107 protein-coding genes and 2 pseudogenes (1 of these 109 running past the window's edge) are annotated in these 113504 nt (G+C 68.8%); 48 read left to right on the forward strand and 61 right to left on the reverse strand.

The features are described 5' to 3' along the window. The 4 genes and pseudogenes from VIP82_RS12580 to VIP82_RS12595 all read right to left on the reverse strand — a co-directional run. Nucleotides 1-222: pseudogene (locus VIP82_RS12580) on the reverse strand (urease accessory protein); the annotation flags it as partial. Nucleotides 223-232: 10 nt separating this feature from the next. Further along, nucleotides 233-1930 (reverse strand): urease subunit alpha, encoded by a 1698-nt coding sequence (locus VIP82_RS12585; protein WP_331909068.1) that lies wholly within the window; start codon nt 1928-1930, stop codon nt 233-235. Then, the gene (gene ureB, locus VIP82_RS12590; RefSeq protein WP_331909070.1) at nt 1917-2267 is read right to left on the reverse strand and encodes an urease subunit beta; all 351 of its coding nucleotides are present in this window, start codon (nt 2265-2267) and stop codon (nt 1917-1919) included. The genes VIP82_RS12585 and ureB overlap by 14 nt, the downstream gene beginning before the upstream one ends. Nucleotides 2268-2276: 9 nt before the next feature. Further along, nucleotides 2277-2579 carry an urease subunit gamma gene (locus VIP82_RS12595; RefSeq protein WP_331909072.1) on the reverse strand — a complete coding sequence of 101 codons (303 nt, stop codon included), beginning with the start codon at nt 2577-2579 and terminating at the stop codon, nt 2277-2279. A 466-nt stretch (nt 2580-3045) separates the two neighbouring features. Between VIP82_RS12595 and urtA the strand changes: the two genes are divergently transcribed. The 9 genes from urtA (at nt 3046) to VIP82_RS12640 (ending at nt 11855) form a co-directional block, all read left to right on the forward strand. Next, complete coding sequence (urtA, locus tag VIP82_RS12600; RefSeq protein ID WP_331909074.1) at nt 3046-4353, forward strand: urea ABC transporter substrate-binding protein; 1308 nt, start codon at nt 3046-3048, stop codon at nt 4351-4353. A 93-nt stretch (nt 4354-4446) separates the two neighbouring features. Continuing rightward, nucleotides 4447-5331: an urea ABC transporter permease subunit UrtB gene (urtB, locus tag VIP82_RS12605; protein ID WP_331909076.1), complete on the forward strand. Its 885-nt coding sequence runs from the start codon at nt 4447-4449 to the stop codon at nt 5329-5331. Beyond that, nucleotides 5328-6443: an urea ABC transporter permease subunit UrtC gene (gene urtC, locus VIP82_RS12610; RefSeq protein WP_331909078.1), complete on the forward strand. Its 1116-nt coding sequence runs from the start codon at nt 5328-5330 to the stop codon at nt 6441-6443. Before urtB ends, urtC begins: the two co-directional genes overlap by 4 nt. Continuing rightward, nucleotides 6440-7261: an urea ABC transporter ATP-binding protein UrtD gene (gene urtD, locus VIP82_RS12615; RefSeq protein WP_331909080.1), complete on the forward strand. Its 822-nt coding sequence runs from the start codon at nt 6440-6442 to the stop codon at nt 7259-7261. Before urtC ends, urtD begins: the two co-directional genes overlap by 4 nt. A 1-nt stretch (nt 7262) precedes the next feature. Further along, a complete protein-coding gene (locus VIP82_RS12620) occupies nt 7263-7946 on the forward strand; it encodes an ATP-binding cassette domain-containing protein (RefSeq protein WP_331909082.1) in 684 nt (227 codons plus the stop codon). Nucleotides 7947-8020: 74 nt separating this feature from the next. After that, complete coding sequence (locus VIP82_RS12625; protein ID WP_331909084.1) at nt 8021-9727, forward strand: purine-cytosine permease family protein; 1707 nt, start codon at nt 8021-8023, stop codon at nt 9725-9727. After that, nucleotides 9727-10317: a TetR/AcrR family transcriptional regulator gene (locus tag VIP82_RS12630; RefSeq protein WP_331909086.1), complete on the forward strand. Its 591-nt coding sequence runs from the start codon at nt 9727-9729 to the stop codon at nt 10315-10317. The genes VIP82_RS12625 and VIP82_RS12630 overlap by 1 nt, the downstream gene beginning before the upstream one ends. Nucleotides 10318-10319: 2 nt before the next feature. Continuing rightward, nucleotides 10320-10907, forward strand: a complete 588-nt coding sequence (locus tag VIP82_RS12635) for a TetR/AcrR family transcriptional regulator (protein ID WP_331909088.1) — start codon at nt 10320-10322, stop codon at nt 10905-10907. Between the two features lie 51 nt (nt 10908-10958). Beyond that, nucleotides 10959-11855: a hypothetical protein gene (locus tag VIP82_RS12640; protein ID WP_331909090.1), complete on the forward strand. Its 897-nt coding sequence runs from the start codon at nt 10959-10961 to the stop codon at nt 11853-11855. A gap of 107 nt (nt 11856-11962) precedes the next feature. On the opposite strand, the gene VIP82_RS12645 is transcribed toward VIP82_RS12640, so the two are convergent. Both VIP82_RS12645 and VIP82_RS12650 read right to left on the reverse strand, forming a co-directional pair. Beyond that, nucleotides 11963-12760, reverse strand: a complete 798-nt coding sequence (locus tag VIP82_RS12645; RefSeq protein ID WP_331909092.1) for an ABC transporter permease — start codon at nt 12758-12760, stop codon at nt 11963-11965. After that, nucleotides 12757-13524 (reverse strand): ABC transporter ATP-binding protein, encoded by a 768-nt coding sequence (locus VIP82_RS12650; protein ID WP_331909094.1) that lies wholly within the window; start codon nt 13522-13524, stop codon nt 12757-12759. Before VIP82_RS12650 ends, VIP82_RS12645 begins: the two co-directional genes overlap by 4 nt. A gap of 125 nt (nt 13525-13649) precedes the next feature. On the opposite strand from VIP82_RS12650, the gene VIP82_RS12655 reads away from it, so the two are divergent. Continuing rightward, nucleotides 13650-14192 carry a helix-turn-helix domain-containing protein gene (locus tag VIP82_RS12655; protein WP_331909096.1) on the forward strand — a complete coding sequence of 181 codons (543 nt, stop codon included), beginning with the start codon at nt 13650-13652 and terminating at the stop codon, nt 14190-14192. Here the strand turns inward: VIP82_RS12655 and VIP82_RS12660 are convergent, their stop codons facing one another. The 3 genes from VIP82_RS12660 to VIP82_RS12670 all read right to left on the reverse strand — a co-directional run bounded on the left by VIP82_RS12660 (nt 14193) and on the right by VIP82_RS12670 (nt 16512). Next, complete coding sequence (locus tag VIP82_RS12660) at nt 14193-15596, reverse strand: AAA family ATPase (RefSeq protein ID WP_331909098.1); 1404 nt, start codon at nt 15594-15596, stop codon at nt 14193-14195. It lies immediately after the preceding gene. 141 nt (nt 15597-15737) lie between these two features. Next, nucleotides 15738-16208, reverse strand: coding sequence for a nucleotidyltransferase domain-containing protein (locus VIP82_RS12665; RefSeq protein ID WP_331909100.1), 471 nt, complete (start codon nt 16206-16208; stop codon nt 15738-15740). Nucleotides 16209-16242: 34 nt separating this feature from the next. Continuing rightward, the gene (locus VIP82_RS12670; protein WP_301114591.1) at nt 16243-16512 is read right to left on the reverse strand and encodes a hypothetical protein; all 270 of its coding nucleotides are present in this window, start codon (nt 16510-16512) and stop codon (nt 16243-16245) included. A 117-nt stretch (nt 16513-16629) separates the two neighbouring features. On the opposite strand from VIP82_RS12670, the gene VIP82_RS12675 reads away from it, so the two are divergent. After that, nucleotides 16630-17202 carry a YdeI/OmpD-associated family protein gene (locus VIP82_RS12675; protein ID WP_331909102.1) on the forward strand — a complete coding sequence of 191 codons (573 nt, stop codon included), beginning with the start codon at nt 16630-16632 and terminating at the stop codon, nt 17200-17202. Between the two features lie 39 nt (nt 17203-17241). On the opposite strand, the gene VIP82_RS12680 is transcribed toward VIP82_RS12675, so the two are convergent. Together VIP82_RS12680 and VIP82_RS12685 are read right to left on the reverse strand one after the other, a co-directional pair. Further along, nucleotides 17242-17685 (reverse strand): hypothetical protein, encoded by a 444-nt coding sequence (locus VIP82_RS12680; protein ID WP_331909104.1) that lies wholly within the window; start codon nt 17683-17685, stop codon nt 17242-17244. A 101-nt stretch (nt 17686-17786) separates the two neighbouring features. Then, nucleotides 17787-18659, reverse strand: a complete 873-nt coding sequence (locus VIP82_RS12685; protein ID WP_331909106.1) for a helix-turn-helix transcriptional regulator — start codon at nt 18657-18659, stop codon at nt 17787-17789. Between the two features lie 211 nt (nt 18660-18870). Here VIP82_RS12685 and VIP82_RS12690 point away from each other — a divergent pair, with 211 nt between their 5' ends. Continuing rightward, nucleotides 18871-19851, forward strand: coding sequence for an aldo/keto reductase (locus VIP82_RS12690; protein WP_331909108.1), 981 nt, complete (start codon nt 18871-18873; stop codon nt 19849-19851). Nucleotides 19852-19947: 96 nt separating this feature from the next. On the opposite strand, the gene VIP82_RS12695 is transcribed toward VIP82_RS12690, so the two are convergent. Beyond that, nucleotides 19948-20325 carry a PH domain-containing protein gene (locus VIP82_RS12695; RefSeq protein ID WP_331909110.1) on the reverse strand — a complete coding sequence of 126 codons (378 nt, stop codon included), beginning with the start codon at nt 20323-20325 and terminating at the stop codon, nt 19948-19950. A 131-nt stretch (nt 20326-20456) separates the two neighbouring features. On the opposite strand from VIP82_RS12695, the gene VIP82_RS12700 reads away from it, so the two are divergent. Together VIP82_RS12700 and VIP82_RS12705 are read left to right on the forward strand one after the other, a co-directional pair. After that, nucleotides 20457-21293, forward strand: coding sequence for an alpha/beta fold hydrolase (locus VIP82_RS12700; RefSeq protein WP_331909112.1), 837 nt, complete (start codon nt 20457-20459; stop codon nt 21291-21293). 88 nt (nt 21294-21381) lie between these two features. Beyond that, nucleotides 21382-21891, forward strand: a complete 510-nt coding sequence (locus VIP82_RS12705) for a methyltransferase family protein (protein WP_331909114.1) — start codon at nt 21382-21384, stop codon at nt 21889-21891. A gap of 95 nt (nt 21892-21986) precedes the next feature. Here VIP82_RS12705 and VIP82_RS12710 read toward each other — a convergent pair whose 3' ends face one another. The 4 genes from VIP82_RS12710 to VIP82_RS12725 form a co-directional block, all read right to left on the reverse strand. After that, nucleotides 21987-22172, reverse strand: a complete 186-nt coding sequence (locus VIP82_RS12710) for a hypothetical protein (RefSeq protein WP_331909116.1) — start codon at nt 22170-22172, stop codon at nt 21987-21989. A gap of 238 nt (nt 22173-22410) precedes the next feature. Beyond that, a complete protein-coding gene (locus VIP82_RS12715) occupies nt 22411-23076 on the reverse strand; it encodes a cation diffusion facilitator family transporter (protein WP_331909118.1) in 666 nt (221 codons plus the stop codon). Continuing rightward, on the reverse strand, nt 23073-23411 hold the full coding sequence (locus tag VIP82_RS12720) for an ArsR/SmtB family transcription factor (protein ID WP_331909120.1): 339 nt from the start codon (nt 23409-23411) through the stop codon (nt 23073-23075). Before VIP82_RS12720 ends, VIP82_RS12715 begins: the two co-directional genes overlap by 4 nt. A 71-nt stretch (nt 23412-23482) precedes the next feature. After that, nucleotides 23483-24154 carry a Type 1 glutamine amidotransferase-like domain-containing protein gene (locus VIP82_RS12725; RefSeq protein ID WP_331909122.1) on the reverse strand — a complete coding sequence of 224 codons (672 nt, stop codon included), beginning with the start codon at nt 24152-24154 and terminating at the stop codon, nt 23483-23485. A gap of 750 nt (nt 24155-24904) precedes the next feature. Here VIP82_RS12725 and VIP82_RS12730 point away from each other — a divergent pair. Then, the gene (locus VIP82_RS12730; RefSeq protein WP_331909124.1) at nt 24905-25648 is read left to right on the forward strand and encodes a DUF4328 domain-containing protein; all 744 of its coding nucleotides are present in this window, start codon (nt 24905-24907) and stop codon (nt 25646-25648) included. Between the two features lie 90 nt (nt 25649-25738). On the opposite strand, the gene VIP82_RS12735 is transcribed toward VIP82_RS12730, so the two are convergent. The 3 genes from VIP82_RS12735 to VIP82_RS12745 form a co-directional block, all read right to left on the reverse strand. Beyond that, nucleotides 25739-26488, reverse strand: coding sequence for a nucleotidyltransferase domain-containing protein (locus VIP82_RS12735; RefSeq protein WP_331909126.1), 750 nt, complete (start codon nt 26486-26488; stop codon nt 25739-25741). Between the two features lie 101 nt (nt 26489-26589). Continuing rightward, nucleotides 26590-27513: a S1C family serine protease gene (locus VIP82_RS12740; protein WP_331909128.1), complete on the reverse strand. Its 924-nt coding sequence runs from the start codon at nt 27511-27513 to the stop codon at nt 26590-26592. 89 nt (nt 27514-27602) lie between these two features. Continuing rightward, on the reverse strand, nt 27603-28601 hold the full coding sequence (locus VIP82_RS12745; protein WP_331909130.1) for a squalene cyclase: 999 nt from the start codon (nt 28599-28601) through the stop codon (nt 27603-27605). Between the two features lie 110 nt (nt 28602-28711). On the opposite strand from VIP82_RS12745, the gene corA reads away from it, so the two are divergent. Then, the gene (gene corA, locus VIP82_RS12750; RefSeq protein ID WP_331909132.1) at nt 28712-29710 is read left to right on the forward strand and encodes a magnesium/cobalt transporter CorA; all 999 of its coding nucleotides are present in this window, start codon (nt 28712-28714) and stop codon (nt 29708-29710) included. Nucleotides 29711-29750: 40 nt separating this feature from the next. On the opposite strand, the gene VIP82_RS23050 is transcribed toward corA, so the two are convergent. The 4 genes from VIP82_RS23050 to VIP82_RS12765 all read right to left on the reverse strand — a co-directional run bounded on the left by VIP82_RS23050 (nt 29751) and on the right by VIP82_RS12765 (nt 33591). Further along, nucleotides 29751-29873 carry a hypothetical protein gene (locus VIP82_RS23050; RefSeq protein WP_527250130.1) on the reverse strand — a complete coding sequence of 41 codons (123 nt, stop codon included), beginning with the start codon at nt 29871-29873 and terminating at the stop codon, nt 29751-29753. A 307-nt stretch (nt 29874-30180) separates the two neighbouring features. Next, nucleotides 30181-31548, reverse strand: coding sequence for an ABC transporter substrate-binding protein (locus VIP82_RS12755; protein ID WP_331909134.1), 1368 nt, complete (start codon nt 31546-31548; stop codon nt 30181-30183). A 73-nt stretch (nt 31549-31621) separates the two neighbouring features. Then, nucleotides 31622-32572 (reverse strand): carbohydrate ABC transporter permease, encoded by a 951-nt coding sequence (locus tag VIP82_RS12760; protein WP_331909136.1) that lies wholly within the window; start codon nt 32570-32572, stop codon nt 31622-31624. After that, a complete protein-coding gene (locus VIP82_RS12765) occupies nt 32572-33591 on the reverse strand; it encodes a carbohydrate ABC transporter permease (protein WP_331909138.1) in 1020 nt (339 codons plus the stop codon). Before VIP82_RS12765 ends, VIP82_RS12760 begins: the two co-directional genes overlap by 1 nt. Nucleotides 33592-33897: 306 nt before the next feature. Between VIP82_RS12765 and VIP82_RS12770 the strand changes: the two genes are divergently transcribed. After that, nucleotides 33898-35256 carry a D-alanyl-D-alanine carboxypeptidase family protein gene (locus VIP82_RS12770; RefSeq protein WP_331909140.1) on the forward strand — a complete coding sequence of 453 codons (1359 nt, stop codon included), beginning with the start codon at nt 33898-33900 and terminating at the stop codon, nt 35254-35256. Nucleotides 35257-35313: 57 nt separating this feature from the next. On the opposite strand, the gene VIP82_RS12775 is transcribed toward VIP82_RS12770, so the two are convergent. The 3 genes and pseudogenes from VIP82_RS12775 to VIP82_RS12785 form a co-directional block, all read right to left on the reverse strand. Continuing rightward, a complete protein-coding gene (locus VIP82_RS12775) occupies nt 35314-36333 on the reverse strand; it encodes a zinc-dependent alcohol dehydrogenase family protein (protein ID WP_331909142.1) in 1020 nt (339 codons plus the stop codon). Nucleotides 36334-36469: 136 nt separating this feature from the next. Continuing rightward, complete coding sequence (locus VIP82_RS12780; RefSeq protein ID WP_331909144.1) at nt 36470-37066, reverse strand: FMN-binding negative transcriptional regulator; 597 nt, start codon at nt 37064-37066, stop codon at nt 36470-36472. Beyond that, nucleotides 37066-38008: pseudogene (locus VIP82_RS12785) on the reverse strand (EamA family transporter). The gene VIP82_RS12780 and the pseudogene VIP82_RS12785 overlap by 1 nt, the downstream one beginning before the upstream one ends. On the opposite strand from VIP82_RS12785, the gene VIP82_RS12790 reads away from it, so the two are divergent. Then, entirely contained in the window at nt 38007-39419 is a 1413-nt protein-coding gene (locus tag VIP82_RS12790) for an aminotransferase-like domain-containing protein (protein ID WP_331909146.1), read from the forward strand. The pseudogene VIP82_RS12785 and the gene VIP82_RS12790 overlap by 2 nt on opposite strands. Before the next feature lie 209 nt (nt 39420-39628). Here the strand turns inward: VIP82_RS12790 and VIP82_RS12795 are convergent, their stop codons facing one another. Beyond that, on the reverse strand, nt 39629-45004 hold the full coding sequence (locus VIP82_RS12795) for a chitinase N-terminal domain-containing protein (RefSeq protein ID WP_331909148.1): 5376 nt from the start codon (nt 45002-45004) through the stop codon (nt 39629-39631). A gap of 264 nt (nt 45005-45268) precedes the next feature. Between VIP82_RS12795 and VIP82_RS12800 the strand changes: the two genes are divergently transcribed. From VIP82_RS12800 to VIP82_RS12840, 9 genes are all read left to right on the forward strand, one after another. Beyond that, nucleotides 45269-46375, forward strand: a complete 1107-nt coding sequence (locus VIP82_RS12800) for a substrate-binding domain-containing protein (RefSeq protein ID WP_331909150.1) — start codon at nt 45269-45271, stop codon at nt 46373-46375. A gap of 187 nt (nt 46376-46562) precedes the next feature. Then, a complete protein-coding gene (locus VIP82_RS12805) occupies nt 46563-47126 on the forward strand; it encodes a TasA family protein (protein WP_331909152.1) in 564 nt (187 codons plus the stop codon). Nucleotides 47127-47152: 26 nt separating this feature from the next. Next, nucleotides 47153-47722, forward strand: coding sequence for a signal peptidase I (locus VIP82_RS12810; protein WP_331909154.1), 570 nt, complete (start codon nt 47153-47155; stop codon nt 47720-47722). A gap of 84 nt (nt 47723-47806) precedes the next feature. Continuing rightward, nucleotides 47807-48199, forward strand: coding sequence for a hypothetical protein (locus VIP82_RS12815; RefSeq protein WP_331909156.1), 393 nt, complete (start codon nt 47807-47809; stop codon nt 48197-48199). A gap of 85 nt (nt 48200-48284) precedes the next feature. After that, a complete protein-coding gene (locus VIP82_RS12820; RefSeq protein ID WP_331909158.1) occupies nt 48285-50120 on the forward strand; it encodes an Ig-like domain-containing protein in 1836 nt (611 codons plus the stop codon). 75 nt (nt 50121-50195) lie between these two features. Continuing rightward, entirely contained in the window at nt 50196-50909 is a 714-nt protein-coding gene (locus VIP82_RS12825; RefSeq protein WP_331909160.1) for a response regulator transcription factor, read from the forward strand. Then, on the forward strand, nt 50902-52140 hold the full coding sequence (locus tag VIP82_RS12830) for a sensor histidine kinase (RefSeq protein ID WP_331909162.1): 1239 nt from the start codon (nt 50902-50904) through the stop codon (nt 52138-52140). The genes VIP82_RS12825 and VIP82_RS12830 overlap by 8 nt, the downstream gene beginning before the upstream one ends. 127 nt (nt 52141-52267) lie before the next feature. After that, nucleotides 52268-52909, forward strand: a complete 642-nt coding sequence (locus VIP82_RS12835; protein ID WP_331909164.1) for a TetR/AcrR family transcriptional regulator — start codon at nt 52268-52270, stop codon at nt 52907-52909. After that, nucleotides 52906-54597, forward strand: a complete 1692-nt coding sequence (locus VIP82_RS12840; RefSeq protein WP_331909166.1) for an MDR family MFS transporter — start codon at nt 52906-52908, stop codon at nt 54595-54597. The genes VIP82_RS12835 and VIP82_RS12840 overlap by 4 nt, the downstream gene beginning before the upstream one ends. 15 nt (nt 54598-54612) lie before the next feature. Here the strand turns inward: VIP82_RS12840 and VIP82_RS12845 are convergent, their stop codons facing one another. From VIP82_RS12845 to VIP82_RS12860, 4 genes are all read right to left on the reverse strand, one after another. Next, the gene (locus VIP82_RS12845) at nt 54613-55434 is read right to left on the reverse strand and encodes an isocitrate lyase/PEP mutase family protein (protein WP_331909168.1); all 822 of its coding nucleotides are present in this window, start codon (nt 55432-55434) and stop codon (nt 54613-54615) included. Nucleotides 55435-55530: 96 nt separating this feature from the next. Next, nucleotides 55531-57294, reverse strand: coding sequence for a thiamine pyrophosphate-binding protein (locus tag VIP82_RS12850; RefSeq protein ID WP_331909170.1), 1764 nt, complete (start codon nt 57292-57294; stop codon nt 55531-55533). Next, nucleotides 57291-58151: a citryl-CoA lyase gene (locus VIP82_RS12855; RefSeq protein ID WP_331909172.1), complete on the reverse strand. Its 861-nt coding sequence runs from the start codon at nt 58149-58151 to the stop codon at nt 57291-57293. The genes VIP82_RS12850 and VIP82_RS12855 overlap by 4 nt, the downstream gene beginning before the upstream one ends. A 31-nt stretch (nt 58152-58182) precedes the next feature. After that, nucleotides 58183-59631 carry an aldehyde dehydrogenase family protein gene (locus tag VIP82_RS12860; RefSeq protein WP_331909174.1) on the reverse strand — a complete coding sequence of 483 codons (1449 nt, stop codon included), beginning with the start codon at nt 59629-59631 and terminating at the stop codon, nt 58183-58185. Nucleotides 59632-59935: 304 nt separating this feature from the next. Here VIP82_RS12860 and VIP82_RS12865 point away from each other — a divergent pair, with 304 nt between their 5' ends. The 4 genes from VIP82_RS12865 to VIP82_RS12880 all read left to right on the forward strand — a co-directional run bounded on the left by VIP82_RS12865 (nt 59936) and on the right by VIP82_RS12880 (nt 65284). Continuing rightward, nucleotides 59936-62626 (forward strand): BamB-related PQQ repeat family beta-propellar protein, encoded by a 2691-nt coding sequence (locus VIP82_RS12865; RefSeq protein ID WP_331909176.1) that lies wholly within the window; start codon nt 59936-59938, stop codon nt 62624-62626. A gap of 204 nt (nt 62627-62830) precedes the next feature. Beyond that, nucleotides 62831-63487, forward strand: a complete 657-nt coding sequence (locus tag VIP82_RS12870; protein WP_331909178.1) for a TRAP transporter small permease — start codon at nt 62831-62833, stop codon at nt 63485-63487. Between the two features lie 2 nt (nt 63488-63489). Further along, nucleotides 63490-64767, forward strand: a complete 1278-nt coding sequence (locus VIP82_RS12875; RefSeq protein ID WP_331909180.1) for a TRAP transporter large permease — start codon at nt 63490-63492, stop codon at nt 64765-64767. 79 nt (nt 64768-64846) lie between these two features. Next, nucleotides 64847-65284, forward strand: a complete 438-nt coding sequence (locus VIP82_RS12880; RefSeq protein ID WP_331909182.1) for a type II 3-dehydroquinate dehydratase — start codon at nt 64847-64849, stop codon at nt 65282-65284. 68 nt (nt 65285-65352) lie between these two features. Here VIP82_RS12880 and VIP82_RS12885 read toward each other — a convergent pair whose 3' ends face one another. Together VIP82_RS12885 and VIP82_RS12890 are read right to left on the reverse strand one after the other, a co-directional pair. After that, nucleotides 65353-66714, reverse strand: coding sequence for an FAD-dependent oxidoreductase (locus tag VIP82_RS12885; protein ID WP_331909184.1), 1362 nt, complete (start codon nt 66712-66714; stop codon nt 65353-65355). After that, nucleotides 66701-67828: a Gfo/Idh/MocA family protein gene (locus VIP82_RS12890; protein WP_331909186.1), complete on the reverse strand. Its 1128-nt coding sequence runs from the start codon at nt 67826-67828 to the stop codon at nt 66701-66703. The genes VIP82_RS12885 and VIP82_RS12890 overlap by 14 nt, the downstream gene beginning before the upstream one ends. Before the next feature lie 318 nt (nt 67829-68146). Between VIP82_RS12890 and dctP the strand changes: the two genes are divergently transcribed. Then, nucleotides 68147-69202, forward strand: a complete 1056-nt coding sequence (dctP, locus tag VIP82_RS12895; RefSeq protein ID WP_331909188.1) for a TRAP transporter substrate-binding protein DctP — start codon at nt 68147-68149, stop codon at nt 69200-69202. Between the two features lie 72 nt (nt 69203-69274). Here dctP and VIP82_RS12900 read toward each other — a convergent pair whose 3' ends face one another. Together VIP82_RS12900 and VIP82_RS12905 are read right to left on the reverse strand one after the other, a co-directional pair. Next, complete coding sequence (locus VIP82_RS12900) at nt 69275-70039, reverse strand: IclR family transcriptional regulator (RefSeq protein ID WP_331909189.1); 765 nt, start codon at nt 70037-70039, stop codon at nt 69275-69277. A gap of 6 nt (nt 70040-70045) precedes the next feature. Beyond that, a complete protein-coding gene (locus VIP82_RS12905) occupies nt 70046-70807 on the reverse strand; it encodes an IclR family transcriptional regulator (protein ID WP_331909191.1) in 762 nt (253 codons plus the stop codon). A gap of 136 nt (nt 70808-70943) precedes the next feature. Here VIP82_RS12905 and VIP82_RS12910 point away from each other — a divergent pair, with 136 nt between their 5' ends. From VIP82_RS12910 to VIP82_RS12920, 3 genes are read left to right on the forward strand one after another with little or no spacing between them, the layout of a single operon-like run. Further along, nucleotides 70944-72788, forward strand: a complete 1845-nt coding sequence (locus VIP82_RS12910) for a bifunctional sugar phosphate isomerase/epimerase/4-hydroxyphenylpyruvate dioxygenase family protein (protein ID WP_331909193.1) — start codon at nt 70944-70946, stop codon at nt 72786-72788. After that, nucleotides 72785-73714, forward strand: coding sequence for a shikimate dehydrogenase (locus tag VIP82_RS12915; RefSeq protein ID WP_331909194.1), 930 nt, complete (start codon nt 72785-72787; stop codon nt 73712-73714). Before VIP82_RS12910 ends, VIP82_RS12915 begins: the two co-directional genes overlap by 4 nt. Beyond that, a complete protein-coding gene (locus VIP82_RS12920; protein ID WP_331909195.1) occupies nt 73711-74373 on the forward strand; it encodes a TetR family transcriptional regulator in 663 nt (220 codons plus the stop codon). The genes VIP82_RS12915 and VIP82_RS12920 overlap by 4 nt, the downstream gene beginning before the upstream one ends. Nucleotides 74374-74392: 19 nt before the next feature. Here the strand turns inward: VIP82_RS12920 and VIP82_RS12925 are convergent, their stop codons facing one another. The 3 genes from VIP82_RS12925 to VIP82_RS12935 all read right to left on the reverse strand — a co-directional run bounded on the left by VIP82_RS12925 (nt 74393) and on the right by VIP82_RS12935 (nt 77057). Further along, nucleotides 74393-75160, reverse strand: a complete 768-nt coding sequence (locus VIP82_RS12925) for an IclR family transcriptional regulator (RefSeq protein ID WP_331909197.1) — start codon at nt 75158-75160, stop codon at nt 74393-74395. Between the two features lie 3 nt (nt 75161-75163). Next, nucleotides 75164-75904, reverse strand: coding sequence for an IclR family transcriptional regulator (locus tag VIP82_RS12930; protein ID WP_331909199.1), 741 nt, complete (start codon nt 75902-75904; stop codon nt 75164-75166). A 187-nt stretch (nt 75905-76091) separates the two neighbouring features. After that, a complete protein-coding gene (locus tag VIP82_RS12935; RefSeq protein WP_331909201.1) occupies nt 76092-77057 on the reverse strand; it encodes a ThuA domain-containing protein in 966 nt (321 codons plus the stop codon). Between the two features lie 375 nt (nt 77058-77432). Between VIP82_RS12935 and VIP82_RS12940 the strand changes: the two genes are divergently transcribed. Continuing rightward, the gene (locus tag VIP82_RS12940) at nt 77433-78485 is read left to right on the forward strand and encodes a CorA family divalent cation transporter (protein ID WP_331909203.1); all 1053 of its coding nucleotides are present in this window, start codon (nt 77433-77435) and stop codon (nt 78483-78485) included. 37 nt (nt 78486-78522) lie between these two features. Here the strand turns inward: VIP82_RS12940 and VIP82_RS12945 are convergent, their stop codons facing one another. From VIP82_RS12945 to VIP82_RS12980, 8 genes are all read right to left on the reverse strand, one after another. Then, nucleotides 78523-79830 carry an ROK family transcriptional regulator gene (locus VIP82_RS12945; RefSeq protein ID WP_331909205.1) on the reverse strand — a complete coding sequence of 436 codons (1308 nt, stop codon included), beginning with the start codon at nt 79828-79830 and terminating at the stop codon, nt 78523-78525. Then, a complete protein-coding gene (locus tag VIP82_RS12950; RefSeq protein WP_331909207.1) occupies nt 79827-82217 on the reverse strand; it encodes a glycoside hydrolase family 2 TIM barrel-domain containing protein in 2391 nt (796 codons plus the stop codon). The genes VIP82_RS12945 and VIP82_RS12950 overlap by 4 nt, the downstream gene beginning before the upstream one ends. Nucleotides 82218-82223: 6 nt before the next feature. Further along, nucleotides 82224-82883, reverse strand: a complete 660-nt coding sequence (locus VIP82_RS12955) for a YesL family protein (protein ID WP_331909209.1) — start codon at nt 82881-82883, stop codon at nt 82224-82226. A gap of 78 nt (nt 82884-82961) precedes the next feature. Further along, on the reverse strand, nt 82962-84503 hold the full coding sequence (locus VIP82_RS12960; RefSeq protein WP_331909211.1) for an extracellular solute-binding protein: 1542 nt from the start codon (nt 84501-84503) through the stop codon (nt 82962-82964). A 120-nt stretch (nt 84504-84623) separates the two neighbouring features. Continuing rightward, a complete protein-coding gene (locus VIP82_RS12965; protein ID WP_331909213.1) occupies nt 84624-85604 on the reverse strand; it encodes a carbohydrate ABC transporter permease in 981 nt (326 codons plus the stop codon). Continuing rightward, nucleotides 85591-86532 (reverse strand): ABC transporter permease, encoded by a 942-nt coding sequence (locus VIP82_RS12970; RefSeq protein WP_331909215.1) that lies wholly within the window; start codon nt 86530-86532, stop codon nt 85591-85593. The genes VIP82_RS12965 and VIP82_RS12970 overlap by 14 nt, the downstream gene beginning before the upstream one ends. Before the next feature lie 221 nt (nt 86533-86753). Beyond that, nucleotides 86754-87143, reverse strand: coding sequence for a TIGR03618 family F420-dependent PPOX class oxidoreductase (locus VIP82_RS12975; protein ID WP_331909217.1), 390 nt, complete (start codon nt 87141-87143; stop codon nt 86754-86756). 35 nt (nt 87144-87178) lie between these two features. Further along, a complete protein-coding gene (locus tag VIP82_RS12980; protein ID WP_331909219.1) occupies nt 87179-87991 on the reverse strand; it encodes a phytanoyl-CoA dioxygenase family protein in 813 nt (270 codons plus the stop codon). Nucleotides 87992-88062: 71 nt separating this feature from the next. Here VIP82_RS12980 and VIP82_RS12985 point away from each other — a divergent pair, with 71 nt between their 5' ends. The 3 genes from VIP82_RS12985 to VIP82_RS12995 all read left to right on the forward strand — a co-directional run bounded on the left by VIP82_RS12985 (nt 88063) and on the right by VIP82_RS12995 (nt 91308). Then, entirely contained in the window at nt 88063-88914 is an 852-nt protein-coding gene (locus VIP82_RS12985) for a helix-turn-helix domain-containing protein (RefSeq protein WP_331909221.1), read from the forward strand. 65 nt (nt 88915-88979) lie between these two features. Beyond that, a complete protein-coding gene (locus VIP82_RS12990) occupies nt 88980-89765 on the forward strand; it encodes a DUF2510 domain-containing protein (protein WP_331909223.1) in 786 nt (261 codons plus the stop codon). Nucleotides 89766-89865: 100 nt separating this feature from the next. Then, the gene (locus VIP82_RS12995) at nt 89866-91308 is read left to right on the forward strand and encodes a hypothetical protein (protein WP_331909226.1); all 1443 of its coding nucleotides are present in this window, start codon (nt 89866-89868) and stop codon (nt 91306-91308) included. A 17-nt stretch (nt 91309-91325) separates the two neighbouring features. Here VIP82_RS12995 and VIP82_RS13000 read toward each other — a convergent pair whose 3' ends face one another. The 3 genes from VIP82_RS13000 to VIP82_RS13010 all read right to left on the reverse strand — a co-directional run bounded on the left by VIP82_RS13000 (nt 91326) and on the right by VIP82_RS13010 (nt 93184). Beyond that, nucleotides 91326-91664: a hypothetical protein gene (locus VIP82_RS13000; RefSeq protein WP_331909228.1), complete on the reverse strand. Its 339-nt coding sequence runs from the start codon at nt 91662-91664 to the stop codon at nt 91326-91328. Between the two features lie 75 nt (nt 91665-91739). Further along, complete coding sequence (locus tag VIP82_RS13005) at nt 91740-92483, reverse strand: GAF and ANTAR domain-containing protein (RefSeq protein WP_331909230.1); 744 nt, start codon at nt 92481-92483, stop codon at nt 91740-91742. Further along, entirely contained in the window at nt 92480-93184 is a 705-nt protein-coding gene (locus VIP82_RS13010; protein WP_331909232.1) for a GAF and ANTAR domain-containing protein, read from the reverse strand. Before VIP82_RS13010 ends, VIP82_RS13005 begins: the two co-directional genes overlap by 4 nt. 169 nt (nt 93185-93353) lie before the next feature. Here VIP82_RS13010 and VIP82_RS13015 point away from each other — a divergent pair, with 169 nt between their 5' ends. From VIP82_RS13015 to VIP82_RS13030, 4 genes are all read left to right on the forward strand, one after another. Then, entirely contained in the window at nt 93354-93689 is a 336-nt protein-coding gene (locus VIP82_RS13015) for a DUF7882 family protein (RefSeq protein ID WP_331909234.1), read from the forward strand. A 124-nt stretch (nt 93690-93813) separates the two neighbouring features. Further along, nucleotides 93814-94779, forward strand: a complete 966-nt coding sequence (locus tag VIP82_RS13020; RefSeq protein ID WP_331909236.1) for a TIGR03885 family FMN-dependent LLM class oxidoreductase — start codon at nt 93814-93816, stop codon at nt 94777-94779. 78 nt (nt 94780-94857) lie between these two features. Then, on the forward strand, nt 94858-94983 hold the full coding sequence (locus VIP82_RS13025) for a hypothetical protein (protein ID WP_331909238.1): 126 nt from the start codon (nt 94858-94860) through the stop codon (nt 94981-94983). Nucleotides 94984-94986: 3 nt separating this feature from the next. Further along, entirely contained in the window at nt 94987-95661 is a 675-nt protein-coding gene (locus VIP82_RS13030; RefSeq protein WP_331909240.1) for a DUF6766 family protein, read from the forward strand. A 66-nt stretch (nt 95662-95727) separates the two neighbouring features. Here VIP82_RS13030 and mmsB read toward each other — a convergent pair whose 3' ends face one another. The 5 genes from mmsB to VIP82_RS13055 form a co-directional block, all read right to left on the reverse strand. Beyond that, on the reverse strand, nt 95728-96963 hold the full coding sequence (gene mmsB / locus VIP82_RS13035; RefSeq protein WP_331909242.1) for a multiple monosaccharide ABC transporter permease: 1236 nt from the start codon (nt 96961-96963) through the stop codon (nt 95728-95730). 23 nt (nt 96964-96986) lie between these two features. Further along, nucleotides 96987-98513 (reverse strand): multiple monosaccharide ABC transporter ATP-binding protein, encoded by a 1527-nt coding sequence (mmsA, locus tag VIP82_RS13040; protein WP_331909244.1) that lies wholly within the window; start codon nt 98511-98513, stop codon nt 96987-96989. Between the two features lie 109 nt (nt 98514-98622). Continuing rightward, nucleotides 98623-99762, reverse strand: a complete 1140-nt coding sequence (chvE, locus tag VIP82_RS13045; RefSeq protein WP_414684670.1) for a multiple monosaccharide ABC transporter substrate-binding protein — start codon at nt 99760-99762, stop codon at nt 98623-98625. Continuing rightward, entirely contained in the window at nt 99759-100559 is an 801-nt protein-coding gene (locus VIP82_RS13050; protein WP_331909248.1) for a class II aldolase/adducin family protein, read from the reverse strand. Before VIP82_RS13050 ends, chvE begins: the two co-directional genes overlap by 4 nt. Before the next feature lie 130 nt (nt 100560-100689). Next, the gene (locus VIP82_RS13055; protein ID WP_331909250.1) at nt 100690-101703 is read right to left on the reverse strand and encodes a LacI family DNA-binding transcriptional regulator; all 1014 of its coding nucleotides are present in this window, start codon (nt 101701-101703) and stop codon (nt 100690-100692) included. 144 nt (nt 101704-101847) lie between these two features. On the opposite strand from VIP82_RS13055, the gene VIP82_RS13060 reads away from it, so the two are divergent. The 4 genes from VIP82_RS13060 to VIP82_RS13075 all read left to right on the forward strand — a co-directional run bounded on the left by VIP82_RS13060 (nt 101848) and on the right by VIP82_RS13075 (nt 104234). After that, nucleotides 101848-102444 (forward strand): hypothetical protein, encoded by a 597-nt coding sequence (locus tag VIP82_RS13060; protein ID WP_331909252.1) that lies wholly within the window; start codon nt 101848-101850, stop codon nt 102442-102444. A 4-nt stretch (nt 102445-102448) separates the two neighbouring features. Then, on the forward strand, nt 102449-102577 hold the full coding sequence (locus VIP82_RS13065; RefSeq protein WP_331909254.1) for a hypothetical protein: 129 nt from the start codon (nt 102449-102451) through the stop codon (nt 102575-102577). Between the two features lie 99 nt (nt 102578-102676). Beyond that, nucleotides 102677-103402, forward strand: a complete 726-nt coding sequence (locus VIP82_RS13070) for a histidine phosphatase family protein (protein ID WP_331909256.1) — start codon at nt 102677-102679, stop codon at nt 103400-103402. Then, the gene (locus VIP82_RS13075; protein WP_331909258.1) at nt 103386-104234 is read left to right on the forward strand and encodes an ADP-dependent NAD(P)H-hydrate dehydratase; all 849 of its coding nucleotides are present in this window, start codon (nt 103386-103388) and stop codon (nt 104232-104234) included. Before VIP82_RS13070 ends, VIP82_RS13075 begins: the two co-directional genes overlap by 17 nt. A 24-nt stretch (nt 104235-104258) precedes the next feature. On the opposite strand, the gene VIP82_RS13080 is transcribed toward VIP82_RS13075, so the two are convergent. Then, entirely contained in the window at nt 104259-105224 is a 966-nt protein-coding gene (locus VIP82_RS13080) for a Gfo/Idh/MocA family protein (RefSeq protein ID WP_331909260.1), read from the reverse strand. A 140-nt stretch (nt 105225-105364) separates the two neighbouring features. On the opposite strand from VIP82_RS13080, the gene VIP82_RS13085 reads away from it, so the two are divergent. Beyond that, nucleotides 105365-106879, forward strand: coding sequence for an MFS transporter (locus VIP82_RS13085; protein WP_331909262.1), 1515 nt, complete (start codon nt 105365-105367; stop codon nt 106877-106879). Between the two features lie 273 nt (nt 106880-107152). Here the strand turns inward: VIP82_RS13085 and VIP82_RS13090 are convergent, their stop codons facing one another. The 6 genes from VIP82_RS13090 to VIP82_RS13115 form a co-directional block, all read right to left on the reverse strand. Then, entirely contained in the window at nt 107153-108181 is a 1029-nt protein-coding gene (locus VIP82_RS13090) for a LacI family DNA-binding transcriptional regulator (RefSeq protein WP_331909264.1), read from the reverse strand. 22 nt (nt 108182-108203) lie between these two features. Beyond that, the gene (locus tag VIP82_RS13095) at nt 108204-108767 is read right to left on the reverse strand and encodes a gluconokinase (protein WP_331909266.1); all 564 of its coding nucleotides are present in this window, start codon (nt 108765-108767) and stop codon (nt 108204-108206) included. Continuing rightward, nucleotides 108745-109983 (reverse strand): D-mannonate dehydratase ManD, encoded by a 1239-nt coding sequence (manD, locus tag VIP82_RS13100; RefSeq protein ID WP_331909268.1) that lies wholly within the window; start codon nt 109981-109983, stop codon nt 108745-108747. Before manD ends, VIP82_RS13095 begins: the two co-directional genes overlap by 23 nt. A gap of 18 nt (nt 109984-110001) precedes the next feature. Beyond that, the gene (gene uidA, locus VIP82_RS13105; protein WP_331909270.1) at nt 110002-111795 is read right to left on the reverse strand and encodes a beta-glucuronidase; all 1794 of its coding nucleotides are present in this window, start codon (nt 111793-111795) and stop codon (nt 110002-110004) included. A gap of 78 nt (nt 111796-111873) precedes the next feature. Further along, on the reverse strand, nt 111874-112701 hold the full coding sequence (locus VIP82_RS13110) for an SDR family NAD(P)-dependent oxidoreductase (RefSeq protein ID WP_331909272.1): 828 nt from the start codon (nt 112699-112701) through the stop codon (nt 111874-111876). Nucleotides 112702-112723: 22 nt separating this feature from the next. After that, nucleotides 112724-113504, reverse strand: partial view of an MFS transporter gene (locus VIP82_RS13115; RefSeq protein WP_331909274.1) — the 3' portion only. Its footprint extends 617 nt past the window's final position; the window shows 781 of its 1398 coding nt (coding positions 618-1398); its start codon lies off the right edge, out of view; its stop codon occupies nt 112724-112726.

A 113504-nucleotide genomic window follows, 5' to 3' on the forward strand; every position in this document is an offset into this window, starting at 1 on the left:
CGCATAGGGCGCGCCGCTCAGTCCGGCCCGCCGTGCCACGACCGCCGTCGCCGCATCCACGAGCGTCGTCGTGCGCGCCCGGGCACGCAGGAACGCCCCGACATCCGCTCGCGCGAGCCCGCCCTGGACGGCCGGCTCGACGCCCGCCGAGAACGCGTGCCCGCCCGAAGGCAGACGTGCGTCGGCGAGCAGCATGGTGACGGTGTGCGCGGCGGAGTCCATGGAGCGCCCCTCAGAACATGTTGTACAGCTGGGCCAGCGGGAGGGATGCCGCGGGTGCCGGTTCGACGTCCTCGCCGTCGATCGCGATCTCGAACGTGTCGGGACGGACGCGGATAGACGGCAGCAGGTCGTTGTTCTTCATGTCGGCCTTGCCGATGTGACGCGTGGGCTCGACCGCTGCGAGTCGGCGGCGCAGACCGAGCGTCTCGGCGAGGCCGTCCTGGAGAGCCGCAGGCGAGACGTAGGTGACCGACAGGTCGGCCCCGATCGTGTCGCCGAAGGACGGTCGCATCATGACGGGCTGGGGTGTCGGGATCGACGCGTTCGGGTCGCCGAGCGCGGCCCACGCGATCGCACCGCCCTTGACGACGACGGCCGGCCGGACGCCGAAGAACTTCGGGTCCCACACCGTCAGGTCGGCGAGCTTGCCGACTTCGATCGATCCGACGTCGTACGCGATGCCGTGCGCGATCGCGGGGTTGATCGTGTACTTCGCCACATACCGCCGCGCGCGTTCGTTGTCCGCCGGCATCCCGCCGTCCAACGGACCGCGACGGTGCTTCATGACGTGCGCGACCTGCCAGGTGCGCGTGATCACTTCGCCGATGCGGCCCATGGCCTGCGCGTCGGACGAGGTCACCGACAGTGCTCCGATGTCGTGGAGGATGTCTTCCGCGGCGATCGTGGTGGCACGGATGCGGGACTCCGCGAACGCGAGATCCTCCGGCACCGCGGGGTTGAGGTGATGGCAGACCATCAGCATGTCGAGGTGCTCGGCGACGGTGTTCACCGTGTGCGGGAGGGTCGGGTTCGTGGAACCGGGGATCACGTTGGGCAGCCCCGCGATCGAGAGGATGTCCGGCGCGTGACCGCCGCCGGCGCCCTCGACGTGGAAGGCGTGGATCGATCGGCCGCCCATCGCCGCGATGGTCGACTCGACGAAGCCCGCCTCGTTCAGCGAGTCGGAGTGCAGCGCGACCTGCAGACCCCACTCCTCGGCGGCGCGCAAGGATGCGTCGATCGCGGCGGGCGACGAGCCCCAGTCCTCGTGCACCTTGTAGCCCGCGGCGCCCGCGAGCGCCTGCTCCTTCAGCGCGGCCATCGAGACCGTATTGCCCTTGCCGAGGAGCAGGATGTTGACGGGGAGGGGATCGAGCGCGCGGTGCATGGCCGACAGATGCCACGCCCCCGGTGTGACGGTCGTCGCCTTCGATCCTTCGGAGGGACCGGTGCCGCCGCCCACGATCGTGGTGATCCCGGTGGCGAGGGCCTCGTGGATCTGCGAGGGCGAGAGCAGGTGGACGTGCGAGTCGATGGCGCCGGCGGTGACGATGCGCCCTTCGCCCGAGATGACGTCGGTCGATGGCCCGATGACCATGTCGATGCCATCGCTGATGTCGGGATTGCCGGCATGTCCGATGCCGACGATGCGACCGTCACGGATGCCGATGTCGGCGCGGATGATGCCCCACCAGTCCAGGATGATCGCGTTCGTGATGACGGTGTCCAGCGCGCCGTCGGCCCGCGTCGCGGTGGCCTGGGCCATGGATTCGCGGATGGACTTGCCGCCGCCGAAGACGGCCTCCTCGCCGCCCACGGTCAGGTCGCGCTCGATCTGAATCCACAGATCGGTGTCGCCCAGGCGCACCTCGTCTCCGACCGTCGGGCCGTAGATCGCGGCGTACCGCGACCGATCAAGCCAGACCATCGAGCAGCTCCTGTCCCTCGGTCTTGAGCTGGATGCCGGGAACCCGACGCGTTCCGCGCAGGGCGACGGCGTCGAGCTCTCGTGATGCACCCGGCTCGAAACGCTGCGAGGTTCCGGATGCGATGTCGAGGCGGAATCCGTGTGCGAGGGCGCGGTCGAACTCCAGTGCCGCATTCACATCGGGGAGGTGGATGTGCGAACCGATCTGAATCGGCCGGTCGCCGGTGTTGACGAACACGAGCCGGATGCGCTCTGCCTCGCTCCGATCGGCATTGAGCTCGATGCGGCCGGGTCGGATTCGGTAGGCGCCGGGGCCCTGTGAGGTAGCGGATGCCACAGCGACTCCTCAGTCGATCGGATGGTGGACGGTGACGAGCTTGCGACCATCCGGGAAGGTCGCCTCGACCTGCACGTCGACGAGCATCTCGGGAACGCCCGGCATCACCTGGTGACGAGTGAGGACGGTGCGGCCCTCCTGCATCAGCTCGGCGACGCCGCGGCCTTCTCTGGCCCGTTCGATCACCCAGCAGGACAGCAGAGCGACCGTCTCGGGGTGGTTGAGCAGGATGCCGCGCGCGAGCCGATCGCGCGCGACCATCCCTGCGACCGACAGCAGGAGCTTCTCGGTCTCGGCGGGTGTGAAGTGCATTCGGGCCTCCGGCGGGTGATGTCAGAAGTGTGCCATATCGCCTGTATTCACCAGAGGCTACCCAGAGCCGTCAGTTCGACATTCGGTCGGGGTTTCCCGGAATTACGGGCTTTCGCAGTCGAATCACGCTGCACGATTAACAGAACCGGAACAATCGAGAAATGTCAGAGTAATGTCACGCACCCATGCTGGCAATTACCGCAGCAGTCGGCGATCACCTTCCGCCGATCTGAACCGGCACGCGAAGCCCGGCACCAGCAGGCATCGAGACGCACCGCACCACCGGCCCACCCCTGCACCACACCGCTGACTCACCGCTCAGCCCGTTCCGTCACGCCCTCGACACGCCTCCCGTTCGGCGTTCCTGAGGATCGTGCCGGTGCGACGGCGTCATCCGGCGTGCCCGCAGGTCGGGCCACCCCCACCCGAGAACGCATCACCTGCATCACACAGAAACGGAGTTCCCATGACAACGAACAGGACACGGCGGGCGCGCAGCCTGCTGGCTGTTCCCGCCCTCGCGGCGACGGTCGCCCTCGTTCTCGCCGGTTGCGGTTCCCGCGCCGGCGATGCCCCGGCGGCGGCCGAATCGGATGCCGCGGCACCGGCGAGCTGCATCGACACGTCCGGCGACACGATCAAGCTGGGCTTCCTCAATTCGCTCACCGGCGGCATGGCGATCTCCGAGCAGACCGTCTCCAACGTCCTGCATATGGCCGCGGACGAGATCAACGCCGACGGCGGCATCCTCGGCAAGCAGATCGAGTACATCCAGGAAGACGGTGCCACCGATTGGCCGACCTTCGCGGAGAAGACCGAGAAGCTGCTCACCCAGGACTGCGTCGCCGCGATCTTCGGGGGCTGGACCTCGTCCTCCCGCAAGGCCGTCAAGCCGGTCGTCGAGGAGAACAACGGATTGTTCTTCTACCCGGTGCAGTACGAAGGCCTGGAGTCGTCGCCGAACATCTACTACACCGGCGCGACCACCAACCAGCAGATCATCCCCGCGATGGACTACCTCGCCGCGCAGGGTGTGAAGACGCTGTTCCTGGCAGGCTCCGACTACGTGTTCCCGCGCACCGCGAACGCGATCATCAAGCTCTACGCCGAAGAACTCGGCATCGAGATCGTCGGTGAGGAATACGTGCCCCTGGACAAGGACGACTGGACCACCCAGGTGTCCAAGATCGTCGCGGCCGACCCGGACTTCGTCTTCAACACCATCAACGGCTCGTCGAACGTCGGCTTCATCAAGGCCTACTACGACGCCGGTCTCACCCCGGAGACGACCCCGATCATCTCGGTGTCCATCGCCGAGGAGGAGGCGCCGGCCATGGGTCACGAAGTCACCGGCAACTATGCGTCGTGGAACTACTTCCAGTCGATGGACACTCCCAACAACCCGGCCTTCATCGAGCGCTGGCAGGCCTACCCCGGCAGCAGCGGGGTGACCTCCGACCCCATGGAGGCGGCGTACATCTCGCTCTACCTCTACAAAGCCCTGGTCGAAGCGGCAGGTTCCTTCGAGGTCGACGACGTGAATGCCGCCGCCGCGGCAGGCGGGATCACCGTCGACGCGCCGGAGGGTGTCGTCACGCTGGACGGCGAGAACCACCACATCTCCAAGCCGGGCAACATCGGCAGGATCAACGCCGAGAACCAGTTCGACATCGTCTGGTCCTCCGACGGCTTCATCGAGCCCGACCCGTACCTCGAGGGCTACGACTGGTTCCCCGCTGACGTCCGCGATGCTCTGGTAGCCGCCGCGGGCTGATCTCCCCGGATGTGGGGTCCCGTGTCCGCCCGGACACGGGCCCCCGCTCCATCACCGCTTCAGGACTCCCGACCGCACAGAGAGCGAAAGCACGTGGATGCACTCTTACCGCCCCTGCTGAACGGCACCGCGCTGGGTGCGCTGCTGCTGCTCGCAGCGCTCGGGCTCACCCTCACCTTCGGGCAGATGGGGGTGATCAACATGGCGCACGGCGAGTTCATCATGGCCGGCGCCTTCATCGCCTACATGACCCAGCTGGTGGTCACCTCGAGCAACATCTCCGTCCTGCTCGCGCTCCCGCTCGCCTTCATCGGCGCGGGCCTGCTCGGCCTTCTTCTCGAGGTCGGCATCATCCAGTGGATGTACCGACGGCCGCTCGACACCCTTCTGGTCACGGTCGGGGTGGCTTTGATCCTGCAGCAGATCGCGTTGCAGATCTTCCCCGCACAGGGCGTCCCCGTGGAGGCTCCCGGGTGGCTCGATGGGCAGATCGACGTCTTCGGCTATGCATGGCCGCTTCGGCAGGTCTTCACCATCGTGCTCGCCGTCGTGTGCCTGGTCGCGCTGGCCGCATGGCTCAAGTACTCGTCCTTCGGACGGCGGATCAGAGCGACCGTCCAGAACCGCGACCTCGCCGAGACCAGCGGCATCCGCACCCGCAACATCGACCGCATCACCTTCTTCGTGGGTTCAGGCCTGGCCGGTGTCGCCGGAGTCGCCGCGTCCCTGATCGGCGGCACGAATTCTCAGATGGGCACGCAGTACATCATTCCCGCGTTCCTCGTCGTGGTCGCCGGCGGCGTCGGCCAGATCAAGGGCACGGTGATCGCCGCGTGGGCTCTGGGCATCGCGCTGTCGTTCTTCGCCGACTGGACGACGGGAAGCATGGCCCAAGTGCTCGCCTTCGTGCTGCTCGTCGTGTTCCTGCAATTCCGCCCACAGGGCCTGTTCACGGTCCGCACCCGGGGGTTGACATGACCAAACTCAAGCCGTGGCTTCCGCTGATCGGCATCGCGGTGTTCGCCGTGCTGCTCCTGGTCGTCGCCCCAGCCGTACTGTCCATGCACTGGATCAACAACCTCGGCAAGTACTGCTGCTGGGCGATCGCCGCGGTGGGGATCGGCCTCGCCTGGGGTCGCGGAGGAATGCTTGTCCTCGGCCAGGGCGTCTTCTTCGGGCTCGGTGCCTACGCCATGGCGATGCACCTCACGCTGGAGAGCACAGCGCCCGGCAGCCTTCCTGTCTTCATGATCCTGTACGACCCGTCGGCGTCACTTCCGCCCTTCTGGGAGCCGTTCCGCAGTGACGCGTTCACGCTGGCGGCCATCCTGCTGCTGCCGGTGATCGTGGCAGGGGTGCTCGGCTACGCCCTGTTCAAGCGCAGAATCAAGGGGGCGTACTTCGCGATCCTCTCCCAGGCGCTCGCCGTGGCCCTCGCCGTCCTGATCAGCTCGACGATCCGCGAGACCGGTGGCGACACCGGGCTCAGCGACTTCAAGTACTTCTTCGGGTACGTCTTGAACGACGACGCGAACAAGGTCATGGTCTTCATGATCGCCGCCTCGCTGCTCATCCTGTGCCTGCTCGCGGTGTGGCAGCTCAACCGCAGCCGCTTCGGCGAACTGCTGATCGCCACGCGCGACGCCGAAGAGCGCGTGCGGTTCCTCGGCTACGACCCCGCCAATATCAAGCTCGTCGCCTACGTGGTCGCCGCCGTGATGGCCAGCATCGCCGGAGCATTGTTCGTCCCCATCGTCGGCATCATCACGCCGGCCGAGATCGGCGCCTCCGCCTCGATACTCATGATCGCGGGCGTGGCGTTGGGCGGCCGCGCCTCGCTCTTCGGACCAGCTCTCGGGGCGATGGCGATCGGATGGGGACAATCGAGTCTCGGTTCCAGCTGGCCCGATGGGTGGATCTACATCCTGGGCCTGGTCTTCATCCTGGTGACGCTCTTCCTGCCGATGGGGCTTTCCTCGCTGTTCGGAAAGGCGAAGGGTCTGGTGTGGCGCCCGCGCGAAACACCCCCCGCCTCGCTCGCCGATCCCGCACCCGTGCTCGAGCCTGTCGCTGAAGAGGTGACCAAGTGACCGCCGCCGAGGGTTCGCTCGTCGTCACCGACCTGCGGGTCGAGTTCGATGGATTCGTCGCCGTCGGCGGCGTCTCCTTCGACGCCCATCCGGGCGAGGTCCGCTTTCTCATCGGTCCGAACGGCGCCGGCAAGACCACCTGCATCGACGCCATCACCGGTCTGTCCAAGGGCACGGGATCGGTCACGCTCGCAGGCCAGGAGCTCCTGGGCAAGTCCACCCAGAAGATCGTGCGGCTCGGAGTGGGCCGCACCTTCCAGACCGCGAGCGTGTTCGAGCAGCTCTCCGTGCTGCAGAACCTCGACATCGCGGCGGGGCTTCACCGCTCTTCGCTCTCGCTGCTGCGGGCCCGCCGCGGCGTCGATCCGGCGATCGAGTCGGCGCTGGAGGAGACGGGCCTCAGCGATGAGCGCGAGACTCCCGCCGGCATCCTGTCCCACGGCCAGAAGCAGTGGCTGGAGATCGGCATGATGCTCGTGCAGGAGCCCCGCGCGCTGCTGCTCGACGAGCCCGTCGCCGGAATGAGCCAGGACGAGCGGACCGCCACGGGAGAGCTGCTGCAGCGAATCGCCCAGCGCCGCATCGTGCTCGTCGTCGAACACGACATGGACTTCATGCGCCGCTACGCGTCCCGCGTCACCGTGCTGCATCAGGGAAAGGTCCTCTCGGAGGGGGCCGTCGCCCAGGTGCAGGCCGACCCCAGGGTGCAGGAGGTCTACCTCGGCACCGCCGGGGCCGCGACCACCGGGGCGATGTTCGTGGTGCCCGCCGGGACGACACAGGCGACGGATGCCGCAATGCAGGAAGAGGGAGCCTGACGTGCTCGAGCTGAACGAAATCCAGGCAGGGTACGGCCCGACGCTCGTGCTGCACGGCGTGACGTTGCCGGCCGCCAAGGTGGTCGCCGTCCTCGGCCACAACGGCGCCGGCAAGTCGACTCTGCTGCGCGTCGCCATCGGACTCATCAAGCCGCGCAGCGGCCAGGTCATCTTCGACGGAGACGACGTCACGTCGCTGCCACCCAACAAGCGCGTCGCACGTGGCATGGCGTATGTGCCCCAGGGCCAGCAGTCGTTCGCGCAGCTCACGACGATGGAGAACCTGCAGCTCGTCGCCGACGGTCGCAAGCGCGGCAAGGCGCTCATCGAGCAGCAGCTGTCGCGGTTCCCCGCGCTGGAGAAGTTCGCGAGCCGCAAGGCCGGCCTGCTCTCGGGCGGTCAGCGTCAGCAGCTGGCGATCGCTCGGGCGCTCATCACCGAGCCGAAGCTGCTCATCCTCGACGAGCCGACCGAAGGCATCCAGCCCACGATCGTCGCCGAGATCGAGCACACCGTGATGCAGCTGGCGAGCGAGGGGCTCTCCGTCCTGCTCGTCGAGCAGCACATCGGCTTCGCGCTGGAGGCCGCGGACAAATACCTCGTGCTCGCGAGCGGCTTCGTCTCGAGCGTGGGCGACGGAGGAGCGTCCGCGGCCGAAGGAGTGCGGGCGGCAATGGCGATCTAGCGCTGTCTCTTCGCAATGCGGCTGTAACACGCGGGGCGCACAATGAGCCTGACGCGAGCCGCAGGGAGTCCGACGTGGGCAGGGCAGACAACGCGCGGGCAGCCGCCGAGGACAGCCTCGAAGACTATGCCTTCCGTTACGTCCCCCGATCGTTCCGGCGCTGGAGCGCCGGTTCCATCGGGGTCACCGCGCTGGGCTCCATCGCCTTCCTCGCCGACTTCTCCATCGGGGCCAGCGGCGGCATCGAGCACGGTACCAACAACGCCGTGCTCGGCATCCTGTTCGCATCGATCACGATCTTCATCGTCGGCCTGCCCATCGCCTACTACGCCGCTCGCTACAACCTCGATCTGGATCTGATCGCGCGCGGGTCGGGGTTCGGCTACTACGGCTCGTCGATCACGACCGTCATCTTCGCGGTGTTCACGTGCATCTTCTTCGCCCTCGAGGGGGCGATCATGGCGCAGGGGCTCCACATCGCGATCGCCATCCCGCTTCCCATCGGCTACCTCGTCTCCACGGTGGTGGTGATCCCGATCGTGATCTACGGAATGCGCGCCCTCGAACGGCTGCAGTTCTGGACCACACCGCTGTGGCTCGCGCTCGCGCTCCTGCCGCTGCTCTGGGTGATCGTGTCCGACCCCGACGCCGTGAGCGCGTTCGTCTCGTTCCCGGGCGAGTCCGATGGGGAGGTCAGCTTCCAGGCGATCGTCGCGACTGCCGCCGTCTGCTTCGCTCTGACGCCGCAGCTTGCCGAGCAGATCGACGTCCTCCGGGCGATGCCGCCGCGCACGCGCATGAATCGGCGGGCATGGTGGGGTTCGCTGCTGTTCGCGGGACCCGGCTGGGTGCTCTTCAGCGGCATCAAGCAGGTGATCGGCGTGTTCCTCGCGGTGTACCTCATCACGCGTGTCGATGCGGAGCTCGGCCAGCAGGCCGCCGAACCCGTTCGGCAGTTCATCGCCCTCTACGAATCGATCATGCCGGAGTGGCTGGTGATCGGGCTGGCGCTCGTTCTCGTCGTCGTCGCGCAGGTGAAGATCAACGTCACGAACGCGTACTCCGGGTCACTCGCATGGTCCAACGTGTACACCCGCCTCACCAAGACCTACCCGGGAAGATCCGTCTTCATCTTCTTCAATCTCGCGATCGCGCTCGCGCTGATGTGGATGGACGTCTTCAGCCTGATCAGCTTCGTACTCAGCCTCTACGCCAATGTCGTGATGGCATGGCTGGTCACGATCGCCGCCGACATCGCGATCAACAAGCACCTGCTTCACATCTCGCCGTTGTTCCCCGAATTCCGCCGCGGGATGCTGCGCGATTGGAACCCGGTCGGCCTCGTGTCGGTGGGTTTGGCGTCGCTGCTGTCGCTCTCGGCATTCGCGGGTGTGTTCGGTGAGGATCTGCGGCCCCTCTCGGTGCTGGTCGCGATCGGCGTGGCTGTGATCACAACCCCGCTCATGGCGCTGCTGACTCGCGGCAGGTACTACCTGCGCCGCCAGACCGATGGCATCGCGTCACCGATTCTCGATGTCGATGGCAACCCGTCCGGTGAGCGGCTTCGCTGCCACGTCACCGGCTACACATTCGAGCGGCCGGATATGCTGGCATCGGCGGAGCGGGGGACATACGGCGAGACCCAGTACGTGTCGTCGCTCGCACTCACGCTGGACGATTCGGATCGCTATGTCCTGCCCGCCGACCCGGCGTCACGGCAGAACAGCTCGCGTGGACGGACCGCCGAACGGGCAGATCGGCAGAAGGGACGAGGCGGATGATGGCGGAGGGTGTCGACACTCCGACCGCGATCCTCGCCAACGCCGCCGCGGCTCTGCGCGAGCACCCGTTCGACGACATCTCGTACCGCACACTCGGCGACGCGGTCGGCGTGTCGGAGCGGACGGTCTACCGTCACTTCCCGACGAGATCGCATCTTCTCGAGGGCGTCGCGGGGTGGATCGAGTCCACCGAATTCCCGTTGCCGCCTTTCGTCACGATCCCTCAATTCCAGGATGCCTCCCGCGCCAGGTTCCACGCCTTCGATGCGTCGCCGGCGTTCGCTTTCGTGTGTGCGCGGGCGGCAACGATCTCGCCGACCGGCGAGGCGGAGCCGACCTTCTTCACCAGAGCTCTGGTGGCCATGCTCGCGACGAATCACCCTTCTCTGAACGAGCGGGATCTGCAGCGCGCGGCAGCCGCGCTGCGGTATTTCGCGTCGCCCCAGTTCTGGGCCCGTATGCGCACGGGCTTCGATATGAGCGCGTCGCAGATCACGGACGTCTTCGATCGCACCGTCGCCGAGGTCCTGGGGGACCTAGTGATCCTGCGGGAGTCCGAATCGGGCGTCTCGCGACGGGACGGCGGATGACCATGCCGGCGACCTCCGACGCGGATGCGCAGGCGGCCAACGAGGTGAGTCGCACGCAGGAGGCGATCCTCGCCGCCTATGCGGAGCTGATCGAGGAGCTCGGCACAGACGACGTGTCTTTCCGGCTGATCGCCCGCCGAGCGGGCGTCGGCGAGCGAACCGTCTTCCGCAACTACGCGACGCGGGTGGATCTGCTGCTCGCGACGGCGGCGTGGATCGAGAACAGGATCTTCCCCCGGCAGGACTCCGCGAGCATCTTCGACATGCCTCTCGCGATCCGGGCGGCGATGGAGTCGTACGACCAGCGCCCGGAACTGGCCCATGTGGTGGCTGAAACGACGATGCGAGGCATCAGCGGCGCGGCACCCAGCCCCGGGCGGTCGAAGCTCGAGCAGATGGTCGATGCCGAGATTCCCTCTCTCGAAGACGCTGAGCGCACCGCGATCGTCGCGGCTCTGGCGCACCTCGACTCGGCTGCGACGTGGGTCACCTTCCGCCGGGAGTTCGGAATGAGCCGCCGCGACATCGCCGACGCCGCGGCATGGGCGGCTGAAGCGGTGCTGGATCCGGTTCGATCGCGCGTCGGCTGAAAGCGGATCATCTCGCACAACGCTTCTGCGGGTCAGAGCCTCAATGGGTTTATGGATGCCCCGCTGGGGTCGGGCGAGTTCGTGGAATGGGATGAGTTGGAGCGTCTGCGACGACGCGCGTACGGACCGGACGCCGACATCGCCGGGGATGCGGAGGCGCAAGGTCGCCTCGCGGAATTGGAGGCCGGCCGACGCCGACAGATGACGGCCATGGATGCCGCAGAGGCTCCCGCTCCGGTCCGGGAACGGGTGCCCGTCGCTGCAACCGCCGATGAACCGCGCGCGGCTTCGACATCGATCCTGCCGGCCGTGGACGCAGCGTTCAACGAGAATGTGCCCGCCCCCGGGTCGGTCACGGAGCAAGACCCCAGGGGGACTCCGGCCAGCATCAGAACCCACGCGCCACCGTGGTTGCGGCGCCGCCGCGGGTTGGCACTTCTCGGCGCCGCGATCGCTGCCATCGGCCTTGTCGCGGGCTACCTCGCCGGCACGTCGCAGCTGCTTGCTCCTGTGTTCACTCCCCTACCGACCGAGTCGTCCACGGCCAATATGCCCCCCGTGCCCGACAGATTTCCGCAAGGGCTCTACTTGCCCTTAGCGCACGAGATCCTCGCACTGAGGTCGGTGGGTGAAGGCGCCGATCGGCCGAACGATCAGCACGGCGTTCTCGAGTCGTTGGGTATCAGCCCCGATGAGCTTCGGCGCTACGAGGACTTCGACGGTCTCAACATCTGGAGCGGTGAGTCTCGCTACGGCATGGCGTGCCTGTTCGTGGCCGTCCCCGTTCAGGGAATCCGCGAGGGGTACAGCGCCGAGGGCTGTACCCCCGAAGGCTTCGACACCACTGCGGAACTGCCGCAGCAGGGGACCATGAGCTTCATGCGATTCGTGTTGAGGGAAGACCACGTCAGCGTGTACGTCTACGAGAGGACCGCCGATCCGAATTAGCGCCTGCCGGACCCGAACACGGCGGTGCGATGTCCGCGCGCAGCTCGGGGACCGGGCCCGCCGCAACCACCTGTCCACCGACGTCGCGAGCGGCGACAACCTCGCGTTCAGCGCAGGTCGCGTCGCAGCGGAACGGCCACCGCGACGCAAGCCGCCGCCGCCGCATAGGCGAGCAGAACGAGCGCCCCGATCGCCGGCGACGTCGGCACCGTCGACGTCGTCGGCAGCTGCTCGGCGATGGCATCGCTGAGGAAGGTGAAGTCGGTGAGGGCCGCCGTCGCGCCTCCTGGGAGATAGGAATGGATCGCGTTCACGCCGGGGATGATCAAGAGCACGTGCTCGAGGAAGTAGAAGTACCCGAGCACGATGCCGACGGCGAGCAGCTGATGGCGCGCGAGCGCGCCGATGGCGACGCCGAGGATCATGTAGACGGCGGCAGCCAGCGAGAGACGTGCGAGCAGCGTGACGAGTCCGGCCGGGGGGACGCCGAGCTCGACGCCTTGTAGTGCCGCGCCACCCACCACAGCCGCCCCAGCGAAGAGCGAGGCGACGACCCCGTAGGCGATGCCGAGCGCGCCGAACACGACGAGCTTCGCCGCGAGCACTCGCCCGCGGCGAGGGGCGGCGAGGAAGGTCGTGCCGATGGTGTGGTGCCGGTACTCGCTCGTGACGGCGATCGTGCCGATGAGCGCGGGCACGAAGAGCAGCAGGCCGCTCATGCCCACGACGATGCCGACGCCGTCGACGGTGTCGAGTCCGGGCAGCGGCGGGTTGGCATTCTCGGGACCGACGAGAGCCAGCAGTCCGGTCAGAGCGCCACCGCTGCCTGCGGCGATGACGAGGGACCATATCGGAAGCCGGGTGGCGAAGAGCTTCGTGAACTCGCCTCGGATCAGTCGATTCATGCGCGGGCTCCTTCGGTGCGTGTCGCTCCGGATATTCCGGGGGCGGTGTGGGGAGCGGTCTCGGATGTGAGCCGCAGAAATGCCTCTTCGAGGTTCGTGCCGTGCGCGGTGAACTCGGCGAGCGAGCCCTCCCAGGCCACGTGTCCGCGATCGATCAGCACGAGGTCGTCGACGCCGTGCTGGAGTTCCGTGAGGACGTGACTCGAGAGCAGGACCGTGCGACCGCCGGCGGCGAACTCGCGCAGGAAGGTGCGCAGCCAGACGATGCCCGCCGGGTCGAGCCCGTTCGACGGCTCGTCGAGTACGAGCACGACCGGATCCCCGAGGAGTGCAGTCGCGAGGGACAGCCGCTGCCGCATCCCGGTCGAGAAGGAGCCCACACGACGGTCGAGGTATGCGGAGATGCCGGTGAGCTCCGCCACGCGCGCTGCATTCGCCGGTTCATGCCCGCCCAGCGCACAGTACGTGCGGAGGTGCCCGCGCGCGGTCATCGCAGGATGGGCGGCGGCGATGTCGAGCACGGCCCCCACCGTGCTCGAGGGATCGTCGAGGTCGCGGTACCAGGCACCGCCGATGAGTGCCGTTCCGGCATCAGGACGGATGAGACCCAGCAGCATCCGGAGCGTCGTGGACTTGCCGGCGCCGTTGGGACCGAGGAATCCCGTGACCCGCCCGGAGCGCGCGCTGAAGGTGACGTCGGTCACTGCGTCGACGCCGGCGAAGCGCTTGGCGAGTCCAGAGACCTGGATGTCCGTGCCACTCATCGCCGGACCGGCTTGTGAAGGGTCGAGGTGTCTCGTCGAATGGCGGTCATCAGGGTGTTCCTCTCACTGACGTACGCTGGATCAGGTATTGAGAATGTTATCACTATGAGAATGGTTGGTGTGCCGTGTCGAAGCGCTCGCCCATCGCCGATGTCGTCATGCATCCCGTGCGCCTCCGGATCATCCAGCAACTCGGCACCCGCCAGGTCACGACCGCGGATCTTCGAGCCGCCATGCCGGATGTCCCCCAGGCGACGCTGTACCGTCACGTCGCCGCACTCGTCGAAGCCGACATCCTGGCGGTCATCGAGGAGCGGCGGGTGCGCGGCGCGGTCGAGCGCACCTTCACCCTCGGTGGCAGGATGGCGCACGTCGACCATGCAGAGCTTCGGGAGATGGGCGAACAGGAGTTGCGCCAATCGTTCCTGACGTTCATCGCCCACCTCGGCGAGACGTTCGATCGAGCGAGCGCTTCGGATGCCGATGGCGGCTTCCGGGACTTCCTCGGCTTCGGAGAGGTGCAGCTGCACGTCACGACCGACGACCTCAGCCAGATTCAGACGCGTCTCGGCGAGCTGCTCGCGCCCTACCTGTCCGCGACAGGTCCAGAACGCCGTACCGTGACATTCGCCACAGCCCTGATACCCGAGGCGCTTCGCCCGGCATGATCAGCCGCTGGCCCACCCGAAGCTGGTTGCGTGGTGCCCGTTCGGCGGATGCGGGGACTCATTGTCACCGCCGGATCCGAGCATGGATCGGGTGAGCTGCTGGCGGGAGTCCATCAGGCGGTCGAGTTCGGCGACGAGGTCCTCATCGCGGGGTTCGCGCTCGTCTTGGACGGCGCGGAGCACACTTCGCCTCATCAACTCTTTCGCGAAAGAGCCCGTCGTGCCTTCGGCTCGTTCTGCCGCCGCCTGCAGTGCGGCACCCGTGTACGGGAGGCCGTGCGCGTAGCGACGGAACAGGCGACGCCGTTCCGCCGGTGCGGGAAGGGGGACCTCGACGGCGAGATCGACCCGACCCGGTCGCTCCGCGAGGGCACGCTCGAGCACTTCGACCCTGTTGGTCGTCATGATGAAGGCCACGTCGGCGTCGCCGTCCAGGCCGTCGAGGGCGTCGAGCACTTCGAACAGCAGTGGCTGGGGTGAGCCGTGGCGTTCCATGGCGACCAGGTCGATGTCTTCGAGCACCACGAGCGCGGGCTGGAACGTGCGCGCGATCTCGGCAGCTGCGCTGATGTAACGGATGCTGGATCCCGTGAGGACCACGGCGGTGATGTCGGGCGTCGCGGTGAGGAGGTGACGGACGGTGAGGGTCTTGCCCGTCCCCGGCGGGCCATACAGCAGCACGCCACGCTTCAGATGCTGACCCGCGCGCTGCAGAGCGTCGCTGTGTTCACCGATCGTGATCACGTGCTGGACGATCTCTTCCAGCACACCCTCCCCGAGGACGATGTCGTCAGCGGCGACTGACGGTCGCTGCACGAAGGTGGCGCCGGCGTCGCGGCCGTACTCGGTGGGTTGAAAGGACAGCACCTGGCCGCGTAGCACGCTGCGCTCGATCATCGTTCGGCGCAGTGTCTCGAGGAAGCGAGTGACCACCGCGTCGTCGGTGCCCATGACCTCCACCACCGCGGACGGCCTGCCGAACTGGGGAGAAGCAGCCCGCTGTGCGAGCACGATGGGCGTGCCCTCGAAATGCAGCAGCCGAACGCCCAGCGACACCACCCTCGTGCTCGAGCTCGGACCCGTCGCCCGCTCCGTGTAGTCCACCGGGCCCGGTGCATAGCGTGCGTGAGAGTGGGTGATCCACTCCGCCAGCGCTTGGTGGTGCCTTTGATCTCCGCCCGTGACGCCGATGAGGCGCCCCTCGCCCTGCTCTCCCAACGCGTTCAAGGCGAGATCCGCGTCGACAAGGCGGTGGTCGGCGATGTGCTCCACGACCACGGACACCTGCGATGCGTCGGTTCCCAGATGGTCGCTGATCACGTCACCCAAGGGCGTCCGGGACGGTGACGATTCGCTCGCGGCCAGTTCGTTCACCCGATGCAGGTAGCTGGATACTGCGCGCATCAGATCACGATCGTCGTCCTGCAACATGGCACCGACTCTGTCATACGCCCGCGACACGCGATCACACATCCGAGTCGCGCGGAGTGCCCATCGGCTATCGGCGGGCGAACCGATCTCGGCTCGATCCACGATGCGGATCCGCTAGCCGTACTTTCTCAGCAGCTCGATGTCGTGGATGTCCGCTGCGCGAAGCTCGTACCCGTCACGAAACCGCAGCTGTTGGGCGGCTGAGAGGCACGGAATCTCGGAGCCGTCGATCGTTCCTAGAGTGAATCCGTCCGACGCATAGTGGAAGCCGTCGCCACCGTGGCCGGCCTGCCGCCCGCTGCCGTCTGCGGCGAACGTCGCGGGATGCACGTCGACGACTTGACCGTCAGGCGCTGTCAATTCCAGCCGAGAAGGCGCCCAGTCCGTTGTGACGACGAAACCCTGCTCGCCGAGCAGTTCGAGGAAGGAAGGGAGATCCCGGATGTCGACGGCCACGTCCATGTCTCCGTGCGCCCGTGTCTGACGTCCCACGATGGCGTCCACGGCCCAGCCCCCGGCCAGCCACACTCTCAGCCCCTCGGCCGCGAAAGCGCGAAACAGATCGACGACCTGGCCACTCTCCACGGTTCTGCCCTCCCTCGGGCACCGGCCAGCCGATCTACCAGATGGTGCCGCCGCCGAGCGAGATGCCGCCCCACGTGAGCGCGATGAAGATCGCGGCGAACACGACGGGAGCGATGCCCTTGCCGTTGCGCGCGAGTCCCTTGAGGAGGGCGATCACCGCGAGGACTGCGGCGACGATGGAAAGGCCGCCACCGAGGATCAGCCCGATGAACAGGGGGATGGGCATGAGCACGAGGCCGGCCAGCGCGAACCAGAACGCGGCCCAGGCCGTCGGGTTCGAGCGGCGTTCGACGGATGAAGACATGCGTCCAGTATCTCGTGCTCGTGCCCGCAGCCCTGGAACGCGGCACCGCGCCGCATGGTGTTCTCTGACGCAATCCGCCGGGGGGACTAGTCCGGACGCAAGAGCTATCCTCCCGTCATGGCCAACCGCGTGAACAAGCCTGAGCTGCACGTGGACACGGTTGCGGACTGGGAAGCCTGGCTGGAATCGGACCCCGACCCGACCGGCGTCCGGCTACGACTGCGGAAGAAGGCGTCGACCCGACCCGGGATCACGTACGCCGAGGCGCTCGATGTCGCGCTGTGCTTCGGGTGGATCGATGGGCAGTCGCAGTCCCTGGATGCCGATTACTTCCTGCAGACCTTCACGCCACGCCGACCGCGGAGCATGTGGTCGAAGGTCAACATCGGTCACGTGACACGGCTGGTCGAGGAAGGTCGCATGCGGCCTCAAGGCCAGCACGAGATCGACCGCGCCAAGGCGGACGGGCGATGGGACAGCGCGTATCGGCAACGCGACGGCGACCTCCCCGTGGAGCTGGAGGAAGCCCTCAACGCAGACCCGGAGATCGCCAAAGCGTTCGCTGCTCAGTCGGCACAGAACCGGTTCGCGATGGCCTTCCGCGTGGGCAATCTCAAACGGCCGGCTTCGCGAGCCGCACGCGTTGCCCAGTACGTCGAGATGCTCAAGCGAGGCGAAACCCTGCACTGACGACGACTGAGCATGGGCTGACCGCGTCCCACGGATCCTCTACCGAGTCAGGCGTTGCGCTTCCATGTGCTGTTCGTGCCACCAGGTCTCGCCGTCGTCGTTCGAGCACCAGCCATCCCATGTGAACCTGTCCGCCAGGATGGCGCTGAAGATCCATTTCACAGGTCGGCCGTCGGCTTGCACCCCGGCGAGCTCGATTCGGTCGCCGAGATCGTGCGCGGTGAGGACGACGTGTTCCGCAGCGCGCGGGCAGAACCACACGACTCGCCATCCAGCACGCTCATCCCACGTCCGTACGGTCGTGCCCAGAGCGGTCCCCGCCTCATCGACAAGCACATCCTGAATTCCCCGGCCGGCGATGATCCAGTCGAATGTCCAAAGCAGCGCACTCTCGGACCACTGGCGAGTCGATTCGTTGTACAACGCGTTCTGCACCCGCCAGTCGCCGACGAAGCGCCCGAAAGCAGCCAGCTCGACCGCCACTTCCCGAGCCGGTCCATCGGCGACGAGACTCCGGTGCAGACTCACACTGACAACGTACTGGGCACCGACGACAGGGCGCCCGGTTGCCCGATGCACGACGCCTAGACGGACGCCTTCGGTACGGCCGTTTCGGCCACGTTGGCGAGTAGTTGGAGGCGTTCGTGGGTGGCAGATCCCGGTTCGGCGGAGAAGACGATCATCTGCAGTCCGCGGTCGGACGCGAGATCCATCGCTTGGAAGGTGAGGTCGAGGTCGCCGACCACGGGATGATGCACGAGTTTGAGGCCGGTGCGGTGTTCGCGGACGTCGTGGGCTCCCCAAAGCTTTCGGAACAGACCGCTGCGGGTGGAGAGTTCGCCGACAAGGTCGGTCAGCTGACGATCGTAGGGTGAGCGGCCGGCTTCGGCGCGAAGGACGGCCACGATCTGGCGGGTCTGCGCTTCCCATTCCCGATAGAAGGTCTGGGCCCGCGGTTCGAGAAAGATGAATCGCGCGGCATTCGCTGGTGGCCGGGCACCGTCGAGCATCTCGGAGAAGAGAGCTGCCCCGAGGCGGTTGGTGGCCACCGCGTCAAGACGACCGTTCTGTAGGTAGACCGGCACCGTCGACATGGCGTCGATGGTCTGTCTCATGCCGGACGTGAGCTGCGTCTTGCGGGGGGTGCGCGCACGTTGGTGCGGGTGAGCCCCGGCATTGGCGGTGCGGATCAGGTCATACAGATGGGCGTGTTCGGCTTCGTCCAGTTGCAGGGCGCGGCTGACACCGTCGATGACTGCTTCGGACACACCTGCGGCGTTGCCCCTTTCGAGGCGTTTGTAGTACTCCGCGCTCATTCCGGCCACCAGCGCGACTTCCTCCCGGCGCAGCCCCGGAACCCGGCGGCGACCGCCGAAATCCGGTAGCCCCACCTGCGACGGCGTGAGCTTCGCGCGCCGAGTGGTGAGGAACTCGCGGATCGCGTCCGAGGTGTCCATGCCATCGAAACTACGCCGACGTGGGAGCGCGTCGGGGGTCCCTGTCGGGGCACCTATAGGTAGGGCCACGCTGACTCCGGCGAAGAAGCGTTGACTCGAAGCATCAGCCGCCGAACGAGCGTATGCGGTGACCCGTCACCGCCGCTCCTCCATCGCCGAGCTGTACCCATGCCCACCTCACAGGCCTGACCGCCGGGAACGGAGAACACCTATGAAAAACGCACACCTCGGGAGCCTCGAACTCTCCCGCATCGGCCTGGGCGCGATGACCATGGCCGGCACGTACACGACCGGTGGTGGTCTCGACAACGATGAGTCCATCCGCACCATCCACCGCGCCTTGGAGCTGGGTGTTACGCACATCGACACCGCCGAGATCTATGGCCCCTACCTCAGCGAGGAGATCGTGGGCCAAGCCATCCGTGGCCGCCGCGATCAGGTGAAGATCGCCACCAAGTTCGGGCTCGTCTCCCACTCCGGCGGCGGACCGGGTGTGATCGACAGCGCGCCTGCGAACGTGAAAGCGGCCGTAGAGGGCTCGCTGCGCCGTCTCGGTACCGACCACATCGACCTGTACTACCAGCACCGCGTCGACCCGAACACGCCCATCGAGGAGACCGCAGGCGCGGTCGCTGACCTGATCACCGAAGGCAAGGTGCTCCACTTCGGCCTCTCGGAGGCATCCGCCCAGACGATTCGCCGGGCACATGCCGTGCAGCCGGTTGCGGCCCTGCAGACCGAATACTCGCTGTGGACGCGGGACGTGGAGGCGGAGATCCTGCCCGTGCTCCGCGAGCTCGGCATCGGCTTCGTCCCCTACTCGCCCCTTGGGCACGGCCTGTTGACCGGGCAGATCCGATCCGCGGCCGACATCCCCGACGATGACTGGCGCAAGACCAACCCGCGGTTCGTGGGCGAGAACTTCACCCGCAACCTTCGCCTCGTCGACGAGGTTCGCGCCATCGGCGCCGAGCTCGGCGCGACCCCCGCGCAGACGGCGCTGGCGTGGATCCTCACCCGCGGCGACGACATCGCCCCCATCCCGGGTACCCGCCGGGTGACGCGCGTGGAGGAGAACACCGCCGCCGACACGGTCGAACTCACGGCGGACCAGGCCGATCGCCTGACCGCGCTCGAACCCGCGGCCGGTGAACGACACGACGAAGCCAACATGGTCTCCATCGACCAGTGACCGAATCGCGCCTTCTCGAGCGAGAAGAGCCCGCACGTCCGCCTGATCGACTCCCCGCTGGTCGACTTCGTATGCGTATCGTTTCGACAGCCGGGCTTACCGCGCACCGCTGACAGCATCACGAGCAGCGATGACCGCGTCGGCGAACTTCCGTGCCCAATAGCAACGCACCTTCAAGACCCGATCCGGGGTGCTTATCGCCACGATATTGGTGAACAAGCCAGGCAGGACTTCCACATCTGTCACCTGCTTCAGCGGCACGGAGACATCCAGCGTTCCGGACTGCGCGATGCGGTTCATCGTGTTCGCCGCGAAGGAGACGGTCTCCGAGGTGAGCGTCACCCGCCCGCCGACCCAGAGGCCTCCCCACACGGCGCGAAAGGCGGACAGAACCGGCGCGAGGCTCGAAATGTGCGATTGCGCATCCTCGATGAGCGCATTTGCGATCTTCGATATGAGCACCTGGTCACGCATAGCAGGATTGTGACCTTCACGACGTGTCGGAGTCCAGGGGGCCGTTGTCGGGACGCCGGGCGGGGCCCAATCAGCTCCCCGCGGGCGCGCGGGAGGTTGATGTGCCGGCCGGTCTCTGCGACGGTACTTGCATGGCGGATCCCACATCCTCCGTTCTCGCACCCGAGACCGGCTATGTCGAACTCGGTCAGCTTCGCATGTACTACGAAGTCCATGGCGATGCCGCCGACCGCACACCGCTGGTGCTGCTGCACGGCGGGTTGTTCGACATCGAGCAGCAGTTCGGTGCGCTCATCCCCGACCTCGCGGTCGGGCGGAGAGTTGTCGCGGTGGACTTCCAGGGGCACGGGCGCACGAACGACATCGACCGGCCGTTCTCTGCGGCGGCGTTCGCCGGCGACGTGCTGGGCGTGCTCGACCACCTCGGCGTCGGGCGCGCTGACATCTTCGGTTTCAGCGTCGGCGGTGCCGTCGCCCTCGACCTCGCGATTGATCATCCCGAACGGGTCAGGCGGGTCATCGTCTCGTCGACGTCGTTCGCCGCATCGGGCATGCGCGGGTCTGAGAATGCGGAGGCGGTCGGCGCGATGAGCGTCGACATGATCGCCGGCACGCCGATGGAAGCCGCCTATCTCGCGAAGTCGCCACACCCCGACCTGCACCATCTGCAAGGGCTTCTCGACAAGCTCGGCGCAACGTACGAGGGCGGGTTTCCTGATCGCACGGATGCCGAGATCCGCGCGATCGCGGCGCCGACGCTCATCACCGTGGGTGACGCCGACATGGTCTCTCTCGACCATGCGGTTGAGTTTCTGCGCCTTCGCGGCGGCGACGTGAATGGCGATTTCGTCGGTGTCCCGGCATCCCAGCTCGCGGTGTTTCCCGGCACGACCCATTTCTTCGGGCTGGCGCGAACCGACCTGGTCCGTGACGTGGTCCTCGGATTTCTGGACGACGCCTCCGCATAGAGTGCCCCGATTGCGGGCCCGCCGCCCGCAGCGGCTGACGCGTGCTCGTCCTTCACTCGGCCGACTCAGCGGGACTAACCTGTCGCGCGTGGCCCACTCAGCCTCGCTCGCCCGCGCATGGATCGGAACGATCGTGTTCCTCTTCCTCGCGCCGGGCATCGTCGCGGGGCTCATCCCTTGGCTCATCACGGGCTGGCGGTGGCACGACTGGGGCGGCGCGACGTGGATCGTCCTGCCCATCGCGTGGATCCTGATCGCCCTCGGTGCGGCGTTCCTCCTGTACGCCTTCGCCTTGTTCGCCGTGAACCGCGGAGCACCCGCACCGGTCGCTCCGACCCAGACGCTCGTCGTCACGGGTGTGTATCGCTTCGTGCGCAATCCGATGTACCTCGCGGTGCTTGCGATCATCCTGGGGCAGGCGCTGCTATTCGGCAGCTGGTGGCTCGTCCTCTACGCGGGCATCGCCCTCACCGCGGTCGTCGCGTTCGTGAAGGGCTACGAGGAGCCGACCCTCACCCGCACCTACGGCGAGCAATATCTCGAGTATCGGCGCAACGTCCCGGGCTGGTGGCCGCGGCTTACGCCATGGCGAACGTGAGGCGTACCCGCACGGAGTGTCGACCCTGGTCGCACATGAGCCGCCGATCGTGACCGGCGCGAACCGACCTGGTCCGTGACGTGGTCGTCAGATTCCTAGCCGACGCCTCCGCTTGAATCCGGGCGCGTGTGGTCTTCGACGTCAGGTTGCGCGCGCATGAGGTCTGCGAGTTCCTCCTCTGGCCGCGGGGCGACGGTCTCGTCGACCTCGAGTTCAGGGATGCTCGATTCGCCGGGGGCAGGAACGTGATGCGGAGCGGCGTGTTCGTCGTAAGTGGACACGGGGAATCCTTCCGTCGGCCGCAAAGGTAGCGTACGCCGGAGGGCCGGACGGCCGGAATGCCGACGCTTGCGGCTCTGTGTCTCTGCATGGTCCGACGCGGGCACGGCTCCGCTCATCGACTCGCTCTCGCGACGTCGAGGAGAGCACGCCGGCACACCCAGAACGAGTGATGCTACGCCCGCTCTCTGATCGACCGCGCGGACGGCGGGCTTCCTCGTCGCGCCCCCGGCCTGTCACTCAGCCGTGGTCGTGGTCAGAATGGTCGTCCTCGAGGATCATGCCGACGGATGTGGCGCAGGCGTCGCCGCGCCAGGCCTCGATGCCCTCACGAATGGCGAAGCCGGCGATGACGAGTCCGGCGATCGCGTCGGTCCACCACCAGCCGAAGAGACTGTTCAGCAGGAGCCCGATCAGGACGGCGGCGGACAGGTACGTGCAGATCAGCGTCTGCTTGGAGTCGGCGACCGCGGTGGCAGAGCCGAGCTCGCGGCCGGTGCGACGTTCAGCGAGAGACAGGAACGGCATGATGACGACGCTGAGCGCCGTGATGATGATGCCGAGCGTGCTGTGCTCCGCTTCTACCCTGCCGAGCAGCGCCAGTAGCGACGTCGCGATGACGTAGGCCGCGAGGGCGAAGAACGCGACCGCTATGACACGGAGGGTGGGCTTCTCCCAGCGCTCCGGATCCCGCCGGGTGAACTGCCAGGCCACGGCCGCCGCGGACAGCACCTCGATCGTCGAGTCGAGCCCGAAGGCGATCAGCGCGCCAGAGGACGCGAGGATGCCGGCGGCGATCGCGACGATCGCTTCGATGACGTTGTAGGCGATCGTGGCCGAGACGATCCAGCGCACCCGTCGCTGCAGCAGGTGCCGACGCTCAGCGCTCAGCGCAGTGGTGCTCATGCGCAGGTGCAGCCGTCCCCGCCGCAGCAGGCCGGTTCGATGACCAGGACCACCTGGAGCAACTCGTTCAGCGCCGGCGCCAGGTGCGGGTCAGTCAGCCGGTACTCGCTGCGCCTACCATCCGGGGAGGCCTCGACGAGACCGCAACCACGCAGGCAGGCGAGCTGGTTGGACATCACCTGCCGTGAAACCCCGAGCGCATCGGCCAGGTCCGACGGGTATGCCGGGGCGTCTCGAAGCGCCAGGAGGATGCCCACCCGGGTCGGATCGGAGAGCGCATGCCCCAGCCGGGCAAGCGCTGCGGTGTGGGTGACCGTGGCGGTGGGAGTGGGCATGCGCCAACGATACAGCGAATCCTGAATTAAGTGAGACCTGAAGCGTCGCCAATCAGACACCTCGACCGGCTCTACTTGGGGAAGTACTCCCACCGACCTTCTGTGATGACATCCACCCCGCCATCGGTGACCCTGAGGGCCGTCTGGTCGTCGATGGCGTAGGACGGATGGCGGATGCCGGCAGCCCATTTCTCCGCGGCGGCGAAGGAGTTGCCGGGTGCCCCGTCGGGCGCTAGGTGGGGACAGATCGAGAAGTCGACGATCCCGAGCGCGCTGTCATCGCCGGTCGGCGGCTTCCAGCCCACGAACTCCCGGCCGATCTGCGGTGTCATCACCATGCTTCCCGCGCTCATGCCCACCCACACCGTCTCCGCCAGCGACGGGAACATGTCGGCCAGTCGCGACTCTCGCAGCCAATGGTTGAGGTAGAGCGCATCGCCGCCCGCCGCCAGCATCACGTCGGCCGCGAGAACGAGCGGTTTCCAGCGCTCCTCATCGATGCTCGGCAGCGCGGTGAGCTCCAGCACTCCGACGGATTTCCAGCCCAGATCAACCATGGGATTCTCGGATCTTCCGCTGATGAACTCCCATGCCTTGACGCCGGGCCCCAGCCAGGGGTGGCCGTACTGGGCGGTGGGTATGCACAGTGCGCTGGACTCGCCGATCGGCTTCCCGAGTAGGTCTTCGAGCGCGCGACGGATGGTCGGATTTGTGACGCCCGCTGACGTGAGAAGAAGCTTCATGATCCCTTCCGCGCGGCCTGGACTCAACGTGCCCGTCTCGATCGTTTCTCGACGCGATGACTTCCGTCGATCGGGTCCGGCCAGCCTAATCGCCGCGACAGACACAGACTCGGGGCGATCGTGCGCGCCCGCGAGCCGGTCGGTGTGTGGGCTCGCCGTTACTCCGCGTCAGAGTCGGCGTCGCTGACACGAGCGGGGCCGAACTCGCGTCGCACGTCGGCGAAGGACTTAGTCTCCGGTACTCCCCGGCAAGACGTCTTGGTCACCTCTCACTGACACGGAATCCAAGCACGGGTCATTGCGAGTTTCCGGAAGATCGACCGCTCCGCGGCCACGATGAGGGAATCCGGGTACAGCCGGCCGCCCCAGCGCCGCCGCAAGCAATGCGCGAGTGAGGCGCTGGTGGGTCTTCGCAGCGGCTGATGGGTGCCTACGCCTAGTCTGATTTCGATCCGCACGCGGCTGTCGCCGGGTCCAACCGCTCCCCCCGTCGCCCGCAAGACGTCGGCCTGCCGGCGCCTAGGCGTGGTCGGCGGGCTCCCGTCCTCGCTGCCCTGGATTCAGTGGCGTAACCGGTGGCACCGCAGCCTCCGAAGCCTGGCGTCCGCGCCCTTCGCGCGTTGGCCACAGGGTCTGAACAGATGGTGATGACGGACCGCCCCGGATCGCTAGAGTGAGCACTCGATCCAGCGAATGAAGGTGTGCAGGTCATGGCGCGTCGATGACATTCGCTCCCTAGGAGGCCTGTCGATGAGCACCACCCCCACGTCATCTCCCGCCGGCTGGTACCCAGCGCCAGACGGATCACCGGCAACGTGGTGGTGGGACGGCGCACGGTGGACACCGCCGGGCTCCCAGCCCAGCCAGCAGCCCACGACGACCAACGCCATAACCAAGCTGGCGACGGCAACCCAAGTGCTCCTGGCCGTGTGCGGCTTGATGTCGGTGATCACCATCGGAGTCGAGACGTTCGGGATCAGCGCGGTCACGGGCTACCTCAACGGCCACGCCGCGGCCATCGACCTGCTCAACAGCTACGACCAGATCACCTTCGTGGTCACGATCCTGTCGGTTGTCGCCCTTCTCGCGACCGGCGTGCTCTGGGTCCTCTGGCAATACCGAGCTGCCAAGCATCTCCCCGGCCACACACGGCGCTCGCCCGGCTGGCACGTCGGCTCCTGGTTCGTGCCCGTCATCTGCGTCTGGTTTCCGTACCAGAACATCTCGGATCTCTGGCGAGCGGTCGGACGTTCCCGACCTGCGTGGCAGATCCTCTGGTGGCTGTGCTGGCTCGTCAGCAACGTTCTGATCCAGATCTCGAGCCGCATCTACACCAGCGCCCAAGACCTCGACCAGTTCCGGGTCGCGATGTCCGTGAGTATCGCAGGGGAGGTTCTTCTGCTGGCCGCCGCACCATTGGCATGGCTGATCGTTCGCGGCATCACGGAAGGCATCGTTCGGCGCTCCGCTGTTCACGTGGCGCTGACCTACTGATCGTCCGGCTGTACGCCGTTCTTGACGAGGCCACAGACCGATCCAGCGCGATCGCCGTCGGATCACTCTCGTCGGCAGCAAACCGGTCGGTCAGCGCGCTGGTCGGCGGAGTTCCACGAATGCGGGTTCGAGGCGAGCGGCACGGCTCACGTCGATGTGCGCGACCTCGTCCAGGAGATGGTCGGTCAGCAGCATGAGGGCCGCTTCGAGGTCCTCCGTCGTGAGGTTCGCGACGCGCGTCGCCTCGAGTTGCTCGAGCTCGGGGCGAGGAAGGGCGTCCACCTCGCGACCGTGCCACGAGTTCAGCCCGACCTTGGAGCACTTCAAGTCGATGACGCGGTTCCTCAGCTCGTCGATCATCATGTCGGCCTGCCACAACTTCCCGCGCGCGATCGCGGACCGTGCGTGGAGGGCGTACAGCCATCCCAGCCCGATCGCCGTATCGGTGTTCAGCGGGATGGGGTTCGTCGGGGTGTTCGGAGTGCCGAACAGCAGGTGGAACGCCGGCTCGGTGGCACGGAACTGATCGGGTGGCCAGAACGACACATCGATCTGAAGCGAACTGCGCAGCAGGAACACCCGGTACCGAACACCGACGGCGAACACGTCGAGCGTGTCGGCAACCCCGAATCTCGTGTCGATCGTGTCGGACCAGTCGTCCACCACCGTCGGCTCGTCCGCTGCGGAGTCCAGCTGCAGAAGCAGGTCGATGTCGGACCACGCGTCCTCCGTGCCCCGAGCTGCCGAACCCGCCAGCGCCGCACCGGCTATCCGCGGGTCTTCCGTGGCGAGCGTGATCAGTTCTGCACGGATCGCGGTTCGCTCAGTAGCGGAGAACATGCCACCAACCTCGCACAAGCAAGCCCGGCCGTGTGGGTGCCCGGTCCCGGCCGTGTGGGTGCCGGGTCCCGGTCGGTCGACCGGCCGTCCGTCGCCGCGGCTCAGCCGACGCGGAGCTCCTCGGGCTCGACGACCACGTCGACGAGGGCGCCGTTGCGCCAGACGGTCATCTCCATCCGCCGCCCGATGGCTCCCGCCACCATCCGTCGCTGCAGCGCGGTGGGGTCGGCGATCGCGACGCCGTCCAGTGACAGCACGATGTCGCCGGCGCGGGCGCCGGCTGCGGCGGCCGGGCTGTTCGGCACGACCGAGACCACCTGCATCCCGACCCTCGCCCCGGCCTTGACGGCCACGTCGGGACCGAGGGGCACCGTCGCGCCGGCGATGCCCAGCCAGGCCCGCCGTACTCGGCCGGTCGTGCGCAGGGCGTCGATGATCTCGCGCGTCGTGGCGTTGATGGGCACGGCGAGCCCCAGGCCGATGCCGGCAACTGCGGTGTTCACGCCGACCATCCGCCCGGCGCTGTCGGCCAGCACGCCGCCGCTGTTGCCGGGGTTGAGCGCGGCATCGGTCTGGATGACCTCGTCGATCACCCGCCCCGAGCGTGTCGGAAGCGATCGTCCGAGCGCCGAGACGATGCCGGCCGTCACACTCCCCGACAAGCCGCGCGGGTTGCCCAGCGCGACCACGAGCTGCCCGACTCCGAGCGCCGCGGCATCCCCCATCCGCACGGGCGGTGGCGTCGGTCCGTCGGCGTGCAGCACGGCCAGATCCGACAGCGGGTCGGCACCGATGACGGATGCCGCCGCCACCGTGCCGTCGGGGAAGGCCAGCTCGACGCCGACCGCCCCCTCGACGACGTGGGCGCTGGTGAGGAGGTGTCCCCCCTCCGTGATGACCGAGGCGCTGCCCGCGCCCATCCCCTGACGAGTGCGCACGCTCACCGCGGCGACCGAGGGCAGCACGGTCTGCGCGACGCGCATCACCGTCGATGAGTACGCGTCGAGCGCCTCCCTGTCGTCCATGCGACCAGTGTCGACCTCTCACGGTCCACACGGCGCGAGTTCGCGCACGGCGGAAGCCGGGCCACCATCGGGCCGCGGGACGGAGCGCGTCAATCCTCGGAACCGGCCCCCTGCGACGAGCCCGCCGACGCATCCCACCAGTCGAGCACGCGGGTGCCCATCAGCGTCAGCCAGCGCGAAGGCTCCCCCTCGCCCGCGTCGACATCGAACCAGGTCCGCCCCGGGAGCGGCGTCGTCTGCAACCACGTGCCGTCGGGCTGCCGGGCCGCTCTGACGACCTCGATCGCCTCGGCGAGCCGCGGGTCTGGCGCCGTGCCTTCGAACAGCGCGACGTCGCGGAAGTGGTCGAGGGCGGCGAGCGCGCTGTACCGGTGCCGGTTGGGGTAGACGAAGCGGGTGACGAAGTCGCCGACGACCTCGCCCGTGCTCGCGCGGAACATGAGCCGCCGAGAGAGCAGATACTCCTCGCCGCCGTGGCGGGCCTCGCGAATGCGCGTGTCGCCGGTGATCCGCTCGTACGCGAGCATGCCGCGCGCGGCGTTCAGCGTGGAGTGGAACGACGAGCGGACGGAGTCGCCCTCCTCGGCCTCGCAGTTCCAGCCGCCGTCGGCCAGGCGATGCTCGGGGAACCACTCGACGAGCCGCGACACGTCGGCGCCGAGCCAGGCGCCGCTGGCGAGCGTGTAAGAGTTGATGCAGACGTCGACCTCGCCGCCCCAGTACGGCAGGTCCTCGTACTCCCAGCGGCTGTTCGCCGCGAGCTTCTCAGCGGTCCCCTCGAGCACGGCGGCATCCACGCCCCACTCCCGCAGGTCTTTCAGCACCCACGTCGTGGCGACCCAGGGCTGACCCGGTGCCTCCGCCTCGGCGCTCCCGAAGAAGTCGGCGGGGAAGAAGGCGCCCCCGGCCCACTGACCGTCGGCGTCCTGCTCGGCGAGGAGCCGGGCGCCGAAGCCCTCCGTCGCGACGCGTGCGCGTGTGGCTTCCCAGACCCCGGGCGGAGCGTCGGCGAGATCCCTCTCGACCTGACAGCGCAGCGCGGGGTCGGAGTCGAGCAGCCAGTCGAGCACAGGTCGCGGCGTGGACATGAGGGCAGAGTACCCAGGACCGCCGACGTGGCACAGGGCCACGACATCCGCTCGTCTGGATACTGTGAGGATCGTTGCCGGGCCGCCCGCCGGCGAGGGAGGATTGCCCGATGCCCATCGTCGACAACGGCGTGTACGTCGCCGGACAGCGGATCAAGAATCCGACGAGCCTGGCCGAGACGTTCGAGTACACGCGCGCCCAGCACGGAATGGCCTGGATCGGGCTGTTCCGCCCCACCGCCGAAGAGATCGCGCAGGTCGCCGACGAGTTCTCGCTGCACTCGCTCGCCGTCGAGGACGCCCTGACGGGCCACCAGCGGTCCAAGCTCGAGCGGTACGGCGACATCCTCTTCATCGTGCTGCGCCCCGCGCGGTACATCGACGAGACCGAGACGGTCGAGTTCGGCGAGCTGCACGTGTTCGTCGGCCCGGACTTCATCGTGACGATCCGCCACGCCGAGTCGCCCGACCTCAGCCGGGTGCGCCACCGCATGGAGCGCGACCCGCAGCTGCTGGCCCTCGGGCCCGAGGCCGTGCTCTACGCGATCCTCGACGAGGTGGTCGACGAGTACACGCCGGTGATCGAGGGCGTCGAGAACGACATCGACGAGATCGAGGACGCCCTGTTCGAGAACGGCGGGGTCACGCTCTCCAAGCGCATCTACGACCTGTCGCGCGAGGTGATCACGCTGCAGCGCGCGGTCGCGCCGCTCGCCGACATGCTCGAGGCCCTCCAGCGCGGGGCGCCGAAGTACGAGGTCGACCTCGAGCTGCAGCGGTCGCTGCGCGACGTGCACGACCACGCGCTGCGGATCATCGACAAGGCCGCGGCGTTCCGCTCGATCCTCGACAACGCACTCACCGTCAACGCCACGATCGTCACCCAGCGCCAGACCGACACCGCGCTGCTGCAGAACGAGCAGGTGAAGAAGATCTCGGGCTGGGCCGCGATCCTCTTCGGTCCGACGCTCGTCGGCACGATCTACGGCATGAACTTCGTCTACATGCCCGAACTGGAATGGCCGCTGGGCTACCCGATGGCACTCGCCCTCATGGCCGCGACGAGCCTCACCCTGTACTGGGTCTTCCGCAAGCGGCACTGGCTCTGACGGCGCCGCGCGGCCGTCGACCGACGGCCACGCGCGCCCATCAGCCGACGAGCTCCTCGAGCTTCTTGGCGAGCTCCTCGCTCGTATGCGTCTCCTGCTGGAGGTTGTCGGTCAGCAGGGTGACGGCGTCGGTTGCCCCCTGCGCACGGGTGGCGAGGATCAGCGACTGGTACGCCCGAGATCTCGTAGTGCTCGTTGCCGAGCGCCGCCGACAGCGTCACCTGGTCGCGCAGCGCCGGCGCGGAGCGTGCGATGAGCGACTCGGCCTGCTTGGCGATGCCCTTCGTGCTCGGCGATGCGGCCGTGGACTCCGGCAGTTCGAGCACCCGGAACACCTGACGGAGGTTGGTCCGAGATGTTGCGCAGCTGCGCTCGCCGTCATCCGTCCGGCGCTGCGGGGCAAGTGACGGGGGCGGGCCGACCGAAGTCGACCCGCCCCCGTTCCCCCCAGGACTGCGGGCTCCCGCGGGTCAGCCCGCGGTCGCGTTCTCGTACGCCCGCATGGCCGCGGCCTGCGCGTCGGCGAGCGCCTCTTCCGGCGTCTTGTCGCCGAGCATGGCCGCGGTGATGGCGTTGTTCAGCTCGTTCTGGATGTCCTGCCCGGCGGGCGAGGAGCCGAACGACTGACCGTAGTCCAGCACGTCGTAGTACGTCGAGATGGTCTGGTCGAACCCGGCGTTGCCGCTCTCGACGACGTACTGCTCGCGGATCGACTGGTCCGGACCCGGCGAGCCGGTGAACAGGCCGGTGTTGATGCCGCCGTCCTCCTCGCGCGTCGCAGCGCGGGCCTCACCGGCCGCGTTCCACGCGTCCTCGCCGGTCAGGTTGATCATCCACGCGCAGGCTGCGGCGGGGTTCTCTGCACCGACCGGGATGACGAAGGCCGTGCCGCCCGCGACGGAGAAGGGGTTGCCCTCGCTGTCCTTGAACGGCACTGCCTCGATCTGGATCTGGTCGACGTACGGCGACAGCACGTTCGGGTACCACTGGGCGTTGACCTGCGCCCCGACCTGGTCCTTGACGAACTGGTTCTCCTCGCCGAAGGTGTCGAACGAGTCGGTGAAGCTCTTCACCGAGGCGTAGCCGCCCTGCGCGTCGTTGATCTGCTTGAGCATGTCGATGCCGGCGATGTTGCTCGGGTCATCGAGCGTGGGCGCGCCCTTGTCGTCGATGAGTTGACCACCCATGCCGAGGATCCACAGCGGGCCTTGACCGGTCGAGACCGGGTCGAAGCCGAGGCGCGTCGGCACCCCGCCGGACTCCTGGTACATCTTGCCGATCGCGCCGAGGAGCGCGTCCGGGTTGGAGGTGTCCATCTCTTCGGTGGTGACGCCCGCCTGGTCCATCACCCGCTTGTTCAGGATGATCGCCGGGGGCTGGTAGAACTGCGGCACCGCCCAGACCTCGTCGTCGTAGCGGATGTCGTCCACGACGAACGGGTACCAGTAGTCGTCGGGCGTGACGTCGTGCGCTTCGAAGCAGGCGTCCAGCGGGATGATCAGGTCCTGCGCCGCGTACTGCGTCACGTAGCGCCGGTCCATCTGCACGACGTCGGGCACGTCGCCGCTCGCGATGCGAGTGGTGAACTTCTGGGCGTCGAAGGCGGTCGCGTCGAGCTCGACGTCGACGTCGCTCAGCTGCTCGTCCGCGTAGTCCACCCGCGACTGGCCGACGTCGTCGGCGTTCTCGAAGCCCCATGCCGTGAGCGACCCGGTCGGTTCGGCATCGAAGTCGACGTCACCGCCCGTACCGCCGCCGCCGTTGCCGCCGCCTCCGCAGCCGGCGAGGAGGACAGCGGATGCCGCGAGTGCGGCGATTCCGATCATGCGCTTGCGCATCTGTTTCCCTTTCGATCGGGTGTTGTGATGTGTACGTTGTGGGGTCGATGTCAGCCGCGGTGCGGCATCCGTCTCATCCCTTCCGGCCCTGCGTCGCGACGCCCTCGATGAAGTAGCGCTGTCCGAAGGCGAAGATGATCAGCATCGGCAGGGTGACGAGGAACGACGCCACCATGACGTACTGGTAGTCGCCCTGGCCGCCGGCGGTCGGGCTGTACTTCGTCATGGCATACGCGATTCCCAGCGGCGCGGTGAACTCGTCTACCGTGCCGGCGTTGAGGTAGATCAGGGCGGCCTGCAGGTTGTTCCAGCTCGCCTGGAACTCGAAGAGGAACACGATGATGAACGACGGGATCGACAGCGGCATCGCGATGCGCCAGAACAGACCCCAGTAGCTCGCGCCGTCCAACCGCGCCGCCTCGAACAACTCCTTGGGAAGACCTAGGTAGAACTGGCGCTGAAGGAAGATGTAGAAGGCCGAGCCGAAGAGGTTCATACCCCACAGCGGCACCCACGTCCCGAGGAAGCCCGTCTCCTTCCAGATGAGGTAGATCGGGATCATGGTGACGGCGCCCGGCAGCATCATCGTCGCGAGGACCAGGCCGAACAGCATGCCGCGGCCCGGGAACTTGAAGTACGCGAACCCGAACGCGACGATCGAGCTCGAGATCGCCACGGTCCCGGCAGCAAGTACCGCGATGGCGACGCTGTTCCACATCCAGCTCAGCAGGGGGAGCTGGTTCCACACTTCGACGTAGTTCTCGGGCATCCACGTCTTGGGGATCAGCGCGTTGTCGAACACCTCGCCGCGCGGCTTCAGGCTCGCCGAGATCAGCCACACGAACGGGTAGAGGAACAGCAGCCCGAAGCCGACGAGGACGATCGTCAGGACGATGCGGCCGACGAGGGTCTTGGGCCGCGCGAAATGGCGGCGCCAGCGCGAGCGCTTCGGGACGGTGACCGCGACGGTCGCCGCCTCGGGCACGGCTCGGGCGACGCCCGGGGTCTGCAGCGACGCCGACATCAGCGGTCTCCCTCGTAGTAGACGAAACGGTTTCCGAACTTCACCTGGATGACGGTGATGATCATGATGATCACGAACAGCAACCAGGCCATGGCGGCGGCGAAGCCGAAGTTGAACTGGCGGAACGCCTGCTGGAACAGATAGATCGCATAGAAGAGGGATGCCTCGGGCGAGGCGTTGCTCTGATCTCGCCAGAACAGCAGGAAGGCCTGGTCGAACACCTGGAACGCCGCGATCGAGAGCACGATGACGTTGAAGAACATCGCGCCGGAAATCATCGGCAGCGTGATGGAGAAGAACTTGCGGACCGCTCCGGCACCGTCGAGGGAGGCGACCTCGTACAGCTCGATGGGCACGTTCTTGAGGGCCGCGAGGAAGATCACCATGGTGCCGGCGACCGTCCACAGCGTCATGATGACGATGCTCGGCTTCACCCACGCCGGGTCGACCAGCCACTGGGGACCTTCGATGCCGAAGATCCGCAGGAACTGGTTGATCGCTCCGGAGTTGCCGTTGAGCATCAGGAAGAAGACGGCGGCCGTGGCCACGGCGGGCGTCATCTTCGGCAGATAGTAGAGCGTGCGCCAGAAGCCGGCCGCGCGTGCGGCGCGGTTGAGGAGCATGGCGAGAGTGAGGGCGAAGATGATCTCGAGCGGCACCGCCATCACGACGTAGAAGAGCGTGTTCGCGAGGGAGACCCCGACGCGGGGGTCCTCGAAGAGGTTGGCGTAGTTGGCGAAGCCCACCGGCTTCGCGGTGTTGGTGGCGAGGTTGTAATTGCTGAACGAGATGTACAGGCTGTAGACCATCGCGCCCGCCGTGAACACGAGGAAGCCGATGATCCAGGGCGAGATGAACAGGTAGCCGGCCAGGGCCTCGCGCTTGTTGTAGTGCGTCTTGACCTTGCGGCCGCGCTCCCTGCGGCGGGCGCGGCCGGCGCGACCGCGGCCGTCCCTCTCATCGGACGCATCCTTGAGCGCCTCGACGACGGCATCGTTCTGCGGGGTCGTGATGCTCATCGCGAATCCTCGCTCAACGGGGTCTCCGCGCCGGGCACACCAGGAGCCCGGCACCCGGTGTCAGGGGCGGTCATGCGGCGATGCTAGGCACGCCGTGTCGCGCCGATCATGGGGCTTGCGCGAGAGCCGTCTCGTGTGCTTCTGACCGGGGCTGCGCGACATCAGGACGGACCTTATCCACAGTCCGGCATCCAACGATGCGTCATCGCATCGCGCATGAGAGTGTGGCCTCATGTATGGTCTCGGCGACTCGCATCCGATGATCTCGCCGGCCGTGCGCACCGGCCCCATCCCGGTGGTCATGCGATGACGACCGACCAGCAGACGCCCGATGAGCTGTCCGAGTTCGCCGATCTCATGCGGCGCGAAGAGGAGTTCCCCGGTGGCCGCTACGGGATCGACCCGAGAGTGCGACGGGCGCGTCGCCGCCGCGGCTGGATCATCACGGCCGTCGTGCTCGCCCTCCTGCTCGGGGGGTCGGGAGCCTACGTCGGCTGGGCGTTGACTGCTCCGCTCGCCGCCCCCGATGCCGTGGTGTCGGGCACGCCCGTGGTGGCGGCACCTGCTGCCGCCACTCTCGCCTTTCCGTCGCAGGGCGCGGCGGCCATCAGCATCTCGGGAGGCGACGCCTACCTCGGTCCGACCGCGAGCGGGATCTGGGCCACCTCCGGCACCGGAGAGGCGCGCTCCATGGCCAGCATCACGAAACTGATCACCGCGATGGTGATCCTGGAGGCGAAGCCCCTGGCCGACGAGAGCGACCCCGGGCCGACGATCACGTTCGACAAGACCGATCACGACCTTTACGACAAGTACTACGTGATGGGTGCGACGATCGCCCGCATGCCCACAGGCAGCACGATGTCGTTGCGCGACGCACTCGCCACCATGCTGATCCCGTCGGCCAGCAACTACGCCGAGGCCGTGTCGACCTGGGCGTTCGGCTCCCAAGGCGCGTTCGTCGACGCGGCGCGGAGGTGGCTCTCCGCCCACGGCCTCGCCGGCACCACCATCGTCGAACCGACCGGCATCAGCTCCCGCAACACCAGCACGCCCGCCGACCTCCTCACGATCGGCAAGCTCGCCATCGCCCATCCGACGATCGCGAGCATCGCCGCGATGCCTTCACTGTCACTGCCCGGTCCCGGCGGGATGTCGAACACGAACACCCTTCTCGGAGTCAACGGGATCACCGGGCTGAAGACCGGCAACCTGGGCGACGACAGCTACAACCTGCTGTACTCCGCGACGCTCGATGTGGGCGCGGCAGAGCCGCTCATCGTCGTCGGCGTCGCCATGGGCGGAGCGACCCGCCAGTCGGTCAACGGCGATGTGATCCGCACGCTCGACAGCATCAGGGCGGGCTTTCAGGACGTGCCCCTGGTCTCGCGGGGCCGGGAAGTCGGGTCCTACTCGACGCCGTGGGGTTCGACCGCGCGGATGATCGTGGCCGACGACGCATCGATCTTCACCTGGTCGGATACCCCGATCACGGCGACGATGCAGACCACGACCCCGAAGACGTACGAGGACGGCGAAGTCGTCGGAAGCATCACGTGGACAGCGGGTCCGAACACGACGACCGTCCCGCTCGAGATCGACGGAAGCATCAGCCCGCCGACCGAGTGGTGGCGCCTGACCCACCCCTCCGAACTCGGCGGCTAGGGGCTCCGCCCGCACGCGGGACGCTGCCGGCCGTTCGCGACGGCCGGCAGCGCGGGCTCACACCGTCAGGAGCACTTTCGTCGCGCGACGCTCGTCCATCGCCCGATAGCCTTCGGCCGCGTCCTCGATCGGCAGCGTCAGATCGAAGACCTTGCCCGGGTCGATCCGGCGGTCCCAGATCAGCTGGATGAGCTCGGGCAGGAAGCGGCGCACCGGCGCCGGCCCGCCGTGCAGGTGCACGCCTGAGAAGAACAGCTCGAGGCCGTCGAGCGACACGTCGTGCGAGACGCCGACGTAGCCGATGTGACCGCCCGCTCGTGTCGCGCGGATAGCCTGCATCATCGACTCCTGCGTGCCGACGGCCTCGATGACGCTGTGGGCGCCGTACCCGCCGGTGAGCTCCTTGATCCTCGCGACTCCCGCGTCGCCGCGCTCCTCGACGATGTCGGTGGCGCCGAACTCGCGGGCCAGCGCCTGGCGGTCGGCGTGACGGCTCATCGCAATGATGCGCTCGGCTCCGAGCTGCCGGGCGGCGAGGATGCCGAGCAGTCCGACGGCGCCGTCGCCGACGACGGCGACGGTCTTTCCGGGACCGGCCTCCGCGGCGACAGCGGCGAACCATCCGGTGCCGAGGACGTCGGATGCCGCGAGCAGCGACGGGACGAGGTCGTCGTCGGGCATGCCGGGCGTCGCGACGAGCGTGCCGTCGGCGAACGGCACGCGCGCGTACTCGGACTGCGTGCCGAGGGCACCCATCGGGTACGCATGGATGCAGCGCGACTGATACCCGGCCTGGCAGATCTCGCAGGTGTTGTCGGAGGCGAAGAACGATCCGACGACGAAGTCGCCGACCCGCAGGGTCTTGACGTCGTCGCCGATCTCGGTGACGACCCCGACATACTCGTGCCCCATCGGGGTGTGATCGACGTCGTCGTCACCCCGGTACGGCCACAGGTCCGACCCGCAGATGCAGGTGGCTGCGAGGCGGATGATCGCGTCGGTGGGCTCGACGATGGTCGGGTCCTCCCGGTCCTCGACGCGGATGTCCCCGGGTGCGTACATGACGACGGCGCGCATGTGGTTCTCCTTCGTGTGGGTCGCATCCAGTGAACTCCGTCGGCACAGCCTCAGCCAGGTCCGGCTCTGACCGGTACCGGCAGAACCCCCCTTCGCGCTGCTGCCTCACACGACCGCGAGGATGCGGCGATCCATGTCAGCCCACGGCCCGCATCGCCTCCGCGAGCGGGGCGTTGTGCGCGTCGAGGTGGGAGGCGATGCCGTCGCGCACCTCTGCGGGCTTGTTCTGGCTCAGCTTGGCGCGGGCGTCGAACCGTGTGACGCGCAGGCGCAGCCCGACGGTCCCCTTCGCGATGCGGCGGGTGCCCGACTCGTCCTCGGCGAGGCTGCGACCGTGGGGATGTCCCTGCTCGAAGTGGTCGGTGAGCTGCGCGAGCATGGCGTAGTTCGCCTCGTCGGAGAGGATCTCCGGCGTGCCGTAGAGGTGGGCGGTCACGTGGTTCCACGTCGGAACGAGATCCCCTGGCGCGTACCAGCTCGACGACACATAGTCGTGCGGCCCTTGGATGATGACGAGCATCTCGTGCTGCCCGAGCTCATGGAGCTCGTCGTCGGGACGCCCGAAGTGGCTGAGGACGACGATGTCGTCGGCTTGCTCGTCGAGGAGCACCGGATAGTGCGAGGCCACCAGCCCGTCGGGCGTGTGCGAGACGAACGTGGCCCACGGGTGATGGCGGATGAGCGCCTTCACCTGCTCGGGGTCGGTCATGAGGTATCGGGGCGTATGACGCATCAGGTGTCCTTTCGGGTGAGTCGGGTGCGGACGGCGAGGCCCGCGCAGGCGATGACGGCGAGTCCTCCAAGCACGGTGAGCAGGCCGATCCGCTCGTGCAGGAGGACGGCCGACCACAGGAGGCCGAGCACGGGCTGGACGAGCTGGACCTGACTGACGTGGGCGATCGGACCGATCGCAAGACCGCGGTACCAGGCGAAGAATCCCAGGAACATGCTGACGACCGCGAGATAGGCGAACGCCGCCCACTCGACCGCTGTCGCCGCGGGCGGCTGCTGCACGACGGCCACGATCGTCGCGACGATCATCAGCGGCGCGGCCAGCAGGAGTGCCCACGACACGGTCTGCCAGGCGCCGAGCTCGCGGGCGAGCAGACCGCCCTCCGCGTAGCCCATGGCGCACAGCAGCACCGCGAGGAACAGCAGCAGGTCGGCTTCGTCCAGTTCTCCGAGCCCTCCGTTCTGCAGCGATGCGAAGGTCATGGCCGCCACCGCACCGAGGCTCGCGAACACCCAGAACGACCTGGCCGGGCGCTCCTTGCCGCGCAGCACCGCCATCACCGCCGTCGCTGCGGGAAGGATGCCGATGACGACGACCCGCATGGCTGGCCGGCGCCGACGTGAGCGCGAACGACGTCAGCAGCGGGAACCCGACGACGACGCCCGCGGCGACGACCGCCAGCCGGGCCCACTGCCTGGCCGTCGGCGCGGGGACGGTGCTCGGACGCCGTCGGCGGGCGATCGAGAGGGCGAGCACGGCGAGGGCTGCGGCGACCACGGCGCGACCCGATCCGATGAACAGCGGCGACAGCCCACCGACCGCGGCGCGCGTGAACGGAAGGGTGAACGAGAAGGCCACGATGCCGAGCAGTCCCCATCCCAGACCATTGAGCCGGGGTAGCACTGTTGGCTCGTGGAGAGTAGCGCTACTCTGTTCTGTCATGAGTCAGGATAGCACTGCGCGGATGACCGCTGAGCTGCGCGCCTGGATCGCCGCGGCGCCGCCGGGAGCCCAGCTGCCCTCGAACCGCGCGCTGGTCGCGCGGTACGGTGCGAGCCCCGTCACCGTGCAGAAGGCCATGCGCCACCTCATCGGCGCCGGTCTGGTGGAGAGCCGCCCGGGGGTGGGGACGTTCGTGCGCGCGGTGCGGACCGCACGTCCCGCGGACTACGGCTGGCAGACCGCAGCCCTCGGCGCTCCCCCGGCGCGCGTATCGATGCTCTCCTCGACGCAGCGATCGGTGGCACCCGACGCCATCGGGCTGCACTCCGGGTATCCGGCATCCGATCTGCTTCCGGAGCGCGCGGTACGTGCCGCGATCGCCCGCGCGGCACGCACCCATGCGGCCATCGCCCGCTCGCCCGTCGCCGGGATGCCGGAGCTTCAGGAGTGGTTCGCCCAGGAGCTCTCCGGCGCCGCCCCTGCGGGCGTCACGCCCCCCACTGCCCGGGACGTGCTCATCATCTCGGGCAGTCAGAGCGGGCTGTCGTCGATCTTCCGCGCCGTGGTGGGTCCGGGACAGCCGCTCGTCATCGAATCGCCCACGTACTGGGGCGCGATGCTGGCCGCCGAGCAGGCCGGCGTCACCCTGGTGCCCGTCCCCTCCGGGGCGTTCGGCCCTGACCCCGACGAGGTCGATCGCGCGCTGGAGCGCAGCGGTGCGCGTGCGTTCTACGCCCAGCCCACGTTCGCCAACCCGACGGGCGGGCAGTGGCCGACCTCGACCTCCGACGCCGTGCTCGAGGTCTGCCGCCGGCGCGGGGCGTTCCTCATCGAGGACGATTGGGCGCACGATCTCGCGATCGACGCCGATCCGCGTCCGATCGCGGCGCACGACGACGACGGGCACGTGATCTACGTGCGCTCCCTCACCAAGAGCGTCTCGCCCGCACTGCGGGTGGCGGCCGTGATCGCCCGCGGACCGGCACGCGAGCGCATCCTCACCGACCGCGCCGCCGAGTCCATGTACGTCAGCGGGCTGCTGCAGGCGGCAGCGCTCGATGTGGTGACCCAGCCGTCGTGGCGCAGTCACCTGCGGGCGCTGCGCCCGCAGCTGCGCAGCCGCCGCGACCTCCTGCTCGACGGCCTGCGCGAGCACGCGCCCACCGCCCACATCGACTCCGTCCCCGCCGGCGGCCTCAACCTGTGGGCGCGCCTGCCCGACGGGGTGGACGCCGCGCGGGTCGTCCGCGAGTGCGAGGCGCGCGGGCTCATCATCGCGCCCGGCGACGAGTGGTTCCCTGCGGAGCCCTCAGGTCCCTACGTGCGCCTCAACTATTCGAGCGAAGCCCCGGCTCGCTTCCCGGAGGCCGCGCGCATCTTCGGCGAGGTGCTCGACAGCATCGGCGATTGACGCCGTCACCCGGTCGTTGAGCGAGCGAGGAACGAGCGATATGCACGTCTCCGTCGCCTCGCTCAACGACCGACATGCAGCATCCCCCGGTCGTTGAGCGAGCGAGGAACGAGCGAGACGAAACGCGCCGAGCCTCCCGCAGGGCTCGAGCGCGTTTCGTCTCGCTTCGCTCGCTCAACGACCGGAGAGCGGCATCCGTCCGCGAGCCGCTACTTCGACACGGTCACCTTGAGCGGTGCGCTCACCGTCGTCCCCGCCGCGTTGATGAACTCGACGGTGTAGGTGTACGTGCCCTTCGCCTTGCCCGTGATCGGGAGCGTCGCGCGCTGGGCGTCTGGCGAGGCCGCTGTCAGCGGGCCCGAGGCGACCTCGGCGCCGTTCTCGAGGAACCGGTACGAGGTGGCGTTCGTGCCCCACCACAGGTCCGCCGTGACGACGTACTTGCCGTCGCCGTCCTTATTGTCGGCCGAGAGGACCGGCTTCGCCGGTGCCGCGTCGGTGACCTTCACCGTGAGCGGCTGGGTCGCGGTCGTGCCCTTCGAGTTCAGCAGCTCGCCGGTGAAGACGTAGGTGCCGTTCGGAAGGTCGGCGATGTCGACGACCGCGCGCTGCGCGCCCGGCGTCATCATCGTGAGCGGCACCTTGGCGACGAGCTCACCGTCGCGGTAGAGCTTGAACAGCGAGCCGTTCTCACCCCACCACAGGTTCATCGTGACCTGGAATGTGCCGTCCTTGAGGCCGGTGTCCCAGCCGTCGTTCGACGAGAGCACGCCCTTGGCCGGAGCCGTCTTCGCGCCGTCGTCGGACGCGACCTCGGGAAGAGCGACGGATGCCGTGGCCACCGACCGCGCGCCCTCGCCGAGGACGTTCACACCGGCCACCTCGTACGCGTGCGTCGTGCCGAGCTCCAGCGCCTTCACCGTGCAGCTCGTGGCGCTGGTCTCGCATACGGCTTCGGTCCCACCGGCCTCATAGACGCGGTACCCGGTGAATCCCGGCCCGGTGAGGGCCGAGGCATCCCACGAGACGGTGATCGAGGTGTCGCCCGCGAGAGCCGCTGTCGCGTTCTGCGGCGCCCCCGGGAGCGTCTGGTCGGCGACGGCCAGCCACGAGATGACCGGCTTCTCACTGCCGGCTCCCTCGTTGGTCACCAGGTAGTCGACCGTGGCCGGCGCGGTGAGCGTGAAGGTGAGCGGGGCCGCGATCGGCGTGTTCGAGCCCGACAGCGGAACGCTACCCTTGGCGAGCTCCGTGCCACCGACCGACACCGTCTGGTACATCGAGCGGTTCACGCCCCACCACTCGGTGAACCCACCGGTGAGGGTGTACGTGCCCGCATCGAGCGGCAGCCGGTAGACGAGCTTCGTCGTGTCCTGGTAGAGACCCGTCGAGTACTTGTCGTTGATGTCGGTGGTGCCCTTCGTCTTCATGCCGTCGGCGACGTAGCCCCACTGGTCGGCGGCCGTCGAGACCTGGTCGACCTTGTCGTTGCGCAGGCTCACCGCGTCGGCGACCGCCGTGTACTGCGGCGAGGCCGCACCGCTCGTACCCGCGTCGATGTAGTACACCAGCGCCGGAGGAACGATCTCGAAGCCCGCCACGACCGCTTGATCGGTATCGGTCAGGCGACCGGTCACGGTGAGCTTGGCGTACTCGGTGCGGGGCTGCGCGGCGGACGCGGCATCCCACTCCACGGCCCGTTCGGTACCCGCGACGTCGACCGTCTCGGGCAGATCGTCCTCGACCCCGAGAGCGCCCTGCACCCCGAGATCGCGCGGCAGGCTCTGCACGTAGACCAGCGCGAGGCGGGCGTTGTAACCGCTCGTGCCGGTGGTGCCGAACTCGAGATCGACCACCGAGTCGGCGTCGATCGTCAGCGTCTGCGCCACCGGCGTGGCCGATCCCGTCGACACCGCGGTCTTCGTGGTCTCGGTGCCGGCGACCTTGACCTTGGAGTAGACGTTGGTCGTGAGGCCCGCGCGCGGCGCCTGCACGCCCACGATGTTGTACGAGCCCGCGGGCAGCGTGAGGTGGTAGGTGACGGGCTTGCTGAAGTCGGCGCCGACGTACGACGAGCCCCAATCCTGCGGCGTGCCGGCCGCCAGGGTCGTGGCGGACGTGGAGTAGCCCCACGTCTCGCCGGCCGTCGTGCCGTCCCACTTCTGGTCGCTCGTGTCGTTGCGCAGGTCGGGGAAGGATGCGACAGCGGCGGCGTACACCGATCCGTCCGGCGCACCCGAGGAGCCCGAGTCGATGAAGTACTCGAGGTCGGCCGGCACGACGAGGACCGTGGCGCTGAAGCGCTGGTACACACCCGACGACAGCTTCTCGGTCGAACGGCCCGTCGCGGCGAAGGTGCCGAGCTCGGCCGTCGTCTTCGCGGCGGCGACGGAGCCGAGGCTCCAGGTGACCTTCGCCTCGACACCCGCGAGCGTGAGCTCGGCCGGCAGCGTGCGATCGGTCGACGTGATCGACACCACACCGAGGCTGGTCACATCGGCACTGACGTCCTTGGGCGTCAGACCGTCGGCCGCGGCCGTGAGCCGTGCGGCGAGCGCCGCCGCGCCTTCGGCGTCGAGACCGTACGCCCCCGCATCGGCGACGGCGGAGGTCGCGTCGGCGAGCACCGCCGCGAACACGGCCCACGTCTCGGCGCTGTACTCGCTCTCGTCCAGGCCCATCACGGTGTCGATCGCGGCGGCGAGCGCCGTGGTGTCCACCGCGGCGGAGTCGGCGGTCGCCGTGATCACGCCCACGGCGTCGACATTGATCGATGCGTCGTTCGCGGTCTTGATGACGACGGTGTGCGCGGCATCCTCGAGCCCGCGGAGGATGAACGTCGTCCGCTCGCTTCCCGCGGCGAACGTGGGCGCCGCAGCCGCGATCGGCACACCGTCCACGCTCACATCGAGTGTCGTCGCCCCGCCGTTGGTGCCGATGATGTCGAGGCCGGTGCCGGTGAACGTGTACGTCATCGCGGCGCCCTTGGCCGTGCTCTTCGAGGCGGTGCGCTGCCACTCGAACATGCCCTGGCCGTTCACGTGGCTCCAGCTCGCATCGAAGGTCAGCACCGGTACGGAGCGGTCTTCCCAGCTGGTCTGGTGCATGCCGTCGATGATCGTGGCGTAGTACGGCGTGTACCCGGGCACGGTCTCGACCTTCAGGTTGTCGAACTGCACGAAGCTGAAGCTCGAGCCCAGCTGGATCCGGCCGGCGGCCTGCGGTGCGGCATCCGTGTAGGTCGCCACCTGCACGCCGTTGACGTATGCCGTGTAGACAGAACCGGCGACCTTGACCGCGATGTTGTTCCACACGCCCGCGCCGGTCTTGAAGCCGGCGGCCGGTGTGCTCGCGACCGAGCCGGTCGACAACGTGGCGCCGAAGCGCATGAAGGTCCAGCCGCCGGTCGGGTCGATCTTCAGCTCCGCGGCCGAGACGCTTTGGCCGTTGGCCGTGCCGCCCTGTTCGCGCGCGCCGATCGTCGCGTACTGCGATCCGGTCGCCTCGAACAGCACGTCCGACGAGACGGTGTAGTTCGTCCAGCGCGCGTCGCCGATCGTGGTCTTGGGGTCACCGGCGTTCCACGCTCCGCCCGCCATGCCCGGGCCCACCTGCTGGCGAAGCACCCGGTCGTGCGCGGCATCCGTGGTCGCGACGGACTCGAACGCACCGTTCGTGTCGTTCGTGTAGCGGGGCGTCGCGCCGTAGTCCTCGCTCTGCACCGCGGGCGTTCCCGCGGGCTTGGCCTCGGCGCCGCGGCTGTCGAGGTACGACTGGCCCGAATCGACCAGCTGGCCGGTCGCCGGGTCGTACCCCTCGATCGTGCCCTCTTCGCTGTAGTCGAAGTCGTCGGCGTAGATGAATTCGTCGTCGGTCACGCCGTTGACGTTTCCGCTCGCGTCGGTGTCGAGCACGTCGCGTCCGCCGTCGGCGTCGGTGTACTCCTCGGACGTGGGCAGCGAGCTGCCGTAGCCGTCCTTGGCGGTGAGAGCGCCGCCCGCTCCCGCCGTCGCGTGGTCCAGCGTCGTGACGGTGAGCGCCGACCACGGCTTGACCGTGACGGTGTAGGCGCCGTCGGCGGCGGGCGTGAGCTCACCGACAGGCTTCAGGTAGTTCGCGTCGTACGCCTGCCCCGCATCGGCGGCGCGGGTCTCCCAGAGCTCGGCGGTCTGATCGGACCCGAGGCTGAGGCCGTTCGCGACGATGCGATACGTCTTCGTGAATTTGCTGTCGTTGATGATGACCGTCGAGAAGTCCGACGCGTCGGGGGCTGCGAGGGTCGTGTACGACGCCCCGCCCGCACGCGCTCCGCTCGGCGGATTGCCGGTGCCGAGCTCGCTCTTCGAGGCCTGCGGGATGGCCCGCCAGATTCCGGCGGTGTTGTCGACGTTCTCCCACCCGAGCTTCGCGAACTGGGTGAACTGCTCGATCACGGCCAGACCGCCGTCGTAGTACATCCAGCCCGACCACGGGTCGCGGGCGTTGACGAGCTCCTTGGACGAATACTGGAACCCGTCGTAGAACGAGCCGATGGCGGGCTGGAAGATGTTCAGCGTCCGGCGTGAGGCGGAGAAGCCGGTGGTGACCCAGTTTCCCATCTCGAGCGCGCTGTTGGTGCCGCCGAACTGGGTGCCGACGCCGCCCTGCTCGTCACTGGCGTTGTTGTTGGGGCGGTCGGCCGAGCTCGAGAACGTCGACTGGCCCTCCGAGTTCCAGACCTCCTTGTCGAGCTGCTCGGCGATCTTCTTCATGTTGCCGGCGCTGTCATCGGCGCTGGAGTAGTGGAATCCGACGACGTCGACGGCGTCGCGCAGCGACGAGTCGGTGGCCGAGGTCATCGCGTTGCCGAACGACACCGGCGGCGTGCCGACCGTGTCGGCGGCGACGGTCTGGATGGCGTGGTAGAGGTTCTTCTCCTCGTCCGAGGCGAAGCCGTTGTTGGGGTCGGACGCGCCGGCGCCCTCGTATCCGGCGGTGTCGGCCGCGACCCAGGCGGAGAAGTTCTTGTACAGCTGGATGTTCGGGCTGCTGGTCTCGTTCGTGTCGGGGTTGATCGAGTCGACCATCACCCCGTACTCGCGGTACGCGGCCAGCACGGTGTTCTTGAACCAGATGTACTGGTCGGCGTCGTTGGCGACCCACGCCGGGCGGTTCCAGCGCAGGAGGCTGAGGTGCACGTCGCCGTGGGCGACGAGCTGCGCGTCGGCCGCGAGCTGGAAGCCCGGCTCGCGGTGCACGTTGGGATACTCGTCGCGCGTGCGCATGGTCGACGCGTTGGGGCCGGTCGAGGTGTTGCGGTCGTTGCCCATCTCGATCTTGACCGTGGTCATGATCGGGTGGTCGCCTCCGAAGAGCGTCTCGATCAGCTCCCAGTACTTGTCGGGATGCTGCGACTTGTAGTCGAGGAGGAGCGCGCTGGTCGAGTTGGCCGAGAGCACGCCGAAGCCCTTGAAGGTGAGCCCGTTCTTGTTCAGCGCGGCCGCCGCGACGTCGGCGCCGGTGACGTTCACCACGACCGGGTCGGTCACGGCCGCCTGCGCCATGGTCGGCACCGCGAGCGGGGCTACGATGACCGCGGCGGTCACGGCCGCCGCCAGCGCGATCCTCAGTCTCCGCGGTGGCTTCTGAGCGTCCTTCGGACGAGGTGTCCCTGCCTGCGACATCGCAGTCTCCGTTTCCCTGGGCTTCCCACGTGCGCTCGCGAACCCGGGCCGGCTTCGACGCACGAAAGGGCACAACCGCGTGCCCGCGACGAAATCCTGCAACGAGAGGGAAGGATGCCGGTACCGAACCGAACACACTTGATCACTCTTGAACCGACTCGAACACACTTGTACGCTGAGGCGATCATGGAGCCGCCCATCGATCCACCCGCCTTCGGCCTTTCGCGCCGCGAGCACATCCTCGACGAGCTGCGCCGGACCGGGTCGGTCCGCGTCGCCGAGCTCGCCCGGGAGCTGCGCGTGTCCGAGCTCACGATCCGCCGGGACATCGGCCACCTGGCCGACCGGGGCCTCGTCACCCGGGTCCACGGCGGCGCGACGCTGCGCAGCCGCCTCGACACGACCGTGCCCGCGTCGTCGGCGGGGGCGCCTATTCGCTTCCGCGTCGGCATGGTGGTGCCGTCGCTCAGCTACTACTGGCCGCACGTCATCATCGGAGCCCGTGCGGCCGCCACCGACCTCGGTGTCCAGCTCATCCTGCGCGGCGCGAGCTACTCGGTCGACGACCAGCGCCGCCAGATCTCCTCGCTCGTCGAATCGGGCAGCCTCCACGGCCTGATCGTGGCGCCCGAGACGCTCGGAGCCGACGGGCGTGCGCTGCTGCACTGGCTCGAGGCGCTGCCGATCCCCGTCGTGCTGGCCGAGCGCCGCGTGCCGTCGACGCTCGCGCTCACCAGCCTCGAGTGGGTCACGACCGACCACGTCTTCGGCGGCTCGCTGGCCGCCGATCACCTGGCCGCGCTCGGCCACCGCCGCGTCGGCATCCTCACCTCCGCCGGCTCCCCCACCTCGTGGCAGCTGCGCCGGGGCTGGGACCGTGCCGTGGCGGAGCTGGGCCTCGAGTGCCTCGTCGACGTCGATGCGACGCTCGACGCGCTGGACGGCGTGGCCCGCGAAGCCCTCATCGCCGACCTCCTCGGACGCTGCCGCGAGACCTCGACCACCGCCCTGCTGATCCACAACGACCCTCAGGCCGTGCTGCTGGAGCAGTACGCCCGCGACCATGGCTGGTCGATCCCCGACGACCTGGCGATCGTCGCGTACGACGACGAGGTCGCACAGAGCGCCGAACCCGCCATCACGGCGCTCCGCCCGCCGAAGCAGCAGGTGGGGCGCCTCGCCGTCGAGACGATGGTCGCGCGCCTCAGCGAGGGGGCGCGGCGCCCGGTGCAGCGCGTGCACCTCCTTCCCGAGCTGCTGCCTCGCGACTCGACGGTGCGCACCTCGCTCTGACGACGGCGGGCCCCTCCCCCCGATCGGATGCCGGCGGTGCGGCATCCGTGACCCGCCCGTTGCACTTGTCCTGCGCCTGTGTCCGAGCTCTGGTTCGAGCGTGGCGCCACTGTGGAACTCCTGTTACCGAGGTCTCCGTAGCGTCTTCATCAACGGAAAACACCTCGTCAGAACAGGAACCCGCACGATGAACACCACCGCTCTCCCGGCACCGGCCGCCGCGCCCGCTCGTTCGCGCAAGCGCATCCTCATCCCGCTCGCGGGGCTTCTCGTCGCCGGTGCCATCGCCGTGGGCTCGGGTGCCGACTTCGTCGCGAACTCGGTCAACACGAACAACGCGTACAGCACGGGCACGCTGGCACAGACGAACTCCAAGGCCAACACCGCGATCTTCAATCTGACCAACCTCAAGCCGGGCGACACGCTCAACGGCAAGGTCACCATCACGAACTCCGGCACGCTGCCCGCCGGCTTCACCCTCAGCGAGAGCGCCGTGAACGGCTTCGCCAGCAAGGACAACCTGACGCTCACGATCAGCACCGGCGGAGCCACCGTCTGGACCGGCACGTTCGGCGCGCTGACCACCGGCGCCCCCGTCGCCCTCGGCACCTTCGCCGCCGGCGAGGCGCGCGAGTACACCTTCAGCGTCACGCTGGCACAGTCGGCCGGCAACGAGGAGCAGGGCAAGACCGCCACCGCGACCTACACGTGGAACTCCACGCAGACGGCCGCCACGACGACCGAGCAGTGACCCGAGCTGGGGGAGGGGAACACGACATGAGCGCCGCGAGAACGTTCCAGCGACTCGGCAACGCCGCGATCACCGTCGCCGCGATCATCGCCACGATCGTCGCGGCGCTCATGTTCGTGCCCGGTCTCATGGGCCTGGACCGCTACGTCATCACGGGCGGGTCGATGTCGGGCACCTTCGAGCGTGGAGCGCTCGTGTTCGAACGCCAGGTCCCGGTCGCCGATCTCCGGATCGGCGACGTGATCACCTACCTCCCCCCGGCCGACTCGGGCCTCACCGAGCTGGTCACCCACCGCATCGTCGCCATCGACCCGAACCCCGGCGGCGGAGCCGCTCCGCTGCTGCGCACCCAGGGCGACGCGAACGCCGACATCGACCCCTGGACCTTCACCCTCGCCGACACGGTCCAGCCCCGCGTCGTGGGATGGGTGCCTGTCGTGGGGTGGGTCTTCATCGCACTGTCGGACACCCGCATCCGGATGCTCGCCATCGGCGTGCCCGCCGTCATCATCGCCCTGCTGTTCCTCCGCGACCTCGTACGCGGCGCCTCACGACGCCGCGACGAATCCGCTCCGGCGCCCGCCGCCGCCCACTGATCTCGCGGGCCGGCACTCGCCGCGCAGGCCCCACCGACCTTCCCGCACCGACCGACCCGACGGTCATCGTCCTCAGAGCTCCTCATGTTCCGCACCCGCGTTCCCGCACGCCGCCTGCTCGCGGGCGGCACCACCGGCGTCCTCCTCGCCGTCTCCGTCCTCCATCTGGCCGCGGCCGCCACCGGCGATCCCGGTCGGAATTCCGCCGCGATGGTCTCCGCCGCCCTCGGCGTCGCCGGACTCGTCACAGTCGGGCGACTGATCGCCGTCCGCTGCTTCGAGTCTCGGCTCGCGATCGTGCTGATCGGTGGCGCGACGCTCCTCGGCGTGTGGCTCACCCACACCATCGGCGCACCGGGTTCGGCACCCGTCTCGTGGAGCGCGCGCGATGCCCTCCTCACGGTGCTGGCCGCCGGTCTCGCCGCCTCGTGGCCCGCCACGGCGGCCGCTCGCACGGGAGACGCCTGCCGGCGCTGATTGTGGATGCGGTGAGGCCCTGCCGTGGCATGGCTGTAACCCGCCCGCGCGTAGCGTCGAGAACGCACCACCGAAGGAGAACCCGATGAACGCCGCCGCGCTGCGCACCACGGTTCTCGTGGTGCTCGCCGCGGTGTTCCTCGTCGCCGGCACCCCGGTCGGGCCCGCACTTTCCTCCGCCGCATTCACCGCGAAGACCTCGAACGGCGCCAGCACGGTGGGCGCGGCCGCCGATTGGACCCCACCGACCGTGGCCGTCCAGCCGCCCGCCGGCGCTCTCCGCGACACGGCGACGATCACGGCCATCGCGTCGGACGCCGCGTCGGGCATCCGGAACGTCGTCATCTCGGTGCAGGCGGCCGGTGCCGCCACCTGGACGACTCTGTGCACGGCGACCGCGAGCCCGTACAGCTGCACGTGGAACACCCGCGCCGTCGTCGACGGCAGCTACGACGTGCGCGCTGTCGCGACCGACAACGCCGGCTACCCCGCCACGTCGGCGACCGTGCGCGTGACGGTGGCCAACACCGTCGTGGTCGAGCTCGCCGACCCGGGCGACACGATCCGTGGCACCGTCTCGCTCGCGACGAGCCTCCAGAACGCGGGGACCGCGACCCATGCCGTCGTCGTCGAATACGCCGCCGCCGGTTCCGGCGTCTGGAAGACCGCGTGCTCGACGTCGGCCGCGCCCTACACCTGCTCGTGGAACACCGGCACCGTGAAGGACGACTTCTACGACCTGCGCGCGACCGCGACCGCGAACGGCGTCACGGCGGTCTCAGCGCTCGTCACCGAGGTGCTCCTCGACAACGGCGCTCCGACGGCGACCATGACCGACCCGGGTTCGCCGCTGCGCGGCACCGTGACCCTGGCGGCGACCGCGGGCGACGCCGCGTCCGGCGTCGCCCGCGTGGTCATCCAGTTCTCGGCGAACGGCGGCTCGACCTGGCAGGACGCGTGCACCGTCACCGCTCCCCCGTACTCCTGCCGTTTCTCGACGGCCGCGCTCGCGGGCGGCGGCTACCACTTCCGGGCGGTCGCGACGGATGCCGCCGGCAACAGCGGGATCTCGGCCGGCGTCGGTCCGCGCACCATCGACAACACCGTCGCGTCAGTCGCGATGGAGGACCCGGGCGCATTCCTCGTCGGCACGGCGACGCTCACCGCGACGGCCAACTCCACGGCGGGCGTCGCCGGCGTGGCGATCCAGGTCGCGCCGAACGGCACGACGAGCTGGACCACCGTCTGCACGCCGGCGGCCTCGCCCTTCGGTTGCGCATGGAACACCAAGTCGGTCGCGGACGGGCTGTACGACTTCCGCGCCGTCCTCACCGACTCGGCCGGCAAGCAGACGATCTCGGCGACGGTGACTGCTCGGCGCATCGACAACCGCGCGGTGCGCGGTGTCGATGTGCAGACCGCGAACGGCGGCGCGATCGCCGGCCGCCTGGACGCCGGCGACACGATGACCTTCACCTACAGCACCCAGATGAGCACCGCCTCGCTCAGCGCCGGCTGGAGCGGCTCGAGCATGCCGGTCACGCTGCGCCTGCGCGACGGCAACACGGCCGGCCTCGGTCTCGGCAACGCGGGCGACACGGTCGACATCCTGATCCCGGGCACCACCACGCCCGTGAATCTGGGCTCGGTGAACCTCAAGGGCGACTATCTCAAGAACAACAAGACGTCGACCTTCACCGCGACGATGAGCGCCACCACGGCCACCGTCAACGGCCTCCCGGTCACCGTGGTGCAGATCACCGTCGGCACGCTGATCTCGGGCGGTGCGCTGCGCACGGCGGCCACCATCTCGGCGGCGGCCATGATCTGGACGCCCTCGAGTGCGGCCACCGATCTCGGTGGCACCGCCTCTTCGAATGCCCCCGTCACCGAGGCGGGGGCCCTGGACAGGGAGTACTGAGTGAACCCGAATCACGACGACACCCCCGCGCGGCCTGACCCGGCCGACGATGAGAGCGTCGATAGCATCGACGTCGTGGGACAGCGCATTCTGGTCGTGGAGGACGACGACGGCATCGCGGTCCCGCTCGTGCGCACCCTCAGCCGTGAGGGGTACGAGGTCGAGCGCGTCGCGGAGGGGGCGACCGCCGTCTCCCGCGCGCTGGGCGACGGCTTCTCGCTGGTGGTGCTCGATCTGGGCCTTCCCGACATCGACGGCCTGGACGTGTGCCGCCAGCTCCGTGACGAGGGATTCGCGGGCGGCATCATCATCCTCACCGCGCGCGACGGCGAGCTGGACCGCGTGGTCGGCCTGGACGTCGGGGCCGACGACTACATCGCCAAGCCGTTCGCGCTGGCCGAGCTGCTCGCCCGCCTGCGCGCCCTGCTGCGGCGGAGCGCTGCGCCGCTCACACCCGCGGCGCCGGCGACAGCCGAGAGTGGAGCATCCACGGGCGCGCTCGCGGTCGACGCCGACGCACGCCGGGTGTTCTCCGGCGACCGCGAAGTGGCACTGAGCACCAAGGAGTTCGATCTGCTCGAGCTGCTCGACCGCAATCGCGGTGCCGTGGTGACCCGCGAGCGGCTCATGGACGAGGTGTGGGACGAGAACTGGTTCGGCTCCACCAAGACCCTCGACGTGACGATCGCCCGCCTGCGCCAGAAACTGGAGGATGCGGGCGCCGAGGCTCACATCACGACCATCCGCGGCGTCGGATTCCGGCTGGACGACGGGGCGGCGGATGCGTGAACGCCTCGTTCTGGCGTTCGTCGCCCTCGCCGTCGGCATCATCGCGCTGTACGGGATCCCCCGGGCGTACATCGTCGCCGATCTGATCCAGACGAGCGAGGAGCGCCGCGTCGTGCGCCTCGCGGACTTCCTGGCGGTGCTCATGGCGGAGCGCGAGGCGGAGGGCGCGGTGACCGAGGAGTTCCTCGAGCCGCTCCTCACGACCGGAGAGCGCATCGCCTACGTCGGCGCAGACGGCGAGCGGGTGCTGGCTGGAGCCGAGGCCCAGGCCGACGACATCACCGCCACCGCCGATGTCGAAGGCGGCGGGACGGTCGAATTCGGCCGGTCGAGTGACGTCATCTCCGCCCGCGTGCAGGAAGCCGTGATGCCGGTCGTCGTGCTCGGGGTCGGCCTCATGATCGTGTCGGCGGTCGCCGGGGTGCTGCTCGCGCGGCGGCTGTCGAAGCCGTTCACGCAGCTTGCGACAAGGGCGGCGGACCTCGGCGACGGCTCGCTGGAGCTCGAGCCCGCAGACCTGCGCATCCCCGAAGCCCGTGCGATCGATCAGGCGCTGCGGGCCAGCGCGACGACTCTCGAGCAGCGCATCCGCCGCGAGCACGAGTTCGCGGCGAACGCCTCGCATCAGCTGCGCACGCCCATCACGGCGCTGCGCCTCGAACTCGAGGACCTCTCCCTGTGGCCGGAGACGCCACCGACCGTCCGCGAACAGCTCGAGCACGCGCTCCGCGAGATCGACCGGCTGTCGGACGCGATCTCCGAACTCCTGCAGCTCGCCCGGGGCGGCACGCCGGGATCCGACGCGTGGCAGCCGCTCGCTCCGATGCTCGACCAGGCGGGGAATCGCTGGCGGCCGGACTCCGTCGCCCGCAAGCGCGCCATACGGGTCGACGCGTCGCAGGTCGGATCGGTGAACGCGCCGGCGCCCACGTCCCAGATCCTGGACGTGCTCGTGCACAACGCGCTGCAGCACGGCCGTGGCGACGTCACGGTCACCGCCGCCCGGGCGAACGGCTACGTCACCGTGAGCGTGGCCGACGAGGGTCCCCGGCCCAGGGGCAATGCCATCTTCCAGCGCACGCCGGGCAGGAGCACCGGCGGGGGCGAGGGAATCGGGCTCGCACTGTCCGCGGAGCTCGCCGAAGCGCTCGGCGGGCATCTGCTGCTCGACTCGTCTCCCACGACGCGCTTCTCCCTCATCCTCCCGCCGCAGCCCGCCGTGAGCGCCTGAGCGAACAGCCTCGGGAGCCGCCGGCGCGCCGGCATCGTCCCACGACCGGCTTCTGCCGGATGGTGCGGCTGCGCGCTGCCGAAGCCTCAATTTGCACGTTTAGGACGAAAGTGCAAAACTGCATGATGTGACAGATAGTGCAGATGGGCTGCGTGAGCGTCGGCGCGCCGAGACCACGCGTGCGCTCATCCGCGCCGCCCGGCGCTTCACGGCCGCGCATGGCCTCGCCGGCTTCACCGTCGAGGACCTATGCGCCGAGGCGGAGGTGTCGCGCCGCACGTTCTTCAACTACTTCGCCTCGAAGGACGACGCGGTGCTCGGCGTCCCGCTCGAGAGATCGGATGCCGCGGCCATCGCCCGTTTCGTCGCCGGCGGCTGCGACGGACCGGGTCTCTCACCCGACCTGCTGACAGAACTGGCCCGGCTCGCCGAGGAACGCTGGCGCGCCCTCGACATCGCCCCCGACACGGTGCAGGATCTCTTCCGCGCCGTGGAGAAGGAGCCGCGCCTGCTCGCACGCATGCTCGAACTCGGCGCCGAGGGCGAGCAGTTCGACGCCCGGCTGATCGAGCAGCGCGAGAGCCTGCCCTCCGGGGATCTGCGGGCGCAGGTCGCCTCCCAGGTCGTCGGCGCGCTCGTGCGATCCGCCGCCGGAGAGTTCCTCAAGCCCGGCAACGACGACACCTTCATCGAGATCTTCGAGCGACGCATCGGCGCGGCGCGCGACCTCTTCGCCAGCCAGAACGCATTGATGGGAACCTCCGAATGACCACCGCCACCGTCCCGACCGTCAGACCCGACGGCGACGCGCCCTTCCTGCTCACGCAGCGGCGAATCTGGATCATCTTCTCCGCCCTGATCGCGGGCATGCTGCTGTCGAGCCTCGACCAGACGATCGTCTCCACCGCGATGCCGACGATCGTCGGCGAGCTGGGCGGGGTCTCGCACCAGGTGTGGATCACAACCGCGTACATCCTCGCCACCACCATCGTCATGCCGATCTACGGCAAGTTCGGCGACGTGCTCGGCCGACGCCGGCTGTTCATGGTGGCCATCGCGATCTTCACGCTCGCCTCGGTGGGCTGCGCCTTCGCGACCGACTTCTGGATGTTCGTCATCTTCCGCGCCATCCAGGGCGTCGGCGGCGGCGGCCTCATGATCCTGTCGCAGGCGATCATCGCCGACATCGTGCCCGCCGACCAGCGCGGGAAGTACCTCGGTCCCATCGGCGGCATCTTCGGCCTCGCCGCCGTCGCCGGCCCTCTTCTCGGCGGCTTCTTCGTCGACCACCTCACGTGGCAGTGGGCGTTCTACATCAACATCCCGATCGGGATCGCGGCGTTCTTCGTGGCGGTGTTCGCACTGAAGCTGCCCAACAAGAAGGCCGAGAAGCCCATCGACTGGCTGGGCGTGCTGTTCCTGTCGGCGGCGACGACCTGTCTCATCTTCTTCACGGACTTCGGCGGCTCCGCCGACTTCGGCTGGGACTCGACGGCGACGTGGGCGTGGGGCGCCGGTCTCGTCGCCTCCGCGGGACTGTTCATCTTCACCGAGTCGCGCGCGGCCGACCCCATCATGCCGCTGTCGATGTTCCGCAACCCGATCTTCGTCAACGCCACCGCGATCGGCATGGCGATCGGCATCGGGATGTTCGCCGCGCTCGGCTTCGTGCCGACGTTCCTTCAGATGTCGTCGGGCACCTCGGCTGCAGCATCCGGTCTCCTCATGCTGCCGATGATGGTCGGCGTCATGGGCACCTCGATCGCCTCGGGCCTGCTGATCACGAAGACGGGCAAGTACAAGATCTTCCCCATCGTGGGCACGATCATCGTCGGTGCCGCCATGGTCATGATGACGACGCTCACCGCCGCGACGCCGATCTGGCTCATCTGCACCTACCTGTTCCTGTTCGGCGTCGGTCTCGGCTGCATCATGCAGGTCGTCGTACTCGTGGTGCAGAACGCCGTGCCCGCGTCGGACCTCGGCACCGCCACCTCGACGAACAATTACTTCCGCGAGGTCGGCGCCGCGCTCGGCATCGCCGTGTTCGGCACGCTGTTCACGACGCGTCTCACCGACAACCTGACCAAGGTGTTCACGGATGCCGGAGCCAGCCCCGAGCAGGCCGGCGAGGCGACGTCGACCATCGATCCGTCGGTGCTGAGCACGCTCCCCGACAGTGTCCGGACCGGAGTCGTCGACGCCTACGCCGACGCTCTGGCGCCGGTGTTCTGGTACCTCGTGCCGTTCATCGCCGTCGCGCTGATCCTCGCACTGTTCCTCAAGGAGATCCCGCTGTCGGATGTCGCCGGGCTGGTCGCCCGCGGCGAGGCCATCGGCGGCGAGGAGGCCGAGCGCCTCGAAGCAGAGCAGCGCGGTGCGGTCGAGCAAGGTGACGCGACGACGTCGACACACGGGGCTCGCCCGTCCCGTCGGCGGGACCGCGCCGGCCGATAGCGGGGTGCGCTGGGCTCAGGCGCCGAAGCGGCGCTGCATCTCGGCATAGCCGAGCGCGCCGTCGAGGAAGCCGAGCGTGCCGGACTCCTTCAGTTCCCGTCCGGCGCGCTCGACGAGACTGAGCGCGGCACGGGCCAGGCCGCCGCCCACGCTCACCCGCGACACGCCGAGCCCGAACAGGGTGTGTGCCGGGATGACGTTCGCGGCGAGCCCGGCGACGATGTTGAGGGGTGCGGGGATGGCGTCCGCGAGGCGCCGGATGGTCTCCTCGTCGTTCACTCCCGGGACGAAGATGCAGTCGGCGCCGGCACTGACGTAGCGGCGGGCGCGTTCGACGGTCTCCTCGAACGGGTCGCCGGCGACACCGCCGAAGTAGGTGTCGGTGCGGGCGTTCAGCACGAAGGTGCCGGTCGGCGCCGCGGCCCGCGCCGCGATCAGCCGTTCCACCGCCTCCTCGATGCCGAAGAGCCGGCCGTCCTGGGCGTCCTCGATGTTCGCCCCCGCGATGCCCATCCCCGCCGCCCGCGCCACGGTGCGGCCGACCTCGGCCGGCGAGTCGCCGTAGCCCGCCTCGAGATCGGCACTGACCGGCACGCCCACCGCCGCCACGATCTCGGCCACGCGCTCGAACATGGTGTCGGGATCCAGCGCATTCCCGTCGGGGACACCGCACGCCCAGGCGATCCCCGCACTCGTGGTCGCGATGGCCGGGAACCCCACCTGCTCGAGGATGCGGGCGGACCCCGCGTCCCACGCGTTGGGGATGATGAATCCGGGGCCGGCGTGCAGGACGAGCAGCGCCCTCGCCCGGCTCGTGAACCTGAGATCGTCGGCCATGGCATCTCCTGTCCTCGGGTCTGCGCCGCAGACGGCGGCAGCCAGTACGGTGTACGCACCGTATCAGCGGGTACCGCGCGGCGCCGCGGGCCGGGCTCAGTGCGTCGCCACGTGCTCCACCGTCTCGCCCGGCGAGTAGATGTCGAGGATGTTCCAGTGGCCGGTCGTGGGCGTCGGCACGTTCACCATCGACACGTCGATCACCACCGGGCGCCCGAGCGCGATCGCACGCTCGAGGGCGGGCTTGAACTCCGCCGCTGACTCGACCTTGATGCCGGTCACCCCGTACGCCTCCGCGATCGCCGCGAAATCGGTGTACATCGGGTCGTCGGCGCTGCCGAACACCGTGCCGTAGGTCGTATCGAAGGCGGCCTTCTCGAGGCCGGCGATCGTGCCGAACGCGTTGTTGTTCATCACCACCCAGACCACGGGAACGTCCTGCTCGCGGGCCGTCGCGAGCACCGCCGGATTCTGGCCGAAGCCGCCGTCGCCCACGAGCGAGACCACCACGCGGTCCGGGCAGGCGATCTTGGCACCGACCGCGGCCGGCCCGCCGAAGCCCATGGTGGCGAACCCGCCGGGGGTGAGGAAGCTGCCGGGCGTGAGGATGTCGAACTGCTGCCCCACGCCGTTCTTGTTCCAGCCGACGTCCGTGGTGATGATCGCGTCCGCCGGCAGCACCTCCCTCGTCTCCGACAGGATCCGCTCGGGACGCATCGGCCACGCATCGGATGCCTGCGCCGGCGCGTTCTGGAGCTTCAGGGTCGCGCGGTTCGCCGCGATCTGCGAGAGCAGCTCGGTGCGCCGCACGCCGTCGGGAGCCAGGCGGCGGGCCACGCGCAGCAGCACGGCGAGCGCGGACTTCAGGTCGGCCAGCGCGCCGATCTCGAGCGGGTAGTTGCGGCCGAGCTCGGCGGGGTCGACGTCGATCTGCATGAGCTTCGTGCCCGGGATGTCGAACGTGTACTCGGCGTACCAGGAGCTCGAATCCGCCTCTGCGAACCGCGTTCCGAGCGCGAGGATCCAGTCCGCTGTCCGAGTGGTCTCATTCGTGAACGCCGTCCCCCAGAACCCCGTCATCCCGAGCACCAGCGGGCTGTCGTCCGGCACTGCGCCCTTGCCCATCAGGCTGTGCGCGACGGGGAGCGAGAGCAGCTCGGCGAACTCGGCGAGCTCAGAGGCGGCTCCGGCGGCGACGATGCCGCCGCCGACGTACAGCACCGGCCGTTCGGCATACAGCAGGTTCTGCACGATGCGTTCGGCGATCGCCTCGTCGAGGCCCGGCTTCACGAGGGCTCGGGTGTTGCCGATCACCCGGTCGAAGAGGGCGACGTCGATCTCGGCCGAGAAGACGTCCATCGGGACGTCGACGAGGACGGGACCGGGACGCCCGCTCTCCGCCAGCGTGAAGGCCTTGTCGAGCACTTCGGCGATCAGGTGCGGCTGATCGACGCGCCACGCGCGCTTGACGAAGGGCCGGTAGATCTCGTACTGCGCCGCATCGGCGTGGAGGTTGATCTCCTGGTGCGGGTGCTTGCCGAAGTAGTGCGTCGGGATGTCGCCGGCGATGACGACCATCGGGATCGAGTCGAGGGCAGCGTTCGCGACACCGGTCGTGGCATTGGTCAGACCGGGGCCGAGGTGCGTGAGGACGACTCCCGTCCGCCGCGCGGCCCGCGCGTAGCCGTCCGCCGCATGCGCGGCGATCTGCTCGTGCCGCACGTTCACGAAGGAGATCCGTTCGCTCTTCTCGAGCGCCGCGAGCAGCGCGATGTTCGTGTGGCCGCAGAGGCCGAAGACATGCTCGACCTCACGTGCTTCCAGGTAGCGAACGATCTGGTTCGAGACCAGGTCCCTCATGAGGTGCTCCTTCTTTCGTCGCCGGCGACCGGGACTGATCGGCGCGCCGGCCCCGTGTAGGTGTATCCGATGGATTTGGGCATCGGTCCCTTGATCCGGCCGCCCTGCGTCATCTGCTCGGCGGCGTGCGCGAGTATCCCCACCGACCGCGCGAGGATGAACACCCCGCGGCCGAGCTCCGGGGTGAACCCCAGCTCGCAGTAGATGACGGCTGTCACGCCATCGACGTTCATGGGGATCCGCTGGGGGCGCCCGGCGCTGATGGCGTCCTCGACGGCACGGCCGATCGCCGCGAAGCGACCGTCGACGGTGCCCCCGGCGGCCGCTGCGTCGACGAGCGACAGCAGACGCGGCGTGCGCGGGTCGAGCGGATGGAACCGATGACCGAAGCCCGGGATGTAGGCGACCCCGGCGTCGCGCTGACGCTGCAGCACGACGCGCGTCGCCTCCCCGAGGTCGCCCGTCCGCCGGAGTTCCTCGTCGATCGCGAGATACACCTCCATGCACTGCTGGCCAGGACCGCCGTGCACGTCGCCCAGCACGTTGATCGCGGAGGCCATCGCCCCGTTGATGGGCACGCCGCAGGTCGTCGCCATGCGGGCGATCGCGATCGACGGCGCCTGGGGACCGTGGTCGACGGAGGCGACGAGCGCCGCCTCGAACAGAGCCGCCTCCTCGGGCGAGGGAAGCTCGCCGCGCAGCATGAGCCAGATGGTGTCGACGAAGCCGACCCTGCCGAGGAGCTCCTCGATCGGATAGCCGCGCAGCGCGATCTCGCCGGGATGCACGTCGATGATGTCGGTCCGCCACCACTGCCGCGCCTCGTGGACGATGTCCTCAGCGGACTCCTCGCTCATCGTCTCCTGCTCTCTGTCATGGCCGTCGTGGTCATCGAGCAGCCGCGGTCGCGTCCGCCGACTCCAGCGCGGCGTCGTAGAAGTCTCCGAACAGCTCCTCGTCGGAGGGCCGGTCCTCCGCGATCGTGCGCGAGACCCACGTCGTGTTCAGGTAGTGGCGCAGCGAGACGTTCTCGGACGTGATGTTGCCGCCCCACGTGCCGCACCCCATCGACGAGGTCATCGGCATCCCGTTGGTGAACGATCCGGCGTTCGCCTTCGAGTTCGGCTGACGCACCATGATCCGCGAGACCGGCATGTGCCGTGCGAAGTAGTCGATGTGCGCGTCGTCGGCCGATGCGATACCGCAGGAGTGGCCCTTGCCGCCGATGTCGTACAGCCGCTTGGCGAGCTCGACACCGTCTTCGAAGCCGCCCTCGTAGGCGTGGACCGCCATCAGGGTGGTGAGCTTCTCTTTGCAGAACTGCCGGTCCTCGGCGATGCCGTCGCCCTCGACCACGATGAACCGGATCTCCGGCGGGATGTCGAAGCCCGCGGCTCGCGCGAGCTTCTGCGGCGAGATGGCGACGGTGTCGGGCAGCCGATGCCCCTCGTCGTCCCACATCACCGCCTGCAGGGCGGCGCGCTCCTCCGGGCTCGCGAGATGACCGCCTTCGGCCTGGAGCGCCTCGAGCATCTCGCGATATCGGGAGGCGGGCACGAGCACGTTGCCGTCGGCCGAGCAGCCCGATCCGAAGTCGGATGTCTTCGACAGCATGCAGTTGCGCGCGGTCTCGCGGAGGTCCGCGGTCTCGTCGACGAACTCCGTCGCGTTGCCGGCGCCGACGCCGTATGCGGGTGTCCCCGAGCTGTACGCCGCGCGCACCAGCCCTTGGCCGCCGGTGGCGATGACGAGGTCGGCGCGCCGCATGATCTCCTGCGACGCGGCGAGGCTCGGAAGCGTGATGCACTGCAGGATGTCGGCAGGAGCCCCCTCCGCCTCGAGCGCCTCGCGCATGAGCCGGACGGTCTCGAAGGTCGTGTGCTTCGAACGCGGGTGCGGCGAGAACACCACGACATCGCGCGCCTTGATCGCATAGATGGCGTTGCCGGCGGGCGTGAGGTCGGGGTTCGTCGTCGGGACGACGCAGCCGATCACACCGACGGGCTTGCCGTACTTGACGAGGCCCTTCTCGACATCCTCTTCGATGATCCCGACGGACGGGCTGCGCAGCGCGTCGCGGAGGACGCCGCGGATCTTCATCCGCTTGTTCATGCGGCTGTCGAAGTCGCCGAGGCCGGACTCCTCGATGCCCATCTCGACCAGGCGATGGAACGACGAGCGATTGGCCACCGCCCACGCGACCGCGCGGATCAGCCGGTCGACACGGGCCTGGTCGTAGGTCTCGATGATGGCGAGGGCCGCCTGCGCGCGGGCGAAGACCTCGTCGAGCTCCTGCTGCTGCTCGGGCGACAGGGATTTCAATGCTGAAGCAGCCATGACAACTCCGTCCATGGGCGTGGGTGCCGATCGCCGCATGCTATGCAGACGCCGCCGTCGACGACAAAGCGTGTCCCACTGGGCAGAAAGGTCGGGATCCGCGCTGCTCGACGTCCCTGAGCGGCACGGTGCTGTACCACTCGATGGGCCGCGAGGTTGCCGCCTCCTCGGGCCGGGGTTAGCGTCCGAGCGCCGGCCGGTATGGCCGATCCCCCAGGTCGGAGCCGGACGGCATTCCCCACAGCGGCGTCGGGGAGGCGCGAGCCCATCCGCCGCCGGATCGAAGACGATCAAGGAGCAAGGGATGCGCAAACGACTGACCACGAGGTTGGGCACTGCGGGAATCGGGGCGCTGGTGGCGGTGCTCGCCATCACAGCCTCACCCGCGTACGGACTGACCACACCCGCTGAGCCCGTCCCGCCCGCAGGGCTGACGGGCCTCGAACCGACCGGCGCCGACATGCCGACGGTCGGGGGCAATCTCGGCAACCAGCACTATTCGGGTCTGACGGAGATCACCCAGCAGAACCTGAAGGATCTCGCACCGGCCTGGCGGACGCACCTTTCGGCTGTCGCGCCCGCGTCGACCAACCTCGGACAGCAGACCACGCCGATCGTCGTCGACGGCGTCATCTACGTCGATACGCCGAGCGGTGGCGTCATCGCCGTCGACGGCGTGACGGGAGACGCCATCTGGAAGTGGGACAAGCCCGCCTACGGAACGTCGACCACACGCCGGGGCGTCTCGGCGGGTGACGGGAAGATCTTCACCCTGGCCGGCGGCAACCGTGTGGTCGCCCTCGACCAGGCAACGGGCGCCGAGGTATGGGCGGTCCAGCCGACCGGGGCGAACGGCGAAGACCTCGGCCGCGTCGGCAAGGTCGCGACCGTGTACTACGACGGAGTCGTCTACGCCCACGCTGCGGACGGCGACCGCGGTGCGGTCGTCGCGCTGGACGCGAGCGACGGCCACTACCTCTGGCACTTCTTCGGCGGGCCGAAGCGCGGCGAGCTGTTCACCGGCCTGGACGGCGTGACGTTCGACGCCTCGGCGACGTGGGGCCCCGTGCAAGCCGACGGCACCGACTGCGCGGAAGAGGGCGGTGCGACCTCGTGGATGCACGGCGCCGTCGACACCGAGCTCGGCTCCTACATCATGACCTTCGGCAACGCGCGCAGCTGCACGTCGTCACAGAACGCTTCGGGGCGTCCCGGCGACAACCTGTTCTCCGACACGATGGTCGCCGTCGACGCCAGGACCGGCACCTTCAAGTGGCACTACCAGTCCATCCACCACGATGTGTGGGACATGGACAATGTGCACCCGCCGACACTGGCCGACATCACGGTGGACGGCGAGGAGCGCAAGGTCGCCTTCTACGGCAGCAAGTCGGGCCACCAGTTCGTGATCGACCGCACCAACGGCAAGCCCGTGCTCCCCGTGACCGAGCAGCCCGTGATCACGGACTCCCGCCAGCACAATACGGCGACCCAGCCCATGCCACAGACGCGGCTCCTGCCGGACTGCGTCGTGTGGGAGAAGCTCGGCGGCGACATCCCGGGCAACCCCTGGCGCGGCGTGCCGAACTACAACGGGTACCAGGCGGATGCCGAGGGCGACCTCGTGTTCAACCCGGACAGCTACGTCTCGGTGGACGAGCCGTTCCTCACCTACCCGGCGGGCTCGTCGGGCCACCGCGAGGGCTGCCTGTACGACCCGCAGTTCGAGGCGCCGATCCTGTCGACGACGAGCCAGAACGGCGGCGGCGACTGGTCGAACAACTCGTACAGCCAGAGCACGAACCTGGTCTACTTCCCCTACGGCACGAACCCGGTCGCGCACTACGACGGCGCAGCCGCGAACGGCCTGCGCGCGATCGGTCAGTACCAGACGGGCGGCATCCTGGCCTATGACGCGTCGACCGGCGAGGTCGCGTGGCGCAATCACCTCGGCACCGACATGTCACACGGTCAGGGCCCCCTGACCACGGCATCCGATCTGCTCTTCGTCGGTCAGATAGACGGTCGGGTGCTCGCGATGGACGCGGCCACGGGTGACGTGCTGTGGGAGTTCCAGACGGGCTCCGGCATCTCGGGGGCTCCGGTCACATACGAGGTCGACGGTGAGCAGTACGTCGCGGTGATCGCGGCGGGATCGACGAACCCGTACGGCGCGTCCGTGACCCAGGGCGACTCGTTGTGGTCGTTCAAGCTCGGCGGAGACTACAAGACCGAGTCGGGCAGCCAGGAGGGGCCGGACACCGCGCCGCTGACGATCCGTCGCCCCGTCGGCGGCACCGCGGTCGAGGGCTCCACGGTGGGCAACACCGTGCTCCTCGCACGGTCGAACCGCACGGCCGACGACGCCGCCTCCCGCGACAGCGTGTCGCAGAACGGCATGCAGCCCACGCACCTGCGGGTTCCCGTGGGCACGACCGTCACGTTCCGCAATCCGGGCGCCGAGACGTTCCCGAACTTCCCCAACCTGAAGGCCCACTGCGCCACGCAGTTCTTCGAGGGTGAGTTCAACGTCAAGCTGCAGCCGGGAGAGACGTACCAGCACACGTTCACACGTGCCGGCGAGTACTTCTTCAATGACTGCACCGACCCGCGGCCCACGGGAAAGATCGAGGTCTACCTGGCTCCGCAGGACCAGCCCGGTGCCCTGAGCTTCACCCCGGGGACGCTGCGGTTCGGTTCGGGCACGGGACTGTTCACCGGCGTGAACGGCAACGTCTCGGCGCACTTCGAGCTGCCGGCCGGGTACACCTATGACAGCGACGCCGTCCTGGTGACGCCCCTCACCAAGTCGCTCATCGACGCGTCGAAGGTCACGGCCAACAAGAACCGGATCATCGTCCAGTTCGACGCGGCCGAGGTCGACAACAACGTGCCGACGGGTGAGACGACCCTCACGGTGAGGGTCAATGTCCTCAACGCGGCGGGGGTCCAGGAGCAGCTCTCCTCGACGGCGACGGTGACCGTCGTCAAGTAGCCGTTCCCACGGAACACCGATCCGCCTCCGTCGCCTGCGACGGGGGCGGATCGGCGCGTGCGGCCGGTGTCCCATTCGGCGAAACTCGACTTTGCAGGCACCCGCTCGCAGACCAGAGTCGCAGAGGCGGCGATGCGCGTGCGCACGCGGCCCGGCATCAACAGAGAGGTTGGCAATGCACCCTGACACCGTGGCGGTGACGCCATGACCGACAAGGACCCCGGGCCCGAACCGGAGGAGGGTCGCGGCACCGAGTCCGAGGCGGCGGCGGACGCCGCCCACGAGCCGGGTGTGGGGGACTCGATCTACCCGCACACCAACACCTTCTACACGACGCCGAAGCTCAACCAGGGAGTGCCTGCCGACCCGGTGTTCATCCGGATCCTCTCCGGCATCGAGATCACGATCGGCGTCGCGCTGTTCGCTTGCATCATCTTCGGCGTCATGTACCAGGTGCTCGGCCGGTACTTCCCCACCATCAGCTGGGTGGGAGCCGGAGAACTGGCCCTGCTGTCGATGATCGCGCTGACGTTCATCACGACCGGATACCTCGTCGGACGCAACGGCCACATCGTGCTGGAGATGTTCGACGAGATGCTCGCGGGGACCCGGCTCTTCGTGGCCCTGCGCGTCGTCTCCGCGGTCATCATGGTCGCCACGAGCCTCGCCCTCGCCTACGAGGCGTGGGTGAAGATCGAGACCGAATGGGGCCGGCTCAGCGCCGCCATGCACGTGCCGGTCGGCGTCCTGTACATCTTCGCGCTCGTCGGCTTCGTGTCGGCCGCGATCCACTCGTCGTTCAAGATCCCCTACGCGAACCGCCCCGAGCGCAAGCTCGACATCGGCGAGATGGAGGGCTGAGCGTGGACCTCTGGCTCTACATCCTGCTGTTCGTCGTCTTCCTGCTGCTGCGGGTGCCCGTCGCCTTCGCGATGATCGCGTCGAGCATGCTCTACTTCTACAGCCACAACCTGTCGGCGGGGTACGCGATCTCGTCGATCGTCAACGGCATCAACAGCTTCCCGCTGCTCGCCGTGCCGCTGTTCATCTTCGTCGGCACGATCGCCAACAACCTCGGCATCGCCACGCGCCTCTACGACCTGGCGCGGGCGCTCCTGCCGCGACTCCCCGGCAACCTCGCCTACGTCAACCTCGGCACCGCGATCGGCTTCTCGTGGATCAGCGGCTCGGCCCTGGCCGACGCCGCCTCGACGAGCAAGGTGCAGATCCCCCAGATGCTCAAGGCCGGCTACCCCTACGGCTTCTCCGCCGGCCTGACGGCGTCGGGCTCGCTGATGAGCACGGTCATGCCGCCGAGCATCCCTGCCGTGCTCTTCGCCGCGACGGCTTCGATCTCGACGGGTGCGCTGTTCGCGGGATCGATCATCCCGGCGATGCTCATGGCGGTCGGCCTCGCGCTGTACATCTTCTTCTGGGTGCGCCGGCACCCCGACGTGGCGGTCAGCCGGCCGTTCAACGGCGGGATGCTCGGCAAGGCGGCCGTGCGCGTCATCGGTCCCGCGCTGCTGCCCGTGATCATCCTCGGCGGCATCTTCAGCGGTCTCTTCACGGCGACCGAGAGCGCGGGCATCGCCGCCGTCTACATGCTGATCCTCGGTGCGATCTACCGCACGCTGACCTGGCGGGTGTTCTGGAAGTCGGCGAAGGAGACGGTCGTCATCGCCGGCGGCATCCTCCTGATCCTCGGGGCCTCGAACCTCATGGGCCAGGTGCTCGCCCGCGAGCAGGTGTCGCGGGCGCTCGGTGAGTGGCTCACGGGATTCACCGACAACCCGATCGTCTTCCTGCTGATGCTGAACGTGCTGTTGATCCTGCTCGGCATCCCGCTCGAGGCGCCGCCGGTCATCCTGGTGCTCGTGCCGATCCTGATGCCGATCGTGGCGCAGTTCGGGATCGATCCGGTGCAGCTCGGCGTCCTGATGATCCTGAACCTGATGATCGGGTCGCTGACCCCACCGGTCGGCGCGGTGCTGTTCGTCGTCGGTTCGATCACGCGGAGGCCCATGGGCGAGCTGTTCCGCGGCATCCTGCCGTTCCTGATCCCACTGGGAACGGTCCTGCTGCTGCTGACACTGTTCCCCGTCATCGTCACGTTCCTGCCGACGCTGATCGGTCTGTAGAAGCCCCCCGGCTCCGATGTCCCTGCGCCGGCGGCGCGGGGACATCGGGGGAACGGCACGGATCTGAAAGGAGTCATCCATGACGAGAAAGCTCTTCGTGCTCAACGGCCCGAACCTGAACATGCTCGGTGTGCGGGAGCCGGAGCTCTACGGGACGGCGAGCCTGGACGACGTGCGCGCCGACTGCGAGCGGGTCGCGGGCGAACTCGGATTCGAGCTCTTCTTCGCGCAGTCCAACGCCGAGCACGAGCTCGTCGAGTGGGTGCACGACGCCTTCCGCCAGGACGCGACGGTCGTGATCAACCCCGCAGGGTTCAGCTTCGGCTCGGTGCCGCTGCTGGACGCACTGCACATGCTGTCGACCCCTGTGGTCGAGGTGCACATCACGAACATCCACGCCCGTGATGCCCTCCATCGGGACTCGATCATCTCGACGGTCGCGCGCACCGTGATCGCGGGAGCGGGCGTCTATGGCTACGAACTGGCCATCCGCGCCGCCGACCGGCTGACCGCCTGACCGCCTCACCGCCTGACCGTCCGGGGCCGTCGCTCGCGCCGAGCCTGCTCCGCCGGGCCGCGAACCTGTCAGGCGCCGGCGATCCGGTCGGCGGCCGCGATGCCGAACACGAGCGCCTTGGTGAGCGCCGTCCCCGTCATGTACGACGCGCCGTGAAACCCGCCGACGACCTCGCCGGCGGCGGAGAGGCCGTCGATCCGGCTGCCGTCGACCCGTGTCGCCGACGTATCGGGTGCGACGCTCAGGCCCCCGTAGGTCGAGGTCATGGCGGTCACTGCGGGATAGGCGTAGAACGGCCCGCGCTCGATGGGCGCAAGCGCGCCGACGCCGTTGACGAGGCCGGTCCGGCCGAAGGGGTCGGCCGCGCGGCCGGCCACGCTGTCGTTGTAGTGCTCCACCGTGCGTTCGAGCGCACCGGGAGGCGTGCCGACCCGGAGCCCGAGTTCGGACAGGGTCGGCGCGCTCGGCAGGTGGCCGAGCTGCTCGATGCGCTCCATGTCCGACAGCGGCACGCCCGGCCTCGAACGCGCACGCACGCCGGAGTCGAAGATCTGGAAGGCCATCCGGCCGGGCTGGCTCAGCACCGCAGTGCCGAGCACCTTGTACGACTCTGACTCGTCGGTGAACCGCTCGCCGCGGACGTTCACGAGGATCGCGCCGAGGTAGTTGGCGGTCAGCAGCTCGTGCTCGTCGTCCGTCGTGTCGGCGTGCTGGCCGTAGGTGCCCGCGACGTGCCCGATGTCGGCCAGCCCCGCGCCCAGCATCCATGCCATGCGGAGCCCGTCGCCGGTGTTGCCGACGCCGCCGTACGGCATCGCTGCGGCCTGGTCCGGCACGAACAGGTCCAGCAGCTCGCGGGAGCGCGAGAATCCGCCGGTGGTCAGCACGACGCCCGCGTCGGCGGCGAAGACGGCATCTCCCGAGCGGATGCCGGCGACCCGTCGCCCGTCCGTGACCAGTTCGTCGGCGGGGTGATCCAGGAGGACGACGGCGCCCGCGGCGAGCGCCTCGCGCTCGAGGTGCGCGAGCAGACGCCGGATACGGATCAGGTGGGCGCGCGCGATCGTCATGCCGGCGCTGACCTTGAGCTCATCCGTCCAGGCGTCCGCGCGGTCGATCGCCGCGACCGCGTGGGCCTGACCGGCGACGAGGGCCTCCAGCAGCGACGGGTCGGCGAAGCCGCCGCCGGTCGCGGCCATGTCCGAGAGGAAGATGTCGTCGGCGTCCTCGACGCCCGCCCGGCGCTGGACGGCGGTGCCCGACAGCGCGAACCAGCCGCCGCTCATGGCCGAGCTGCCGCCGAGCCGGTCGCGCTTCTCGACGAGGGCGACGCTCAGCCCGCTCGCGGCCAGGCGCTCTGTGGCCGCCAGCCCCGCGAGTCCCCCTCCGACGACGATCGCGTCGAAGCTTCGGGCGTCAGGCGCCGTCATCGAGCCCTCCCGGGGCCGGGAGGTCCGGTGATCCTCCGTCATCGGCTGGCGGACCGTCCCGGAAGCGCCGGACGTCCACCGTCCGGCCGGTGCGAGCGGCGAGCGCGGCCGCCTCGACGAGCGCGAGCGTGCGTGACGCGTCGTCCGCCGACACCAGGGGCTCCGTCGTCCCCCGCGCGACCTCGAGGAAATGATCGAGCTGGGCGGGGAAGGACCCTCGCGGCGCGACGGGGAGGTACGTCCGCGAGAGCGGGGAGTGCCAGTCCGCCGGCACCGACGGGTCGTACGCGTACTTGGCGAGATTCGGCACCGACAGCGCGGCACGTGTGCCGACGATCCGGTAGGCGACCTCGTCGGGGAGGAACGGGAAGGCGGGCGTCTCCTCGGTCGCCTGATCCCAGCCCCAGGGCGAGACTCCCGCGTCGGAGGCGAGCAGAGTCCCCAGGGCGCCGCTCTCGAATCTGAGGCTCAGCGAGATGGTGTCCTCGACCTCGAGCCCGCGGGCGTGCGAACTCTGCATGGCCTGGACCTCGGCGACCTCCCCGCACAGGTGACGGAGCAGATCCAGGTCGTGTACCGCGTTGATCAGGGTGACGCCTGCCCCGGGCTCACTGTGCCAGGGCGTGCCGGTGAAGTACTCGGGCTCCTTGCGGGCCGACCAGAGGGCGCTGACGGCGACGATCTGCCCGAGGTCGCCGTCGCCGACCGCGGCGCGCGCCCGTGCGACCGCCGGATGGTGGCGCCGGTGGTGCCCGACGAGCAGGCGCCCGTTCAGCCGTTCGACGGCATCGACGAGCCGGCGAGACTGCGCGTACGAGACGGCGGCCGGCTTCTCCAGGAGCACCGCCACCCCGGCTTCGAGGCATTCGACGGCGGTCTCCACATGCAGGGCGTTCGGATTGGCGATGATCACCGCATCGAGTTGCTCGGCATCCAGCATCCGGGCCGTCGACGGATACGTCGGGCACTCGGCGTCCGTGAGGGTCACGGCGGGGTCGGCGATCGCCGCCAGCGCGGCGCCGGCGGCCGCGCGGACGAACCCGATGTGCTGGCGCCCCATGAAACCCGCACCGACCACGCCGATGCGCACCGGTGGGCGTGCGGATACGGTCACGGCGCCTCCCTGCATCATTGTCGCGGGCGAGAGTCTGCCCGAGCGTATGGCACGATGGGGCGACGCGCCCCGATCGTTCCATTCAGCGGTGAGGCCTCCCGCTGAGCGCCCCCGACCTCATGTTCCATTCGACGGGACATCGCTTTGCCGACGGATCGAAGTCGGTAAGAGTCAGCACTGCCACACGGCCGCACCGTGACAGCGTGGTCGACGTGGATCTCGCCCCGCGCGAGGAACGTCGACGGCACGTCACGCACCGGCGACCGATTGACACGTCAGAACCCGCACGACGACGTGCGCACATCAGAGGAGAGTCCCATGAGCACAGCCCGCTCGAAGCGACGCGGCCTATTGGCCGCGTCGGCGCTCGCAGCAACCGCTCTCGTCGCCGCCGGCTGCGCCGGCGGAGGCACCCCCGAGGGCACGAACACCGAATCCGCGGCGGCGAACGAACCCGTCACGCTCACCGTCGCGACCAGCCAGAACGAAGAGACGCCGAACTACTACTGCGGCGTCGAGCTGCTCAAGGACCGGCTCGAGGAGGCCGACATCGGCTTCACCGTGGAGCTCTACCCGGCCAGCCAGCTCGGCCCCGACGCCGACCGGTTCCCGCTCGTGCAGGCGGGCGACATCGACATCGATCTGCAGGGCGCCTCGGCGCTGAGCTCGACGTTCGAGCCGATCGGCGTCGTCGATGCGACCTACGCGTTCGACGATGTCGACCACGCGTTCCAATGGATCGACGAAGGCTCGGAAGACCTGTTCACCTCCTTCCACGAGGCGACCGGCGTCAACATCGTCGACGGCTGGTTCTTCGGCTCCCGCACCTTCACCACGAAGGACGTCGAGGTGACCAGCCCCGACGACCTCGAGGGCGTGCCGATCCGGTTCCCGAACTCGCCTCAGTTCCTGGCCAACGCCGAGGCGCTCGGCGTGACCAGCCCGGTCTCCGTCGCGGTGGAGGAGGTCTACTCCGCGCTCCAGCAGGGGATCGCCGTCGGTCAGGAGAACCCCATCGTGGCGACGCACTCCTCCAGCTACGACGAGGTGCTCAACACCGTCATCCTCAACAACCACAACGTCGGCATCCACTGGATCCTGGTGAGCGACAAGACGTACGAGAAGATGAGCGACGAGCAGGCCGCGCTCCTCGAGGAGACGATCCACGAGATCCGCCCCGAGAACGCCCAGTGCGTCGACGAGGCGACCGAGGAGATCCTGGACGACTACCGCGCCGACGAGGCATTCACGGTGATCGAGACGGAGGACATCGACATGGATGCCTTCATCAGCAAGTCGGAGGACTTCTTCAAGGGGTACTTCACCGGCGAGAGCCTGGAGGCCTACGAGGCCATCCGCGAGATGGCAGGCTGACCGCAGCCGGAGCGGAAGGGGTGGGTGCGCATGCGCACCCACCCCTTCTTCTCGTGCGGGGACTCCGGAGGATCAGCCTGCGCGATCTGCGGCCAGCCGGCGGCTGAGAGTCACCGCCGCTGCCCGCACCGCCGGTGCGACACGGTCGGGAAAGAGCGCGTCGACGGGACCGGTCACCGCGATCGCAGCGCTCGGCGCTTCGCCCGGAACGAGGAGGGCACCGGCGGCGGCCGCCACGCCGATCGTGCACTCCTCGTGCTCGGTCGCGACCCCGCGCCGGCGGACGTCGGCGAGTTCGCGCAGGAGCGCCGCCGGCTCGTCGATGGTGTGCGGGGTCTGCTTCGTCAACCCTCCGGACGCGATCCGCGTCACCGTCTCGGGCGGCGAGAACGCCAGGATCGATTTGCCGAGTGCGCTCGCGTGGGCGGGATGCCGCCCGCCGACCCGCGTCGCCGGCTCCAGGGTCGACGGGACGCGCAGGACCGCGACGACGACGACGTCGGCGCCGTCGAGTACCGCCAGCTGGACGGTCTGCGCGGTGACATCTCGCAGCTCCCTCATCACGGGGAGTGCGAGCCTGCGCAGCATCCGCGGCTGCGGGACGGTCTGCCCGAGCTCGAAGAGCCGGACGCCGAGGTACAGCAGCTCACCGTCTCGGTCGAGGAATCGCTGGGCGACGAGGTCGGCGGCGATCCGCGACACCGTGGATTTGGGGAGATTGGCGCGCCGCGCCAACTCCGAGACGCCCAGCCCCTCGTCGTCCTCGCCGAAGGCGTCGAAGACGGCGGTCACGCGGTCGAGGACGCTGACCGAATCGGTCCAGCTCGCGGTGCGCATCGGTCCCTACGCCGCTGCGGCGAGGCGCCGGCTCACGGTGGTGCCCGCGGCGCGCACCAGCGGCGCGGCCCGCTCCGGGTCCATGGCGCCGCTGGGCCCCGCGATCGAGATGGCGCCGAGCACCACGCGGGCGCTGGAGAGCACGGGGCTCGCGACCGCGAGGATGCCGGGGTACGACGCCTCCACGTCCATGGCCACGACCGCGTCACGCACGTGGGCGAGCTCCTCGCGAAAGTGGTCGGCATCGTCGTCGACGAGTGGCGCACTGATCCGGTCCACGACGGCCAGGTCGGCGCAGAACGCGAGGTAGGCCTTGCCGCTCGCGGTCGTCAGAGCCGGCGACCGCATCCCCGCGCGGGTCGGGAGCATCGGCAGGCGGCCGGCAACGGCGGCGATCGACACCATGTCCGTGCCCTGCTGCACCCACAGTCCCACGCGCTCGCCCGTGACGTCGCGCAGATTGCGCAGGACGGGGGCGGCGGCCGCGACCAGTCGTCGGGGCAGGCTCGCCCGCGCCCCCAGTTCGAACAGGCGCAGCCCGAGCGCCACGCCCTCCTCGGTGCGCTCGAGGTAGCGCTGGCCGGTGAGCTCGGTGACCAGACGCGAGACGGTCGACTTGGGCAGCCCTGTGCGCGCGGCGATGTCGGTGATGGTAATGGAGCCGTCCGACTCCTTGACGGCATCCAGGATCGCGAAGATGCGATCGAGCACAGAGACGGGTGCGCGCGTGTCGGGGGGAGTCGTGTTCCATTCGGCGAGACTCGTCATCGAGTGTCCTCTCCCAGCGGGTTGAATCGTCGTCGATCGCCCTTCGGTTGTCGAACGTACTAGTTAGTACAGATCCATGCAACGCTAAAGACAAGAATCACGCGGGCACCAGCGCCGGAGTCCGCAGGGAGGTGCCATGCGCACGTCGATCGCGACGGTCTGCCTGAGCGGAACTCTCGACGAGAAGCTCGTCGCGGCGAGCACGGCGGGATTCGATGGTGTCGAGATCTTCGAACCCGATCTCATCGCCTCCCCCCGCTCGCCGGAAGAGATCCGCGAACGCGCGAGCGATCTCGGACTGACCCTCGACCTGTACCAGCCCTTCCGCGACTTCGAGGGCGTGGGGCCGGAACTGCTCGAACAGAACCTCCGCCGGGCGGCGGCGAAGTTCGCCCTCATGAATCGCCTGGGCATCGAGACGATGCTGCTGTGCAGCAACGTCGCGACGGCGCGCAGCGGCGACGAGCAGCTCGCCGCCGCCCAGCTGCGCCAGCTGGGAGATGTCGCGGACCGGTTCGGAGTTCGCGTCGCGTACGAGGCGCTCGCCTGGGGCCGGTTCGTGGACAGCTACGAAGCGGCCGCACGCATCGTGCGGCTCGCCGACCATCCCCGTATCGGCCTGTGCCTGGACAGCTTCCACATCCTGTCCCGGGGCCACAATCCCGAGGCGATCGAGACCATCCCGGCCGAGAAGATCTTCTTCGTCCAGATGGCGGATGCCCCGTTGCTCTCCCTCGACGTGCTCTCGTGGAGCCGGCACCACCGGCTCTTCCCCGGCGAGGGCGGCTTCGACCTCGGGACGTTCATGGCGCACCTGGTGCGCACCGGCTACGACGGCCCCGTCTCCCTGGAGATCTTCAACGACACCTTCCGCCAGGCCGACCCGCTGGCGACCGCCATCGATGCGCGGCGGTCGCTGCGCTGGCTGGAGCACGAGACGGCCGTCGCCCTGGGCGCCCCCGCGGGCGGCCGCGCCGCGCGCATGTCGGCGGCGAGTCTGCCGGCGGTCGATCCTCCTACGGACGTCAACTATGTGGAGCTGCGCACCAGCGAGGTGCCGGAGCTCCGGCGGCTGCTGACGCAGCTCGGCTTCCGATCGCACGGCGAGCATCGCACCAAGCCCGTGGAACTCTGGACTCACGGTGCTGCGCGGGTCGTCCTCGGCGCTCCTGACTCCGGACGCCCGCAGCCGACCGTCGCGGGCATCGGCCTCTCGGTCGGTGACCCCTCCCTCGCCCTGCGCAGGGCGAGGGAGCTGTTCGCCCCCGAGGTGCCGCGCGCCGAACGAGAGGGCGACGAGCCGCTGGTCGGGGTGAGCGCTCCCGACGGCTCCGAGGTCTTCTTCGGCGCCGGGCGAGGAGCGGAGCCGAGATGGGTGGGCGAGTTCGGGACGCCCGACGGCGACGACGCGGGCATGATCGAGCGCGTCGACCACCTCAACCTCGCTCAGCCCTGGCAGCACTTCGATGCCGCGGTGCTCTTCTTCCACTCCGTCCTCGACCTGCGCACGGAGGCGTCTGTCGAGGTGGCCGCCCCTGTCGGCCTGGTGCGGAGCCAGGTGCTGCACAGCCCCAACGAGGTGCTGCGGATCGCGCTGAACCTCGTGCCCTCCGGGGCGGGCGAAGACGCGATCCTGCCGCAGCACATCGCCTTCGCGACCTCCGACGTCCTCGAGCTCGCCCGCGCCGCCCGCGCGCGCGGCTTCCGGCCCCTCGACATCCCGTCGAATTACTACGACGACATCGAGGCGCGCTATCAGATCGACCCCGCGCTCCTGGACGACCTCAGGGAGCTGAACGTCATGTACGACCGCGACGAGGCCGGGGAGTTCCTGCACTTCTACACGCACCCGATCGGGACGGTGTTCCTCGAGGTCGTCGAACGACGCGGCGCGTACGCGGGCTACGGGGCACTCAACGCACCGGTCCGCCTGGCGGCGCAGTACCAGCACCGTCGCGCCGGCGAGGGAGTCCTCGCGTGACGGGGCGCGATGCCGTCGGATCGACACCCCACCCGCCTCGCGACCGCTATCTCGTCGGACTGATCGGCGAAGGCATCACCGCGTCGCTGACGCCCGCCATGCACGAAGCGGAGGCCCGCGCGCAGGGCCTCGACTACGAGTACCGCATCTTCGACCTCCTGGAGCTGCGCCGGCCGGCCGAGGACGTCGGGGCGCTCCTCGCCGACGCGCAGTCCGCCGGCTTCGCGGCGATGAACATCACGCACCCGTGCAAGCAGCTCGTCCTCGACCTGGTGGACGAGCTCGACACGGATGCCGCGCACCTGCGCGCCGTGAACCTCGTGGTGTTCGACGCCGGCCGCCTGCGCGGCTACAACACCGACTGGCTCGGCTACCGCGACGGTCTCATCGCGGGTCTGCCCGACGCATCGTTCCGGCGGGTGGTGCAGATCGGCTGCGGCGGCGCAGGCGCTGCCACCGCCTATGCGCTCCTGTCGGAGGGCGCGGAACGGCTCGACCTGTTCGACGCCGATCCGCACCGCGCGGACGAGCTCGCCGCCCGCATGCGGAGCAGGTTCCCCTCGCAGGTCATCACGACGCTCTCGCCCGACCAGCTCGCGTCCGCCATCGCCGGCGCGAGCGGGATCGTCCATGCGACGCCGATGGGGATGCTCCATCATCCCGGGGTCGCGTTCGACCTCGACCTCCTCCGGCAGGAGGCGTGGGTGTCGGACGTCGTCTACCGGCCCCTCGAGACCGAGCTCATCCGAGACGCCGCGCGGCGAGGACACCCGGTGCTCGACGGAGGGCGGATGGCGGTCGGACAGGCATGCGCTAGTCTCCAGATCATCACGGGCATCCAGCCTGATCGCGACAGAATGCAGCGGCACTTCCGTGGGCTCATCAGCGCCGAGGAGCGGTCCGACACGGGGAAGGGCGGTCGATGAGCGATCAGCTGAGCGACGTGCGCGAGACAGCGACCACAGAGCGTGCGGTGCGCACGCAGGCCGACATCCTCAGGGTCGCCACCGCGGAGTTCGCCGCCAACGGCTATGCCGGGGCACGCGTCGACGAGATCGCCGCGCGCACGCGCACCACGAAGCGGATGATCTACTACTACTTCGGCTCGAAGGAGGGGCTCTACCTCGCCGTGCTGGAGCGGGTGTACGCGCAGATCCGTCAGGTCGAGCGCGGGATCCAGGTCGAGGAGCTGTCGCCGGATGCCGCCCTGCGGACGATCGCCGAGGCCACCTACGATCACCACACGACCCACGAGGCGTTCATCCAGCTGGTCAGCATCGAGAACATCCACCGCGCCGAGCATCTGCGCCAGTCCGAGACCATCCTGCGCGAGAACGCCACAGCCATCACGCTGCTCGAGCAGGTCATCGAGAGGGGTGTGCGCGCGGGCATCTTCCGCGACGACGTGGACGCCGTGGACGTGCACATGATGATCAGCGCCTTCGCCTGCTTCCACGTCGCCAATCGCCACACCTTCGCCGCGATCTTCGAGCGGGACATGCTCGACCCCGACCTTCAGGACTCCCACCGGCGCCTGATCGGCGACATGGTCGTCGCGACGATGACGGCACGCCGAGGCGGCTGAGCGCCGCGGCGAAGAGCTGTCAGGCCGAGCCGGGTCGGAGCGACGCCAGCCGCCGGGTGAGGGTCGCGGCGGCCGTGCGCAGCGCCTGAGCGACCCGTTCCGCCTTCAGGTCGTCCGCGTTGCCCGAGACCGACACCGCCCCTGCGAGCGCGCTCCCGGGTGCCAGAACAGCGGTCGCCGTGCAGCACACACCGGTCGCGAACTCCCCCGCCTCCGCCGCGAGTCCGCCTCGCCGGATGGCGGTGAGCTGGCGCCGCAGCACCGCTGGATCGGTGATCGTTTCTTCGGTCCACGACGTCAGTCCGGCAGCGAGGACGTCGTCGATGTCCGGCGGTGAGGCATGCGCGAGCACCGCCTTGCCGAGCGCGGTCGCGTGCAGGGGAAGCCGTGCGCCCGTTCGGACGGTCGACGGCTCGGGGGCTCGGCCGCGCATGACGGCGATGCAGACGACCTCGCCGCCGTCGCGGATGCCCAGGTGCACGTTCGCGCCGGTCTGGTTGCGGAGATCGGCCATGACGGGGAGCGCGGCCATCCGGAGTTCCCGCGGCTGCTCTGCGAGCTGGCCCAGTTCGAAGAGCCGCAGGCCCAGATGGATCAGCTTGCCGTCGCGTTCGAGGTAGCGCTGGCGGATCAGGGTCGCGACCAGCCTCGAGACGGTCGACTTCGGCAGGCCGGCGCGGAGGGCGAGCTCGGAGATGCCCATCCCCCTGTCGTCGCCGTCGAACGCCTCGAGGATGCACGTCATCCGATCGAGGACGCCGACGGCGTCACCGGCGACGTCGGACATGCCTCAGGCCACCTGCAGGGCCAGTCGATGGGTGAGCGCAAGAGCCGCGTGGCGCACGAGGGGCGCCATGCGCTGAGGATCCATGTCCGCCACGGGGCCTGCCACCGAGATCGCGGCCAGGGGCAGCCGCTCCGGTGAGAGCACGGGACTCGCGACCCCCACGACGCCCGGGAAGGTCTGGCAGCGGTCGATGGCCACCGACTCCGCCCGCACGGAGGCGAGCTCCTTCTCGAGCGTGTGCCGCCGGTCGGCATCGAGACCGGTGATCACACTGCCGAGGACCCGCTCGTCGATGGTGAACGCCAGCACGGCCTTTCCGAGGGCGGTGGTCGCGGACGGCACACGGACCCCGGCGCGAGAGGGGACGGGCCGCAACCGCCCGCGGACCGAGATCACCGAGAGCATGTCACGCCCCTCCTGGACCGCGACGTTGAGGTGCTCGCCCGTGGCGTTGAAGAGCTCGGCCAGCACGGGGAGCGCGGCGGCGCTGAGCCGGCGGGGCGTGCTGGCCCGTGCGCCGAGCTCGAACAGCCGCAGGCCGATGGCGACACCTTCATCGGTGCGCATGAGGTAGCGCTGGCGGACCAGGTCGCCGACGAGTCGTGAGACTGTCGACTTCGGGATGCCGGTGGCCAGCGCGAGCTGGGTGATCGTCGTCGAGCCGTGCGACTCGCGGACGGTGTCGAGGATGGCGAGGATCCGGTCGAGCACAGACACGGGCTCGTCTCTGAGGGCGGATCGCATGTGTGCAGTATCCGTCGGCGCGGTGGGTGCGGCAAGCGTGCGCGGCGTGACCGCGCCGATGGTTCCACCCAGTGGGACACGGGTCACCGGACGGGTCGCCGGCGCGACGAAGCGGAGGCCCGGACCCGTCGGAACGACGTGCCCGGACCCCCGCTTCTCGCACCGTGGAGGCTCTCTTGCGCCTCCGTCAGACGGTGCAGAAGGACTTGATGCCCATGGCGCTCTCCAGGCCCTCCATCACGTGCTGCTTGAAGAACTCGTCGCCGGCGAGGGGTGCGTCGGTCCAGGCCGCAGCGTCGTGACCAAGTGTCGTCAGCCAGGACCGGCCGCCGTCGTAGTACTGGCACCAGCTCACCGGGTGGGACTCGCCGTGGCCGGCCGGGGTCGCCTCACTCGTCGCCTTGTCGACCTCGAGAAGCACGTTGACGAAGCTCGGGTACGGCGTCAGGTTGTACCACTCGTCCTTGAACGCCCAGGTCTCCGGCATGAACGACGTCGACACGTCACGGTTGTTGATCGTCTCTACCGTGCCGTCGCGGTTCGGGCCGTGGTTGTAGAAGTTCGCCCCGCCCAGCAGACCCTCGTAGTACTCCCACGAGTACTCGGCGCCGAACGCGTTGTGGATGCCGACGAAGCCGCCGCCGCCGCGCATGTACTGCATGAGCGCCGTCTGCGCGGTGTCGTCGAGGGTGTCACGGTTGGAGCTCAGGAACACGACCGCCTGGTAGTTGTTCAGCCGGAACTGCGACAGGTCCTCGGTGTAGTCCGCGGCGATCCCGCGCTCGGCCGCCCAGGCGATCAGGGCGGACTGCGCGACGTTGTTGGCGTTCAGCGGCGGGTTCAGCCCGGGCGCGAGCGGACTGCCGAGGTGGGCGTGGCGGGGTCCGGCGGTGCGGCTCCAGATGAGGATGCGCTTGGGCTCACCCTCCGTCCAGCCGTTGCCCCATTCGTGGTAGCAGGACGGGTCCGCTCCGCGGCACACGCCGTAGTCCTTGATCTCGTCGAGGTAGATCTGACTGGCAGTGGCCGGCTGGCCGCCGAGGCCGTTGCCGTTGCCCTTGTCGGCTCCTGTCGCGGTTCCGGCGAGGACGATGCCGGCGCCGAGCGCCGCTGCAGCGACGAGCGCGACGCCGGAGCGTAGTAGCGATCTCATGTGATCTCCTTCGATCATTCGAGGTGGTCCTCGGGGAGTCGAAGCGCGATCGCCGCACTCGGCCGGTGACGGCCTCCGAGCCCTGCCTGGGGAGCGGGGAGCCCGGATCGACCCTCGGGTTGCTGCGAATGTAGGCGGCCCGCCACGACGTCGGCAACGCGCGTTCCACCCAGTAAGCCAGCCGTCGCTGCGGTGCGTCGCGGGGCCGCGGTTGCACAGGCGGACCCTCGCCGCAACCCCCGCGGCCACCGGCGCCCGCGGGGCTAGGTTCGCGCTGACGGCTGAGCGCCGGGCAGACCCGTGCCTGCGATGCTCGCGCTCGCAAGGGCGCTTCCCGGAGGCGCGGCCGACGACATGCCGTGGGAGGTACCCCTGATGCCGCAACCGTCGCAGGAGCAGAACGAATCCGCCACGCAGGAGCCCGCGCCGGCGGACACCGACGACGACTCGCTCCGCATCTTCATCGTCGGCGACGAGATCGAACCGCTGACGGATGCCGCCCTGGAGGACGTCCCCCCCATCGTTCGCCGCGTGCGGCGCAAGGACGAGTTCATCTGGCTGCATCTGCTCGACCCCGAAGAGGAGACGGTGCGACGCGCTCGCGACGTGCTCGGCATCCATCCGACCGCCGTCGCCGACGTCGTGTCACGGCGGCAGCAGCCGAAGGTGCAGAAGTTCGACGAGCATCTCTTCGTCATGCTCTGGAACGTCCTCCACACGCCCGACGAGGCGCTCGTGCTGGGCGAGACGTTCCTCTACATCGGGGACGGCTGGCTGCTCACGGTCCAGCGCGGCAACGGCGGCGAGCCGCCCGATCTCCCCGAACTGCTCGAAGAGGCGCCCGCGCATGCCCGGGTGGACACGATGCCGGCGGCGTACACGATCATGGCTGAAGTCGTCGACGGCTATGCCAGCGCTGCGGCGGCCGTCGAGTCCGCCCTCGAAGAACTCGAGGAGCAGGTCTTCAGCGAGAGCGAGAGCGAGGACCACCACCGCATCTACCGGATCCGCAAGGACATCGGCCGCGTCGACCGGGCGGTGTCGAGCATCGCTGCCGCGCTGCACGAGAGCACCCGGCATCTCGAGACGCTCACCGTCGGCAGCGAGCGCATCCTGCCCTACCTCCATGACATCCTCGACGACGCGGCCGGCACCGCCGCCCTGATCAACAATCAGAGCAAGGGCCTGGATGCGATCCTCTCCAGCTACGAGAACAACGTCGCGGCACGGCAGAACCAGGACATGCGCACCATCTCGGCGTTCGCCGCACTCCTCGCCGTGCCGACTCTGATCGCCGGGCTCTACGGCATGAACTTCAAGAACATCCCGCTCGTGCAGTGGCAGTACGGGTGGATCGTCATCGGACTGACCATCGTCGTCCTCGATCTCGTGATCTACGGGCTCTTCAAGCGCCGCCGGTGGCTCTGACCGGCTGGTGCATGCCCGCACCGTCCTGCCGGCGCCGTCACAGGGCCACCGGGATGTTCGATGTCAGGAGTCCGGCATCCACCAGGAACCGCTCGAGCACGACCGTCGCGACCCCGGTCGCCACCGAGTTGCCCCGCACCGTCGAGATCTCGAGCTCGACGTCGCGTGCCGAGGCGCCGGGCGACTGCTCGAGCAGGTGCCGTCGCGTGGCGGGCATGAGGTGCTCCCCCAGCGCCCACGTGGTCCAGCCCGTGAGCGTCACGCCTTCCGGGTTGATCACGGCCACCAGGTCGGCGAGCGCCGAGCCCAGGTAGTAGGCGGTGCGTGCGATCGTCTCGGTCACGGCCGGGTCGGGCTCGGGGCCGTCGGCGACCGCCGCCAGGGCGAGGATGAAGTCGTTCTGCATGTCGAGGTCGACGAGCGGATGCCCGGGGTCGATCTCGCGCAGCGTCTCCTGGATGCCGGGTGCGCCGATGTAGGACTCCACGCAGCCGCGCCGGCCGCAACGGCAGCGCCGTCCGTCGAGCACCAGCAGCGTGTGGCCCCACTCGCCGGCCGTGTTCGTGGCGCCGCGCAGGATGCGCCCCTCCAGCACGATGCCGGCACCGACACCGGTGCCCAGGTTGACCGTGGCCAGACTGGAGAACCGACGGCCGCCGCCGAGCCACAGCTCGGCGATCGCGATCGACTTGAGCGGGTTCTCGATCACCAGGGGCAGGCCGATGCGCTCCCGCAGCCGTTCGAGCTCGACCTTCTGCCACGTCCAGTTCGGCACGACGACCGAGACACCCTCCGACCCCTGGATCAGTCCAGGCAGGGCGATCCCGACCCCGAGCACCTCGCTGCGTGAGACCCTCGCCGCATCGAGCAGGTGATCCAGCGTGCGACCGATGCCCTCCACGACCGAGTCCGGGTCGAGCAGATGCTCGTCGCGCGCGCGCTCGACCGAGAGCACCTCGTTCAGCGCCGTGTCGAACATCACCGCCCGCACGTACGTCTCGGCGACGTCGATGCCGACCACGAAGCCGCGGTCCAGGTTCATGCCGATGAGGGCGGTCGGCCGTCCGATCCGCCCGGCCGCCGGCTCCTTCTTCTCCTCGATGATCCCCTCGGCCAGCAGCTCGTTCACGACGGTGACGACGGTCGCCGAGCTCAGCCCGGTGGACTGCGCGAGGGCGTTGCGCGTCGTCTCGCCGGCCGAGAGCACGGCGTGCAGCACGTCGAGACGGGAATCGCTGCGGATGTCGCGCGAGGTGCGCCGCGGCACGACCGTGCTCGACGCGGGTGTCGATATGCGCACCGCCGGGTCGGGACGACCCTGGACCGGACTCGTCGACCGTGTCATGTGGAGCACTCCATTCGCACGTCGGGCAGACCCGGTGAGCTCAGCAGGACGGTCGCGGTCCCACGGGACCGGACGAACAGGATCAGTCGGCCGTCGAGCGTGCGACGCCGAGGGGCGGTGTAAGCGGTGTGGTCACTCAGATCACCATTCTCCAGCCCGAGCAGCTCCCCGTCGCGCACCTCGGCCGTCACGATCGTGTCGCCGCGCGCGATGTCGCCGCGCTCGTCACGCAGCACGCATTCGATCTGGAACACCTCGTCCGCAGGGATGCCCGCGTCCGCGCACCGATCGGCGAGCCCGTCGGGCGCCTGCCAGAGGGCGGTGTCGAGCCGGACGGCCTCGCCGGCCGGCCGGAGGACATCGCGGGCGACGACCTCGCCGCCGCGACGGGACTCCAGCACGAGCGTGCCGAACGGCACGCTCGTCGCAGCCGTCCAGTACCCGTTCTCCTCGTCCCGGACGAGCGGGATGCCCCGCCCGTCGCACGTGAGCGTCAGCTCGTCGCCGTTGGCGAAGGCCAGCACCTCGACCGACGTGCCGGCCGCGGCATCTCGTCCTCGCGAGACCGGATGCGACCAGAAGCTCTTGTCCTCATCGTCGGAGCAGGGCCGGACCGCGAGGTGTGCCACGGGCTCGTCGGACCACCAGCTGCGCCGCAGATGCCAGGTGTCCTTCTCGAAGCCCGCGAGCGTCAGCAGCCCGGCCGGCGAGCCGTGCGACGGCCAGCCGCGGGTCTCGCCGAGGTAGTCGATGCCCGTCCAGAGGAACTGGCCGGCCACGTAGTCGTTGCGCTCGACCTGCAACCAGTCGGCGTAGCGGTGCGAGTTCTCGCTGCCGACGAACGGCTTGTCGGGGAATCGCCGGTGATCCTCGTCGTACAGATGCTCCTTGTAGTTGTAACCCACGAGGTCGAGGTCGTCGAGGAAGCCCGTCCGGCTCGACAGCTCGGGCAGCGCGGCGGCCAGCGTCACCGGGCGTGTGGGGTCGTTCTCCCGCGCGACGGCCGCCAACCGCTTCGCGATGGTCGTCAGGCGGCGGATGTCGGGACGGTCGGGGTCGTAGAGGCGCTCCGCCCTCGGCTTGCCGGCGTCGTTGTTGCCCACTGCCTCCTGGAAGAGCGGATGCGCGTAGGGGTCGTTCGGATAGTCGATCTCGTTGCCGATGCTCCACGCGACGATCGACGGATGATTGCGGTGCGCCTGGATCATCGCGGAGAGATCGGCCTCGTGCCAGGCGGGGAAGTCGTGGGCGTAGCCCTCGTGCCGGGGCGGGTAGACGTTGTGGCCCTGCCACCACTTGTTCTTCGGGTTCTCCCACTCGTCGAACGCCTCGTCGATGACGTAGAGACCCAGGACGTCGCAGAGTGCGTACAGCTCGGGGCCGCGGGGGTTGTGCGCCATCCGCACCGCGTTGCATCCCATGCGCTGGAGGGCGAGAAGTCGCCGCAGCCACACGCTCGCCGGCACCGCAGTGCCGAAGCATCCGGCATCCTCGTGCAGGCAGACCCCCTTGAGCACACGGGGTTCGCCATTGATCGAGAAGCCGGTGTCGGGGTCGAACCGGAAGGTGCGGATGCCGACGGTCTCGACGCAGACGGCTCGCTGCGCCGCTCCGGCGCCCGGCCACTCGAGCGTCGTGGTGAGGCGGTGCAGCCGCGGGTCGGTGTCGGACCACAGCTCGGGATCGGTGAGCACCGTCGTCACCGCGGCGTCGGCGGATCCGCCGGCAGGCACGTCGACCTCGGTGCTGAAGGAATGTACCTTCCCGGTCGTCAGCGACCGCAGCTCGTGGCGCACCCGCACCGCCGCAGGCGATGCGGTGTCGTTGACGAGCGTCTGGACGACGCGGACGGCCGCCTCGTCGGCATCGGCCGACAGCGTCGTGAAGACGGTGCCATGCTCGGCCACCCGTACCTGCTCATGAACCTCGAGTTCCACGCGCCGCGTGATTCCCGACCCGTTGTACCAGCGCGAGTCCGAGATGTCGGTGTGGTCGACGCGCACGCTGACGAGCAGATCGTCGTCGGGCGCGTACGAGAGGATCTCCGTCAGGTCGAAGGAGAACCGTGCGTAGCCCGAGGGACGCCCGCCGAGGTGGTAGCCGTTGACCCAGACGTCGGCGTTCTTGTAGACACCGTGGAACACCAGCCGCACATGCTGCTCATCGCGCACGCCGATCTCCGAGATCCGCACGTGCGCCCGGTACCAGCCGACACCGCCGGGCAGATAGCCGGTGCCGCTCGAGTGCGCCGGCGAGAACTCCTGCTCGATGCTCCAGTCGTGCGGCACGGCGACGCCGCGCCACGACGCGTCGTCGTAGCCCTTCGCCGCGGCTCCCGGGTCGTCGGCGAGCGCGAAGAGCCACCGGCTGATCGGAACTGTCTGCATGTGAACCTATTCCTCGTCTGATTCCTCGACCGTGACCGGCTGAGGTGCGTAGGTGTCGAACACCCGGGTGAACAGGACGCCGGTCAGGAAGGCGATCGCGGCGAAGCCGATCGCAAGCCAGAGCAGTCCGTACGCCGTCACCGCCGGGGAGAAGACGGTGACGACGATGGCGAGCCCGATGATCGCCAGGCTCATGATCGCCACGAGCGGATGCCGCCACGACAGCAGCCGCGCGTTGCGCAGCACCTCCCGGATGGTGCCCTCGAAGTTGGCGAGGTAGGGGAAGACGAACAGCAGGTTCAGCGCGAACGCGAACGCCACCAGGTACCACACCACCAGCAGGATGAGCTGCGCCCCCGCATCCAGCGAGCCGCCGGTGAGGACGACGTACCAGGCGCCGAGGGCGACCGTCACCAGAATGACGAGAAGCCCGAGCAGCGTCGCCTGGCGGAAGTTCTGCCGGAAGGATCGGAAGTAGTCGCGTGTGACCGCGTCGCACTGGCCGCGCACGATCCGCATCGCGGTGAAGTTCAGCGCCGTCAGGGCGGCGCCGAGCGTGACGATCGGGATCGCTGTCGCGATGAACACGAGGTTCAGGATCATCAGGTCCGCGACGCGGGTCAGGAACCGCATCGCTGCGGAGTCCGGGGCGAAGATGCCGCTCATTCGTACTTCCTCTTCAGATCGGTCGGGCGGGCCCACGCAGTGCGGACCCGCCCGACCGTGTCGATCCGATCGCTCGGGCTACTCGGCCCAGGCGTCGATGTCGGCCTGGATCGAGGCACGGGCGTCCTCGTAGCCGGCATCCATCAGCGCCTGCCGCATCTCGGCGATCGCTGCGGCCGGGTCATCGAACTTGCCGTACTCCAGCTGCGGAAGGTACTGCGAGAGCACACCGCCCATCGCCGCCAGCGTCGGGTCGATGGCGTCCTTGTTCAGCAGCAGGGTCGAGTACGGGTAGTCCTCGGCCACCTCATCCAGCCCGGCGTAGATCTCCTTCGTCGTGGGCGCGTCGGTGACCTTCGTCAGCTCGAGCTCGTCCATGCGGCCGGCCCAGAAGTTCGAGCCCAGCGCATCGGTCGACGAGTCGTAGCCGTCGGGGTAGCCGAGCTTGCCGTCGTCGGTGATGACGTAGTCGGTGCCCTCGATGCCGTAGTTGATGAGGCGGTACGACTCCTCGTCGTTGCGGAGGAGGTCATAGACCTCGAGGGCCTTCTCGGGGTGCTGCGAGTTCGCGCTCACGGCCATCGCGCCGTGAGTGAGGATGTCCTTGAAGACGTTACCGTTCTCCTGGCCCCAGTAGAAGAACTTCGGGTCGGAGCCCTCCTGCTTCTTCGACAGGTTGTCGTAGATCTGGCCGATGAACGTCTGCGTGTGGTGCTGGTCGGCTCCCGACAGGCCGGCATAGAACTCCTCGCGCGTGTCGCCGTCGTAGTTCAGCGCATCCTCACGCCAGACACCGATGTCGTTCCATTCCTTGGCGAGCTCGGCGGCCTCGAGCAGCTCGTCGCCCTCCATGAACCACGAGGTGACCGTCTCGGGGTCCGAGGCGCTCATCTGGAACGGGTAGTAGTTGCCCGAGCTGATCTGCTGGAGGTTCTGCAGGTCGGTGTGGCCCTGCATGTAACCCTGCAGCGCGGCCTGGTTGTCGCCGGCGACATCCCACGGGTAGGCCTCCGGCACGTTGTCCTTGACCCACTGGAAGTACGTCGTGAAGTCCTCGAACTTCGTGATGTCGCCGTTCGCGAACCCGGCCTGCGTGGCCCAGTCGCCCCGGTAGAAGAAGCCGTGGTTCGTGTACTGGGTGAAGTTGTCCTCCGGGATGAAGTAGATCTGCCCGTCGTCCAGCTTCGTGAGGTCCCAGTGGCCGTCGGCGTCGACCTGTTCCCACGTCTTCGGGGCGTGCTCCTGGAGCATCTCCTCGGTGAGGGGCAGGAAGGCGCCCTTCTCCGCGTTCTCCCACGCGAAGAGCCAGTCGGTCGCCGTCGTGATCAGGTCGACATTGGAGTCGCCCGACAGCAGCTGCAGGTTGTACTGCGTCTGCCAGTCGGCCCACTCGACGTAGAAGAGATCGAGGGTCGCGTTCGCCTCCTCGGTGAGGCGCTCGTTCAGCTTGTCGAGCATCGCCTCGAGACGCCCGTTCGTGGGCTTGTCGCCGAGCACGAGCATCGTGATCTCGGTGGGCTTGCCGTCGTCGTCAGCCGGCCCGGTACAGCCGGCGAGGGCGGTCGCGCCCAGGCCGAGAACGACCAGCGCCGCTCCTGCCTTGAAGAGTTTCCTTGCCATGTGAGGCTCCTTCGGCTCTCATTACTCGGTGATTGCAGTGGTGTGTGCGCGCCTCAGGGAGGCGTTTCGGGGGGAGCGACCGGGCTTCGGCGACCGGCCGCACGACGTCAGCAGTGCGGGTCAGCCCTTGACGGCACCGACCGTGATGCCGCTGACGAAGTATTTCTGGACGAAGGGGTAGGCGAACAGGATCGGGACCGTCGCCACGACCGCACTCGCCATCTTCAGCGTGTTGCTCGGCAGGTCGGTGATGCTCACGTTCGAGCCGGCGACCGAGTTACGCAGGGCGTTGGCCGTGTTGATCACGTTGTAGAGGTAGTACTGCAGCGGCTTGAACTCGACCGTGCTGCCCAGGTAGAGCGACGACAGGTACCACTCGTTCCAGTAGCCGAGGGCGAGGAAGAGGCCGACGGTCGCGAGCGCGGGCTTCATCATCGGCAGCGCGAGCTGGACGAAGATCCGGAAGTCGCCGGCGCCGTCGATCTTGCCGGACTCGATGATCTCGTAGGGGATGGTGCGCATGAAGTTCTTCATCAGGATGATGAGCCACGGCGTCATGAGGAGGGGCAGGAACACGGCCAGGTAGTTGCCCCGCAGCCCCAGGTCGCGGCCGATCCAGAGGAACGTCGGGGCCAGGCCGGCCGAGAAGAGGGTCGTGAAGTAGATGAAGAACGCGATGTAGTTGCGCAGCCGGAAATCCTGCCGGTAGAGCGCGAACCCGGTCATCGCGATGATGAACAGGCCGATCGCGGTGCCGGCGACGGTCATCACGATGGTGACGACGTACGAGCCGATGATCTGCCGCGGCGCCCGGAAGATGTACTCGTAGGCGGTGAACGAGAACCCCTTCGGCAGCAGGCCGAAGCCGCTCTTCATGATCTCCGACTCGCTCGAGAACGAGGCCGAGACGATCATGATGAAGGGCAGTAGGCAGAAGAGCACGAACACCGAGATCGACACGTACGAGACGCCCCGGATGACGTAGTCGCTGCGGTCGAGTCGGATGCGACGCGTGCGCTCGGCGGCGACGGCCTTTCGCTTGCGGGCGGTCTTGCCGAGCGTCTCGGTCACGGCCACCGCGCCGATGTCAGAAGAGAGCATAATCAGGGTTCATCCTCCGGACGATCCAGTTCGCCGTCATCACGATCGCGAAGCCGAACAGCGATTGATACAGGCCCACCGCGGTGGACGTCGTGAAGTTGTTCTGCGCCATCACCATGCGGTAGACCGAGGTCTCGATGATGTCCGTCGTGGGGAAGAGCGCGGCGTTGTTGCCGACCAGGTTCCAGAAGAGCCCGAAGTTGCCGTGCATGATGCCCCCCAGCGAGAACAGCAGCAGGATCACGAAGATCGGCTTGAGACTCGGCAGGATGACGTAGCGGATGCGCTGCCACGCCGATCCGCCGTCGATCGCGGCCGCCTCGAACAGCACCCTGTCGATGCCCATGATCGCCGCGAAGTACACGATGGTGCCGTAGCCGGTGCTCTGCCAGAGATGCACCAGCGTGATGATGAACGGCCACGCGCCGGGGCTGCTGTAGACCTTGACCGGATCGCCGCCGGTCTGCTCGAGGAAGCCGTTGAGCGCGCCGTTGTCGTAGTTCAGCAGGTTGAACGCGATGACGCCGACGAGCACGACCGAGATGAAGTACGGCAGGAACATCACGCTCTGGCTGATCTTCTTGAAGTACTTCAGCCGCACCTCGTTGAGCATCACCGCGAAGGCGATCGCGAGGATGTTCCCCAGCACGATGAAGGCGAGGTTGTAGAGGATCGTGTTCCGCGTGAGCAGCCACAGCTGGCCGGACTTGATCAGGAACTCGAAGTTCTTGAAGCCGACGAACGGGCTGCCGAAGATGCCGTCGCGGTAGTTGAAGTTCGTGAACGCGATCCAGATGCCGGGCAGCGGCGCGTAGTTGAAGACCAGGAAGAACGCGATGGCAGGAACGCACATCAGCAGGAGCATCCTGCTCCCGGTGAGCTTCCGCCACCGCGACCGCTGTCGCTGGGGCACGACTTTCACAGACATCCGTCCGCCTCTTCGCGTTCGTGAAGTCGCCTCGTCGCGACTCGTCTGCCAGTTAACCTAACCATCGATATAACTCGGCGCGCCTCACGGTACAGCCCGGGTCGGGCCGACGCAAGCACGAGTTCGCGTCTGTGGAAAACCCGTTCGCGCACGCATGCGCACGGGCGTCCGGCCGCCTCGTCGGCGCGCCCGGGCGGCCCAGGATGGGCTTCGCAGTGGCGTCAGACGGTACGGAGAAGCCCGCTGCTGCCCATCAGCCGCACGGGCACCAGCCGGATCGCGACGCGGGACGGATTGACGCGCGGCCGGCGGTAGCGCTGCGCATAGAGCTCGACGGCGAGGGCGACCTCGTCCGGGTCGTCATGCACGGTAGCGGTCGCGGGGAAAGCGAGCCAGCGGGCGCCGTCCACCTGGCTGACGGTGGCGGTCGTGTCCCGCAGGACGTTGCGCACCTTCTGGGACTCGCGCGACGTGATGATGCGCAGCACGCCCTCGTGCAGGGTGAAGCCCACGGGCACCGCATGGATGCCGCCCCACGGCGCCATCGTGGAGAGCGTGGCGATGTGCCGCTCGCGGACGAACGCCTCGCCCGCCTCCGACAGTTCCCGCACCCTGCCACGTTAGTCGCCGCGCGGCGGGCCGGCGGTCAGTGCGGAGCGATCGGCGCCCAGCCTTCGCCGCATGCGCCCCCGTCGGTCACCTCCGCGATCACGACCTCGCTGCCGTCGAGACGGAGCAGGGGGTTGTAGAACCGCGAGATCTCCACGCTGTCGACCGGCACGTAGTGGAAGATGAGCGACCGGCGGAAGCGATCGGCCGACCGGTTCGGTCCTGAGCCATGGACCATGCTGCCGTGGAAGAAGAGCACGTCGCCGGCGGCGAGCTCCGTCTGCACCGCTTCGAACCCCTCGGGCAGCGTGATCTCGGTGCTCGTGAACGACTCCTCCGGGTCCGCCTCGCCCGGGCAGACGATCTCGTACCGATGCGAGCCGGGCACCATCTTCAGCCCGCCGTTCTCGCCGTCGCAGTCGTCGATCGCGACCCACGCCGCGATGCAGGTCTCGGGGTGGGCCTGCAGGAAGATGTTGTCCTGATGCAGCGCCTGCCCGCGCGCGGTCGGCGGCTTGAAGTAGAACATGGACTGCGCGGCGTGCACCGGCCCCACCATGTCGGTCACGGGTCCGACGATGCGCGGGTCCAGCATCCACCGCCGTGCCAGGCGACCGATCTCGAGGTCGGTGCGACGGTGCGGGTGGATGAACCGGGGGAACCGCGCGAGAACGTCGTCGGCGGAGATGTTGTCGTCGTGCCCGATCGTGCGATCGCGCTCGACCTGCTCCATGAAGACGTCGCGGATCTCGGCGACCTCCGTCGGGCTGAGGAGCGCGCGGACGTGCACGACGCCGTGCTCCGCGTAGTCGAGGGCGAGATCGAGGGCCGGGGTGGTCGTGAGGGACATGGCTGCAACTCTTCTCCGCAGCCACCGCCGACACCATGGGATGATCGGGCGATGACATGGACAATCCTGCTATGACTGCGACCGCGCCTCCTCGTCGCGAGACGCCGCATCCGCACGTCGTGCGTGTCGTGGCGGGGCTCTTCGCCGAGGGTGGCGAGTACACGACGTGGCGCGAGCGCGGCACCTCGGACTGGCTTCTCATCCACACCATCGCGGGGTCCGGCCGTGTGGCCGGCCCCACGGGCGCGGTCGTCACCGCAGCGGGCGACACGGTACTGCTGCGACCACATCAGCGGCACGACTACGGCACCACGGCGACGTCGTGGTCGCTCGCGTATGCGCATTTCCACCCGCGCGCCGAGTGGTCGCCGCTTCTCGAATGGCCGACTCAGGCGGGAGGCGTCGGCGTCGTGCACGCCCAGGGCGAGGTGCGCCCGCGGATCCTGGCGTCCCTTCGCGCGTGTGCGCGGTCGTCGGCGGGGTCGCTCCCCCAGTCGGAGCTGTTCGCGATGAACGCCCTCGAGACGGCGCTGCTGTGGCTCGACACGCAGAACCCGCTGCGCGGCCGCATGGACGAACGGCTCATGCGCGTGGTCGAGCACATCGGCGCGGACCTTGCCGGCGATCTGGGCGTGGCGACGCTCGCCCGGATCGCGACCCTGTCGCCGTCGAGGCTCACGCACCTGTTCACGGCGACGCTCGGCATGCCGCCCCAGCAGTACGTGGAGCGCGAGAGGCTGACCCGCGCCGCGCACCTGCTGACATCGACCGATCGCGCCGTCGGCGAGATCGCGCGGGACGTCGGCTGGGACGATCCCCTGTACTTCTCACGACGCTTCTCGGCGCTCCACGGCCTCAGCCCGACGGCCTATCGGCGGGGGCGTTCGGCACCTGCCGGCGCCCGGGATCGGCGCGACGTCTGAGGAACGGGCGGCCCCGCCGAACACCGGCCTGACGGGAACGGATGCCGCGGGTCTATCGTTCTCGCATGACGACGACTCCGCCCGGGTGGTACGACGACGGCCATGGCGCCATGCGGTGGTGGGACGGCGCCCGGTGGACCGAGCACGTCGCCGCGCCCGACCCGGTGCCGGCGGAACCCGCTTTCGACCCGCACGCGCTCGCCACCGACGCGTCGGCCGTGCACGATCCGGCGCCTCCGCCCGACGCTACGGCCTCGGTCGCCCCCGGCGAAGGGTACGCAGACGCGGGTGGGGCGCCCGCCGTGGCGACCGCCACGCCCCCGGCACCTGCCGCTCCTCCCGCACCGGCGAAGTCCAAGCTGTGGATCGTGTGGGTGGTCCTCGGCGTCGTCGTGCTCGGCATCCTCATCCTCGGGGCGGTCCTGCTCTCCCGGATCCTGGCCGCCGGTATCGGGCAGGTCGGACTGTCGGGCGATGGCGGGCCGGCCGACGCCGATCAGCAGGCCGCCGTCGCGGCGGTCGAGCTGTACGACGACGCGTGGCAGGACGCCGATTGCGACGCCTACATGGCATCGACGACGGAGGGTTTCCGCACGGAGTCGGGGCTCACCGACTGCTCGGCCTTCGAGAGCGAGGCCGAGGCGTTCGGGTCCGCGGTCGAGGACTACGAGGTCGAGGTCACCGACGTCCGGCAGGAGGAGGACGCGATCGTCGTCACCACCACCGAGACCTATACGGCCCTGGTCGACGACAACGGCGAGCCGCTCGACGAGCCGACCGACGACTCGATCGACTGGGTGTACACCGTCGTCTCCGACGGCGACGACTGGGTCATCGACGACATGCAGTAGATCCGACGCCCGCATGACGGTGGGGCGGCCCGTCGGAGCCGCCTGCATCGGTTGTGGATCAGTTGATGCCCTCGCCGCCGTGAGGGGCTAGGCTCCGGCCATGGGGAGCTCTGGGGGCTCGTCCGGCAGCGGCGGTAGCCGCGCCCGACGGCCCGTCGACACCGTCGGCGGTCACACCGCCGACGACGAACGGGGTCCGGCACCACGACGGTCCCGGTCGCGACATCGGCGGGTCGGCGCGGCGCTGCTGACGATCATCGTCGGCGCGGCCGCCATCACCTCGTTCCCCGCCATGGCGACCGCCTCGACCTCGCCGCCCGACGTGCCCCTGGCCGCCGCGCCGTCTCCGTCGCCCTCGCACGCCGGCGGCAATGAGGCCGACGCCATGAGCGTCGTCGCCGGGTACGAACAGGCCTTCGCCGAAGAGGACTGCGACCTGTTCGTGACGGCGACGACCACCGCGTACCGCGAGCGCATCGGCCTGACGGACTGCGGAGTCTTCGCCCAGTCCGCCGCCGGCCGCGCCCAGGTCCTGGAATCGCTCGAGGTGACGCCGATCTCGGTCAGTGGCACCGGCCGGGGAACGATCGCCGCACGGGTGCACACCGAGGCTCGGAGTCACATCGACGAGAACGGTCAGCCCGTCGCCACTCCGGTCTCGCTGGAGGCCGACGTTCGGTATCACCTGGTCCGCGCCGACGGCGCGTGGAAGGTCGATGCCGTCCACGACGTCACAGGCGGTCGCATCGAGGGCCAGCTGACCGCCGACGAGAAGCAGGCGGTCGCCCGGACGATGTCCGACTGGAGGGCGGCGTATTCGTCCGGGGACTGCGCCGCTCTAGAGGCATCGACGACCGCGGGCTATCGCGAACTCATGGCCTGGACGGACTGCCCCGCCTTCGAGCAGTACATCAGCGATCAGAATGCCTACTGCCCGATGGACGTCCACCCGGAGGACATCCGGTTCCGCACCAACGTCGATCCGCATCTGGGCGAGATCATCGTCGACGTCGTCGAGGTGTGCACGCTCGACGTCGACGAGTTCGGCGCTCCGCTCGATCCGCCGTACGAGGCGGGTGCGCCGTATCGCTACCACCTGGTGGACGAGGACGGCATCTGGCGGATCGCCGAGGGCGAGAACGGGGCGGCGGCGGAGGACGAGCCGTCGAACGCGAACGAACGGGCGGCGATCGAGACCATGCGCGCGTACAACGACGCGTGGCTCGAGGTCGACTGCGACGCGTATCTGGCGACGACGACTGCGTCCTTCCGCACGGCGCTGAACTCCAGCGGCTGCGCGGCCTTCGGCCCCGCGTCGCGCTCGTACAGCGAGTCCGTCGCGAACTTCGCCATGACCGCCACCGACATCGAGCGGCCCTCCGCGAACACGTTCGAGATCAAGTCCCACGAGACGTACGACTCGCTGACGGATGCCGACGGCCAGGTGATGGACGCGCCTATCCCGATCGACGAGTACTGGGTCTACACCCTCGTCCTGGTGGACGGCACGTGGGTGATCACCGACGTCGTCATGCTGCTGTGACGCCGGCGCCGGCGCCGTCACAGTATGTCGTCGTACCCCTGCGTGCGGCCGACCTCGTCGCGTGACATGGGCGTGTCGCCGCGGGGGACGAGGCGATGCGCCTGAGCGACGATGGCCTGGACGGCGCGGTGATCGACGAGTTCGTCGTCCGCGGTCGAGTGGGTCTCGGCATTCACGCGCGTCTGCCAGCCGATCGTGAGCATCGCCTGCTCGACTCCTCCGTGAGGAGCGCGATAGGGGATCTCCACGACGTCGACGCGCTGCTCGTTCGAGAGCGCGACCCCGAGTCGTACCACGGCGTCGGCGATCCGATCGCCCGTCAGGTAGGTCCCCGTCCCGTTCGTCAAGAGCTTCATGTGTGCACCCGGCCTTCATCGAGAGCGCCGGGGTCCGGGGCGCGCGGCCAGTATACGCTCGGCGCTGAAGGGGTGTCAGCGGGGGCTGCCGTCGCCGGTCGGGTCGGCGATGCGGAGCTCGCGATCGACCAGGCGGGCTGCGACACTGCTCAGCGGCAGCTGATTGCGGCGGGCGTACGAGCGGATGATCTGGAACGCGTCGTCGATCGGCACGCCGTTCGTGAAGGACACGACACCCTTGGCCTGCTCGATGACGATCCGCGACTGCAGAGCCTGCTGCAGCTGGCTGGCGAGCAGCTCGGACTCCCGCAAAGAGCGCTCGTGGAGGATGCCGATCGTCGCGACGTCGGCGAAGGCTCGCGCCGCGACGACATCGAAGTCGTCCGGGGGCCCTTCCTCCTCGCGAAGCAGATTGAGTGCCCCGATCGTGGTGTCACGAAGGCGCAGCGGCACGGCATCCGTCGCGCCGAAGCCGTGCGCGGTTGCGCTGTCGCGGAAGGCGCCCCACTCCTCCGAGACGGACGGGATCGAGGCCACCGACACGGCGGCTCCGGTGCGATAGCACTCGATGCACGGGCCGGCCTGCGCGCCCAGCTGCATGAGCTCCACCAGGCGGCTGGCCTCGCTCGTCGAGGCGACCACCTGCAGATCGCCCTCCTCATCGGCGAGCAGGATGCCGGCGGCCGAGATTCCGAGCACCTCATGGCAGGCATCCACCAGCAGCTGCAGCAGATCGACGACGTCGTAGTCGTCGACCATCGTGTCGGCGAGCATGGCGAAGGTCTGGAGGATCCGGCTGTCGCGTGATGTCTTCGTCATGACTCGACCTCGATCCTGTCGTCGCGCCGTGTGAAGCGCACGCGCCCCGCGACGACGTCTTCCGCGACATCCGTCATGAACCTGCCGGTGGCGAACGCCTGGCCTTGGATCACGAGACGAGCGTCGTCGGGCGACAGGTCGAGCTGGGCGAGGACGACGCCGGTCGCCTGATGCACGACGCGTCGCGAAAGCGGCTGCTGAACGCTCTCATCGCGGGCGTGCTCATCGAGCGCCAGCCGCAGGACGTGCCGGCTGATCACGTACGCCAGCGCCGAGGCTCGCTGCTCGTGATCCGGGTTGAGGGCCGTCGGCTCACGCGAGTACAGGTCGATGGCGCCGATGCGCAGGGCGCCGACCAGCAGTGGGAACGCGAACAGGGAGCTGATCTCCTCGCCCTCGAGAGCGCCGACGAAGGCGGGCCACCGCTCGCGACCCTCCATCTGAAGGGATGCCGCGGCCACCGGACGCGCACTGCGCAAGGCATCCCAACACGGGCCTTCACCGAGATCGAACTGCAGCTCATCGAGGCGGGCGGCCCGGTCGTCGGTCGCCGACAGGGTCTCGCTTCCGAAGACGTCGCCGAGGGTCGACACCGACGCGCCCGTGACGGGGAGGAACTCCACGAAGGCGACACTGAAATCCTCGGGCCGACCGCCGGACTGCTCGAGGTGCGCCAGCGCCGCGGCGAAGTTGCTGTTCATCATCTCTCCTTCCCTCACGCTACCCGCGCGAGGCGGGCCTGCCCAGCGGCCGGCGTCCAGAGGGGGCGCGAAAAGCCCCGATCGGGTGCATCCTGGCTTCAGGCGCATCGTGGGCCGGAGAGGGGACTCGCTTCCGGCCTGTCACCCTGACCTCAGCACCGGAGGCGTCATGGGCAAGTTCATCTACGAGGGGACGATCAAGGTCGACTTCGACGACCGCGTCCTGGCACATCTCATGGTGGTCATCAGCGCGAAGCTGCGGCGCGGCGAGTCCTTCTCCTTCAGTTGGAAGGACGATCCCAGCATCGGCAACGGTCGCATGACCGTCTGGATCCACCCCCACGCCGCGCTCGTCTACAAGTTCTACGGCAGCCGACCGCCACCGATCAACCGGGCGTGGGTGGAGGCGCTCATCTACACGGCCAACTCGACGACCGGTCTGCACATCGTTCCCGAACCACCCGACCGCAGCGACGACTCGACCCCCTGGCACCACGAGCACTGAGGCACGCAGGGACCGGAGACCTTTGGGACGCCGGAGGGCTGAGAAGAAGGCATCGCGATAGCACGCGCCCCCACGCGGTGCAACGGCGTGGGCAGGACCGCGATCCCCCGGCACGCTGGAGGACATGGTGTTCCTCGGATATCACGCGTCCCACGAGCAACTGCCCCCGTCGACCCTGCTCGCCGCTGTCCAGGAGGCGGAGCGGGCCGGCTTCGACGGTGCGATGTGCTCCGACCACCTCGCACCGTGGGGACTCGCGCAGGGCGAGTCCGGCTTCGCCTGGAGCTGGCTCGGCGCGGCCCTCGCCACGACGTCGCTCCCGATGGGCATGGTGTCCGCCCCCGGCCAGCGGTACCACCCGGTCATCGCCGCCCAGGCGCTCGCCACGCTCGCGGAGATGTTCGAGGGCCGCTTCTGGTGCGCGCTCGGCTCGGGCGAGGCCCTCAACGAGCACGTCACCGGAGACGACTGGCCGGCCAAGCCCGAGCGGCAGGACCGCCTGGTGCAGGCCGCCGACGTCATGCGACGGCTCATCGCCGGCGAGCGGGTGACGCACGACGGGGCGTTCCAGGTGCACGACGCGCGCGTCTGGTCGCGCCCGAAGAAGCCGGCGCCGCTGCGCGCCGCCGCGGCCTCGGCGGAGACGGCGGAATGGGCCGCCTCCTGGGCCGACGGCGTCGTGACGGTGGGTCATGACGTGGAGACCGTGGGACGCATCCTGTCGGCATACCGGGATGCCGGCGGCACGGGTCCGTGCGCGGTGCAGGTGCACGTGAGCCTCGCCGACTCCCACTCCGAAGCGCTGCGGACGGCGGCTGACCAGTGGCGCCAGGCGACTGTCGACCCCGCCCTGATGTGGGAGCTCATGCAGCCGGAGGACTTCGACCGGCTCGCCGACCCCGACGACAGAGAGGCGCTGGAGCGCGGCATCCTCATCTCGGCCGACGAGCGCGATGTCGCCGAACGACTCGGCGCGCTGGTCGACGCCGGCGCCGACGAACTCTTCCTCCATCCCGTCGGGAAGGACCAGAGCTCCTTCTTGGCGCGGGCGCGAGATGGCCTCCTGGGCGCGATCAGGGAGCACGCGTGAAGTCCTGATACCGGTGTCAATCCCCTCCCGTGAGCTCCAGCTCGAGCGGGAGTATCTGGGATCAGGAAGGAGTGCGCGATGGATGACTTCACCCCGGAGGAGGCCGGCCCGCGCCGCGGCGAAGCGGTGGTGTTCTGGTCGTGGATCACGGTCCTCGCCGTCGGCCTCGCATACATGATCACGATTCCCCTGGTCGGACGGTGAGTCATGCGCCCGCTTCGCGACAACGCTCTCAGCCTCGTGTTCGGAGGCCTGTTCGTGCTCGCACTCGTCGGGCAGTCCGTGGCCGGCTGGTTCGAGAACAACGAGCAGCTTGCACAGCACGGGATGCCGCCGGAGGCGTTCGGAGCCTTCCTGACGTCGTCGGAGTTCGTCGTCGATGTCGCCGAGAACTGGCAGTCGGAGTTCCTGCAGTTCTTCCTCTTCATCGCGGCGACGATCTGGTTCGTGCAGCGCGGGTCGCCGGAGTCGAAGAAGCCCGGTGACGAGGGTCCCGGCAGCGACGAGGAGCAGATGGTCGGCGAGCACGCGCAACCCGACTCCCCCTCGTGGGCACGGGCTCGCGGCATCCGTCAGACGATCTTCTCCAACTCGCTGCTGCTCGTGATGGGAACGGTCTTCACGCTGTCGTGGCTGGCCCAGTCCCTGGCAGGCAACGTCGTGATGAACTCGGAGAACGCCGAGCACGGACAGCCGCCCATACCGTGGGTGGAATATGTGGGTTCGCCCGATTTCTGGAACCGTACGCTGCAGAACTGGCAGTCGGAGTTCCTGGCCGTCGGCGCCATGATCGCGCTGTCGATCTTCCTGCGTCAGCGCGGCTCGAGCGAGTCCAAGCCGGTCGGCCTTCCTCACCACGCCACCGCGACCGAGAGCGAGTAGGCGCGCGCCCGCACAGCGGAACGGGGTCGACAGCGCACGCGCCGTCGACCCCGTTCCTGCGTCTGACTAGACGCCGGTCCGCCGCTTGTTGTAGACGTCGAACGCGACGGCGAGCAGGAGCACCAGGCCCTTCACGGCCTGCTGCCATTCGATGCCGATGCCCATGATCGACATGCCGTTGTTGAGCACGCCGATGATGAGGCCACCGATGATCGCACCGCCGATCGTGCCCACGCCACCCTGGACGGCCGCACCGCCGATGAACGCGGCCGAGATCGCCTCGAGCTCGAATCCGTCACCGGCCTTGGGGCCGGCGAGGTTCAGCCGCGCCGTGAAGATGAGGCCCGCGAGCGCGGCGAGGAAGCCCATGTTGACGAAGAGCCAGAAGTCCACCCGGCGCGTCTTGATGCCGGAGAGCTCTGCGGCGTGGCGGTTGCCGCCGATCGCGTAGATGTGGCGCCCGAACACCGTGCGGTTCATGACCACGCTGTAGACCAGGATCAGGATCGCCAGGATGATCAGCGTGACGGGGATGCCCTTGTACGAGGCCAGCGCCCACGTGAACCAGCCGATGACGGCCGCCACGAGCACCAGCTTGACGATGAACCACGTGAACGGCTCGACCTCCTGCCCGTACTTGCGACGACCCGCGCGGGTGCGGACCTGCTGCACCGCGAGGGCGACGATCCCGACGGCGCCGATGAGCAGGGTGAACACGTCCGGATCGGTCTCGCCGAAGATCCCCGAGAGGAAGCCGTTGCCGAGAGCGCGGTACTCGCCGGGGAACGAGCCGATGTTCTGGTTCTGCAGCACGACCAGCGCGAGCCCGCGGAAGATGAGCATGCCTGCGAGCGTGACGATGAAGGCGGGGATTCCGGCGAAGGCCACCCAGAAGCCCTGCCACGCGCCCACCAGGGCACCGATCACGAGCGAGAGGATCACCGACAGCCACCACGGGAGTCCCCACTGGACGGCGAACACGCCCGAGCAGGCGCCGACGAACGCGGCGACGGAGCCGACGGACAGGTCGATGTGACCCGCGATGATCACCATGACCATGCCGATGGCGAGAACAAGGATGTACCCGTTCTGCACGACAAGGTTCGAGATGTTCTGCGGGCGGAGGATGATGCCGTTCGTCAGGATCGCGAACAGCGCGACGACGGCGATCAGCGCGATGAAGATGCCGTTCTTGCCGAGGTCGGAGAGGACGTGACTGAGCCAGTTGGTGAACTTGTTCTCAGTGGGGTTGATGCCGGCACCGACAGCGGTGCTGCTCGTCGAGGGGTTGTTGTCTGACATGTGCGGTGTCTCCTGCGCGCGGGTCAGCGCGGCTTCTCCATGGTCATCAGCTTGAGGACGGATTCGGGGGTGGCGTCTTCCACCGGCAGCTCGCCGGTGATCCGGCCCTCCGACAGCGCGTAGACGCGGTCGGAGATGCCGAGCAGCTCGGGCAGCTCGGAGGAGATCACGATGATCCCCTTCCCGGATGCCGCGAGCTTGTTGATGATCGTGTAGATCTCGTACTTGGCGCCGACGTCGATTCCTCGCGTCGGCTCATCCAGGATCAGGACGTCGGGATCCGAGTAGATCCACTTCGACAGCACGACCTTCTGCTGGTTGCCGCCGGACAGCTTGCCCGTCTTGACGAGCACGTTCGGCGCCTTGATGTTCATGCTCTTGCGGAACTCGTTGGCGACCTTGTACTCCTCGTTGTCGTCGACGAGGCCACCCTTGGTGAGCCGGCCGAGAGACGCCATCGAGATGTTCCGCTTGATGTCCTCGATGAGGTTCAGGCCGTACGTCTTGCGGTCCTCGGTCGCATAGGCGAGGCCGTTCTGAATGGCCTCGGCGACTGTGCGCGTCTTGATCTCCTTGCCGCGCATGAAGACCCTGCCCGAGATGCGGCTGCCGTACGAGTGGCCGAAGAGGCTCATCGCGAACTCCGTGCGCCCGGCGCCCATGAGGCCGGCGATGCCGACGATCTCGCCGGCGCGCACGGTGAGCGAGACGTTGTCGACGACGACGCGCGAGGGATCCTGGGGGTGGTGGGCCGTCCACTCTTCGACGCGCAGCAGCTCCTCGCCGATCTGCGGCTCGTGGTCGGGGTAGCGGTGCTCGAGATCGCGACCCACCATGTCCTTGATGATGCGGTCTTCGGTCACGTCGAGCTTCGCGATCGTCTCGATCGTCTTGCCGTCGCGGATCACGGTGACCGTGTCGGCGACCTTCTTGATCTCGTTCAGCTTGTGGCTGATGATGATCGACGTGATGCCCTGCTCCCGGAGGCTCAGGATGAGGTTGAGCAGGTGGTCGGAGTCCTCGTCGTTGAGCGCGGCGGTCGGCTCGTCGAGGATGAGGAGCTTGACCTCCTTCGACAGCGCCTTCGCGATCTCGACCAGCTGCTGCTTGCCGACGCCGATCTGATTGATCTTCGTCGTCGGGTTGTCGCGGAGGCCGACGCGCTTGAGCAGCTCCCCTGCCTCGAAGTTCGTCTTGTTCCAGTCGATCAGGCCGCCGGTCTTGCGCTCGTTGTTGAGGAAGATGTTCTCGGCGATCGAGAGGTAGGGGCTCAGCGCGAGCTCCTGGTGGATGATGACGATGCCCTTCGCCTCGCTGTCGTTGAGGTTCTTGAACTCGACCTCATCGCCCGCGTAGACGATCTGACCGTCGTAGGTGCCGTACGGGTAGACGCCCGACAGGACTTTCATGAGTGTGGACTTGCCGGCGCCGTTCTCGCCGCAGATCGCATGGATCTCGCCGCGCTGCACCTCGAAGTTGACGTTCGAGAGAGCCTTGACGCCGGGAAAGGTCTTGGTGATGCCGCGCATCTCGAGAATCGTGTTGGTCACGTTTCGCCGACTTCCTCGTGGGGCTGACAGGGGGGATCGTGGTGGTGTCGGCGGCGGCGGGCTCGTGTCCCGCCGCCGCCGAGAATCGCTCCGGACCGGAGTGCTCGGCTCAGAGGCCGAGGTCCTCCTTGGTCCAGTAGCCCGAGTCGACGAGGGTCGACTCGACGTTGTCCTTGACGACCGGGACCGGCGCCAGCAGGTACGACGGGACGACCTTCACGTCGTTGTCGTACGTGTCGGTGTCGTTGACCTCCGGCTCGTCGCCGTTCAGCAGCGCGACAGCCATGCCCGCCGCGACCTTCGCCAGCTCGCGGGTGTCCTTGAAGATGGTCGCGTACTGCTCACCCGACAGGATCGCCTTGACCGAGTCGACCTCGGCGTCCTGACCGGAGATGATCGGCCAGTCCTCGCCGACCGTGTAGCCGGCGTCGGTGAGCGCCGAGATGATGCCGCGCGAGATGCCGTCATAGGGCGAGAGCACCGCGTCGACCTGCGTGCCGTCCGAGTAGTTGGCCGTGAGGATGTCCTCCATGCGGCTCTGGGCGGTCTCGCCGTCCCAGCGCAGCGTCGCCGCCTGCTCGATGTCGGTCTGGTCCGACTTCACGACGAGCGTGCCGTCGTCGATCAGCGGCTGCAGCACGTCCATCGCGCCGTCGAAGAAGAAGAATGCGTTGTTGTCGTCCAGCGAGCCGGCGAACAGCTCGATGTTGAACGGGCCGGTGGGGGCGCCCTCGATCGGCGTGCCGTCCAGCTCCGTGAGGCCCAGTCCGTTCAGCAGCGTCCACGCCTGCTGCTGCCCGACCAGGAAGTTGTCGAACGTCGCGTAGTAGTCCACGTTCTCGGTGCCCTTGATGAGGCGGTCGTACGCGATGACCGGGATGTCGGCGTCCGCGGCCGTCTGCAGCACCTCCGACAGCGTCGTGCCGTCGATCGATGCCACGATGAGCGCCTCGGCGCCCTTCGTGATCATGTTCTCGATCTGCGAGACCTGGGTGGGGATGTCGTCCTCCGCGTACTGCAGGTCGACCGAGTAGCCCTCTTCCTCGAGCGCGGCCTTGACGGCGTCGCCGTCCTGGATCCAGCGCTCCGAGCTCTTCGTCGGCATCGCGACGCCGATCAGCCCGCCGTCGCCGCTGCCGCTGCCGTCGCCTGTCGCTCCGGCTCCGCCTGCGCAGCCGGACAACAGCAGGGCTCCCGCCGCAACCGCGGCGAACACCAACTTCTTCGCTTTCACTGTGATTCCTTTCATCGTGACGTCTTCGTCTTGGAGCGATATTCAGTTGTCGACTTCGAAGTTCTGGGTGCGGATGCCGCAGCGTGCGGTCGTGCGGCCTCGCCGCTCCCCGCCTGACGGATCTCGTAGAGGCGGTCGATCACGTCGGATGCCAACGGCTCGACAGGGCCCTGCGCACGTGCGAGGTGCACGATCCGGGCGACCTCCTCGGTGAAGGCCGCGAGCGTCACGGCTTCCTCCACGCGGGATCCGACGGCGAGCACGCCTCGCTGGTGCAGGAGGACGGCGCGGGCGCGTGTCTCATCGAGCAGCTTTGCGACGGTCTGGCCGGCTTCTCCATCGTCCTCGCCGGGCGCGATCGGCACCGCGCCGCCGAACTGCTCGGCGATGGACGACAGCACGCACGGGATCTCCTCACCGCGGACCGCCCATGCGGACGCGAAGGGGGAGCCGCTCGAGACGATTCCGGCGACGTCGGGCTGCGCGGCGTAGACGCGAGCGTGGAGCACGTGCTCGCCGCTCGGCCGGCCCTCGCTCCCCGGGGTGCCCTCGACGATGGACCCGTCGAAGTCGCAGAGGACCAAGTTCTCCGGCGCCACGTCCTGGACGCGGATGCCGGCGGGCGAGATCACGAACAGGTCCACGCCGGGGATGCGACCCGAGGCGGCACCGCCTGCCGCGTGGATGGCGCCGGCCTGTGCGAGTTCGGCATGGGCGGCGGCGACATCCGCTCGGATGCGTGCGATCGCCACCTCCGTCCGCACTCCGCTCACGTAGCGTTCGCGGAGCTCGGCGTCTCTGCCGTGCGTCAACTGCGTCTCCCTCGTCGGATGGCTGGAACCGATGTGACGGGCGTGTGACCGTTCACATCGGAAAACTATAGCCATCGGTTCGACGGAGATGTCAATCCGGGATGATCTCGAGTTCGTAACGGGCCGCGCGTCACGCCGGCGGCGCGGTCGAGCCGCGCACGATCAGCTCAGGCGCGATCGTCGACGGACCCGGGCTCTGCACGCCGTCCGCAGGACCGAGCAGAAGTTCCACGCAGCGCCGGCCCAGCTCGGCGAAGTCCTGTCGCACGGTCGTGAGCGGAGGCCAGAAGTGCGCGGCCTCCGGGATGTCGTCGAAACCGACGATGCTGAGATCCCGGGGGACGTCGAGACCCTCGTCACGAGCGGCATGGATCAGGCCGAGCGCCATCTGGTCGTTGGACGAGAAGACCGCCGTGAAATCGCGGATCCGCAGCAGCTCGCGCCCGGCGTAATAGCCGAACTCCGCGGTCCAGTCGCCGAGGATGGGGGCCGTGGTCGGCACGTCGCTGGCACTGAGCTCCGCCAGGAATCCGTGCATGCGGGCCTCGGCCTCGATCCAGTCCTGCGGCCCGGCGAGGTGATAGATCCCGCGGTGGCCGAGGCTGATCAGGTGCCGCGTGGCCAGGCGCGCTCCGGCCACCTGGTCGACGGAGAGCATGTGATCGACATCGAGATCGGTGGACTGCAGCGTGACGTACGGGACGTCGAGCGCCTGCGCGGCGAGCGCCCGGAAGACCCGCACCTGCGGAGCGATCACGACGAGCCCCTCGATGGACTGGGCCAGGAGGTGGGCGAGCCCCGCGGGGATCGAGCGGGGATCCGACACGTCGATGTTCGCGGTGCTGACCCAGTATCCGCGAAGCCGTGCGGCCGCCTCGATGGCGGCGATGCTCGACGCGGGGCCGTACATCGAGCTGGAGGCCGCGAGGATCCCGATGGTCTGCGACCGGCTCGTCACCAGCGCTCGCGCGGCCTGGTTGGGCCGGTACTTCAGGTCTGCCATGACCTGGTTGACGCGTTCCCGCGTCTCGGGGCGGACGCTCGGGTGGTCGTTCAGGACGCGGGACACCGTCTGGTACGAGACGTCGGCCAGGCGCGCGACATCGCGGATGCTCGGCCTGCGGGCACTGGCTTCGTCGCTCATGGAGGTTCCGTCGGAGAATGTGTACGGTCACATCCAGACTGGCACAAAAGCCGGTTCCGGAGCCACAATGGCCATGTGACAGTCACATTCCGTCGGCGTCCCGAACGCCGACTGTCACATCGTCACATGCCGAGGAGGGCATCGATGGACCTTGCGCGGTATCTCCCGCTCAGCCAGCGCGGCCGTGACGACGAGTCAGGCGTGACCGGTGACCGGCGCGTCGAACTCGCCGCCCTCGTCCGCGGCGCTCAGCGGCTCGCGACGATCGCCGACGCATCGCAGCGCGACGATCTCGCCCGGGCGTTCGCGCGGGACGCCGGACTGCTGCCTCGCGAGAGCGGGCCGGTCGTCTCGGCGACAGACCTCGACGGCCTCGCCGCGCAGATCGAAAGCGGCCCGCGGCGGAAGATCCCGGACCTCCAGCGTGCCGTGCGCGCCCTGCTCCAGCTCGCCGACGCGGTGGGCGGTGAGGCGCGCGTCCCTCCGCTCACGCTCGGCGCCGTGGCGCTCCAGGCATCCATCACGGCGCCCTTCGACCGCCGCGCCGCGATCTCAGGCCACACCGTCGTCGCCGTCGACGCGGACTGGAGCATCGGAAGAGGTCCGGAACTCCGCGGCAGCGCCGAGGGCATCGTGCGCTTCCTCCTCGGCCTCAGTGACGTCCCGCCGCGTGCGCCCGGCCGTGAAGAGGCGTCCGATACGAGCCCGCGTCCTGCCGACGACCCGCGTGACTTAGGCTGACGGGATGCCGGAGTCGGAAGAGGGTCGCCCTCGCATCAGCGCCACACGCGTCGGCATCTGGGTCGTCGTGTCGGCGATCGGCGTGTACATGGTCGTGACCGGCGTCGTGACCGCCCTGGCGTCGGGCGGATGACCGCGTCGTCGGCCGGATAGACTCCCGCGGGTTCACACAGGATCGCATCCGACCGCAAGCCCCTCGTCGGGCGCTCGTCCGGCTTCGTAGCCTTGATGCATGGCGGTGGACGAATTGTGGCTGGTGCGGCACGGCGAGAGCGTCGGCAATGTCGCCGCCACGCAGGCCGAGATCGACGGCGTGGACCGGATCCCGCTCGACATCCGCGACGCCGACGTGCCACTCTCCCCCACCGGTGAGGAGCAGGCGCAGGCGCTCGGCCGATGGCTCGACGGTCATCGCGACGACGTCGACCTCTTCTGGGTCTCGCCGTACGCGCGAGCACGGCAGACCCTCGCGATCGCGCTCGGCGATGCGGAGCCCGCCGTTCGCGTGACGGCCGACGAACGGCTGCGCGACCGCGAGCTGGGGGTGCTCGACCTGCTGACGCGCAACGGCGTCGCGCGCTTCCATCCCGAGGAGACGGAGCGCCGGCTCCACCTCGGCAAGTTCTACCATCGCCCACCCGGCGGTGAGTCGTGGGCCGACGTTGCGCTGCGCCTGCGGTCGTTCCTGCGCGACGGCCTCGAGCTGCCGGGCCGGCGCGCGCTGGTCGTCGCGCACGACGCGGTCGTGATGCTGCTGCTCTACATCCTGCTGCCGATGCGCGAGGAGGAGCTCCTCGACTTCGCGGCCGGGCACACCGTGCTCAACGCGTCGGTCACGCACCTCATCCGGACGCCGGACGGCTGGCACCTGGAGGCGTTCGCCGACGTCACCCACCTGCAGCGCGAAGGCGCCGAGGTCACCGTCCACCCCGGGAATCCCGATGTCGAGCCGGAGTGAGCTCGTCACCGACGCCGTGCTGCGGGAGTGGGGCCTTCCGGCTCCCGGCGACTCGAAGAAGAGCCGCGGCGAGATCGTGATCGTCGGCGGGGCGCGCAGCTCCCCCGGTGCCGTCATCCTGGCCGGCGAGGCCGCGCTCCGCGTCGGCGCCGGTCGCGTCGCCCTCGCGGTGCCGGGATCGATCGATGCCCACGTGGGCATCGCGCTGCCGGAGGCCGGCATCTACGCGCTCCCCGACGACGCCGACGCACCGCTGGAGGGACGGCTGGGAGAGCACCTCGGCTCGGCGGACGCGGTGCTGATCGGTCCGGGATTCGACGACCCCGCCGAGACGCGCGCCACGGTGCTGGCCGTCGCCGACACCGCACCCGCCTGCCTCGTGCTCGACGCGTTCGCGGTGGGAGTGCTGCCCGACATCGACCGGAGCGCACTGCCCGACACGATGATCCTCACAGCGAACAAGGAGGAGGCGGCGATCCTGCTCGGTCGCCCCCTCGCCGACGGCGACGACCCCACGGACCTCCTCGAGATCGCGCGGAGATTCGACGCCGTCGTCAGCTGCTACGGGCTCACCGCGCGCCCGGACGGCCGTTCCTGGCGGATCGATGAGGGTGGACCAGGACTGGGCACCTCCGGCAGCGGCGATGTGCGCGCCGGCGCGATCGCCGGCTTCGCCGCTCGCGGCGTGGAGCCCGAAAGGGCCGCGGTCTGGGGCGCGTGGGCCCACGCCCGCGCGGGGACGAGGCTCAGCGAGCGCATCGGCCTCGGCTTCCTCGCGCGAGAGCTCGCGGCAGAGCTCACGCCGACGATGAAGGACGTGCTGGCCGCCTGAGCCGACAACCGATTGCAGGCGTCGTCAAGACGACACCTGCACCGCCATCGCGTCCATGCTGCGTGCGACGGCGAGCGTCGCGTCACGGTCGTGCCACGGATGCTGAAGCCGGCCCTCGACGATGGCCTCCTCGACGGCCGCCAGCATGGGCCGGTAGCCGTTGCCCCGCCGCGGGTGCTCCACCTTCTCCGGGCTGACGAAGATGCGCTCGACGCCCCCCGCGTGGACACGGGCGGACTGCGCCGCCCAGAACATCGGATCGACGGTGATCCAGCCCTGCTCGCCACTGACGGCGGCCGACAGGTCGAGGAACTCGACGCCCGACCACGCGAGCTGCGCGAACCTGCCGTCGCCGTGCTCCATGGTCGCGTGACCCGCGATGTCCACTCCGTCCATGAGCGATCCGGTGGCCGAGATGGCCTCCGGTTCGCCGAGGAACCAGTGCGCCAGGGTGACGGCGTAGATGCCGCGGTCGCGTAACGCGCTGCCGGCGTGCGCGGGGGTCAGCTTCGCCCCACTCGCCCGGAAAGGCGTCCCGAAGCTCGCGCGCACGGCTCGCACGTCGCCCAGCGCACCGCCGCGCACCCGCTCGAGCAGGTCGACGTGGAGCGGATTGAAGCGCATCCACATCGCCTCCATCGCGAAGCGCCCGACCGCTTGCGCCTTGGCGAAGATCAGCTCGATGTCTGCCGCCGAGGTCGCCATGGGCTTCTCGATGAGGACGTGCTTGCCCGCCTCCAGCGCTTCGAGCGCGATCTCGAGGTGGGTGTGGGCGGGCGTCGCGATGTAGACGACGTCTACCTCGGCGCGCGCGAGCAGTTCGTCACGCCGCTCGGTGGCGAACGGGATCCCGAACTCACCGGCGAAGGCATCCGCTCGCTCTCGGCGTCGCCCCCAGACGGCACGCACGCGATCCGGCGCCACCACGCGAAGGTCGGCCGCCACCCGCTCGGAGATGTCGCCGGTCCCGATGATTCCCCAGCCGTGCATTGTCGCCCCTTCCGCCGTGGTGACCCCCATCATTGCGGGCGATCAACAGATTTGGCAACCGATTGTCATTCCGAGCAGAACATGTTCTACTTGAAGGGCGGCAGACCCGATGCCGTTCAGCATGACAAAGGAGTTCTGCGATGGCAGCACCAACGGCGACCGCGACGGTCCCGACCGCACGCTTGCCCTTCGGCAAGCTCGTCGCCTGGGCCGGAGCCGGCCTCTCCGCGGCAGCGAACTTCATCATCCTGGGCTACGTCGCGATCTACTGCACCGACACCCTGGGCCTCTCCCCCGCGGTGGTGGGCGTGCTGCTCCTCGTCAGCAATCTGTGCAACGCCGCCCTCGCCCTCGTCGCGGCGTACATCGTGGACCGGAGCCCCGAGACGCGCTGGGGCAAGGCGCGTCCTTACGAATTCGCGATCATCGGCATCTGGGCGACGACGTGGCTGATGTTCTCCACGCCGTCCGCACTCGGCGAGACCGGCCGCATCATCTGGGTCTTCGTGACGTTCATCATGATCCAGGCCGTCTTCCGCACGCTCCTCGACGCGAACGACAACCTCTATCTCGCCCGCGCGTTCTACGGCCGCCGCGTCTACGCCAAGGTCACCACCCGGTCCGGGATCGTGACCTCGCTCGGCGCCATCGCCGTTACCGTCACCCTGCCGATGGTGCTGAATGCCGCAGGCAAGTCGCCGGAAGGCTGGTCGACGGCGATCGCGTGGTTCGCCATTCCGCTCGCCATCATCGGCATGTCCCGTTTCGCCTTCGTCAAGGAGACGCACCTGACCGCCGACGCCGGCGCTCCCCCGGTGAAGGTGCGCGACATCCTGGTCGCCCTCAAGGGCAACACGTGGATCTTCGCCATCGCGGCGCTGCAGCTCTTCGCGTCGGCCATCAACGGCGCCGGCGCCGGCGCCTACTACTTCCGCTACGTGGTCGGCGATCTCGGCATGCAGTCGATCGTCCTGGGCGCCGGCATCCTCATCCTGCCGAGCATCATCTTCCTGCCCGTGATCATGAAGCGGGTCGCGATCTCCCGCATCATCATGGCCGGCGCTGTCGCAGGCATGATCGGCTCGACCATCAATGCGTTCGCGGGTGCCAGCATCCCGATGCTGATCGTCGGCGGACTGTTCACGGGCCTCGCGCTGCTGCCGGTGAGCTATCTCGCCGCGGTGCTGATCCTCGACCTGTGCTCGTACAACGAGTGGAAGGGCAACCGTCGCCTCGAGAGCACCATCGGCGCGATCGTGGGCATCTTCACCAAGATCGGTGCGGGACTCGCCGGCGCCTTTGTGGGACTCGTCCTCACCGTCGCCGGCTACGACGGAGCCGCCGAGACACAGGCCCCCGCCGCGAACTCCGCCATCGTCGCGCTGTACTCCTGGTTCCCGCTCGCACTGTTCGCCGGCGTCTTCGTCGTCATGATGGTCTACGGCCGGTTCGACCGGCTCATCCTGCCTCAGGCGCAGGCCGAGCTCGAGGCGCGGGGCGAGACGGCCCACCACGCCACCGAGCTCAGCCCCACCCCGCCGGTCATCGTGGGCGGCTCGGTCGGTGTCGACGCACACGCCGAGCTCGAGCTCCTCGCCGCCGAGCGCCTCGACGCCGAGGCCGAGGCCGCGACCGCCGACGACAAGAGGGCCTGAATCGGATCCCACGCCCGGCGAGATCCGGCCGGCTGACAGCGTCCGCGACGACCCCGCGACCGTGAAGTGGCCCCGGCGGTCGTGGCCGGGCTCGGCATCCGCTCGGTGGAGCCCGCGACGGCCCACTTCCACTGTCCCGCCGCGTTGACGCGCGGATGAACCTTCCCGCGGGCAGTTCAGCCGCGGGAAGGTCATCCGCGGGACACGGACCCGGATCGGGCGGACGCATCGACAGGAGTCGCCCGTGCGGATGCTCCCGACGCGCGGTCGGACTCAGGCGCGCGGGCCGGTGCTCCCGCGGACCACGAGTGTCGTCGCAAGAAGACCGTCGTCGATGGCGTCGCGACCTTCTTCGAGCCGCGCGAGCACCTTCTCGACCGCACGCTCGCCCGCGAGCTCGAGCTGCGCCTGCACCGTCGTCAGCGGCGGGACGATCAGCTCGCTCCCGAAGATGTCGTCGAACCCGGCGACGCTGAGCGCCCCGGGGACGTTGATGTCGGCGGCGGCAGCGGCCTGCATCAGACCGATGGCCATGAGGTCGTTGAAGGCGATCACGGCGGTGGCACGCGCAGCGAGCACGCGGCGGAGCACTTCGCGTCCGCCTTCGATCGTCGGGCTGTTCGGGCCGATCTCGACCACCCCGACGTCGAGGCGTTCGGCCGCGTCGAGCAGTGACTCCCAGCGGCGCCGGCTGATCCACGAGGTCTCCGGACCGGCGAGGTACACGATCGAGGTGTGCCCGAGCTCCGCGAGGTGGTCCATCATCGCGTTCACGCCGCTCTCGACGTCGGGCAGCACCCCGGCGACGTCGCCGACGCGGCGATTGATGAGGACCATCGGCTTGCGCTCGGCGAGCGCCGAGATCTTCTCGTCTTCGAGGCGCGTGGTGGCGAGCACGAGCCCGTCGACGCTGGGCAGCAGACGCGAGATCGCCTGGGCCTCGGCTTCACCCGACTCCTGCGACTCGGCGATGACGAGGGTGTAGCCCGCCTTCGCGGCCGCATGCTCAGCCCCGCGGACGATGCCGAACACGACCGGGTTCGTGATGTCGGCGACGAGGAGACCGATCGTCTGACTGCGGCCTGTCGGCAGCGCACGCGCCATCGGGTTGAACTGGAAGTCGAGGCGCTCGGCCGCCGCGCGGATCTTCGCCTCGGTCTTCTCGCTGATGCGGCCCGGCTTGCTGAGCGCGCGCGAGACCGTGGAGGGGTTGACTCCCGCGAGCTCGGCGATGTCGTAGATCGTCGCCGCCCCGCCCCGGCGTTTGATCCGTGCCGCGAGTTCCGGGGGCAGTTCCTCCACCGCGACTCCTGTCGTCGATTCGTCAGCGCGCACGCGCGTCCATCCATTCAAGTGCAGTCTGCGCGATCTCGGCGACCGGCGCGTCGATGGCGATCTGGATGCCCGCCTCATCCGGGCCGAGCGGCTGGAGGGTGTCGAGCTGCGAGCGCAGCAGGGCCGGCGGCATGAAGTGGCCCTCTCGGCCGACGGCGCGTGCTGCGAGAAGCTCTGGAGAGCCGGTGAGGTGCACGAAGACGACCTCGCTCGCTGCGGCACGGAGCCGGTCACGGTACGACCGCTTCAACGCCGAGCACGCGACGACCGGTGCGTCCGCCCCGGCGAGCGTCACGGCGACCGCATCGAGCCACGGCCACCTGTCGTCGTCGTCGAGCGGGGTGCCGGCCGCCATCTTGACGACGTTCGCGGCAGGGTGCAGATCGTCGGCATCGACGAAACCCGCACCGATCGATTCGGCGAGCCGGCGCGCCACCGAGGTCTTGCCCGACGCGGACACGCCCATGACGACGATGCGCGGGCGGGAGAAGGCATCCTCCCGCCCGCCGCGGCCGGTCATCGCGCTCCGCTCACCAGTCGTGAACCGTGCCATCGAGCAGACGGTTGTAGGGCAGATAGGCCTGCTCGTAAGGGTATCTACCGGCCTCGTCGACGTTCAGTTCGACGCCGAGCCCGGGGTTGTCACCCGGGTGCAGGTACCCGTCGGTCCATGTGAACGACTGCTCGAAGACCTGGTCGGTCTTGGCGCCGTGCTTCATGTACTCCTGGATGCCGAAGTTGTGGATCGCCAGCCCGAGGTGCATCGCGGCGGCCATGCCGACCGGCGAGATGTCGGTCGGCCCGTGCATGCCCGACTTGATCTGGTACATCGCCGCGTAGTCCAGCGTCTTCTTGAGGGCCGTAATACCGCCCATGTGGGTGACGGCGCCGCGCACGTAGTCGATGAGCTGGTCGCGGATGATGTCCTTGAAGTCCCACACCGTGTTGAAGATCTCACCGATCGCGAGCGGCGTCGTGGTGTGCTGGCGTACCAGCCGCAGCGCCTCCTGGTTCTCCGCCGGCGTGCAGTCCTCGAGCCAGAAAAGGTCGTACGGCTCCAGGTCCTTGCCCAGGCGAGCGGCCTGGATGGGCGTCATCCGGTGATGCCCGTCGTGCAGCAGGGGCAGATCGGGGCCGAACTCGTTCCGCACCGCTTCGAACACGCCCGGCAGGTGGTTCAGATACGCCCGGGTGTCCCAGTCCTCTTCCACCGGCTTCGCCCCACGGCGGGCAGGCTCGTGGTCGTACCGGACCGTGGCGTCGCCGACGTCGGCGCCCTGCGCGGCGATCCCGTAGATCGCCTTGAGCGTCGGCACGCCGGTCTGCACGCGGATGGCCTTGTAGCCCTGCTCCTGGTGCGCCCGGATGGAGTCGAACAGCTCGGGCAGCTCCTTGCCCGACGCGTGCCCATAGGCCATCAGCCCGTTGCGCGAGGCGCCGCCGAGCAGCTGGTACACCGGCATCCCGGCCGCCTTGCCCTTGATGTCCCACAGCGCCATGTCGACCGACGCGATCGCAGCCATCGTCACGGGGCCGCGCCGCCAGTACGCCGACCGGTACAGGAACTGCCAGGTGTCTTCGATGCGCGAGGCATCCGCGCCGATCAGCAGCGGCACCACATGCTCGGTCAGGTAGGCGACGACCGCGAGCTCGCGACCGTTCAGCGTCGCATCCCCGAGCCCGGTGAGCCCGTCGTCCGTCGTGAGCTTGAGCGTCACGAAGTTGCGGTCGGGGCTGGTGACGATGACTTCGGCTTTGTCGATGATCATGGTGTTCCTCCGGAGTGGTCAGGCGTCGGAGCCGGGCTTGCGTCCATCGAGCCCGCGCCAGCGGCGGCGCAGCGCGAAAGCGGCGGACTTGGGCTTGCGGTCGCGGGTAAAGACGCCCTTCTTGTTGCCGTCGACGCGGTGGATGCCGTTCGAGGTGGCGAAGTCCGCGAAGTTCCAGACCTGCTCGCCCACGAACTGCGGGAAGCGGTCGAACACGCGGTGGTACATCTCCAGCAGGTCTGCCTGGTACTCCTCGGTCCACGCCTGATCCCACACCGAATGCAGGCCGGGCTGCGTGTCGGCACCGTACTCGGTCATCATGATCGGCTTGCCGGTGCGCTCGACCCAGCCCTGGATGTCGCCCTGCAGGTACATCTCGGCGGTCTTCAGGTCGCCCGTCGCGATGTACCAGCCGTAGTAGCGGTTCATGCTGACGACGTCGAAGAGGTCGACGATCTGGTCGTTCTTGAAGGTCGCGAACATCACCAGCGAATAGGTGAGCGGGCGCGTCGGGTCGAGCTCGCGGGCGAGATCCACGAGCGGCTCGAAGTACTCGCGGGCACCGTCCTCGTTCGAGGCCGGCTCGTTAGCGATGCACCACATCACGACGGAGGGATGGTTCTTGTCGCGCCCGATGAGCTCGCGCAGGTGCTGGGCGTGCGCGGCGTGGGTGGCGGCGCCCGCGTACTGCTCCGAGAACGTGGGGAACGGCGGCGTGCCCGACATCCCTCCCACGACGCCCATGTTGAGGCCGACCGCGGCCGTCTCGTCGATGACCACCACGCCGTGGCGATCGGCGAAGTCGAGCACCTCTTCGGCGTAGGGATAGTGCGACGTGCGGAACGAGTTCGCGCCCGACCACTCCATGAGCTGGAAGTCGTGCACCATGTAGGCGTCGTCGTGGCCCTTGCCACGGATGGCGGCGTCCTCGTGCTTGCCGAAGCCGGTGAAGTAGAACGGCTCCCCGTTGATGAGGAACTCGTGGCCTCGCACCTCGACGGTGCGGACGCCGACGGCGACCGGGTACGAGTCGAGCACCTCCTCGCCGTGCACAGCCTCGACGGTGAGCTGGTACAGGTACGCCGCACCCGGCTGCCACAGCACGACGTCGGCCACCGACAGCGTGCCCGCGGCACCGGTGCCCTCGGCGACGACCGCGCCCGCGGCGTCCGTCAGCCGCACCCGGACGTCGGCGTCGCCGACCACATCGACGCGGTAGTCCACCTGGCCCGTCGTGCCTTCGAAGGCGGTGACCACGGTGACGTCGTCGATGCGCGTGGCCGGCACCGAGTAGAGCCAGACGGAGCGTGCCAGGCCGGCGTAGTTGTAGAAGTCGTGGAAGTAGGTCTGCGTGCGCTTGCCGGTCATGCCGACCTCGATCTTGCCGGGCGGGATGGTCTCGTTCGTGAGCTCCCCGCTGACCGCGACCGTCAGGCGGAACGCGCCGCCGGCCTCCACCCGCTCGGTGACGTCGACGTCGAACGGCGTGTAGCCGCCGACGTGCTCGCCGACCAGCTCGTCGTCCACGTAGACGCGCGCCGCATGGGTGGCGGCGTCGAAGCGGAGCAGGATGCGCTCGCCGCCCCAGCCGCGAGGCACGCGCACCTCGCGCTGGTAGTACACCCAGCCGACGTGATCGCGGATCTCGGCGTCGGTGAAGAGGTCGTTGTAGCTGGCCGGCACGGCTGCCTCGAGCGGGCTCGTCAGCGGCGCCGTCCACGGCTGCTCGCCGAGCCGCGTGTCGATCCCGAACCGCCAGACCCCGTCGAGGTTGACGAGTTCGCGGGTGGGGGTGGGCGTGGGCTTCAGCATCGATGGGCCTTCCTGCGCTGCGCTGCGGTGTACGGGTCTAGTAGATCAGGTTTGAGCGAATTCGGCAATCGGTTGCCATCAGATGGTCTCGCCGGCGTCCGCCAGGAGCGTGCTTCCCGTCATCACCATCGAGAGGTCGCTCGCGCAGAACAGCACCACCCGCGCGATGTCGTCGGGCGTTCCGGTGCGGCCGATGAGGCTCTGCGACATCGCCGACGGCAGGTTCGAGAGGTCGACGCCGGCTGCGGCCATCTGCTCCGCCGCGGCGGCGGCCATCGCCATGTTGCCCTCGGTCGGCACGTAGCTCGGGGCGACTCCCAGAACGCGGATGCCGCGGGGCGCCAGCTCCAGCGCCAGCTGCTTGGTGAGCCCGCGCGCGGCGTGCTTCGACGCGACGTACGCCGACAGCCCCGGCGCGATGCCGCGGAAGCCCGCCGTCGAGACGACGTTGACGATGACGCCGCCCTCCGGCATGCGGTTCACGGCCTCACGCGCCCCGTTGCGCACGCCGCGGGTGTTGACGGCGAAGACCTTCTCCCACGTCTCGTCCGGCATCTCGACGAGGGGCTGGCTCGGGAAGATGCCCGCGTTGTTGACCCACACGTCGATGCCGCCGAGGGCGTCGACGGCCGATTGAGCGCCCGAGCTGACGGATGCCGCGTCCGCGACGTCCATGCGGACGCCGACCGCTGCGCGGCCGAAGCGGTCGGCGACGTCGTCCGCGGCCACCGCCGCGTGCGGCTCGTCCAGGTCGGCGATCGCGACGGAAGCGCCCGCCTCGGCGAGGCGGAGCGCGATCGCCTTGCCGAGGCCCTGCGCGCCGCCCGTGACGAGGGCGCGGCGTCCGGTGAGCGAGAGGAGGTCGGAGAGCGGTGCGGACGAGACGTCGGCGAAGGGATAGGCCATGCGGTTTCCTGTCGGTGGCGGGTCAGCGGATGCCGCGGACCCTGAGGGTGATGATGGACCCGCCGACGGCGGCGAGACCGGCGGCGGCGAGGTACAGCGCGGTGAAGTTCTGTCCGCCCGACCCGATCGCCAGCACCGCAGGCGCGGCGAGCGGCGCCACGACGCCGGGGATCTTCTGGGCGAACATCGTGATCGCCATGTAGCGGCCGGCCTGCGTCTCGCGCTCGGGCAGCACGTCGAGGACGAGTGCCTGGCCGACGGCCGAGAAGGTCGCGATACCCAGAGACGAGATCAGCGTGCCGGCGACGACCAGCGGCAGCCCGTAGGCGAAGGCCGAGACGGCGCATCCGGTCGCGAACAGGAGTGCGCCGATGAGGATCAGCGGCTTGCGACGCCGCAGCCGGTCGCTCAGCCATCCGCCGCCGATCGCGCCGAGCGTGGCCGACACGATGCTGAGGCTGGAGGTCAGCGCCAGCACCCCGGCGACATCGGCCACAGGCAGTGCGAGGCGCTGGGCGACGAAGAACACCGAGAAGCTCGTGGTGAGGGTGAGCCCGAGGAAGAACACGAATCGTCCGAGCCAGTTCCAGGCGAAGTCGGGCACCTCCCGCGGGCGGAACACGTAGCTGCGCAGGAGTCCGCCCAGCGTGAGGCGGTTCTGCAGCGGCATCCCCCGGCTGTCGGGCTCGCGGGCGAACACCACGAACAGGCCGATGAAGAGCGTGGCGATCGCGGCCGGGACCGCGAAGACCAACAGGATGTCATCGCGCAGCGGGCCGACCAGGACGATGCCGACGACGGGT

This window comes from Microbacterium sp., from assembly GCF_036566905.1.
Taxonomy (GTDB): Bacteria; Actinomycetota; Actinomycetes; order Actinomycetales; family Microbacteriaceae; genus Microbacterium.

Coding starts and splice junctions, on each gene's coding strand:
- VIP82_RS12585 (WP_331909068.1), bottom strand. CDS start 1,930: ATGGTCTGGCTTGATCGGTCGCGGTACGCCGCGATCTACGGCCCGACG.
- VIP82_RS12595 (WP_331909072.1), bottom strand. CDS start 2,579: ATGCACTTCACACCCGCCGAGACCGAGAAGCTCCTGCTGTCGGTCGCA.
- urtA (WP_331909074.1), top strand. CDS start 3,046: ATGACAACGAACAGGACACGGCGGGCGCGCAGCCTGCTGGCTGTTCCC.
- urtC (WP_331909078.1), top strand. CDS start 5,328: ATGACCAAACTCAAGCCGTGGCTTCCGCTGATCGGCATCGCGGTGTTC.
- VIP82_RS12630 (WP_331909086.1), top strand. CDS start 9,727: ATGGCGGAGGGTGTCGACACTCCGACCGCGATCCTCGCCAACGCCGCC.
- VIP82_RS12635 (WP_331909088.1), top strand. CDS start 10,320: ATGCCGGCGACCTCCGACGCGGATGCGCAGGCGGCCAACGAGGTGAGT.
- VIP82_RS12640 (WP_331909090.1), top strand. CDS start 10,959: ATGGATGCCCCGCTGGGGTCGGGCGAGTTCGTGGAATGGGATGAGTTG.
- VIP82_RS12645 (WP_331909092.1), bottom strand. CDS start 12,760: ATGAATCGACTGATCCGAGGCGAGTTCACGAAGCTCTTCGCCACCCGG.
- VIP82_RS12650 (WP_331909094.1), bottom strand. CDS start 13,524: ATGAGTGGCACGGACATCCAGGTCTCTGGACTCGCCAAGCGCTTCGCC.
- VIP82_RS12660 (WP_331909098.1), bottom strand. CDS start 15,596: ATGCGCGCAGTATCCAGCTACCTGCATCGGGTGAACGAACTGGCCGCG.
- VIP82_RS12670 (WP_301114591.1), bottom strand. CDS start 16,512: ATGTCTTCATCCGTCGAACGCCGCTCGAACCCGACGGCCTGGGCCGCG.
- VIP82_RS12675 (WP_331909102.1), top strand. CDS start 16,630: ATGGCCAACCGCGTGAACAAGCCTGAGCTGCACGTGGACACGGTTGCG.
- VIP82_RS12685 (WP_331909106.1), bottom strand. CDS start 18,659: ATGGACACCTCGGACGCGATCCGCGAGTTCCTCACCACTCGGCGCGCG.
- VIP82_RS12690 (WP_331909108.1), top strand. CDS start 18,871: ATGAAAAACGCACACCTCGGGAGCCTCGAACTCTCCCGCATCGGCCTG.
- VIP82_RS12695 (WP_331909110.1), bottom strand. CDS start 20,325: ATGCGTGACCAGGTGCTCATATCGAAGATCGCAAATGCGCTCATCGAG.
- VIP82_RS12700 (WP_331909112.1), top strand. CDS start 20,457: ATGGCGGATCCCACATCCTCCGTTCTCGCACCCGAGACCGGCTATGTC.
- VIP82_RS12715 (WP_331909118.1), bottom strand. CDS start 23,076: ATGAGCACCACTGCGCTGAGCGCTGAGCGTCGGCACCTGCTGCAGCGA.
- VIP82_RS12720 (WP_331909120.1), bottom strand. CDS start 23,411: ATGCCCACTCCCACCGCCACGGTCACCCACACCGCAGCGCTTGCCCGG.
- VIP82_RS12725 (WP_331909122.1), bottom strand. CDS start 24,154: ATGAAGCTTCTTCTCACGTCAGCGGGCGTCACAAATCCGACCATCCGT.
- VIP82_RS12730 (WP_331909124.1), top strand. CDS start 24,905: ATGAGCACCACCCCCACGTCATCTCCCGCCGGCTGGTACCCAGCGCCA.
- VIP82_RS12735 (WP_331909126.1), bottom strand. CDS start 26,488: ATGTTCTCCGCTACTGAGCGAACCGCGATCCGTGCAGAACTGATCACG.
- VIP82_RS12740 (WP_331909128.1), bottom strand. CDS start 27,513: ATGGACGACAGGGAGGCGCTCGACGCGTACTCATCGACGGTGATGCGC.
- VIP82_RS12745 (WP_331909130.1), bottom strand. CDS start 28,601: ATGTCCACGCCGCGACCTGTGCTCGACTGGCTGCTCGACTCCGACCCC.
- corA (WP_331909132.1), top strand. CDS start 28,712: ATGCCCATCGTCGACAACGGCGTGTACGTCGCCGGACAGCGGATCAAG.
- VIP82_RS12755 (WP_331909134.1), bottom strand. CDS start 31,548: ATGCGCAAGCGCATGATCGGAATCGCCGCACTCGCGGCATCCGCTGTC.
- VIP82_RS12760 (WP_331909136.1), bottom strand. CDS start 32,572: ATGTCGGCGTCGCTGCAGACCCCGGGCGTCGCCCGAGCCGTGCCCGAG.
- VIP82_RS12765 (WP_331909138.1), bottom strand. CDS start 33,591: ATGAGCATCACGACCCCGCAGAACGATGCCGTCGTCGAGGCGCTCAAG.
- VIP82_RS12770 (WP_331909140.1), top strand. CDS start 33,898: ATGACGACCGACCAGCAGACGCCCGATGAGCTGTCCGAGTTCGCCGAT.
- VIP82_RS12775 (WP_331909142.1), bottom strand. CDS start 36,333: ATGCGCGCCGTCGTCATGTACGCACCCGGGGACATCCGCGTCGAGGAC.
- VIP82_RS12780 (WP_331909144.1), bottom strand. CDS start 37,066: ATGCGTCATACGCCCCGATACCTCATGACCGACCCCGAGCAGGTGAAG.
- VIP82_RS12790 (WP_331909146.1), top strand. CDS start 38,007: ATGAGTCAGGATAGCACTGCGCGGATGACCGCTGAGCTGCGCGCCTGG.
- VIP82_RS12800 (WP_331909150.1), top strand. CDS start 45,269: ATGGAGCCGCCCATCGATCCACCCGCCTTCGGCCTTTCGCGCCGCGAG.
- VIP82_RS12805 (WP_331909152.1), top strand. CDS start 46,563: ATGAACACCACCGCTCTCCCGGCACCGGCCGCCGCGCCCGCTCGTTCG.
- VIP82_RS12810 (WP_331909154.1), top strand. CDS start 47,153: ATGAGCGCCGCGAGAACGTTCCAGCGACTCGGCAACGCCGCGATCACC.
- VIP82_RS12815 (WP_331909156.1), top strand. CDS start 47,807: ATGTTCCGCACCCGCGTTCCCGCACGCCGCCTGCTCGCGGGCGGCACC.
- VIP82_RS12820 (WP_331909158.1), top strand. CDS start 48,285: ATGAACGCCGCCGCGCTGCGCACCACGGTTCTCGTGGTGCTCGCCGCG.
- VIP82_RS12830 (WP_331909162.1), top strand. CDS start 50,902: ATGCGTGAACGCCTCGTTCTGGCGTTCGTCGCCCTCGCCGTCGGCATC.
- VIP82_RS12840 (WP_331909166.1), top strand. CDS start 52,906: ATGACCACCGCCACCGTCCCGACCGTCAGACCCGACGGCGACGCGCCC.
- VIP82_RS12845 (WP_331909168.1), bottom strand. CDS start 55,434: ATGGCCGACGATCTCAGGTTCACGAGCCGGGCGAGGGCGCTGCTCGTC.
- VIP82_RS12850 (WP_331909170.1), bottom strand. CDS start 57,294: ATGAGGGACCTGGTCTCGAACCAGATCGTTCGCTACCTGGAAGCACGT.
- VIP82_RS12855 (WP_331909172.1), bottom strand. CDS start 58,151: ATGAGCGAGGAGTCCGCTGAGGACATCGTCCACGAGGCGCGGCAGTGG.
- VIP82_RS12860 (WP_331909174.1), bottom strand. CDS start 59,631: ATGGCTGCTTCAGCATTGAAATCCCTGTCGCCCGAGCAGCAGCAGGAG.
- VIP82_RS12865 (WP_331909176.1), top strand. CDS start 59,936: ATGCGCAAACGACTGACCACGAGGTTGGGCACTGCGGGAATCGGGGCG.
- VIP82_RS12870 (WP_331909178.1), top strand. CDS start 62,831: ATGACCGACAAGGACCCCGGGCCCGAACCGGAGGAGGGTCGCGGCACC.
- VIP82_RS12880 (WP_331909182.1), top strand. CDS start 64,847: ATGACGAGAAAGCTCTTCGTGCTCAACGGCCCGAACCTGAACATGCTC.
- VIP82_RS12885 (WP_331909184.1), bottom strand. CDS start 66,714: ATGACGGCGCCTGACGCCCGAAGCTTCGACGCGATCGTCGTCGGAGGG.
- dctP (WP_331909188.1), top strand. CDS start 68,147: ATGAGCACAGCCCGCTCGAAGCGACGCGGCCTATTGGCCGCGTCGGCG.
- VIP82_RS12900 (WP_331909189.1), bottom strand. CDS start 70,039: ATGCGCACCGCGAGCTGGACCGATTCGGTCAGCGTCCTCGACCGCGTG.
- VIP82_RS12905 (WP_331909191.1), bottom strand. CDS start 70,807: ATGACGAGTCTCGCCGAATGGAACACGACTCCCCCCGACACGCGCGCA.
- VIP82_RS12910 (WP_331909193.1), top strand. CDS start 70,944: ATGCGCACGTCGATCGCGACGGTCTGCCTGAGCGGAACTCTCGACGAG.
- VIP82_RS12920 (WP_331909195.1), top strand. CDS start 73,711: ATGAGCGATCAGCTGAGCGACGTGCGCGAGACAGCGACCACAGAGCGT.
- VIP82_RS12925 (WP_331909197.1), bottom strand. CDS start 75,160: ATGTCCGACGTCGCCGGTGACGCCGTCGGCGTCCTCGATCGGATGACG.
- VIP82_RS12930 (WP_331909199.1), bottom strand. CDS start 75,904: ATGCGATCCGCCCTCAGAGACGAGCCCGTGTCTGTGCTCGACCGGATC.
- VIP82_RS12935 (WP_331909201.1), bottom strand. CDS start 77,057: ATGAGATCGCTACTACGCTCCGGCGTCGCGCTCGTCGCTGCAGCGGCG.
- VIP82_RS12940 (WP_331909203.1), top strand. CDS start 77,433: ATGCCGCAACCGTCGCAGGAGCAGAACGAATCCGCCACGCAGGAGCCC.
- VIP82_RS12945 (WP_331909205.1), bottom strand. CDS start 79,830: ATGACACGGTCGACGAGTCCGGTCCAGGGTCGTCCCGACCCGGCGGTG.
- VIP82_RS12950 (WP_331909207.1), bottom strand. CDS start 82,217: ATGCAGACAGTTCCGATCAGCCGGTGGCTCTTCGCGCTCGCCGACGAC.
- VIP82_RS12955 (WP_331909209.1), bottom strand. CDS start 82,883: ATGAGCGGCATCTTCGCCCCGGACTCCGCAGCGATGCGGTTCCTGACC.
- VIP82_RS12960 (WP_331909211.1), bottom strand. CDS start 84,503: ATGGCAAGGAAACTCTTCAAGGCAGGAGCGGCGCTGGTCGTTCTCGGC.
- VIP82_RS12965 (WP_331909213.1), bottom strand. CDS start 85,604: ATGCTCTCTTCTGACATCGGCGCGGTGGCCGTGACCGAGACGCTCGGC.
- VIP82_RS12970 (WP_331909215.1), bottom strand. CDS start 86,532: ATGTCTGTGAAAGTCGTGCCCCAGCGACAGCGGTCGCGGTGGCGGAAG.
- VIP82_RS12980 (WP_331909219.1), bottom strand. CDS start 87,991: ATGTCCCTCACGACCACCCCGGCCCTCGATCTCGCCCTCGACTACGCG.
- VIP82_RS12985 (WP_331909221.1), top strand. CDS start 88,063: ATGACTGCGACCGCGCCTCCTCGTCGCGAGACGCCGCATCCGCACGTC.
- VIP82_RS12990 (WP_331909223.1), top strand. CDS start 88,980: ATGACGACGACTCCGCCCGGGTGGTACGACGACGGCCATGGCGCCATG.
- VIP82_RS12995 (WP_331909226.1), top strand. CDS start 89,866: ATGGGGAGCTCTGGGGGCTCGTCCGGCAGCGGCGGTAGCCGCGCCCGA.
- VIP82_RS13000 (WP_331909228.1), bottom strand. CDS start 91,664: ATGAAGCTCTTGACGAACGGGACGGGGACCTACCTGACGGGCGATCGG.
- VIP82_RS13005 (WP_331909230.1), bottom strand. CDS start 92,483: ATGACGAAGACATCACGCGACAGCCGGATCCTCCAGACCTTCGCCATG.
- VIP82_RS13010 (WP_331909232.1), bottom strand. CDS start 93,184: ATGAACAGCAACTTCGCCGCGGCGCTGGCGCACCTCGAGCAGTCCGGC.
- VIP82_RS13015 (WP_331909234.1), top strand. CDS start 93,354: ATGGGCAAGTTCATCTACGAGGGGACGATCAAGGTCGACTTCGACGAC.
- VIP82_RS13020 (WP_331909236.1), top strand. CDS start 93,814: ATGGTGTTCCTCGGATATCACGCGTCCCACGAGCAACTGCCCCCGTCG.
- VIP82_RS13025 (WP_331909238.1), top strand. CDS start 94,858: ATGGATGACTTCACCCCGGAGGAGGCCGGCCCGCGCCGCGGCGAAGCG.
- VIP82_RS13030 (WP_331909240.1), top strand. CDS start 94,987: ATGCGCCCGCTTCGCGACAACGCTCTCAGCCTCGTGTTCGGAGGCCTG.
- mmsB (WP_331909242.1), bottom strand. CDS start 96,963: ATGTCAGACAACAACCCCTCGACGAGCAGCACCGCTGTCGGTGCCGGC.
- chvE (WP_414684670.1), bottom strand. CDS start 99,762: ATGAAAGGAATCACAGTGAAAGCGAAGAAGTTGGTGTTCGCCGCGGTT.
- VIP82_RS13055 (WP_331909250.1), bottom strand. CDS start 101,703: ATGAGCGACGAAGCCAGTGCCCGCAGGCCGAGCATCCGCGATGTCGCG.
- VIP82_RS13060 (WP_331909252.1), top strand. CDS start 101,848: ATGGACCTTGCGCGGTATCTCCCGCTCAGCCAGCGCGGCCGTGACGAC.
- VIP82_RS13065 (WP_331909254.1), top strand. CDS start 102,449: ATGCCGGAGTCGGAAGAGGGTCGCCCTCGCATCAGCGCCACACGCGTC.
- VIP82_RS13070 (WP_331909256.1), top strand. CDS start 102,677: ATGGCGGTGGACGAATTGTGGCTGGTGCGGCACGGCGAGAGCGTCGGC.
- VIP82_RS13075 (WP_331909258.1), top strand. CDS start 103,386: ATGTCGAGCCGGAGTGAGCTCGTCACCGACGCCGTGCTGCGGGAGTGG.
- VIP82_RS13080 (WP_331909260.1), bottom strand. CDS start 105,224: ATGCACGGCTGGGGAATCATCGGGACCGGCGACATCTCCGAGCGGGTG.
- VIP82_RS13085 (WP_331909262.1), top strand. CDS start 105,365: ATGGCAGCACCAACGGCGACCGCGACGGTCCCGACCGCACGCTTGCCC.
- VIP82_RS13095 (WP_331909266.1), bottom strand. CDS start 108,767: ATGGCACGGTTCACGACTGGTGAGCGGAGCGCGATGACCGGCCGCGGC.
- manD (WP_331909268.1), bottom strand. CDS start 109,983: ATGATCATCGACAAAGCCGAAGTCATCGTCACCAGCCCCGACCGCAAC.
- uidA (WP_331909270.1), bottom strand. CDS start 111,795: ATGCTGAAGCCCACGCCCACCCCCACCCGCGAACTCGTCAACCTCGAC.
- VIP82_RS13110 (WP_331909272.1), bottom strand. CDS start 112,701: ATGGCCTATCCCTTCGCCGACGTCTCGTCCGCACCGCTCTCCGACCTC.